This window comes from Brevibacillus sp. FW306-2-1A-C05A (genome assembly GCF_058781555.1).
In genome coordinates this window covers 1-112,235 of record NZ_JBYSWV010000001.1, presented here as the reverse complement: position 1 = coordinate 112,235, position 112,235 = coordinate 1, and the positions used below count along the sequence as shown (strand labels likewise).

Here is a 112,235-nt window from a genome sequence, read left to right as displayed (position 1 = left end):
ATCGCGGTCTTTTTGACCTGGTACCTGATCTTCAAAACTCCGTTCGGCTTGCGTCTACGCGCGGTCGGTGAGCATCCGCGCGCTGCTGACACGGTAGGGATCAACGTGAAAAGAATGCGTTATACCGCTGTCATGATTAGCGGTGCGCTGGCTGCTTTGGGCGGGGCGACAATCTCGCTGACGACGACGAGCAACTTTTCCCATAACACCGTATCCGGCCAAGGGTTTATCGCGATTGCCGCGTTGATTTTCGGAAAATGGCATCCGGCCGGAGCGATGGGCGCTGCCTTGTTCTTCGGGGTTGCCCAAGCGATCAAGTCTTTGGTGCAGATTTTCGGACTGACCAAGTTCATTCCGACCGAGTTTATTTTCATGCTGCCGTACGTACTGACTATTTTGGTCATGGCTGGTCTGGTTGGACGCTCCAACGCTCCTGCCGCACTGGGCAAACCGTACGATACCGGCTCTCGTTAAGGATCAGTTGACATAATTTGCGTCTGGAACCCGTTCCTTTCCGTATGCGATAATTTTTCTTGTGAGATTGCGCGGGGAGGGAAAGAAATGAACTGCTGGCTACATAAGCGCAGCCGTTTACGTTCTGCCGGGATTCTGGGCGCTTTTTTTGCCTGTCTTGGTCTGTGGCTGTCTGGCGGACTAGCCAGTACGGCAGCGGCAAAAGAGCCAGGTCCGGTCATATCGCTGGTAGTGGATGGCAAAGGGGTGGAGTCTGACGTTTTGCCGCTGCGCCAAAACGGACGGATGCTCGTGCCGATCCGGGTGATTGCCGAAGCGACAGGGTCGCAGGTCGAGTATGATGCCGAGCAACAGCGCGTTTCTTTTGGCCAAAAAGGCAAGCATGTCTCGCTCGATGTCAACAGTCGGCTGGCGTATGTGAACGGGGAGCGGGTTACGCTGGAGGCGCCGCCGATTATCGTCAATCAACGTACGCTCGTGCCGCTGCGCTTCGTCAGCGAGGCGCTCGGCTACCAGGTGGAGTGGGACGCGACGTCGTCCGTGGCGCACGTGCAGACAAAGCCTGTGGAGGATCGTGCCGTCACGGTAGAGGAAGCCGCCAATCCGTACGTGGTGCAGCCAAATGACACGCTCGGGGCCATTGCGCTTCGCCACGGGACGACGATGAGTGCGATCAAGAAAAACAACTACTTGTCCAGCGATCAACTGACGATTGGGCAAATTCTGTTTTTGCCGCACGCGGCGAAAAAAGCGGAGCATCCTCTGGCAGACAAGGTCGGAGATAAACGCTTGCTCGGTCAGGAATACTTGTTTCCGTTCAACGATGCGAGCTGGTACGAGCCGTATGGCGACAGCTTCGGTTCCGATCGCGAATGGACGGAGAGCCACAACGGCAGTGTCCGCAGGCATGAAGGCATCGACATCATGGCGCCAAAAGGGACGCCGATCTATTCGGTTTCGGACGGGACGATCAATCGCGTAGGCTGGAATACGTACGGCGGCTGGCGGATCAACATTACCGATAAAAACGGGCAGTTTCGCATGTATTACGCCCACCTCAGCGCCTACGCTCCCGGCCTTCGCGTCGGGGGGACGGTCAAGGCAGGACAGTTGATCGGATTTGTCGGAGATACAGGCTATGGCGGTCCAGGTACGGTGGGGATGTTTGCGCCTCATCTGCATTTCGGGCTGTATCGGAATGACAACGGACGAGCTGTCGATCCGTACGACTACCTTCGTTACTGGGAGCAAAACAAAGTGGTAAGCTTGTTTGGGTAATGGGACAGACTATACGGTAAGGAATCCTGACGAATAGGAGGGCTTTTCGTATGTGGATCTGTCCATACTGTGGAGGAAATCACGGCTTGCCTTTTCACGACGAGCAGTTGGATGGCGTGCTTTGCCTGTCTTCTGATTGCGGCCGGTTCGTGGAAGAAGGCGTCACTTCGGAAGATACCAGAGATTGGGATTATATGGATATGTAGCATCGAGAGCGAGCACGCGCCCGAAAAGGCCGGCTTGCTCTTTTCTTTTTCGCGAAAAAAACGCAGGAACAGCCGGACGCCAAAGGACGAAAGCGAGGAGTCTTACGGCGGGCCGCAGGCGCATACGATGGAAAACAGGCAGTTATAATGGAAGATTCTGATGAAAGATGGCCTGCCAATTGGTTACAATAGAGAAGTATAAGCAGATGGAGAAGGGAGAAGTTGCCATGAAAGCACAGACGTCTGAGATCGCGTTTCAAAGCTCCCAAATGAACGGGATGAACGTACATATTCTTCCGACCGCGAAATTCAAGACTACGACGATCGTGACGATGATTGAACAGGCTCTGTCGGAGGAACACGTGACCAAGACCGCGCTGCTGGCGAACGTCATGAAGCGGGCGAGCGCCCGTTTTCCGGAGACCAAGCTGTTGCGTGCGCACCTCGACTTTTTGTACGGCGCCATTTTTGATGTAGATGTCATGAAAAAAGGCGAACGGCAAATCCTGCAAATTTATATGGAGGTGCCGAACGAGAAGTACTTGTCTAAAGAGGACGCGCTTTTGGAGCAGGCGATTCAGTTCGTAGGCGACATGCTGGTGCGGCCGTATGTGCAAAACAATGCGTTTGCCGAGAAGTATGTGACGCAGGAAAAAGAAGCGCTGCGAAAGCGGATCGAGAGCCTGATTGACGACAAGATGAAGTACGCCAATCAGCGCGTCACAGAAGAGATGTGCAAAGGAGAGCCGTTCTCCCTGCTGGTCCAGGGGCGAGTGCAAGACTTGCCGGCGATCACGGGCCAGGAGCTGTACCGCTATTTTCAGGAAATCACCACAACCAATCCGATCAACATGTTTGTCGTCGGGGATGTCGAGCCGCAAACAGTGGCCGATGCGATCCGCACGCACATCCCGCTTGCGCGCAAGGCAGCGGGCGAGTTGCAGCTCGGTGGCGCGACCAAGCAAGTTGCGGAAGAAAAGGAAGTCGTCGATCGCCTCGATGTGAACCAGGCCAAGCTGAATATCGGCTGCCGCACGCAGGTGACGTACAAGGATGACGACTATCCGGCCTTGCTGTTGTACAACGGCATTTTGGGCGGATTCCCGCATTCCAAGCTGTTTGTCAATGTCCGGGAAAAAGAAAGCCTCGCTTACTACGCTGTATCGCGCCTCGAGAGCCATAAAGGAATCATGATGATTATGTCCGGCATCGACGTCGGCAAATACAAGCGCGCAGTCGAGATCATCAAGGAACAGTTGGAGCAGATGCGGGCAGGCAATATTTCCGAGGAAGAGCTGACGCAGACGCGAGCTACCTTGTCCAACCAGTTTCGCGAGCTTTTGGACAGCGCCCGCGGCATGATTGATTTCACTTACAACGGCGTGATTAGCGGCCGCAAGCGCAAGCTGGATGAACTGCTCGCGGGAATTGAGCAGGCCGGCATCGAAGACATCAAACGGGTGGCGAATAAGGTAGCAATCGATACGATCTACTTGCTGCGCGACAAGAAGGGAGAGGCGTAATTATGCAGACGACTGTTTTTGAGCAAGTAAACGAAACCGTCTACCACGAAACATTGGACAATGGGCTGCAAGTTTTCCTGGTTCCCAAGCAAGGCTTCAGCAAGACGTACGCCGTATTTACCACGCGCTACGGCTCGATTGACAGCCACTTCAAGACGCGCAGCGGCGAAGAGATTAATGTGCCGGACGGAATCGCGCATTTTCTTGAGCACAAAATGTTTGAGAAAAAAGATCGCGACGTCATGCACGAGTTCAGCAAAAACGGAGCCTCCTGCAACGCGTTCACCAGCTTCAACCGCACCGCTTACCTTTTTTCGTGCACAGACAAGCTGGATGACAACTTGAATTTGCTGCTCGATTACGTGCAAGAGCCGTACTTCACCGATGCCAGCGTGGAAAAGGAAAAAGGAATCATCGGTCAGGAAATTACGATGTACGACGACAATCCGGACTGGAAAGTGTACATGAATCTGCTCAAGGCGATGTACCAAAAATACCCGATCAACATCGAAATCGCGGGCACGATCGAAACGATCTCGCACATCACCAAAGAATACCTCTACCAATGCTATGAAACGTTTTACCATCCGGCGAACATGCTGCTTCTGGTCGTAGGCTCGTTTGAACCGGAGGCGATCATGAAGCTGATCCGCGAGAACCAGACGAAAAAGGAATTTCCGCCCGCTCCGCAAATTACCCGGGTATTTCCCGAGGAGCCTGCCGCTCCGGCTCAGGAAAAGATCGAAGCGTTTCTCACCGTCGGTCTGCCCAAGTGCATGATCGGCATCAAGGAAAAGGAAACGGGACTGACCAAAGAAGCGTTGCTGCGCAGAGATTTGACGACGAAGCTCGTGCTGGATATCGCGTTTGGCACCAGTTCAGCCATTTACGAGCGGCTGTACGAGAGCGAGCTGATTACGGACAGCTTTGATTTTGACTACAGCAGCGAACAGGACTACGCCTATACGATCATCGGCGGAGACACGCCCGACCCGGATCGGCTCGTGGCGACGATCAAGGCAGAAATCGCGCAGCTCAAGCAAAAAGGGATCAGCCAGGAGGAGTTCGAGCGGGCCAAGCGGAAAAAGATCGGCCATTTCCTGCGCTCGCTCAACTCCGTGGAGTTTATCGCCAATCAGTTTACGAGCTTCAAGTTCAACGGAAACGATCTGTTCTCCGTGGTGCCAACGTTGGAGTCAATTACACGCGAAGAAGCGGAGACGCGCCTGCAGGAGCATTTTCTCGAGGAGCAAATGGCGGTATCCATCGTGCGTTCCGCTTCGCCGCAGGAGTAGAACATGAGCATGACGGAAAAAATGCCTTGGGCATTGGTGACGGGGGCTTCCGGAGAAATCGGCCAGGCGATCGGTACTTATCTGGCGGAAGCAGGGGTGCCCCTTTACCTGCATTACAACCGCTCAGAGCACAAGCTGGAGCGGCTGGTGCATCTGTGCTCTGAGCGCGCTGTCCCTTGCGTCAAGCTGCAGGCGGACTTGCGCGATCCTGGGCAGATCGCGGCGATGTTCGGGCAGATGTCAGCGCCGCCGCTTCTCGTTGTCAACAACGCCTCGGCCGATCACGTCGGGTTGTTTACCGACGTGTCTGTCGAGACGTTTGACGAGCTGGTGGCGATGAACGTTCGCTCCGCCTTTTTGGTTTGCCAGGCTGCCTTGCCTGCGATGCTGCGCGAGCGCTACGGACGAATCGTCAATGTCTCGTCGATCTGGGGACTGACTGGCGGCTCCTGCGAGGTGCTTTACTCTTTGACCAAAGGCGCGATCAACACGTTTACCAAAGCGCTCGCCAAGGAAATGGCCCCGAATGGCATCACGGTCAACGCGGTTGCTCCCGGAGCGATCCGGGGCGGGATGATGGAGCGTTTTTCCCCGGATGAAGTGGAGATGATCGCGGACGAAATCCCCGCGAACCGCCTGGGCGACCCCCGCGAGGTGGCGGCTGTCGTGCGTTTTTTGCTGTCCGCAGACGCGAGCTACGTCACAGGCCAGATCATCAGTCCAAACGGCGGCTGGTACACGTAAGTCCTGTTCCCGCTCTCGTGAATAATTTCCGAGAAATGGTGGAAGTCTACCTCTTGTGTGGGCGGTCGGTAGAAGACCGTTGCCGCAACGAAAAAAGGAGGGAATTTCCTAATGTCGATTTTGGACAACTTTCGCGACTGGAAAGAGTTTCTCGGAGAGCGAGTAGAGCAGGCGAAACAGGCTGGCATGGAAAGCCAGACACTGGAAAACGTAGCGTACCAGATTGGAGGCTATCTGGCAGAGCAGGTCGACCCGAAAAACGAACAAGAGCGTCTGTTGAAGCAGCTCTGGGATGCGGGCGATCAGCAGCAACAGCAAGCACTCGCTTCCCTCATGGTGAAGCTCGTTCAAAATTCCGATAATGTCAATCGTGGCAACTAGACGTTTAAATCCCCTATTCATGGGGATTTTTCTTTTCGCGTTTGTCGAATGATACGAACGTGATATACTACAGAAGAAGATCATTTTGGGTGGCGGAGAGGATTGTATATGGAAGCGAAAAAAGAATGGTACATGGAGTACGAAATTGCCCGCAACCGTCCGGGTCTGTTAGGGGACGTGTCTTCTATTCTGGGGATGTTGAACATTAATATCGTGACGATCAACGGCGTGGATACGATGCGACGCGGCATGCTGCTCTTGACGGACGACGATGAAAAAATGGAGGTTTTGCGCAACGTTGTGCAAAAAATGGACAACATAACCATAACGAGGTTGCGTCCCCCGACCATGCTCGACCGTCTTGCCGTTCGGCATGGCCGGTACATCGAGCGTGACAGCGAGGACAAAAAAACGTTCCGTTTTGTGCGCGACGAGCTGGGGCTTTTGGTAGACTTCATGGCCGAGATTTTGAAAAAAGAGGGCCATCAGCTAATCGGCATCCGGGGAATGCCTCGCGTGGGGAAGACGGAGTCGATGATTGCAGCAAGTGTCTCGGCGAACAAGCGCTGGACGTTCATTTCCTCAACTTTGCTGCGACAAACGGTGCGAAGCTCCTTAGCCATTGATGAGATGTCTACCGATCATGTATATTTGATAGATGGGATTGTTTCAACGCTGCGATCGACAGAGAAGCACTACACCCTGCTTCGGGAGATTATGAACTTTCCTGCCGCGAAAATCATTGAGCATCCGGATATTTTTGTGCGGGAGTCTGAGTACGAAATGTCTGATTTCCACTACATTATCGAACTTCGCCACTATCCAGATGAGGAGATTACATACGAGCTGATTAACAATCGCGGCTTTGATAATTTTGACATGAATTAAGGAGGGGCAACTGTGTCTGAGCTAGGTCAAGTCTTGCAAAGGGCCCGCGAGGAAAAAGGAATCACGCTCGACGACATCCAACGAATCACCAAGATACAGCGGCGATATTTGGAAGCCATTGAAAGAGGTCATTTTCATGTACTTCCTGGCCACTTTTATGCGCGTGCGTTCATAAAGAGCTATGCGGAAGCCGTCGGTTTGGACCCGAATCACATCCTGACGCATTTTCAGGCCGATTTGCCAGCCCAGCCGCCAACGGAGCAAGTGGAGAGATTGCGTCGCCGGAGAGTTGCTTCCGCGAATAATCCGCTGCAGGCGGGGCGTTGGGTCACCAAAACTTTGCTGGTGTTGTTCATTGCCTTGATTATCGGCGTTATTTACATCGCAGCAGTAAATAACAACGGCAATATCAGCACGCAGCCTGTACCGAGCGGAACAGTCACTCCTGGAGCGGAAATCGTCACTCCGGACAAAGGTGGAGGGGTTCCCACCTCGCCGATCGCGCAGCAGCCGCAACCGCCATCTACTGTCACGCCTCCCCCTGAGCCGGGAACGACGACACCCGAGCCGGGAGAGGTCACTTCTCAGGCGACGATCACGTTCGATTCGCAGCAAGGTTCCATGTACAACTACTCCCTGCAGGGTGGAGAAAAAATCACCGTCCACCTGAAAGTGAAGGAAGACAGAAGCTGGTTCGGGGTATCGGAAGGAAAAGGCAAAAAGTACGTCGAGGAAGGCGAACTGAAAAAGGGAGCCAAGGAAGAAATCACGATTGAACTGGGGAAATCGGCGTATGTGCGTCTCGGAAAGCCGACCGTTGTCGAATTGACGGTGAACGGAGCGGTAGTCGATACGTCCAAAATGAAGTTCATGCCGTCGAACATCACCATCAAAATGAAAGAAGCAGCAGCACAGTAGGCAAGCGTAATGCTTGCCTTTCGTACTTTCGTCTCTTTTGACACTTCCTTTAGGCTTATATTATACTGGATAGGTGTAATATGGGCTGGTGTGACCAATTGGAGGAAAAAAGATGGCAGAGAAGGTAGGTACGCGAGAAAAAGTAGCGATTGTTACGCTGGGCTGTGAAAAGAATCTTGTCGATTCGGACATGATGGCCCATCTGATAGATGAAAAAGGCTATGAACTGGTTGACAATCCGGAAGAAGCAACCGTGGTCATCGTCAATACCTGTGGTTTCATCGATGCAGCCAAGGAAGAATCTGTGAACAAGATTCTGGAAATGGGTGAATTGAAGGAAACCGGCAAGCTGAAATCGCTTGTGGTGGCAGGCTGTCTCACACAACGCTACAAAGAGGATATCTTGAACGAGATTCCCGAGGTGGACGGCATTGTCGGTACAGGCGATTTTATGTCGATTACAGGGATCATTGAAGAATCGCTGGCGGGCAAGCGTCCGATTTTTGTGGGCAACCCGATCTTTACGTACGAAGATGTAGTAAAGCGGAAGGTGAAGGAAGGCACGTACTCTGCATACATTAAAATTGCCGAGGGCTGCGACAACGCCTGTACCTTCTGTAGTATTCCCCTGATGCGGGGTGGCTTCCGCAGCCGGACGATTGAATCCATCGTCGAAGAGGCGCGCCACCTGGCTGCGCAGGGGATTGTAGAAGTGAGCCTGATCGCTCAAGATTCCACGAACTACGGTACAGACATTTACGATGGAAAGCTGATGTTGCCAGAGCTGTTGAACCGTTTGGCGGAAGTGGATGGAATCGAGTGGATTCGTCTGCACTACGCCTATCCGGGCTTTTTTACAGACGAGCTGATCCACACGTTTGCGACCAATCCAAAAGTGTGCAAATACGTGGACATGCCGCTGCAACACTCGGAAGACCATATCCTGAAAAGAATGCGTCGTCCGGGGCGACAAACGGATATTCGCGAGCTTGTGGCGAAAATCCGCGCGCAGGTGCCGGATGTAGCGCTGCGCACCTCATTGATCGTAGGCTTCCCTGGAGAGACAGAAGAGGACTTCGAGCGCCTTTGCGAGTTTGTGAAGGACATCCGCTTCGATCGACTGGGCGTGTTTACGTATTCGAATGAGGATGACACTCCTGCTTCCCGCTTGCCCGACCATGTCGACGAAGAAGTCAAGGAAAAGCGCGCGAACATGCTGATGGAAATTCAGCGTGAGGTTGCAGGCGATCGCAACGGTCGCTTCGTCGGCCAGGAGCTGGACGTTCTCATCGAACGCTACGAGGGACGCAACGATATTTATGTAGGCCGGACGCAATACGACGCCCCGGAAATTGACGGGGAAGTATTCGTCACAGGGTTCAAAGGCAAATTAGGCTCTATCGTAAAAGTGAAGATCACACACTCCTATGAATACGATTTGGCCGGGGAGGTAGTCTAGGTGAATCTCGCCAACCGCATCACCCTCGCCAGGATTTTCCTGGTGCCGGTAGTCATGTTTTTTCTGCTGGTGCGTTACAACATCGGGACATTTTCCATTGGCAGCCTGACGATGACGTATAACGAGCTGATTGCGGCTTTGGTGTTTATCCTAGCAGCCAGTACGGACGGACTCGACGGTTACATCGCTCGCAAACGCAAGATCGTGACGAATCTGGGAAAATTTTTGGACCCGCTTGCAGACAAATTGCTGATCTCCGCAGCGCTGATTTCCCTCGTGGAGATGCAGCGTCTGGAAGCGTGGATCGCGATTGTCATCATCAGCAGGGAATTTGCTGTAACAGGTCTGCGCCTGGTCGCTGCGGCAGAAGGTCAGGTAATTGCTGCCAGCGCATTGGGTAAACTGAAGACATGGGTTCAGATTGTGGCGATTACCGCTGTCATGATCCGCAACTTCCCCTTTGAATTTTTCGGGATTCCGTTTGACGAAGTCGCCACGTGGGCTATGGTCGTTATCACGCTTTATTCCGGGTACGACTACTTTGCGAAAAATCGCAACGTCATCCAATACTCGTAGCTACGGGTATTGGTCTCTTTTTTCACAAGACTCTTCTCTATAGCCGCTATCGGTGATAAACTGTTTGGTTAGAGGCTTTTCTACTCTCAAAGAGAATGGATGAGGAAAATGAGAGCGGAGATTATCGCAGTAGGTACCGAGCTTTTGCTAGGCCAAATTGCCAACACAAATGCCCAGTTTCTGTCGCAGAAGCTGGCGGAAATTGGCGTGGGAGTCTATTTCCATACGGTTGTGGGAGATAACTCAGAGCGATTGCGGCAGGTCATTGCGCTCGCATCCGGCCGATCCGATCTCGTCATTTTGACAGGGGGGCTTGGACCGACCCAGGATGACCTGACAAAAGAAACGGTGGCAGCACACGTGGGCGTCGGGCTGGAAACGAACCAGGAAGCCATGGAAAGAATTGAACAATTCTTTTTGCAACGTGGGATTGTCATGACGGAGAACAATCGGAAGCAGGCGCTGGTGCTCTCAGGCAGCCTTGTCTTTTCCAACGACTTCGGGATGGCGCCTGGGATGGCGATCCGTCATGACAGTTGTACGTTCGTGCTGCTCCCTGGACCGCCAAGCGAGCTGTACCCGATGGTGGATCGCTACGTGATGCCGTACTTGACAGACCTGTTGCCAGAGAAGCAAGTATTCCATTCCCATGTGCTGCGCTTCTACGGAATCGGGGAATCCGCTCTGGAGGAGCGGCTGCTGGATTTGATTGAAAAGCAGGACAACCCGACGATCGCGCCGTATGCCAAGGAGTTTGAAGTGACGCTCAGGCTCACGGCGAGAGCGGCTACGGCAGAAGAAGGGGAAGCGCTGATTTTGCCGGTGGAAGAAGAAATTCGCAAGCGTGTTGGCGAGTATGTGTACGGGATGGGAGAAGATTCGTCCCTGCATGCCGTCTTGGTGAGCGAGCTGAAAAAGCGAAACGAAACGATCGCATGTGCGGAAAGCTGTACAGGCGGCACGGTCGCTTCGCTGATTACGTCCGTTCCCGGCAGCTCGTCTGTTTTTCAAGGCGGCGTAGTCTGTTATACAAACGATGTGAAAAACCGGCTGCTTGACGTGCCCGAAGAGGTTTTGAATACGGACGGTGCGGTCAGTCGGCAAACGGCGCAGTTGCTTGCAGAAAATGTGCGAGCCAAGCTGGGAGCCACATACGGCGTGTCCGTGACGGGTGTGGCTGGACCCGACCCTTCGGAGGGCAAGCCTGTTGGCCTTGTCTACGTCGGAATTGCGGGTGAAGGGATGCCCACAGTAGTAAAAGAACTGCGCCTGGCTGGCAGAAGACAGGCGATTGTTGGGCGTGCCGCCAAATTTGCGCTATTTTATGCGCTGCAAATGCAAAAAGAAAGGTGACGTTTTCATGACGATGTTTTCTGATTTTCCTTTACATAAATCCATTTTGCAGGCGATCCACGATATGGGCTTCGAAGAGCCATCGCCGATCCAGGCCGCTTGCATTCCGAAAGTGCTGGCTGGGGGAGACCTGATCGGCCAAGCACAGACGGGAACGGGTAAGACCGCAGCTTTCGGGATTCCGCTCGTGGAGAAAATTACGCCAGCCAACCGCGTACAGGCTATCGTGCTGACTCCGACGCGCGAGCTTGCCATCCAGGTTGCCGGAGAGCTGCTGCGCATCTCCAAATACAACAAAGTACGCACGCTGCCGATCTACGGCGGACAGTCGATCGGCCACCAGATTCGCGCCCTGCGCCAAGGCGTGCAGATCGTAGTCGGGACGCCCGGCCGCGTCATGGACCACCTGCGCCGCAAAACATTGAAGCTCGATCATGTACATACGCTCGTTCTGGATGAAGCGGACGAAATGCTGGACATGGGCTTCATCGAAGATATCGAAACGATCATCACACATATGCCGGAAGAGCGTCAGACTCTGCTTTTCTCCGCAACGATGCCGCCTGAAATCAAGCGCCTGGCGACCCGCTACATGAAGCAGCCGCAAACGATCGCGGTCAGCCGCGAAGAAGTGACAGCGCCATTGATCGAACAAGTGTATTACAAAGTGTTTGACCGGAACAAAGTAGAGAGCCTGTGTCGCATTCTCGACAGCGAGGACGTGGAGCTTGGCATCATCTTCTGCCGCACCAAGCGCGGGGTGGATGAGCTGTCCGAAGTGCTGCAATCTCGCGGGTATTTGGCGGACGGCTTGCACGGCGATCTTTCCCAGGCGCAGCGCGACAAGGTGATGAATGCCTTCCGCGAAGGCTCCATCGAGTTTTTGATCGCCACCGACGTAGCGGCGCGCGGGATCGACGTAGGAAACGTATCCCACGTCATCAACTACGACATTCCGCAAGACTCCGAGAGCTACGTGCACCGGATCGGGCGTACAGGCCGCGCCGGACGCAAAGGAATCGCCATGACTTTGGTGACTCCGCGTGAAGTTAGACAGATGATGTTCATCCAGAAGCAGACAAAAGCACAAGTGCTGTCCCGCAACGTTCCGTCGCTGGAGGAAGTGGCTGAACGCAAGCAGGAGCAGCTCCGCGAGCAGTTGACCAGCCTGCTGGAAAGCGATGCGATTGCGGATATGTACCAAAAAGTAGCGGAAACGCTCGTGGGCCAATACCCGGCTGAGAAGGTTGCGGCTGCGGCACTGCACCTGGCTTTCCATACCGAAGCAGGGCAAATTCAGGAGACCGAAGCGTACAACTTCGGAGAGACGGGTGCGGCAAAAGGCATGGTGCGTTTCTTCCTGAACGTAGGCCGCAACGCGAACATGAAGCCGCAAGATTTGGTTCGCGAAATTTCCGAGTCGGTCGGCATCCCGGGCAAAGCGGTGGGCCGCATCGACATTTTCGAAAACTTCACGTTTGTGGAAGTGCCGGAAGAAGTGGCGGCGTTCGTCTACGAATCGCTCCGCCAAACCCGGATCAACGGCAAGCGCATCAACCTGGAGCCGGCGAAGCCGCGCGGTGCGAAGCGCTCCTAACTTCGCTACAGGTGAAAAACAGACAGCCATTTCGCTGGAAACTTCCAGGAAATGGCTGTTTTTTGCGATGCGAATATTTGTTCGTAAAAAACACTTGGCAAACGGTTCTGTCTCGATGTATGATGAAGACAAGCAAAAGAGATGCGAATAGTGAAAGGGTGTGTACCATTTGTCAGATCGTCGCGCAGCTTTGGAGAGTGCATTGCGTCAAATAGAAAAGCAATTTGGAAAAGGTTCCATCATGAAGTTGGGAGAAGTGTCCAACGTTCAGATTTCTACCGTTTCCAGTGGAGCGTTAGCTTTGGATATCGCATTGGGTGTGGGTGGATTCCCGCGCGGCCGGATCGTCGAGATTTACGGTCCAGAGTCTTCCGGTAAAACAACCGTAGCACTGCATGCCATCGCAGAAGTGCAAAGACAAGGCGGACAAGCAGCTTTCATCGATGCCGAGCACGCGCTGGACCCTGTCTATGCAGCGAAGCTGGGCGTGAACATTGACGAGCTGCTGCTCTCCCAGCCGGATACCGGGGAGCAAGCATTGGAAATTGCCGAGGCGCTCGTACGCTCCGGTGCAGTCGATATCATTGTCGTGGACTCGGTAGCGGCGCTCGTTCCGAAGGCAGAGATTGAAGGCGAAATGGGAGACTCCCACGTAGGTCTGCAAGCCCGCCTCATGTCGCAAGCCCTGCGCAAGCTGTCCGGTGCGATCAACAAGTCCAAGACGATTGCGATCTTCATCAACCAGTTGCGTGAAAAAGTAGGCGTGATGTTCGGGAACCCGGAAACAACTCCTGGTGGACGCGCCCTGAAGTTCTACGCGAGCGTGCGCCTCGATGTCCGCAAAGCCGAAGCGATCAAAGTCGGCAACGACATCATGGGTAGCAAGACCAAGATCAAAGTCGTGAAAAACAAAGTAGCGCCACCGTTCAAGGTCGCTGAAGTGGACATCATGTACGGGGAAGGGATCTCCAAAGAGGGCAGCATCCTCGATATCGGTTCCGAAATCGACGTCGTGCAAAAAAGCGGTGCGTGGTACTCCTTCAACGAGGAGCGCCTCGGCCAAGGACGGGAAAACTCGAAAGTCTTCCTCAAGGAAAACCCGCATATTGCAGCGCAGATCGAGGCAAAAGTTCGCGAGTACTTCAGCCTCAACCCTGGTTCCGTTCCAGAGGCAGAGCCGGTGATCGATCCGGAGCAAGAGGAAGAGCCAGCATTTGACCTCGATTAATGAGCGAAAAGTCAACAGCCTGTCGATGAGACAGGCTGTTTTGTGTGAAAAACGACTGGAGAGGAGCGAGAGCGCATGAAGAGCGGCCAAATTACTGCCGTTCACCGCGATAACAAGCAGAGGCAGTGCTACCATATAGATTTGGACGGGGAGTATGCGTTTACGGTACATGAAGACATACTGGTAAAGTACAACCTGTTTAAAGGCACGGAGGTAGACGAGGCATTTTACAGCGAGGTGCTGGTCGCAGAAGAAAAGCACAAGGCGTATTTGGGTGCGTTGAAGTATTTGGGGATGCGTCCGCGCACGCGCAGTCAACTGCATGCGTACTTGCTGGAAAAGGGCTTCGAGATCCGCGTCGCCGACGAGATTTGCCAGCGCTGCGAGGAGCAAGGGTACATAGACGACGAAGCGTTTGCCAAGCAATGGGTGGAGGAGAGGCTGCGCCTGAAGCCGCGAAGCTCCTATATGCTGCGGATGGAGCTGGCACAGCGCGGAGTGGACAAGTCGATTGCAGAAGATGCCGTGCAGGGCGTTTCCAGAGAGGCTGAACTGGAAGCGGCGCGCGCTTTGGTAGAGAAGAAAGCGCGGCGCATCGAAGGAGCGCCGAATCCTGACGAGGAGAGAAAGCTGTTAGCCATGCTGATGCGCAAAGGATTCTCGCATTCCATCATCCAACAGATTCGGGGAGAATTGCGCCAGAGAAGGGTTGGAGAGGATTGACTCTATTTGCATGTTCTTGACAATTCTTGTTCACAAATAATAAAATAGGTTTGTATTTACTTGGTGTATCATAACTTTTTGCGCTTTGCTCACTCGTTGCCTGTGAAACAACTGAACAACCGTGCGACAGCAGTACGGATTCAGCGGACCGAGTAAAATCGGTCCTGTTTTTTAGCGAATGTTCAAATGCGAGAGCAAAACGAAAGCGGCACTCCATGAAAAACGAATGCTTGGAAAGCGGGGAGATGTCTTACAATAAGGAGGTGAAACGAAAAAGCCTATGGATCCTATACTAACAGTTGTCATCGTGCTCGTCGCCCTGCTCATCGGCTTGGGTGCTGGCTACTTCATTCGTAAATCGATTGCGGAAGCAAAAATCTCCAGTGCGGAGGAAGCTGCGCGCCAGATCGTCGAGGAAGCGAAACGGGATGCCGAAGCCGTAAAAAAGGAAAAGGTGCTGGAAGCCAAGGATGAAGTGTTCAAGCTTCGTTCCGAAGCAGAAACCGAGTTGCGTGAGAGACGCAACGAGATCCAGCGTCAGGAACGGCGTATTCTTCAAAAAGAGGAGACGCTGGACCGCAAGATGGAACAGTTGGAGCGCAAGGAAGAAGAGTTGTCTGAGCGCGACCGTACCATCGCAGAACTGCAAAGCAAGGTAGAGCACTTATATAAAGAACAAGTTTCCGAGCTGGAACGCATTTCCGGACTGACGCAGGATGAAGCGAAAAATATCATTCTGACCGATGTGGAAAATACCGTTCGCCACGAAATGGCTGTGATGATTAAAGAAATAGAGACACAAGCCAAAGAAGAGGCGGACAAACGCGCTCGTGAAATTATTACCACCTCCATTCAACGCTGTGCAGCCGATCACGTCGCAGAAACCACCGTTTCTGTCGTGACGTTGCCAAACGATGAGATGAAGGGCCGGATTATCGGACGGGAAGGCCGAAACATTCGCGCGCTTGAGACGTTAACCGGTATCGATCTGATTATCGACGACACGCCAGAAGCCGTCATCCTGTCTGGCTTTGATCCGGTCCGCCGGGAAATCGCCAAAACAGCGCTTGATAAGCTCGTAGCGGATGGCCGTATCCACCCTGCCCGTATTGAGGAAATGGTGGAAAAAGCACGCCGTGAAGTAGACGAGCGCATTCGCGAATACGGAGAACAAGCAACATTTGAAACCGGAGTACACGGCCTGCATCCAGACCTGATTAAGATTTTGGGACGCCTGCGTTACCGTACCAGCTATGGTCAGAACGTGCTCAAACACTCCATGGAAGTGGCTCATCTCGCTGGCTTGATGGCTGCCGAGCTGAAAGAAGACGTGAAGCTGGCCAAACGTGCAGGTTTGCTGCATGACATCGGAAAAGCGATCGACCACGAAGTGGAAGGTTCCCACGTCGAGATCGGTGTGGAACTGGCCAAGAAATACAACGAGCATCAAGTGGTTGTCAACAGTATTGCTTCTCATCACGGTGATACCGAACCAACTTCCGTCATTGCTATGCTCGTGGGAGCTGCAGATGCTCTGTCTGCTGCACGCCCAGGCGCACGCCGTGAGACATTGGAAACTTATATCAGACGTTTGGAGAAACTCGAAGAAATCTCTGAGTCGTTCGATGGCGTCGAAAAGTCTTATGCGATTCAAGCAGGACGCGAAATTCGCGTGATGGTTCAACCTGACAAGATTGATGATGCGGAAGCTACCCGTCTGGCACGGGAGATTACGAAACGAATTGAAAATGAACTGGACTACCCTGGTCACATCAAAGTGACAGTCATTCGTGAAACAAGGGCGGTCGAGTATGCAAAGTAAAGTGGCTGACGGCCACTTTACTTTTTTTCTAATCACGCAATAGTTGTGTATACTAGCAATGAGGTGAATGGTAGATGAAGCTTTTGTTTATCGGAGACATTATGGGATCGCCCGGCAGAGACATCGTCAAGACGTACCTGCCGCTTTTGAAAAGAAAATACAAGCCTACGTTCATTGTCGCTAACGGCGAAAATGCGGCGCATGGCCGAGGCATTACCGAGAAGATCGCCAAAGAGCTGTTCGAGATCGGTGTTCAGGCGATTACGCTCGGAAACCATACGTGGGACCAGCGCGAGATTTTCGATTTTATTGACGAGGAGCCGCGGATAATCCGCCCGGCGAACTTTCCTGCGGGCGCGCCCGGAAAAGGCATTACGTACATCAAGCAGTCGGAAGGAGAGCTTGCAGTCATCAACCTGATGGGCAGGACGTTTCTCCCGCCGCTCGACTGCCCTTTCCAGATGGCAGACAAACTGGTCGAGCAGGCACGCAAGCGCACGAAGCTGATTTTTGTCGACTTCCACGCCGAAGCTACTTCGGAGAAACAGGCGATGGCCTGGTATCTCGACGGACGCGTCACGGCTGTAGTCGGTACGCACACGCACGTGCAGACCGCGGATGAACGCGTTTTGCCGCAAGGGACAGGATTTTTGTGCGATGTAGGGATGTGCGGTCCGAGCAATGGCATCCTCGGGATGGAACGCGAGGCGGTCATCCGCAAATTTTTGACCCAACTGCCTGTCCGCTTCGAAGTGGCGCCAGATCCTGCGCAGTTGAACGCCGTCCTGATTACGCTCGACAAGGCAACCGGGCAAGCGAAGAAATTGGAGCGAATCAGAATTGACGTAGACCATCCCTTTATGGAATAATGAACATAAGATTAGAATTTTTTGAATCTTTCTAGCGAGTTAGCAGGAATTTTTAGGGGTTATGCGAATATCATTCTAATGATGACAGGATTCCTATCAGACGGGAGGTTCAAAAAGGATGGAAGTATTAAAAGTTTCAGCAAAGTCTAACCCCAATTCCGTTGCTGGTGCCCTTGCCGGCGTTCTCCGTGAACGCGGTGCAGCCGAAATCCAAGCCATTGGCGCTGGGGCGCTTAATCAAGCTGTGAAGGCCGTAGCAATCGCACGAGGGTTTGTAGCGCCGAGTGGAGTTGACCTCATTTGTATTCCAGCCTTTACGGACATCGTGATTGATGGAGAAGAGCGTACTGCAATCAAACTAATCGTAGAACCCAGATAATAAAACTGCAAACGTATCGCCTGCCTGTTTGTTCGAAGAATGAACAGGTTTTTTCGTGTCCAAAAAAGCGGCTACAGACAAGTAGGAAGAAAAAGGGGAGAGCATGCATGAAAATATTCGACGCGCATTGCGATGTGTTGGGCAAGCTGTGGAAAGAACCGGAGCGTGACTTCTATAAAGAAGACGATTTTTTGCAAGCGGGTTTTCCTGCCCTCGCAAAAGGGAATGTGGATATACAGGTGCTTGCCTGTTTTGTGCCTGTTCACGTGCCGTATGGCCGCCGTTTTCATACGATACTAGAAATGATCGATATCTTTTATGAAAAGGTGGCGAGTGAACAATTCCGCCCGATTTACACAATGGCTGATTTGGACGAGCGCGTATTAAAGGGGGAGAAAGGGGCTATTCTGTTTGTAGAAGGGGCACATGCTCTGGAGGAAAGCCTCGTACAGCTTCGCACGTGGTATCGTCTCGGCGTCCGCGGCATGACGTTGACCTGGAATCATGGCAACTGCGTGGCGGATGACAGCGGCGAACCGAATCCGGGCGGACTTACTGCTTTTGGTCGACAAGTAATAGAAGAGATGAATCGGCTGGGGATGGTCATCGACGTTTCCCATTTGGCGGACCCGGGGTTTTGGGACGTGATGGACCTGTCATCAGCAGCGGCGTATTCCCAGTTACTAGAAGCGCTGCTCAGACATTACAAAGAGGCGGAAGTATTGAAATTTGTGCAAGGAAATTGGTTGCGTGTTTTCGGAAACGTGCTACAATAATACATGAGGATATTAATGTACCAAGTTCAACATTAAAATTCAGGTCAAAAGTAAGTTGAGTAAAAGCACTTGCAATTTGACAGGGACAGGACTACAATTGTTACTGTCTATGCACAGAATTGTCACATCTTATCAATCTTTTTTCAGGTAAGATGGGCAGCTTGCTCACAGTCACTGAAAGGGTGGAATCTGAATGATTAGTCAACTTTCCTGGAAAGTTGGAGGACAGCAAGGGGAGGGCATCGAGAGTACTGGTGAGATTTTCTCGATGGCGATGAACCGGATGGGTTACCATCTGTACAGCTACCGCCACTTCTCTTCCCGTATCAAGGGTGGACACACGAACAACAAAATTCGCGTGAGTACAACGCCAATGCGTGCGATCTCCGACGATCTGGACATTCTCGTAGCGTTTGACCAGGAGACAATCGATTTTAACGCGCATGAGCTTCGCGAAGGTGGCATCATCATTGCTGATGCTAAATTCAATCCAAAGTTGCCGGACGGGTTGAAGCCAGTTCGCTTCTTCACTGTACCACTAACTGAGATCGCTGATGAACTGGGAACTTCCCTGATGAAAAACATGGTGTCGATTGGTGCGTCCAGTGCAATCCTCGGCATTCCAGTGGAAAGTTACCGAGCAATCGTTGAAGATATGTTCCTCCGCAAAGGCGAAAAAGTAGTAGAAAAGAACATGGAAGCGATTCGTCGCGGATTTGATTTTGTAAATGAACTGACTGGCGGCCAACTGCCTGAGTTCCAAATGGAAAAGGCTGACCCGCAAAAACAACTGTTCCTGATCGGTAACGATGCGATCGCTCTGGGTGCTGTAGCAGCAGGCTGCCGCTTCATGCCGGCATACCCGATCACACCGGCTTCCGAAGTTATGGAATACTTGATTAAAAAACTGCCAAAACTCGGCGGAACCGTTATCCAAACAGAAGACGAAATCGCCGCTATTACAATGGCGATCGGCGCTAACTTCGCAGGTGCTCGTTCCTTGACTGCTTCTGCAGGTCCTGGTCTGTCCCTGATGATGGAAGCAATCGGTCTGGCTGGTATTACAGAAACACCAGTTGTGATCGTAAACACCCAGCGTGGTGGCCCATCCACAGGTATGCCGACCAAAATCGAGCAATCCGACGTGAATGCGATGATCTACGGTACACACGGTGACATTCCAAAAGTCGTAATCACGCCAAGCACAGTAGAAGAGTGCTTCTACGATGCTGTTGAAGCGTTTAACATTGCGGAAGAATACCAACTGCCAGTTATTCTCATGACGGACCTGACTCTGTCTTTGGGCAAACAAACCGTTACTCCATTTGACTACAGCAAAGTAGAAATCCGCCGCGGGAAGCTGCTCGCTGGACAAGAATTGCCAGAAAAAGAGCAAAACGACCTGTTCAAACGTTATGAAGTAACCGAAGACGGCGTTTCTCCACGCGTCATTCCTGGTCAAAAATACGGTTTGCACCACGTAACAGGGGTAGAGCACGATCAAACCGGTCGTCCTTCCGAGAATGCTGCTAACCGTATCCAACAAATGGATAAACGTATGCGCAAGCTGGATGGCGTTTTGAAAACGTTCAAAAACCCTGTAACAGTCGATGCTCCTCATGCTGACGCGGATGTTCTGGTAGTGGGGATCAACTCCACCATCGGTACGATTCAAGAAGCAAAAGGCCGTCTGGAAAAAGAGGGAATCAAGGTCAACCATGCACAAATCCGTTTGCTGCATCCATTCCCGACCGAACAAATCAAAGCACTTGTGGACAAAGCGAAAAAAGTGATTGTTGTTGAGCATAACATCCAAGCACAAGTTACAAACCTCATCAAACAACACGTGGGAAGCGCTGAAAAAATCCAATCTGTGCTGAAATATGACGGTAACCCATTCCTGCCGAAGGAAATCTATGCTGAAGTGAAGGAGCTGGTAAAACATGGCGACTATGAAAGAGTTTCGAAATAACGTAAAGCCTAACTGGTGCCCAGGCTGTGGAGACTTCTCCATCCAGGCGGCGATTCAACGCGCCGCAGCGAACGTAGGTCTGGAACCTGAAAATCTGGCGGTTATTTCTGGTATCGGGTGTTCCGGGCGTATTTCCGGCTACATCAACTGCTATGGTTTCCACGGTATTCACGGACGTGCCCTGCCAATCGCACAAGGTGTGAAAATGGCAAACCGCGAGCTGACTGTTATCGCGGCTGGCGGCGACGGGGATGGATTTGCGATCGGTATGGGTCACACCGTTCACGCAATCCGTCGCAACATGAACATCACCTACATCGTGATGGATAACCAAATTTACGGTCTGACAAAAGGTCAAACCTCTCCGCGTTCCGCGACTGGTTTCGTGACCAAGTCTACGCCGCAAGGCTCCATCGAGTCCTCCATCACTCCAGTGGAACTGGCGCTGTCTGTTGGTGCAACCTTCGTTGCCCAATCGTTCTCCAGCGACCTGAAAGGCTTGACTGAGCTGATCGAAAAAGGAATCAAACACGAAGGCTTCTCCCTGATTAACGTGTTCAGCCCTTGTGTAACCTACAACAAAGTAAACACTTACGACTGGTTCAAAGAGAACATCGTGCCAGTAGACACGATTGAAGGCTACGATCCTCATGACCGCATCAAAGCGATGTCTACTTCGATGCAGTACAAAGGGTTGATTACCGGTCTGATCTATCAAAATACCGAGCAAAAACCTTACGAGGCGCTCGTAAAAGGCTTCAAAGAAGAAGGCTTGGCGAACCAAGACATCCGTCTGTCCCAAGAAGACTTCGACAAACTGGTTGCAGAATTTGCATAAGGTTTCGATGAAAAAACCTCTCCGCAGATGGAGAGGTTTTTTTGTACTACCAGGCGCGGTCACGCCACTGTCTGTAGACGAGCATCACCAGGAACAACACGACGAGCTGGCCAAACAGCGGGTACAAAAAGCGCAGCAGCGAGCTGAAGCCGATAAAGCTGACCAGGTAGCAGATGACGAGGATGCCGAGAATGATCGTGGCTCCGCGCAGTCGCGTCACCTGGCGAATTTGCTGCGCCAAGCCGAACACATTGGCTACGAGCGTCGAGAAAATTTCCGCGTACACCAGCAAGGAGAACAAAAACGGGATTCCCCTTCCCAGCCCTTGCAGCAGGGCGATCATCGGCATTTCCGCCTCCTGAATACCCGGCATTTTTACCGTCAACGAAGAAAAAGCCAGCAGCAAGAGCAGCCCAATTCCCAGCCCGCCGATGATTCCCCCGACGATCAGAGGCTTTTCGCTTGTGCTGTGCCGGCCGATCGGCACAAGAACCGCTTGTGTCAGCGTCACATTTAAGGCAACATAGTAAAGAGGGGAGCTGAGCCAGGCCCACGGCCGCAACGCTTCTATCGTGACGCCTGTATCCAGCCATGGTTTCGAGTACAGAAACACGAGCATGGTAAAGGCAATGAGCAGGGGCACAAAAATGCTGTTCACTTGATGAATGGCAAACAGCCCTTTGCGCGTGACGAAAAAAATGAGAATCATGCTCAGCCAAATGCCGATTTGCGGGGACAAATGAAAAGACTCCCAGAAAATAGCGCCGGTAGCCGCTAGCATCACGGACGTCGTTCCTAGCATAACGGTTAGCAGCAGCGTATTAAAAACGGTGCCAAAAGGGTGCCCGAACAAATACGTGCTGACCTCTTGATAGGAATTGGCCTGGATCCGGTAGGAGATGAGCATTACCCGAATACCAGCCCACATGAATAAACTTGTCGCAATCACAATGCCAATCAAGCCATGTGTCCCGTATTGCACAAAGAACTCGACGATTTCTCTGCCTGATGCAAAGCCGGCTCCTACGACTGTTCCGATATACGTAAAAGCGATTTGCCATGAGGCTCTCCATGTTCCTTGCATCTCAGACCTCCTGTCCCACCTTATTCCATCCTATGAACGGGAGTGAACCGAATATGCGCGTAACCGTGCTCGGCTATCAATCTCCATATCCAGGCCCTGGAGGAGCGACACCGGGGTACTTGATCGAGACGAACGAAGTGAAGCTGCTCGTAGATTGCGGCAGCGGCGTGCTTTCCCAGCTCGGTGTCTATTTGCCTATTTACGAGCTGGATGCCCTGCTTTTGTCTCATTATCATCACGACCATGTGGCAGATGTGGGGGTGCTCCAGTATGGACTGATGGTGCATCAGTTGTTCGGGCAACGGCCTGCTGACCAGCCGCTTCCCATCTACGCGCCAGCGTTGCAAAAGCAGCAGACGAAAACGTTGACCTACCGGAATGCGACCCGCTTTTTCCCGGTCGAGGAGCAAAGCCAGCTCGCCATCGGGGATGTGCACGTCTCCTTCCTGCGCACGGATCACGGTGACGGGGACCCTTGCTACGCCATGCGCCTTGTGGCAAATGGGAAAACGATTGTCTACGGCGCCGACAGTGGGCCAGGGACAAACTGGCGAGGCTTTGCTGATCGGGCAGACTTGTTTATATGTGAAGGGACTTATTTGGACCATAATCGCCCAGCGAAGCCGAACGGGCATTTGTCCGTCCGCCAGGCGGCAGAGCTGGCGCAGGCGCACGATTGCCGGTCGCTTCTGGTCACCCATCTGTTCCACGGGTACGAAGAGAGCGAGGTACTAGGTCAGGCGGAGGCGTTTGTGGCAGGTCCGGTGTATGCGGCCCGCATCGGTTTGCAAATCGAGCTGTAGCAGCATGGATAGAAAGAGAGGAGAGAAAACGCTATGTTTCCAAATGTATTGGAAGTAGCACGAAAACTGATTCGCGAGCGCGTACAACAAGGCGAGACGGTGATCGACGCCACGATGGGCAACGGCAATGACACGCTGTTTCTCGCCCAGCTCGTTCAGGAGACGGGAAAGGTCATCGCCTTCGACATTCAGCCGCAGGCGATCGCCAAAACGAAAGATCGGCTGGAGCGGGAAGGCTTGGCAGACCGCGTAGAGCTGAAGCTGGCGAGCCACGAGGAAATTGAGAGCCTGAACGTGCAAGCCGCCGCGATCATGTTCAACCTGGGCTATTTGCCCGGAGGCGACAAAGAGATTACGACCCAGGCCGGCAGCACGATCCGCGCCATCGAGTCCGGCCTGCGCGTACTGCGGCCAGGAGGGATCATGACGGTAATGATCTACTGGGGCCATGCCGCAGGCGAAGTAGAAAAGGAGGCCGTGGAGGCTTTTTGCCACGAGCTTAGCCAGTTGGAGTTTCTCGTGTTGAAATACCAGTACATCAACCAGCAAAACCAGGCGCCGTTTCTTTTGGCGATCGAGCGCCGGGCCCAGTAGCGCATGTCCCCCTTTTCCCGGGCAAGCGCATATTCCGACAGGCTGCGTAAGCCTGGGCAAAAATTTTGTCAGCAGGCACAATAGGCTTGGCGGCTGCAAAATAGGCACGCCCTTGCCGTTTTTGGCACATACCCTATGTTGAGGAATGGAGCAAGGGGGATCTTTGTGGACAGAATCGGCATTATGTTAGATTGGGCCATTATGCAGAAAGGGATCAAAGGAGACAAATCGTACGAGCGCCTGCCGTATTATGTGGAAATCGGCAAAGAGCTGGGGCTGGAGCCTGTCTTTTTTCATCCAAGGCATGTCCTTGCAGGCGAGGAACGGGTGCAAGGCTATTTTTGGAATGGCAGCAGGCTCGTTTCCCGACTGGTCCCGATCCCGCGGGTCATCCACAACCGCGTCCTGACCGGGGACCAAAAAGCCCGCGCTGTCATTTCCCGGCTCAGCAAAAAGAAGACAGTCTTCAACGGTTTGGTTGTGCGCGACAAGCGAAAGGTGCACCAGATGCTGTGGAAGAACGAGCACATTCGCAAATACTTGCCCCACACCGTTCCCTATTCAGGTGAACAGCTTCGCCAGTTTCTCGATAAATACCAGGTGGTCTATGTCAAGCCGTCAATCGGTTCTGTGGGCATCGGTGTGGCAAGAATCGAACGCCACGGGAGCGACTACCACTTTATCGCCTCGAAAAAGCGCAAAGTGATGTCGCGTCCGGCGCTGCTGGCCGCCGTCCGGCGATGGGTCGGCAACAAACGCTTTCTCATCCAGCGAGGCATCCCGCTGGCCCGCTACGGCGGAAAAACGTTTGACATTCGCGTGTCCGTGCAAAAAAATCGGGAGCGGGACTGGACGGTCAGCGGAATGGTCGCCAAAGTCGCCAACAGCAAAAACAAACTGAGCAACCTTTCGCGCGGCGGCAGGGCAGTGCCTTTCACAGAAGCGGTGGCAACGTTGTTCACGCCTGAGCAGCAAGCGGAGACGATCCAGCGCATCAGCGAAGCGGCTGTCGCCATTGCAAAGCAGTACGGCCGCCATTTTTCCTCGCTGGCGGATCTCGGGATGGACATGGGCATCGACGAGAAAGGCAACCCGTACTTAATCGAGGTCAATGTGCGGGACCAGCGGTATTCTTTTTTCAAGGCAGGGGAAAAGGCGATGTTCAAACAGACGTATCGCCATCCGTTGGAATACGCCTTGACCTTGCTGGAGGAGCAAAAGCTGCGCAAAAAACACGCGGCCCAATTTTTGCGGCTGCACGGATAACGACTGAAAAGCAGACGGTTGCCAAAGCGACGTCTGCTTTTTGCATTCTGAAGCAGGAGCTGTGGATTGACGAATAAAGATCGAAGTGATACAGCACGGCTATGTGCTCACTGGCGAAGGAAAACAGCGGGGATGGCAGAAAAGCGACCTGAAGCACGATCATCGCAACGAGTAAGCTTGAGAGCGGAAAGTCGAAAAGAAAAGGACGGTGGCGCGGGCCTCCGTCTTTTTTGCATGCGGTATTACGCTTTTTCTTGTTGGGGCTGCTGGTTCTCGGCCAATGGATAGGGCAGGTTGCGAAAATGGCGATAAGCCAGGGCCAAAATGGATTTGCGCGTCAAAATTCCTTGGAAGTAATGGTCGGCATCTGCAATACAGACAAACGGGTGGTTAATGGACACTTCCAACGCCTTCAAAAATTCATCCGTATCGTGCAGGCGCGGCACTTTTGTGTCCATGACATCGTCGACGACGTACTCGGAGATTTTTTCCAGTTCAAAGCGTTCAAGTCCTAGCGATTTGTTGATAATCATGTTCGTGCTAATCAACCCGTGCAAACGGTATTGGTGGTCCAGCACCGGAACGGCCGAGTAACCGGATTTGATGAGAACGAGCAGGGCGTGCTCAAGCGAATTTCCTAATTGCACATGAGCAACTTTTGTGGACGCGATTATGAGCTCTTTGATCGGAGTATGTAACAATGGGATATCCTGATTCATCAGATCGACCACCTTTTCTGTCGTCTACGGCAGCTACACGCCGCCAGTGATCCTCTTCTATGATACCGTAAGAAAGAGGCCAGCGGTAGATGTGAACGAAAAAAGCCCGGCAGTTTGCCGGGCAAAGAATCGAGGTGTGGAACAATTGTCCCTAGTTCTAGTATGCAAGAACGGCTTCTTTTTTACATTAGGAGTTTGGAGGAAAGCAGGCGCTACGCCTTGTAAACCTCCGTTTTGTAGACCGGCTTGGACTTCGGCTTGCCTTTGCCGCCCGTCCAGTACGAGAACAGCGTGTGTTCGTACAAGAAAATACAGAGCGGCGGCGTAATCACGAACATGGCGAGCATGATGAGCGGCGTGGACCAATCCAGCCGGAAAATGACGTAGCTCTCCAGCAAAAACAGGATCAGTGGGTGGACGATGTAGATCGCCATGTTTTGCCGGGCCATGCGCGATAGCCATTGGCCGAGCTTGGGCAGCTTCCCGAGGTAGCGGGAAAGCGAGTAGAAGCTCACCAGGAAGCTCGCCGTATAGAGCAAGTAGAGCGGTTTGAAAATGTTCAGGCTGTCGTAATACGAGACGGTGCCGTTCAAGTACTCGTAGGCAATCCAGGCAGCGGTCGCCAGCGTCACGATACAGGCTGGTACTTGCAAACGCCAGGTCCACGCGCGCCATTTTTCCAGGTTCAAGCCGGCATACGCCCCGAGAGCAAACGTAAAGATGTACATATGCACGTAGTTTTGCCCGGCTACATAGGTGTGTTCGACGAAGGCAAAAACAGGAGACGCCGTCCAGTCGATTTCCCAGAGCGGGTTGATAAACAAGTACTTGTACAGGACGTACAGGCTGATCTGTCCGACGAACAGCACCACCAGGACGCGAAAGCTTAACAATCGCTCAAACCACGGTTTGAACAGGCAAAACAACAAATTCAACTGCAGGTAGAGCGGAATGTAGTACAGATGGTAAAACGCGCTGCCCGTAAACAGGCTTTCGAAAAACGGCGCCGCCAAAACGACAGGATCGACGGTTTGCAGCTTGAATCCGGTAAAGATCGCGGTCCAGATGACGTAGGGCAAAACGATGGTGCGCCAGCGCTTTTTCCAGAAGGCAGCCCAGTCCAACTCCCGCTTTTGGTACCAGTAAAACAGCAGCAGCCCCGTGGCAAAAATAAACAGGGAGCGCCCAAAGCGCAGCAAGATGAGCAGGACGGCCTCCACTTCGCCGTTCCACGGGTAGTCCTGTTGATTTTCAATGAAAAAACCGAGAATGTGAATCGCAAGTACGGTCAGTGCTCCAAAAACAAAAAGGGCATTCAGATCCTGAAACGTCCCCTTTCGATCGCTATTCATAAATCCTCCCAAAGTCTCACCGGCTGCACCACCTGTCAAACAGATGGAACCATTTACTTGGGCAAACGCCATTGCGGTGTAGCCAGTTCTTTTGCGGTAAAGGAGAAAAGCTGCAAACGGTTAGCCAGATGGTGCTCTGACTCCGCCAGCAACTCATCCTGTACAGAAAAAGGAACGGGGAGTGCGGGCCACTGGGAGCGAATCGCAGCGAACAGCCGCGCCTTTACGTCGTCGACCGTCGTAGGCTGTCCCGTCAGCCCAGCAATGCTTCCGACTGTCGAGCCAACGATGGTCGGGATCGGCTTGTGGGCTTCCATCTCGTCAAGCCCGGCGATCGCGTAAAAGCGCTCCATCCACTCCCCGCGCGGCCTTTCCTCTATATTAATGCAAATCTGCAAAATGGACCCGTAGCGGGTACGACGCTGCGCCATGCCGCCGATTTTTTTGCCGTGCAGCGAAAAATCGTACTCTCCGGCACAGTAGGAGCCGACAACTTCTCCAAACTCCAGCACGCCATAATCGCGAAGTCCGACCCGCAGCATTTCGGCCACAAAGGAAAAAAACGAATCAATCGAAATCGTCGTGTCTGGCAAAAGCCAGGCGACATTGAGAACACCGGCATCCAGCGGGACACAGGCGCCGCCGGACGAACGCAGCACACATCCGAAGCCATCCTGGCCAAACTGGCGCAAAGCCTCTTCCAAATGGGGCAGCCTCGCGTCTCTGCGGCCCAAATACAGGGCCTGATCGTACACCCACAGGTGGATGACCGGCACGGCCGATTCGGCCTGCATACCGGCTGCCAATGCTTCGTCGCGAGCCAAAGGTTCGAGCGGTTGGCCCCGATAGACGCCCGAATCCATCCAGTGGAAAGGCTGATTGACAGAAAATGACATAAAAAAGGCTCCTTCACAGGACAAGAGTAGCTACCATTATACAACTGAACTGCGTACATTTCTAGGTTTTTGCCTGCCTTTTTTCTGGATGGGAAAAGCTTGCAGGCGAGTGCGGAGAAAAAAACACCCGACATGCAAGCTCGTGCGCGCCGGGTGTAGGAACATTATTTGACTTCTTTCAGGCTGAAATTGTCCAGATAGGTCATTTTGCGAGGCGCTTCTTTGGTTGCGTCCTCCTGGATGTACAGGCCGAGCTTCGTTCCTTCCTGCTTGACCTGTTGCTGGCCGAACAAATATTGATCGTTGACGTAGATCGAAACGGTGTTGCCTTTGACAGCTACCTTCAGTTTGTTGCTCGCTTTCAGCTTGTAGGAGCCGGATGCGATGATTTCGATGTCGTCTTTTTCAACATCGGTAACTTTGCCGAGAACGACGCGGTCTTTTTGCACGAAGACGACATTGGCTTTGCCGTCTTTGCCGTTGAAGTACAGACCTGCGAGGCCGTCTGTACCGGAGACGTTGACATCGACGCTCAACTCGTAATTTTCCGGTTTGGCCGACTCGTTCCAGATGAGCGGCAGGAAGTAATGATCGACATCATCGTCAATGGAGACAGCCGTTACTTGCTTGTTAAGGACGCCCCAGCTACCTGTAGCCTTTTTCGTATCCCAGTTTTTCAGGTCAGCGGCGGAAAAAGCGTCGCTGATGCTGATTGGCTCAGGCTTTGGCGGTTCCGGATTCGGGAAGACGACTTTTGTCTCGTCATCTTTGCGCTCCAGAATGGCGCGGTACAGCAAGGAAGCAGCTTCCGCACGGGTGATCGGGTCCTGCGGACGGAAATAGTTGTTGTAGCCTTTCATCAGGTCCGTTTGCAGCGCGATGGCGATGTACGGACGCAGAGCTGGCGAAATTTCGCCTTGGTCGCGGAACTTTTTGAGCTGATCGAGATCGGCTTTGTGTTTTTTGTCGTAGCCAAGCAGGCGAACGAGTGCGACCGCAATATCTTCGCGGACTGCAGGCTGATCCGGTTTGTACGTGTAGGTCGAGCCGGATTTGTAGCCAGTCAGGTACGGCTTGGCGTATTCGACGTAATAAAATGCCCAGTGGGAGCGCGGAACATCTTTGAACGTCTGGGTGACAGAGCTTTTCTGGATGTCCACATCGGCTGCCGCAATCATGATTTTGGCAAACTCTGCGCGGGTCACCTGGTTGTTCGGACGGAATGTGCGGTTGTCGTATCCTTTGATGATCCCTTTTTCAGCCATTTCTGTAATTTCCTTGTAGGCCCAATGGCTACGCGGAACGTCTGAGAACGACGGAGTCGAAGCGGCACTGACAAAAGGGATGGCAGTCAGGAACATCAACACCGATAAAAATAAGGCGAATGCTCGTTTCATGCTGACCTCCTCAATATGACTCGTGGTTTTGGTAGCTGCTTCTTACGACGACGTCTGGGTTTGGAATGTTGCACAGGACAAGGCGAAAAGGGCAAAATAGGAAAAAAGACGGAGGTTGTCTGCAAAAACGTAAGGGAGCCAGTCGCGCGTAAATGGGGAAAAAGGCGGGGAGAGCGCAGGCAAAAGGGACGAGGGCATGCTGACAGCCGCGACGATTTTTCGCGGTCCGACAGGCAGCCGTTTCGCTATCCCGCTATCCCGGCTTCGACACGGTGGTCAGCTTTTCGTGCAGGGCATGGCGAAAGCCGATCCGTCCCGGTCTGGCAGCCGCGAGAAAATCGTGCAGTCATGGCCGTTTCGTACATTTTTTGCCTCATTATGCATTAGCTTTTGTATCCTCCAAAATGCTATAATTGTTTATTGGTGACTCATTAAACGAAATTACTAGCTGAGGTGATACATGATGACGGAATCGAAAGTGGCGACTCCGGACTTAAAATCCGCCAAGTCTCCGAAAACAACGGCGGACTATGCGAAATACTTTCAGCCGCCATCCTTGAAGGATGCGAAAAAGCGGGGAAAAGAAGAAGTGCAGGTGCACTACGATTTCGCGATTCCGGAAGACATGCGCGAGATCGGAAAAGGTAAGCGTTATCACGTCCGCACGTACGGCTGCCAGATGAATGAGCACGACTCCGAGACGATCGCAGGCATTTTGCAGCAGATGGGCTACACCTCGACAGACGAGGTAGAAGCGGCCGATGTCATTTTGTTCAACACTTGTGCGATCCGTGAAAATGCGGAGGACAAAGTGTTTGGCGAACTCGGCCACATGAAGCGGCTGAAAAACAACAACCCGAACCTGATTCTTGGCGTCTGCGGCTGTATGTCGCAGGAGGAGAAGGTCGTCAACAAAATTTTGAAAAGCTACCAGCAGGTGGACCTGATTTTTGGTACGCACAACATTCACCGCCTGCCGCAGTTGATGCGCGATGCGATGTTCAGCAAGGAAATGGTGATCGAGGTCTGGTCCAAGGAAGGCGACATCGTCGAGAACATGCCGAAGCTGCGCGAAGGCAACACCAAGGCATGGGTCAACATCATGTACGGCTGCGACAAGTTCTGTACGTATTGCATCGTGCCCTATACGCGCGGCAAAGAGCGGAGCCGCCGTCCGGAAGACGTCATCGCCGAGGTGCGCGATCTCGCCCGCCAAGGCTTCAAGGAAATCATGCTGCTCGGTCAAAACGTCAACGCGTACGGAAAAGACTTTGACGACATCGAGTACGGCTTTGGCGATCTGTTGGACGAGATCCGCAAAATCGACATTCCGCGCATTCGCTTTACGACGAGCCATCCGCGCGACTTCGACGATCATCTGATTGAGGTGCTGGCAAAAGGCGGCAACCTGGTGGAGCAAATCCATTTGCCCGTTCAGTCCGGCTCCACGGAAATTTTGAAGCGGATGGCCCGCAAATACACGCGGGAGCACTATCTGGAGCTGGTGCGCAAGATCAAGGCCGCGATTCCGAATGTCTCTCTTTCTACAGATATTATTGTCGGCTTCCCGGGCGAAACCGACGAGCAGTTTGAAGAGACGATTTCCTTGGTCGAAGAGGTCCGGTACGACTCGGCGTATACTTTCATTTATTCCCCACGGGAAGGGACGCCGGCCGCCGTCATGGAAGACAACGTGCCGATGGAAGTGAAAAAAGCGCGCCTCTACCGCTTGAATGAAGTGCTGGCCCGCATCGGTCTGGAGCAAAACAAAAAGCTGCAAGATCAGGTGCTGGAAGTGCTGATCGAGGGCGAATCGAAAAACAACCCGGATGTACTCGCAGGACGCACGCGGACGAACAAGCTCGTTCACTTTACCGCAGACAAGTCGTTGATCGGCGAGTATGTCCACGTCAAAATTACAGATGCCAAAACGTGGACGCTTCACGGCGAACTCGTTACCAAAGTCGAGGTGTAGAATATGGAACAAACAAACTTGTACACACAAAAAGAGATTCTGGACAAAGCGCGCGAGCTGGCTGCGATGATTTCGCGCACCAATGAAGTCGATTTTTTCAAACGCGCGGAACTGCAAATCAAGCACAATGAGCGCGTCCAAGACTTGATTGATAAATTGAAGCAAAAGCAAAAGCAGATGGTCATGTTTGAATCCATCAATAAGCCGGAACTGGTGAAAAAAGTCGAAGAAGAGTACAACAAGCTGCACGAGGAGCTGGACTCGATTCCGATCGTAACGGAGTTCAAGCAATCCCAGGTGGATGTGAACGATCTTTTGCAAATGGTGACGAATGTCATCACGAACACCGTATCCGAGCGTATTATTTTGGATACAGGCGGAAATCCGCTGACAGGCGAAACCGGCGGCGGGCCGGAAAAGAAACATAGCGGCGGCTGCTGCTCGTAAGGCAGGCGGCAGACGCGAAAGACGCTGACGCGATGGAGTTTTCCAAACAAGATACCCAATTTCAGGTGGGTGTTTGCACCCTAGCCGAATGCCCTGCATACAAATGTACAGAAACGTTGTATGGAGGAGGTAACGAAATGTCGGGTACAGACAAAGATCTACAGTGCCGGGAACTCATCGCGAAAGCTGTCTGCGGTAAAGGCCATAAATTCTCTACTACCACCCACACCATCATACCGTCGCAAACTCCTTCGACGATCCTCGGATGCTGGATTATAAACACGAACTTCCAGGCAGAGAAAGTCGGAGACGCGGTTGAAGTATCTGGTACGTATGACGTCAACCTGTGGTTCTCGTTTGCAAATAACACGCAAACCGAAGTCAAGCGGGAAACTGTCAAGTTCTCCGTACTCGTTCCGCTTACGTTCTTCGACAAAAACTGCAGAGGCGATCTGGAAATTGTCGCTCGCGCCGTGGAACAGCCGAAGTGCGTAAAAGCCGAGTTGAGTGCTGGAGGCACCATCACAGTCAGGGTTGAAAGCGAATTTGCCGTAGAAATCATCGGAGAAACCAAAGTCTGCGTAGTCGTCTGCAACAACTGCGATGACAAAGACTTCCACATGATTGGTGACTATGAAGAAAACAGCGACGAATTTGACGACTTTGATTCAGCCACCATGCTCGACGAGCTTGACTAAAGAGGAGAGACTCATCTCCTCTTTTTTCTTTTTTTCGCGGCGAAAAACCGGCAAGCGTCTACGCTCTCACTCTTCCCTGGGCGCAAACATAAGATATCGAAGAATACAGCATGGGAGTGTGGAGAGCATGATACGAGAAGGGTTGCAGGAGAGCGCCGCATCGCAGCCAATGACAGCCAACGCCAAAGAAGCGGTCGCTTTTTTGCACCGCCCCGAGGTCGGACGCTGGTTGCTGAAGCTGAGCGGGCTGCCTGTGGCTACGGGACGAACAGCGCCTCCCGGATGGCGAACCTACAAGCTTTGTCTCTATCAGGACCTGGTGCTGGACGTGGTGCGGAGCATGGAGCATCCGCAATGGCTGTTGCATCGTCTGGAGGAGCCTGACTACGAGCCGATTCCGTTTCCGTCCACCGATCCGGAGGTGCAGATGGTCAAAGCGCTGGCTGTCCGCAGCTTGTATGCTGTCGGAGCGGAAGCGGGGCAAGTCACGATCATAGCGGCATCTGCTCACCGGGCGAAGGTGGTTTCCGTGGCGCCGGATTGGCCGGCAGAGAAGGCGGATCGCTACATGCAGCGTGCGCGCGACTGGTGGCAGGAGCGCATGCGCAAGCAGCCGCAGGAGCTGAACAAACTGGGCGCCGACCCGGAGTTTTCGCTGCGCAGGGCAACGGGGGAAATGGCGCTCGCCTCTGATTTTTTGAAAATTAACGGGACGGTCGGCTGCGATACGACACGCTACCGGGAAGACCTGGCGCTGCATCAGCATCCGGTAGCCGAGCTTCGCCCTGCCCCGTCGGAAGACCCCGATGAGCTGTTTCTTCATATTTATGAAGCATTGATTTTCGCCATGAAAAAAATCGCCAACAAAGAGATCGAGTGGCTGGCGGGCGGGATGCCGTTTCCTGGCTATCCGATTGGCGGGCACATTCACTTTAGCGGAGTGTCGCCTACTTTTTCCTTGAGGCGGAAGCTGGACGCCTATCTCGCGTTGCCGCTCGTGCTGATCGAGGACGTCGGCTGCGTGTTGCGACGGCAACGCTACGGCTTTTTGGGCGACGTGCGGGAAAAGGCGTACGGTTTCGAGTATCGGACATTGCCCAGTTGGCTCGTGCATCCGGTCGTGGCGCGGGGAATATTGCATTTAGCCAGACTGGTCATCACGAGCCACGCCCAACTGAAAGCGACACCGCATTTGCAGTTGCCGCTGGTCAAGGCGTACTACCGCGGGGACAAGGAAACGCTGGAACCGTACGTCAGACAGGTGCGCAACGAGTTGCGGGAACTGCCGGGCTATTCGCTTTCGCGGGTTCATCTGGAGGCGTATTTTTCCTGCCTGTTGCGCGGGGACGTGTGGCTCTCTGACTTGGATCTGAAGAGCGCGTGGAACTTGCATTGAATTTTTCAACTGGAATCGAACATCAACATCGTGGCGCGATCATGGTATAATAGCGTCGAGATTGGAAGGCTAGGAGAAGAAAAAAATGGCGCAATATACCCCGATGATTCAGCAGTATCTGGCTATCAAAAAAGAGTACCCGGATACTTTCTTATTTTTCCGCTTAGGCGACTTTTACGAACTGTTTTTTGACGATGCTATCCTCGCGTCCCGCGAGCTGGAGATTACGCTCACAGGACGCGACGGTGGCGGGGATGAACGCATCCCGATGTGCGGCGTCCCGCACCATTCGGCAGATGGCTACATCGCCGAGCTGTTGAAAAAAGGACACAAAGTAGCGGTGTGCGAGCAGGTGGAGGACCCGAAAGAAGCAAAAGGGGTCGTTCGCCGCGAAGTGACCCGCGTCATTACGCCCGGCACGATGATGGAGGGCAAATGGCTCACGGACAAGGAAAACAACTACATGGCGGCATTGGCAGCCCTCGACGGCCGCATAGGGATCGCAGCCTGCGACATGAGTACAGGGGAAATGTACGCCACCTCCCTGCTCGGGCAGACGGAGGCCGCGCTCGATGAGGCATTGCAATACCGTCCAAAAGAACTGGTGTTCTTCGGCTTTGATTCCTTGCCGAAAACGTCTTTGCCGTCAACGGTCGTGGAAAGCCAGCAACTGGATGCGTTTGCGGTGGACAGCCAGTACCCGGAAGCGGGAAAAGAGCTGGACGTCGCTATGCGCGCAGCCGTCAATGCGCTGCTCTACTACATCGGGACGACGCAAAAGCGCAGTCTCGCGCATATGCGGCTGTTGAAACGTTACGACAGCAAGCAATATTTGCAAATGGACGGCTTTTCCAGACGAAACCTGGAACTGACGGAGACGATCCGCGACAAGGCGAAAAAAGGCTCCTTGCTGTGGTTGTTGGATCGGACGCAAACCGCCATGGGCGGACGGCTGTTGCGCAGATGGATCGAGCGGCCGCTGCTCGGACGTGCAGAGCTGGATGCCCGCCTGGATGCCGTCGAAGCGCTCAAGAGCGATTTGCTGCTGCGCTCCGATCTGCGGACTTGCCTGGACAACGTGTACGACCTGGAGCGGCTGGCTGGCCGCATCTCGTACGGAAACGCCAATGCCCGCGACCTGATCCAGTTGCGTTTGTCGCTGGAAGCAGTGCCGGAGCTGAAACGGCACTTGAGCCAGACGAATGCCCCGGTGTTGCAGGAGTTGGCCCAGGGCATGGATGAATGCGCGGACCTGGTCAGCTTTTTGCAGGCGGCGCTCGTCGACGATCCGCCGATCTCCGTGCGCGAAGGCGGGATGATTCGCACCGGCTACGATGAGTATTTGGACAAGCTGCATTCCGCAAGCCGCGACGGGAAGACGTGGATTGCCCAGCTCGAGCAGAGCGAGCGGGAAGCGACAGGCATCCGTTCGCTGAAAGTCGGTTTCAACAAAGTGTTTGGCTACTATATCGAAGTGTCGAAGTCGAACATCGCCAACGTGCCTGCGGGACGCTACGAGCGCAAGCAGACGCTCGCCAATGCCGAGCGCTACATCACGCCCGAACTGAAGGAACGCGAGGCGCTCATCCTCGAAGCGGAAGAAAAGATGATCGAGCTGGAGTACCAGTTGTTCACGGCTGTGCGCAGCGAGATCGCCGGACATATTCCGCGCTTGCAAAGCCTTGCCGAGCGAATCGCTTCTGTAGACGTGCTCCAGGCGTTTGCTACGGTCAGTGACGAGCGCGGCTTCGTGCGTCCACAGCTCGCAGACGACGGCGAATACGTCATCGTCGACGGACGCCACCCTGTCGTGGAAGCCGTGCTGGAGCGGGAGAAGTACGTAGCCAATGACGTGCGGATGAACCAGGACAGTCGCCAGGTTCTGCTCATCACTGGACCGAACATGGCGGGGAAAAGCACCTACATGCGCCAGATCGCACTGATTACCGTCATGGCGCAAATCGGCTGCTTCGTGCCTGCAAAAGAAGCGAAGCTGTCGATTGTGGACCAGATTTTTACGCGAATTGGCGCTGCCGACGACCTCGTTGGCGGACACAGTACGTTCATGGTGGAAATGCTGGAAACAAGGCACGCGCTGCAAAAGGCGACTGCCAAAAGTTTGATCTTGCTCGACGAGATCGGGCGCGGGACGTCCACGTACGACGGGATGGCACTGGCGCAGGCGGTCATCGAGTATATTTGCCAGCGAATCAAAGCCAAGACGCTGTTTTCCACGCACTATCACGAGCTGACGGGGCTGGCTGACACGATGAAGGGCGTCGTCAATGTGAACGCCCGCTGCGAGGAGCGGGACGGCAAGCTCTTGTTCCTGCACAAGATTGAGGAAGGCCGGGCAGATAAAAGCTACGGCATCCACGTGGCGGAATTGGCGGAAATGCCTGTCTGGGTCATTGAGCGCGCCCGCAGCATTTTGGCGGGCTTGGAGGCGGGCAGCCAAGCGACAGCCGACATGCAAATGTCGCTGGAAACGCTATGGTCGGCCCCGGTTGCCGCCGTGCGCGAGGAGCCCGTATCGCTGTTGTCGCCGGAGGAAGAGGAGATTTTGCGCGATTTGCGCGAGCTGGATTTGAACGCGACGACCCCGATGGACGCAATGATGAAGCTGTATGCATGGAAGCAGCAACTGAAAAAACGATAGGACGATAGGCAGAGGGGAGGAGCTCATGGGAAACATTCGAGTGCTCGATGAGCAGCTCGCCAATATGATTGCGGCAGGCGAAGTGGTGGAGCGTCCGGCTTCTGTTGTGAAGGAGCTGGTGGAAAACGCGATTGACGCTAGCGCCACCTCGATTGAGATTCATGTGGAGGAAGGCGGCCTGGAGCTGATCCGCATCGTCGACAACGGACACGGGATGGATCGGGACGATTGCCTGCTCGCTTTGGAACGGCATGCGACGAGCAAAATCAGCACCCCGCGGGACTTGTTCCGGATTCGCACGCTCGGCTTTCGCGGCGAGGCGCTGCCGAGTATCGCGGCTGTCTCGCGGATGGAGCTGACCAGCAACCGTTCGAGCCGCGAGATCGGCACCCGGCTGCTGGTGGAAGGCGGCGAGGTCAGAGAGGTGGCGGATGCGGCGGCGGTGCAGGGGACGGAGATTTGCGTCCGCAGCCTGTTTTTCAATACACCTGCCCGGTTGAAGTACATGAAGTCGATCGCCACAGAGGTCGGCCACATTTCCGACTACGTCAACCGACTGGCGCTGACGCATCCCGGCATTTCTTTTACGTTGACCCACAACGGCAAGACGCTTTTGCAAACGACGGGCGACGGCAAGCTGCTGCACGTCATGGCGGCCATCTACGGCGTGCAGGTAGCCAAACTGCTCCTGCCGATTTCGGGAGAGACGCTCGATTTTCGCTGGGACGGCTTTTTGTCCAAGACAGAGGTGACGCGGGCGAACCGTTCCTATTTATCGACGCTGGTGAACGGCCGCTACGTTCGCAGCTACTCGCTCAACAACGCGATCATGCGCGGCTACCACACGCTGCTGCCGATTGGACGCTTTCCGATCGTCGCGCTGCAAATTGAAATGGACCCGACGCTGGTGGACGTCAACGTGCATCCCGCCAAGCTGGAGGCGCGCTTCAGCAAGGAAGACGAACTGTGCAGCGCGATCGAGCAGTCGGTGAAAACGACGTTGCGCCAAGGCTTGGGGATCGTACGGCCGATGGCGACCCAGCCAAAAGCGAAAATCTCCACGCAAGTCGTGCAGCCGCAGTTTGACCTGACATTTACGAAGCCAGCCATTGAGAAAAGCTCGCTGTTGGAGGCTAGTCCGAGGTTGCAGGAATGGATGGCGAAGCAGGAGAGCAACAAGGCGCAGGCGGGGCAGCCAGCGGGCATGGCAGACGCGGCAAGCCCTGCACACCTGGCCAACGCGGCAAGTCCTGCAAACTCTCTCTCTCCTGCCGGCCTGTCTTTCCAGGAGACGGAAAAGAAAACGGTACACGAGGCCGCTTCGCCCTATCCGCGTCCAGAGCAAGCTTTGCAAACTGGTGTTGGGGGCGGGGAGGCAGCAGGGCATACGGGGACACAAGCTGCGGCAGCGACGGGGAGCGCGTCTGCGGGTGTCGGCGAAGGGAACGAACATGGTCAATATCGCGAGCAAGACTATGCCCAAGCCCTAGACCAAGCCCAGGCTCAAGCTGGGACTGGGACGAATGCCCAGACTCTAGCTGCAGCCGAAACCCACGCACAGCCCGAAGCGGTTCAGCAACAGCCGCAGCTCCAGTCTCAGCGCTTCCAGCCGCTCAACCGAGCCGAGGAAACGGAGCCAGTCGCGCAGCCGATAAACGCACAGGCAGGGACAGCGGAACCGCCGACGGGCGCAGCATGGGCCCAAGCTGACGTCACCCGGCTTGACGAGCCAAGCGAACAGCAAGGCCAGGCGGCAACTCCAGCAGCACCAGCCAACGAAGAAACTACTACGTCGGCTGTTCCCGTCATGTACCCGGTCGGACAGGTGCACGGAACGTACATTGTGGCGCAAAACGATACGGGGATGTATTTGGTCGATCAGCACGCGGCGCAGGAGCGGATTTTTTATGAATACTTCATGGCCAAGCTGGCCGAGGAAGGCGTCGCGAGCCAAATGATGCTGTTCCCGCATACCGTCGAGGTGACGGCAGCAGAGGCAGCGCGGCTGGAAAAACGGTTGCCGCTGTTGCAGTCGTTTGGCCTGGAGGTCGAAGCTTTCGGCGGGCGAACGTTTATCGTGCGCGCGCACCCGCACTGGTTCCCGGAAGGAGCCGAGCTGGAAGTCATCGAGGAGCTGATCCAGTTTGTGCTGGAAGCAGGCGAGCACGGACAGTCTAGTGTCGTCCAGATGCGGGAAAAAGCCGCGATCATGATGTCGTGCAAAGCTTCGATCAAAGCCAACCGCTATTTGACGCACGCAGAGATGGAAAGCCTGCTGAACCAACTGCGCGAGACGAGCAGTCCTTTTACATGCCCGCACGGCAGACCGATCGTCATTCACTTCAGCGGCTACGATCTGGAGAAAATGTTCAAGCGCGTCATGTAGGCAAGCGCACAGACGCGAAGCAAACACCCCCCTTAGATGCTCTAGGGGGTCTTTCTGACTGAATCGGAAAGCATAAACGGCAAGAACAAACAACCCGATTCAGCAAGAATAACCTTCCGCTAAAACGCGTTCGCTCATCCTTGAGATGGCCGCGATAAAGGTTTTGTTATGGCTTGTCGGCAGACCGCTTTGTTTTCTCCTTGTAAAAAAATTCACAAGCACGTAACTGGCGGAACAAAACGTGATATGATAGCAGGTGATCGGACAAAAGTTTGGTACAGATTCTATTTGACCGCCAAATTAATCCTGCTTACAATAAAAGAGTTTCCGTCCAACAGGACGCAGACACACGGAAAGGAAAGCGGATACGTGATCGTAACGACGGGACTTGAGCCTGCTGAGGACACCTTGCGCCATGCGCTGGCATTGGCCGATGCGTTTGGCGTACCTGTAGTGAGACGCGGTGACTTTTCCCTCAGCCAGCTACGAAAACGGCATGGCGACGACGAAGTATTGGTCGTCTCTGCGCAAGGAGCGCGCCTGGAGGTGCCGGGGAAAAAGCCGTTCTTTTTTCACCCGAACACTGCGGCTTTTCGTATAAAGCGGCTGATGCGCGGCGATACTGATACTATGCTTGTTGCTTGCCAAATTCAACCAGGGGATGAAGTGTTGGATGCCACGCTCGGACTAGGGGCGGATGCGATTGTGTTTTCCCATGCGACAGGAGCAGAGGGGAAAGTGGTCGGCATCGAATCTGAACGAGTGCTTGCTATCATGGTCGAAGATGGACTCAAGCACTGGGCGTCTGACTCGGAACAACTGGAGAGAGCCATGCGTCGTATTGAAGTGCGGTGCGAAAACCATCTGGAAGTCTTGCAGGGATTGCCGAGCCGCTCTTTCGACGTCGTTTACTTCGATCCCATGTTTGAAATGACGGTTCACAGCTCGCAAGGAATCGCAGGAGTGCGCGAGTTTGCCAACCCGCAACCACTGACGGAGCAGGCCATTTCAGAAGCGCTCCGCGTAGCGAGAAGACGCGTGGTTATGAAGGAAGGAAAAACAGGCAAAGTCTACGAGCGTTTTGGCTTCGTTCCATTTCGCTCCCGCGGCCAACAGGTCGTGTACAGCTACAAAGAGACAGGTGGAGGGGAGTGACCTTGCAGCAGAGAGAAAAGCTAGTCGTCATCATCGGCCCGACAGCAGTCGGCAAGACCCAACTGAGTCTGGATTTGGCCCAGCAGTTCAACGGCGAGATCATTTCCGGGGATTCCATGCAAGTCTACCGCGGCATGGACATCGGGACGGCCAAGGCAGAGCCTGCCGAGCTGGCGCTGGTGCCGCATCATCTCATTGATATCAAAAATCCGGACGAAGAATATTCTGTCGCCTTGTTCCAAGAAAGCGCCACCCGGCTGATTACGGAGATTAACCAACGGGAACGCCTTCCTTTTATCGTAGGCGGTACGGGTCTCTACATAGAATCGGTTACCCATCGGTTTCAATTTTCGCAAGCCGCCCAAGATCCGGAGCTGCGCGAACGGCTGCAGCGTCTGGCAGATGCGGAAGGCGTGGAAGCGCTGCACGCAAGGCTCGCTGACGTTGACCCGATTACAGCACAGCGCTTGCACCCGAACGATGTAAAACGGGTAATTCGCGCCTTGGAAATATACGAAAGCACGGGCTACAAAATGTCGGACTTTCAACTGCGGGCGCAGCACTCTCCGTACGATCTCGTCATGATCGGACTCACGATGGAGCGGGCCGTGCTGTACGAACGGATCAATCGCCGCGTCGAACTGATGATCGAAGCGGGGCTGGTCGAGGAAGTGCGCGGGCTTTTGGACAAAGGCTACGACGCTTCCATGGTGTCGATGCAAGGGCTGGGGTACAAGGAGTTGATCCCTTACCTGTACGGCGAAATTACGCTGGAAAAGGCGATCAACGACATCCAGCAGCGGACGCGGCATTTTGCCAAACGGCAGTTGTCCTGGTTCCGCCGCATCCCGGAAGTGCAGTGGTTTGACATGACCGATCCGGCTGGTCAAGCGAAGTCCGTGGAAACTATCAAGCAGATATTGGCAGGAAAGTTTCAACAATTGCCGAATATATAACATACAAGTCCTTTTAGGGGGTAGTGTACATGAAACAGACGATCAACATTCAAGATACGTTCTTGAATCATTTGCGGAAAGAAAACATCGCGGTTACCATTTACCTTGTGAACGGATTTCAATTGCGCGGGTATATTAAAGCGTTCGATAATTTCACGATTGTGATTGATAGCGAAGGCAAGCAACAATTAGTATACAAGCATGCGATCTCCACTTTCACTCCGCAACGCCCTGTATCGCTCATGTCTTCGGAAAACAACCAGCAATAAATCGCAAAACGCTCTGCCCACCAGCCAGGACTCTTGAAGTCCTGGTTTTTTCTTTTAGAAACCAAAAGGAAAAGGCGCCACAAAAGGCTTTCAGCGTCTGCACGGAAAGCCTTTGCGGCAAACCTGTTTATGAAAAGCTACAGATAGCGGGCGATCATCCGCACAAGCTTGGCAGGGAACTCGTGAAGGTTGGTCATATCCAAAAAACGTTCCTTGCCGTAGATGCCGCTAATCACCTCCTTGTCCTGGCCGATTGCGGCGGCAAGAAAGGCAATTCCTTTCCGTTCGTATTCCTGGATCGTTTGCTTCATGTCGGCAACGGCATAGCTTCCGGTATAGTCGTCCATCGCTTTCGGCTGCCCGTCGCTGATGCTGATGAGCAGCTTGGTCTGCTGTCGGCAAGCGGCCAGCCGTTCCGCCATAATTCGCAGAGCCATTCCATCGCGATTATTGCTTCTGGCGCGAATTTGCATCAGTCGGAAACGGTCGCTCGCGTCCGGTTTGTCCAGGTCTACATAGGCGAAGATGGACATTTGCTCCAAGCGGGAAACATCCGTGGTATCGCCAAAGATCAAAACAGAAATCTGGCAGAGCTGGCAAAATTCATACACCGCGATGACGGCCCGCTTGGCTGCTTCCAATCGCCCGAAGGCAGACATGGAGGCGGATTCGTCTACCCGTAGGCCCACTACCAGCGAAGGGGATTCAGCGGGCGGGCGCTTTTTGGCAAAATATTTGTAATCCCTGTAAGCGACGCTGTCTGCCTGAAACTTGCTGCCATAGTAACGATTCCGCGAAAAGTCGGAAGCCAGCTCATGCTCCAGGTAGGGCAATGTTTTTCTGGCAAGCTGTTGCACGATCGGCATCAGTTCTTACGGACGTATTCCTGTTGGTCCTCCTGATCGTAGTCCGGACGGTGCACAATCAGCTTTACTTTTTTATGGATGGAATCAGCAATGACTTCTCTTGCCGCTTGATTCAGCTTTTTACGGAAGTCGCGTTCCTTTTGTTTTTCATCCTCCTGCAAAGGCGCTGGATTGGCCTGATGATAGCGGGGAGCTCCCGAAGTGGAGGTTTTTGTATGGGCAAAATCATCTGCCATATAGGAAGAGCCGTTGTCGTCGCTGTCGGCTGATTTTTTCAGGGCGATTCCTTTTTCAGCCAAGCCGTTGTCCATGTCAAAAGCCGTGTCGTCTATTTCTCCCGAAGTCTTGATTTCGATAGCATCCGGAGATTCTCGTTTTTTTTAGCTCCAGAGAGACTGCTTCCAGGTGGCGGATAATCCTTGCTGGATAAGTGCTTCTTCCAGAAGCCGAATTTCTTCCGAGTCGGTCGTTATTTTGTAAATGATCTTGTGGTAAAGCGATTGTTTTGCGGAAGCTCCGCTGGCGATGGCATCTGCCCAGTAGAAGAAGGAGCGCATTCCCGCCACGCCTTTGATCGCGTTAGCCCGTGCGGTTTTGTCCAAAAGCAGAATCACATCCGCCAATACGGCCAGCATCTTCTCGTCATGAAAACCGGGCTGCCATCCAGTTCCAGGGCAGAGTTTAACGTCATTAACACCGCAGCGTCACGAATAACGTTCGGTTCCTGAATTTCCAATAAATATCCCTTTTGATAGGCCCTGACGATTTCGGAAGGGTAAAAGCGGTACTCGACATTTTCCCCCACGGTTTTTTCCGCCGCAAGCTTCAACAAATGCTTCATTATCCGTCAACTGTCTGTCCGGTGACAAATGATAGAGACTGTTTTTCCGTCATTTTCTTTTCCTCCGAATCGTAGTTATGTGGTGCGATTCTCGCCCCTGCGCTTCTTCTCCACGACGAGGGGGAGCAGCAGAGCCGCACCGACGAAAATGAATCCTCCGCTTGCGGCATAGACCGCGCCAAGGGAGAACATCTCTTTGAGATAGCCGGACACGGACATACCGATGACCATCATCCCCATGAAAACAGGCGTGATCGTGCCCGATACGCGGCCGATCAAGGCGCCTTCCGTGTTGCGGACGAGCAATCCACCCGTCGTTCATCAGCACGAGCAGCACCGCACCCACGGACAGGGCAGACAGTAGATCGCTCCAGACCATCGTCCGCTTTGGCTGCCAGCGATCGGCAAAAGTTCCGCCAATCAGCCCAAACAAAAAGATCGGAGCGAACTCTTCGACCGAGATCAGCGATACGTAAACAGGATTGTTGTTCGTCCATTCGCTTACGAACAGCAGAACGGCAAAATTCCGGACCCAGATGCCCAACTGCAACAGCACGCGGGAAAGGATAATCGTTCGTACATCAGGATTCCTGAACAATGTCAATACCCCATATCTTTTAATAGTCTCGCTAATGCGTGCAGACGTTCGCCTATCAGTTCATCGTCTTCGCTCAACACGCGGCTGAATTGCTTGATATCGTCATGAAGCGTGTCATTGTCCGTGCAGATCGCCACGTTCAACGCATCGCCTTGCAGAGCAATCCTGTCGATAACGGGCTTTTGCGGGTCGTAAAAATGCTCGTATCTGTATGCCTCGCGAAAATGGTTCAACGTGCGGCAAACGAGCAGCGACAGATCGAGAATGCGATGGAGCGGGAGTTCCTCCGATTCCGTCGACCAGGCTTCGCCTGTGGATTTCCATGCTTTGGCAGCGATGGCGGCTTTGCCGGTGTCGTTTTTCGCAGCCAAGCCAAGCGAAAGCGCTTTGACATCCGTATTTCTGGCAGAATGGCCGTCAACCCGATCGTAGTTTTCTGACACGACGACAGGCTTGTGTTGTGAAGTAGTTGGTAGTTTCATTTTCTTTCCCTCTTTCCTTTTCGAAATTACTGCAAAGTGTAGCGGAGATTTCATCGCGAAGCAACAGTTTTTTGTTAGGATTGACAAACATTTTTGTTTTGTGTTTATTATTATACAAACCAAACCGCAAAATGTTTGTTGTTTTTTCTTCCCGGTTTCCTGGACCGTCTCCTTTGTCGAGACGGAAGCCAGGCGAAGCTTATTTTCGAAAATCGCACAGGAAGCCGAATACAGGCTACAGGTGTAGCGGCGCGAAAAGAGAGGAGAAACCATGAAGCGGAAAGATGAACTGAAACAGGCGTTTAAAGAAGCGAAGACAGAGGCAGGGGTGTATCAAATTAAAAACACCCGAAATCAAAAAGTGTGGATTTGCAGCACCCGCAATCTGAAAACGATGAACGGAAAGCTGTTCACGCTTAAACTCGGTTCCCATATGAACAAACAGCTTCAAAGCGAGTGGGACGAGTACGGAGAAGAGGCGTTCGTCTGCGAAGTGCTGGAGGTTTTGAAGAAGAAGGAAGAGGGATACTTTGACGAAAAGGAGGAGCTTGAGAAAATGGAGCAAAAATGGCTCGACAAGCTTCAGCCGTACGGAGAACGCGGATATCACCAGAAGAAAAAGCAGTAGCAGCAGGGGCGCGGTGCCTCCGTAGCTAACCGAGTTTGCTCGCCAAAATAAACGAGGGCCAGTCTACACACGTTTTCGCGCGTTTCGACTGGCCCTCTGGTCTGGCCCTTTACAATCTACAAGCCAAGGAGCAGTTATTGCTTGTCTTCAGTAAAAATCTGGAAGGTGATACCGAACTTGTCGCGCACACTGCCATAGGCAGGGCTGAAAAATGTCTCTTGCAGAGGCATATGTACTTGCCCGTCCTCTTGGAGTGTGGCGAAGATGCGCTCCGCATCAGCTTTGTCCCCTATGGAAATGCAAATGGTCACCTGATCGCCTACTTGGTGAGGCTGTCCTGGGAACGTATCGGAAAGCATCAGATGGCTCTCGCCAATTTTGAGGGTGGCATGTCCCACGAGATTTTTCGCTTCCGCAGGCAAAGGGTACTCAGGGTTTTCCGGCATTTCGCCAAAGGTCTGCTTGTACAGCACTTCGGCACCCAGTGCTTGTTCGTAAAAGGCGATTGCTTCACTTGCTGTTCCGTTCAGGACGAGATAAGGGATCAAACGCAAAGTCATTGAGGAATCATCTCCTTGGGATATGGGCTTGTTTATGGAGGGAGCAAAAGCAGCGGCTTCTCCATATCCAGATTGTACCATAAAGAACGTTTGTTCGTAAACAGGGGGTTAAAAAACCGAGGACTGGCAAAGCGTCCTCGTCTGGCAGGAAAAGCTTTTTATGCCGCCGTCTTCCTGCGAATCATCAGGAGGTAGCAGAGGATGGCGCCGAGTGTAGCGAGCGCGATGACGATCCCCATCGGAACGGCTGTGCCTTCTCCGCCAATCCCGACCAACGGCGCGACGATTCCGCCGCTGATGAAGGAGAGCAGACCTTGCAGGGCAGAAGCGCTGCCTGCGGCCTTGCTCTGGTTTTGCATCGCCAGCGAAAAGCCTGTCGCACCGACGATCCCGACGCTCGATACGACGAAGAACAGCGGAACGAGGACAGCGACCAGCCCGGCCTGGAGCAAGATCATAGCGAGCAGGGCGACACCGCCGACTACGGCCAGCGAGATGCCGGTGACGAACAGTTTCGTTTCTTTGACTTTTCCTGCGAGCCTTCCGGTAATTTGACTGGCAATAATAATTCCGAGCCCGTTCATGGCGAAAATCATGCTGAAGCCTTGCGGAGAGACGCCAAAAATTTTCTGGAAGACAAACGGCGAGCCTGCAATGTAGGCGAACATCGCGGCTGTGACCAAGCCTTGCGACAAGGCGTAGCCCATGAATACCCGGTCTTTCAGCAGTCCGCCAAACGTTTTCAGCGTGTTGCCAATCCCGGCTTTGGAGCGGCGATGGACGGGCAACGTCTCAGGCAGGCCAAGCACGACGACAAGCAGCATGATGGCACCGATCAGCCCGAGCGCGACAAAGACGCCGTGCCAGGTAGTAAATTCCAGCAGTTGACCGCCGACAATCGGCGCGGCAATCGGCGCGATCCCGTTGATGAGCATTAGCAGGGCAAAAAATTTGGTCAGCTCGGTCCCGGAATACAGGTCGCGAACAGTCGCGCGGGCGATGACAATCCCCGCCGAGCCGGCCAGCCCCTGAACAAAACGAAGAAAGACAAACGTGTAAATCGAAGGCGCAACCGCACATAAAAAAGAAGACAAGGCATACAAAATCAGTCCGATCAAAAGCGGCATTCTCCGCCCGCGCACGTCGCTGATCGGTCCGGCAAAAAGCTGGCCGACCGAAAGCCCGATCAGGCAAGCGGTGAGGCTGAGCTGGGCCAGTGAGGTGCTCGTATGCAGGTCATCTGCGAGCAGCGGCAAAGCCGGCAAGTACATGTCCAGCGACAGCGGGCCGAATGCCGAGAGGGAGCCTAAAATGGTCGCGATCCACAGACGGCGCGACTTGCTGCCGGCAAGTGACGAGGAATCCAGTTCTTTGGCTACATGGTTCAAAGCAATGTTCAAACCTTTCTCTTGTGGAATGGGGAGAGCGACAACACCTGGCTACTCGTTTGGTTCAGCAGATGGCTCCGTATTTTCCAGGTAAAAGGTTTGCAGGTTGTTGTGCATTCTTTCCAACATGCCTTGCAAGACGATTTTTTCTTCGTCTGTAAAGCACTCGAAGCATTTCAGTTCGAGAATGCGCAGCGCTTCCTTGACGGCTTTTGTCGCCAGCCGCCCTTTGTCGGTGAGGAAAACCCGGGAGATGCGCTGGTCGCGCTCGTCGGCGCGCCGTTCAACCAGCCCGCATTTTTCCATGCGATTAATCATGACCGTAAGCGTTGCGGGTTTTACCTGGATACGTCGGGCCAGCTCCTTTTGCATCAAGCCGTCTGTTTTGGCGAGACGCATCAGGAGAATCGGCTGCCCTGGGTAGACGTCGTAGTTTTGAATGAGATATTCAACGTTTTTCTTATGAAGCTTCATCACATGGCCCATCGCATGTGTCAAAGCAGTAGAATAATCAAATTCCACCAAAGTACCCCCGTTTTGTTAGCTGGCTAACTAAAAATTAATGTAAATGATTCTCAATCCACAGTCAATACTGATCTATTATACAAAAACGAAGCACGTTCGTCATGAGGGAGTAAAAGAATGTTGTCTCCGAAGGAAGGAGAGAAAGTAGCGGTTGTAGAAACTAACCATTCCGAAACAGGAAAGGACAAGGTGACAATGCGATGATTTTGAATGAAAAAATAAAAGCGGCGGAAGTCAGCCTGACTGGCGTGAACGGAGAGGACCTCGGGATCGTCGACACGAAAGTCGCGCTGCAAATGGCGAAGGAGCAGGGCGTCGACCTCGTTTGCCTTTCGCTCGCCGCAAGCCCGCCGCCGTGCCAGTTGGTTGGCCGCACGAACTATAAAGAGCAGCTCAACCGCGAAAAGGCCAAGCAGCGCAAAGAGGAAAAAGGCAGAAAAGTAAAGGAGCTTCGCTTGAGCGCCTATATCGAAGAGCACGACTACGATACGAAAAAGCGGCAAGCGGAAAAAATTCTCGCGGCAGGGGACGCGGTGCAATTGACCGTGCGCCTGGAGAAAAAAGAAAGCCAGGAAGCGAAAAAATTGATCGAGCAACTCGTAAAAGAGCTTGCGCATTGCGGCGTGCAGGAAAAAGGCATTCAAGTAAGCGGCAAGCAAGTGGTCGCTGTCCTGCTTCCGAAGGAGCAATAGCTGTACGGGAAGGCCCGGCTCGTAGTGACAGATGGTATTGTCGCTTCGGCCGGGCTTTTTTTCGCAAGTGTAGCCATTGGCTTGCTTGCCGCGTCTTTTTCTAATAGAAAAGACAAGCAACCACCAAACAGAAAAGCGAGTGATTTCATGCCGTTTACCTTTTCGCACCCGGCGATCGTCCTGCCGCTGCGCAGACTGGGATGGGTATCCTTTCCGGCTCTCGTCTTTGGCAGCATGGCGCCGGATTTTGAATATTTTTTGCGCATGCAGCCGTACAGCGTCTACAGCCACACGCTGCTTGGCCTGTTTTGCGTTGATCTTCCGCTCGTGATCGTCCTGTATGTTTTGTACCGCTACATCGTCGAAAAAGGACTGCTCGCCGTCTTGCCGCTGTGGGCGGCAAAAGGCTTGGCTAGCGGGCGGCCGCAGACACGAAGCCGCAGGCGGACGTGGGTATCGCTGGTAGTGTTCGCTTACTCCGCGCTGCTCGGAAGCTACAGCCATATCGCCTGGGATGCTTTTACCCACGACGGAGGCAGCATGGTCGAACGGTTCGCTTTTTTGCAACAGCGCATCCCGCTCCTTTTTCTCGACGTGCCTGTCTACAAGCTGCTACAGCACGGCAGCACGCTGCTGGGCGGGCTTGCCATCGCGTTTGTGCTCTGGCGCACCGGACGCAAGAACGATCACGTCGAGATCAAACAGGCCACACTGTACGGAAAAGGGCTGTTCTGGCTAGGAGTGGCTGTAATCGGACTGGGCGTCGTCGTTTGGCATGCCTTTTTCGTGAAAGGGGTGTCTCCCCTGATTCATCCGTTGCAGCAGGTCGTTCCTTTTCTGTCCGGAAGCCTGCTCGGGATTTGTCTGCTTGCTCCGCTGGCGAATCGGCCAGGTTTGAAAAAATAGGGCAGGTTTGCCTAGCTTCTGAGTATATTAATGTATGGCTGAAAAAGCATGTATTCGCACTGGCCCAAACTGGATGACACTTTTGAACATAAAGCATGGCTGCGCATCTGTAAGGACTGACAGGCAGGGACGAACGAACGTTTAGAGTGATGCACAAAGGCAGGTGACCGAACATGAGACATTCGGAAAGCAGTCTCTCCATTGATCCCAGCTCTGCTTCCACCTCTTCCAACTCAAACAGGATTCAAGTCGTTTTCAAACGCAACGATTTATCCATCAAGAAGCCCGAAACGCTGCCCGAATACGTAAATGCATCCGCACCCAGCGAATTGGCCTCCTTGTTTGATGAGCTTGAAAATTTGATCGGTCTGCAAGAAGCGAAGAAGACCATGTATGAGATTTACGCGCTGATAAAAATCAACAAGGAACGGGAAAAGCATCACCTGAAAATTGAAAAGCAAGTGTTTCATATGGTGTTCAAAGGCAACCCGGGCACGGGCAAGACGACGGTTGCCCGTTTGTTCGGCAAAATGTTCCGCGAAATGGGCATCTTGAGCAAAGGCCATCTGATCGAAGTGGAGCGGGCCGATCTGGTCGGTGAATTTATCGGCCATACGGCGCAAAAAACGCGGGAACTGGTCAAAAAGGCACTCGGCGGCATTTTGTTTATCGACGAGGCGTATTCGTTGGCCAGAGGGGGCGAAAAAGACTTCGGCAAGGAGGCGGTTGACTGCCTGACGAAAGCGCTGGAAGACTCGAACAAAGATTTCATTTGTATTATTGCCGGGTATAACGACGAAATGGAGCAGTTTCTGGAGCTGAACCCCGGCTTGCCTTCCCGTTTTCCGGTTCACATCAACTTTTCCGATTATAGTGTGGAAGAACTTTTGGACATCGCCACTCTGATGACCCGCGAAAAGGATTTTGAGCTGACGAGAGAAGCGAAAGAAAAAATCCGCCGTCTGCTGACCGGAATCGTGAATGACCCGTTCCAGCAAAATTTCAGCAACGCTCGGTTCGTGCGCAATTGCATCGAGAAAGCGATCCGGGTGCAGGCGGTCCGGCTGATGAAAGCAAACGAGCTGACGCGGGAAGAGCTGCAGCGGCTAAGAGCCGAGGACTTTCAAGTGTGACTTCTCTACGATCCATCCGATCCCTCCGCTGCGGGGGATTTTTTTACAGATAAGAATTCTAGAAGCTTCTTATCCAGTATAAGGGCAACTAAAGCTGCACCAAAGGCTTGGCGCAGCCAAGTTTTCTAACCCTGCGCTTTGTTCTGTAGCGAATAGGGGCGGGGTGCATCGCGACCGTAACGAAATGGGCAAAATGTGGTATGATAGGGAGAAGAAAGGGCGTGAATCGGTGAACGAACTTATCAAAACAAAAGAAACTGCGATCTTGGTCGGGTGCTACCTGGATGGCCGTGATGAGGAACGGACACGTCTCTCCATGGAAGAACTGCACGAGCTGGCTGAAACGGCTGGCGTCGAAGTGCTCGATGTCGTGACGCAAAACAGAGATCGAATCGACTCTGCCTGGTATTTGGGGACGGGCAAGATTGATGAAATTGCCGAAAAGGCGCATGAGCTGGATGTGGACGTCATCATTTTCAACGATGAGCTGTCCCCGAGTCAGACGCGCAATCTGGACAAAATTTTTGATTGCAAGGTCATTGACCGGACCCAGCTCATTCTTGATATTTTCGCGGGGCGAGCGCAGTCGCGCGAAGGGAAGATTCAGGTCGAGCTGGCCCAGTACAACTATTTGCTGCCGCGTCTTGCGGGCCAGGGCAAGCAGCTTTCCCGGCTCGGGGGCGGAATCGGGACGCGCGGTCCGGGTGAATCCAAGCTGGAAAGCGATCGCCGCCACATTCGCAAGCGGATCAGCGAGCTGAAGCAGCAGTTGGACGACACGGTCCGGACGAGACAGCTCCATCGGGAACGCCGCAAGAAAAACAACGTGTTCCAGATTGCGCTGGTCGGCTATACGAACGCGGGCAAGTCGACGATCCTCAACCAGTTGACACAGGCCAACACGTTGCAGGAAGATAAGCTGTTTGCCACGCTGGACCCGACGACCCGCCAGCTCGTGCTGCCGAGCGGCCTGGAAGTGCTGCTGACGGATACAGTCGGCTTCATTCAAGATTTGCCGACGAGCCTTGTCGCCGCTTTTCGCTCCACACTGGAGGGCGTGAAGGAAGCCGACCTGATTTTGCATGTCGTCGACAGCCACCACCCGGATTTGCGCGTGCACATGGAAGTCGTGGACAAAATTTTGCGCGAGCTGAAAGCAGAAGAAATCCCGCAGCTCGTCGTATTCAACAAGGCGGACTTGCTGACCGAAGGCGCCTACCTGCCGCATGCAGACGAATCCATTCTCGTCTCTGCCATTCGCGAAGAAGATCAGCAACGGCTTTTGGCGAGGATCGAACAATTTGTGCTTTCCTCTTATAATGAAATGAAGTTGCGCGTCCCGGTCGAGCGCGGGGACATTTTGTCGCTCTTGCACCGCGAAGGCGTGGAGATGGAGCAGCAATTTAGCGAAGAGGAAGAATCGTACCTGGTCACCGTGCGCGTGAACCGGGACAATCCGATCTACGGCAAGATCGCTCCTTTTCTCCTGGACAAACCAGAGACTGTTGAAGAGAGTTGGTAAGATAGCAGATGTTTCAATACTTTTCCCACGGAGAAAAGCTTCGTCCGCTCGTACTGGAAGTAGAAGCGACGATCTCCGAAAGACATCGTCAAATTTCCGCGCTCGTGGACACCAATCAGTTGAAGGTGTTGCGGTCTTTTCAAAAGCATGAAGTAAACGAGTTTCACTTTTCACCGTCAACCGGCTACGGCTACGACGATTCCGGGCGGGCTACGCTGGAATCAATCTACGCAGACGTTTTTGGCGGAGAGGCGGCACTGGTTCGGCCGCACATTATATCCGGCACGCACGCGATTGCCATTTCCTTGTTCGGCATGTTGCGTCCTGGCGACGACTTGCTCTACATCACGGGCAAACCGTACGACACCTTGGAGGAGGTCGTGGGGGTGCGCGGCGAAGGACAAGGCTCGCTGAAAGACTACGGCATCGGGTACAGCTTCGTGCCGCTGACGCCTGAGGGCGAGATTGATTTTCTCGCGGTAGCGCAAGCGATCACGCCGAATACAAAAGTAATCGGCATCCAGCGTTCGCGCGGCTACGCGGATCGTCCGTCCTTCACGATCGCCAAAATCCGGGAAATGATTCGCGCTGTCAAAGAAATGAAGCCGGATGTGATCGTCTTTGTCGACAACTGCTACGGCGAATTTACGGAAGAGCAGGAGCCGCTGCACGTGGGCGCGGACATCATGGCCGGCTCCCTGATTAAAAACCCGGGCGGCGGGCTGGTCAAAACGGGCGGCTACATCGTCGGCCGGGAGGACCTCGTCAAGCTTGCTTCGTACCGGATGGCAGCGCCAGGCATCGGTGCGGAGGGCGGAGCTTCGCTGTACTCGCTGCTGGAAATGTACCAAGGCTTTTTCCTGGCGCCGCACGTCGTCGGCGAAGCGCTCAAAGGCGCGGTGTTTTCATCGGCTCTCTTGGAGCGCCTCGGCTTTCAGACAAACCCGCTCTGGCACGAGCCGCGGACAGACTTGATTCAGTCTGTCGCCTTTGGCAGTGCCGAGCGACTGATTGCCTTTTGCCAAGGGATTCAAAAGGCAGCCCCGGTCGACTCACACGTGACGCCGTATCCGAGCGAAATGCCCGGCTACGCAGACCCGGTCATCATGGCTGCGGGGACGTTCATTCAAGGGGCGAGCATCGAGTTTTCCGCAGATGGCCCGATTCGTCCCCCGTACCTCGGCTTCGTGCAGGGCGGTTTGACGTATTCGCACGTCAAAGTGGGGATTTTAACGGCATTGAACGGCATGCTGGAAAAAGGCTTGCTCGACCTGCCTGAAAAGTAAACCGGGTACAAGCGACGGCGCGGACATAGACGAGACGGCATTCTCTACGCAGGGGATGCCGTTTTTTTGCGGCTGACACGCCGGAGAGCGGGTAGCTCCCCGCAGGAAGCGCCGACTGGCGGAAAAAGCAAGCGGCTCAATGTCCTCATGAGGCGGTTTTAAGCGAAAGCGCCGGGGTTCGAGTGCCTGGAAGCGCGGGACAAACGTGGATTTTTACCAATGCGGGTCACTTTCTGCGTGATATTTTCTAACATCCGTTGACAGTGTTTATGCTTTTGCATAAAATAAGGCATAAGGATAACGATAGAGGAGGGACAAGTCATGAGTGATGACCTTCGCCGGAATATGGCCCTCTTTCCCATTGGGATCGTCATGAAGCTGACCGATCTCACTGCGAGACAGATTCGCTACTACGAGCAAAATGACCTGATTCAACCGGCTCGCACGGAAGGGAAGCAGCGGCTTTTCTCCTTCAATGATGTAGACCGACTGTTGGAGATCAAGGAACTGATCGAAAAAGGACTCAACATTGCCGGCATCAAGCAAGTGCTGAAGCTGCAAGAACCGGTCACCGAGCCGACGGAGATTACGCAAACGTCCGAAGGCAAGCGCAAGGACATGTCTGACAAGGAACTGCACCAGTTGCTCAGACAACAGATCATGTATCGCAATGCTGCCCGCCCAGGCGAGGACGCATTGATTCGTGGAGAGCTATCCCGCTTCTTCCACTGATATAAAGTTGTGAGAGAGACAGGAGGAGAGAAATGTGAGCAAGTACACAAGAGAAGACATTATGCGATTGGCCCAGGAAGAGGACGTGAGATACATCCGTCTGCAGTTTACTGACCTGCTGGGGATTATCAAAAACGTGGAGATTCCTCTGTCCCAACTGCCAAAAGCGTTGGACAACAAAATGATGTTTGACGGTTCTTCCATCGAAGGGTTTGTTCGTATCGAGGAATCGGATATGTATCTGGTACCGGACCTGGACACCTGGGTTGTTTTCCCGTGGGGCAACGAGCATGGGAAAGTTGCACGTCTGATCTGTGATATCTATATGCCGGATGGCTCTCCGTTCGAGGGTGACCCTCGCTATATTTTGAAGCGCGCGTTGAAAGAAGCAGAAGAAATGGGCTTCTCTGCGTTCAACGTGGGACCAGAACCTGAATTCTTCCTGTTCAAGCTCAACGAAAAAGGCGATCCTACGCTCGATCTGAACGACCAAGGCGGCTACTTCGACTTCGCTCCGCTCGACACCGGCGAAAACTGCCGTCGCGACATCGTATTGACCCTGGAAAAAATGGGCTTTGAAATCGAAGCTTCCCACCACGAAGTAGCGCCAGGCCAACACGAAATCGACTTCAAATACGCGAACGCGCTGCAAGCAGCAGACCAGATTTTGACTTTCAAGCTGGTTGTAAAAACGATCGCGCAAAAACACGGCCTGCATGCAACCTTTATGCCAAAACCGCTCTACGGTGTGGCAGGCTCCGGTATGCACGCGAACCAATCCTTGTTCCGCGGCAACGAAAATGCGTTCTACGACGAGACAGACGAAATGGGCCTGAGCCAAACAGCGAAGCATTACCTCGCAGGTATTTTGCAGCACGCTCGCGGCTTCACAGCGATCACCAATCCGCTCGTGAACTCGTACAAACGTCTGGTACCTGGCTATGAAGCACCTTGCTACGTGGCATGGTCGGCGAAAAACCGCTCTCCATTGATCCGTATCCCAGCCTCCCGCGGCATGGGAACCCGTATCGAAGTGCGCAGCCCAGACCCGGCAACAAACCCGTACCTCGCTTTGGCTGTCATGCTGAAAGCCGGCCTGGACGGCATCAAAAACAAAGTGACTGTACCACCAGCGATCGACCGCAACATCTACGTGATGACCGAAGAAGAGCGCGAAGCAAACGGCATCGTCAACCTGCCAGCTACGCTCAAGGAAGCGATCGAGTGCCTGAAAGCCGATCCAGTAATCTGCGAAGCCCTGGGCGAGCACGCGCTGGTACACTTCATCGAAGCAAAAGAAATCGAGTGGGATATGTTCCGCACACGCGTCCACGACTGGGAGCGCGAGCAGTACATGAGCACTTACTAAAATGGAAAAATCCCCTTGCGCCTGCTGGTGCGAGGGGTTTTTGCTTTTGTGGGCAGCTTTCGAAATTCACGTCGATGTATTGCTTTTGCCCACAATTCGCCCACAAATTTTCTAGTTGTAGATTGTTAATATGTGTTTTTCAAATTTGTCCATCCTATCTGTTTTAATTTTTTGGAAATGTGGACGAACATATCCGGCAGGTTGGGATATCACACCAGCACCTGCAAACGGACCAGGCGAGACTGGGAAAGTATGCTCCACTAATCGTGGAGCTTTTTTTATTTGCATGTTATTCGTTTCATTTCCGCCTCCATTTCATTGCGTAAGAATGCTTTCGCTTCATCGTTTCCGGTAAGCTCCAGCAAAATCGGGTTCTCTTCGCTGCTTGCAATGACCGTAAACGTTAAAAACGGGCAGCATTTTCGCTCCAGCCGCACCCATTCCTGCACAAGCCGTAACGTATCTTGATCCTCCGGAAATTGATACTGAACCCCTTTTTCAAGCTCCGCAATGCTAATCCTTCTCGAATCAAGCTCTTCCCAAATGCTTTTGTACTCCACTCGCTCCGCTTCCGTAAAGACTGTGTGGCAACAAGCGATAGGCATTTTTGGGCTCATTTTGTCTTCCCCTTTCACGTTTCAGCAAGAATGCCTGATTTTCTACAAGCTGAACGCCCAGAGCTACCGCACCACTGACTGGAAAAGCACAAGCACAGAGCGTATGCAACTAGCAACTGATTTCATTTACAGCACCTTCCGCAAAGAGATATAATCGAATCGTAAAACTTAAAGTTAACTTTAAGTCAAGGGGGGGAGTTGTTATGTCTGGACTTAGCATTGGGCAACTTGCGGCAAGGGCAGGGGTAAACGCATCGACGCTGCGTTACTATGAATCCGTTGGCTTGCTTCCTGCTCCGGAACGTCAAAATGGGCAACGCCGGTATGATGAACAACTACTCGAACGTATCAGTTTTATCAAGATCGCGCAGCAAACAGGCTTTAGCATCCAGGAAATCGCGATTTTGCTAGAAGGTTTTGAAACCAGTGGTCCACTGTCTGAGCGCTGGGAACAAATGGCGAAGCAGAAACGCTCCCAACTTGAGGAAAGAAAAAAACAGCTTGATTGGATGATACAAATATTAGACAGCGGGCTAAGCTGCAAATGCCTTACGTGGTCGGAATGCCTGAAAAAAATAGAAACTACGGGTTCGCGATAGGAAAGGGCTGGGCGAGAAATGATTTCAAGAGAACAATTAGAAAAGAATCAAGTGTGGCTTTATGCGTTCGTGTTCGTGATTGCTGCTGGATTCGGGTTGTTATGGCCAGAATCAGGCGAGAGCCTTGATCGTACGATTTCGTTCGTGCTTGCCATCTTGATGTATGGAATGTTTGCCCAAATCCCTTTTTTTCGTTTAAAAGAGGCACTCTCGAATCGAAAGTTTATGTATGCGCTCCTTCTTGTCAACTACATAGCCGTACCAGTCCTTGTCTGGGGGTTAACGCGGTTTCTTCCGGCCGATCCAGCAATCTTGTTAGGGGTATTTCTTGTTTTGCTTACCCCCTGCATTGACTATGTGATTGTCTTCACCCATCTTGGGCGTGGGAACGAGAAACTCGTGTTGGTTTCAACCCCGATCCTTTTTGTCACCCAAATGCTTTTTTTGCCCGTTTATCTATGGCTTTTTATGGGCGAGAAAGCAGCAGAAATCGTGAGTGTCGGGCCATTTCTCGAAGCGTTTTTCGGGCTTATTGTCGACCCGCTGATTCTTGCTCTACTTACGCAATGGTGGTCAACAAGACAACCACGGGGAGAACGGTTTCTTGATGCGACAGCATGGCTGCCTGTGCCTTTTATGGCGCTAACGCTTTTTGTTGTCGTTGCCTCGCAAATTGCCAAACTGTATAGCTCTTTTGATTCGATCATCCAAGTGATTCCTGTCTATGCAGCATATATGGCGATTACACCGATTATTGCGCGGATTATTTCCCATCTATTCCGTTTGGATACCGGAGCAGGGCGAGCTTTGATTTTTAGTGCAGGCACGCGTAACTCTCTGGTCGTTCTTCCGTTTGCATTGGCGCTGCCGGAACCGCTAAACGGAGTGGCGTCGGCAGTGATCGTGACGCAAACCATTGTAGAGCTCATTGGGGAGCTAGTATATATTCGGCTGGTTCCAAAGGTGCTTTTGCGAGGGGCGGAGGGAATTGCGAAGAAACAAAAGTGATTCGTTTACATAAATGAGTTAGTAGAACATTTTTTATTGGGGTTTTAACGAGGCTGATCCGCTCCTGCAACCAAGAGTGGGAGCGGATCAGAAGGAACTGGCGATTTCCTGCTTTCCGGACTAGCTAAAAAGAGAGAAAGCAGAAGCTACCATGAAAACAGCACTCAAGCTGCTTATAATGAAAATAGTCCCTCTTGTTCTTTTTTTGACCAGAACGGATTGAGCCAGGAGGGAATCCGAGCATTGTTGGCGAGGAACTATTTCTGGCGCTTTTTCACGAACAGCACAGCGCTGGCAGCGACGACGCCTGCGAGGTAAATAATTGCGTACGATATGGCGCGCAAATAAGACAACTCTGAAGGAGTTCCGTTATAAATGGCGGTAGTAGCCGAGACGAGGATGATGCCGATGACGTAAACGGCCAGCCCGATCAAAATGCTTTTTCCCATGTCAATCTCTCCTTTGTGGCCTAGCTAGTGAGAGCATAACATGAATAAGGATTCTTTTCTATTTTTTGTAAAGGGTACAAAATCAAAAAGATAACATTGTTTCTTATAGGAAAGGAACCTTTATGAACCCGCAACTAAAACAACTCCTGCTCCACTTCGACGACGCAGCCGAATGGTATGCCCCGAAAGACTTCGATTACCGAAAAGAAATGCAGCAAGTAAAAATGGTAAAAGCCCGCTTGGAAGCTGAAACAGACAACCGTTTCGAACTGGACGACTGCGTACAGGACGCCTCGTTTTTCGCAGAGATGTACATCCTGGAAAAAAGCCAACACGATGCGAAAGCGAGCGGGGGAAGCTATGCGATGTGCTACGAGCTGGCGATCCGCTTTTCGGCCTTTGGACGGTTCGTGACGATCCTTGGTGCTTTTGACGAGACGGGAAAGCAACCAGACATGAACCGCATCATCGCCACGCTGCAGGAGAACGGCTACCGCTACATCCCCGCAGACGAGCTGAACACCTTGTACGATGGGAAAAATCAAGCGATGATCGGCGAATACACCTGGTGGAACCGATTTTTCGACTACTTGTAACAGCCGCATCCTTCTTTTGCCCGCCGCTTTGGACGAACCATTTTTGTCTAGCGGGGCTTAACCTATCCGATCCACGTACATTCAGTTCGCCCGGCATGCCGAAACAATCGTTATCTCGCTTCCGACCGGCCTATCTGGCTGTACCATGCTCAAGCCAATGGAAGCTGAGAGGGCAGTTCCCCCGCCTAAACAGCGAGTGGCGGAACAGTTTGGATGTACTCGCCACGCTGGCAAAATAAGAGAAACGCTAGCAACTCCCGTGAAAAAGATTAACCTCACCTAACTTTGGTCAGGAGACAGCAAATAGAGAAGCAAAGTATAGTAAAGGTACCCGAAAGGAAAATCCTCCCTTTCCGTTGATGGACGCCATTGTCGATGAAAATCGCCCTCCTGATGGCGTGGCCTTTGTGGAAGCTCCATTTCTCCGCGCAGTTTTCGCAAAGATAGCGGGCTTCATCAAAGATTCGGTCAAAAGAACGAATGCATCCTCTCGCCCGTTTGCCGTCAACTGCCCCTTGAGTTGCTTGAGGGGTATTTTTTATGAAAACGGCTCCTTGTTCGCTAAGCTTGAACAAGGAGCCGCCACTGTTTTTCGCGCATGATCGTGTTTCTGCTCATTTGACCATCGTAGCCAGAAAATCATGCAGTTTTTCCAGCGAACGAATATTTTGATTGCAAGTGACGCTGTCTTGACACAAGTAGTTTCCTTTTTTCAAATACGTGCCGTTGCCCGCCCCCCGCGCTTCCAGGACGAACATGCCGATGTCGGTAATTTTGTTGCAGATCGCACAAATCCCTTTTTTGGGCAGGGGAGTAAAAACGCCGTGAATGCCGATCAGCTTGTCAGGGTAGTAGGCGATAATGTACTTTTTGTCTGCCCCGCTGTCGAACCAGCTTACATACGACGTCTCGGCATACGGGATTTCCGCTGTCGCAGGCGGCTTGAGCTTCTTGACCTTCGGGAACATTTTTTTGATCGCTTGCTCGGTCAAAGCGGGAAAAGGGATGATATACGGCGAGAGCCGCAGCAAAAACTGTTTGGCTTCGTTCTTTTCCTTGATGGCTGCGAGTGGCGCAAGCAGTTGTTTTTGTTCCTCTGTCATGCCGGGGAAGAGCTGGAACACGGATTCCTGGGCGATTTCTTTGCGGGCCCGGATGACGTTAGGGTCTGTGCTGCTTGTGTATGCGTTCAACAAGGTTTGCACCTGTGCTTTGATGAAGTGATAGTGGTGGGGTGAAATAAATGGTTGCATCTTTCTGGTTCCTCCTTGCAGCGTACTCCGTCAGGCGTGAGGAGTTGTGATGGTGTTTGTACCTTCTACTGTAAAAGGAGCGGAGTGCGCTGCAAAGGGAAAGAACGATTGTAAAAAGAACTCGGCATAGGAAAAGCACTGACCGTCTCGTGGACGCGCCAGTGCTTTTGTCTATTTGGCATACACAATCTTTTTGATCGTTTCCGTCGAGAGAAAGTACTGCTCGGCCAGCTCCTGGATGGAGGCGCCTTCGCGAAAAGCGTTGCGGATCGCGCTGTTGCGTTCATCCAACTGTTTTCTGCCGCCGGTCCGGGTCCCCCATTTGTGATGGGCCGTCTTCGGTTTCGGAATGTAGATGATTTCTCCCTGCACGTACTTTTGGATTTCTGCGATCAAGGTTTCTGGCAGCATGCTGGCTGCATTCACATATTTCATTTCCGCTCGCTCCTTATTTTTAAAGTGAAAAATAAGGGGCAAAGCCAGGAAATAAGAAATGAGATACGTTAGAGAAGGCGATGAATTGTCTAAACGACTGTCCACCTCATGCAAAGTATCGCCTTATTCCCAGGCTTTGCATGAGACGCTGCAGTATCTGGCAAACCAATTCCATTCACCAACCACACACCCCCTCGTTCGCGTTTTCTCCCTGCGCGCCGCCAAGTGCCCGCGCAGTAGTTCCCATTATAAATCATCTGTCCGCCATTTGCACCGCGGCTCTGGCGATTTTTTCGCCACGCGCGCGCCGTCCGCCTATGCGACAAAGGAGCGGGGGACTCTTTACCTGGTCACAAGAGTGCGGAGCTGTTCTTCCGTCCACTTTTCCACATCCAGCAGCGCCTGGTATGGATCGTCTCCCGGAATGTTAAAATAGGAGGCAAAAGCAGGTTCGGTTTTCAGGCCGTCTTGCTTGAGCTGGCGGATGGCGCGGAGGGCGTCAGCGCCACCGAGCAGCAGCAAACGGTGCTCGACGACCATGTGCCGATACGCATTTTGCTGTTCGACCGGGCGCGGTTGGGCAAACAGCTCAAACCAGAAGCCGCAGGCAAAAAACGTAATCAGGCAGGTGGGCACGCCTTGCACGAGCAGACGAGCTTCCTTGTAGCCTTCATACGCCGCATACGAAGCGCGGACGACGTCGGCAAACTGCTCGAGGTGGTGGCACTCGCAAATAATGTCCAGATCGCTGTCCGCAATGTCGATGTCCAGAGGGATCGTACCTGCGAGCACGGGATCGAACGCTTGCAGCCGCTGCATGACCGCGGATTGGGCGATGGCCTGGCCCGCAGCTTTTTGTTTCGGTGTCCCGTTGTGCAAATAAGAGAGGTCGCGCCAGTTTCGCGTCATAGTAACCCTCCGCTTTCGTTAAAATAGGCAGGTACTCCTCGCAGACGGCCTCACGGATTCGCAAAAGAAGAGTGCAACTTCAATCGGCTTTTTCTCGTATTACCTATGTGAGAGGAGTGCATAGAGAATGGATATTGTTCTTTGGATTATCGTGTTGGTGCTTTTCGCGCTAAGTATCGCCGGTATATTTTTGCCAGTACTACCCGATACGATTTTACTGTGGGCAGGCTTTTTGCTCTACCACTTTTTCATAGCCGATCCGGGAGCGGGGTTGCCAGCGTCTTTCTGGTGGGGGATGGTGGTGCTCAGTATCTTGCTGTACGGTGCGGATTTGTTGACCAACATGTTTTTCGTGAAAAAGTACGGCGGCTCCAAATGGTCTTCGGTGGCTGCGGCCGTAGGGATTGTTCTCGGAATCTTCGTGTTCCCGCCGTTCGGGATGCTGATTATGCCGTTCGTGCTCGTGGTGCTGGTGGAGTTGCTCGTGCAAAAGCAGCCGATAGAGAAAGCGGTAAAGGCAGGCTTTGGCTCGCTGATCGGCTTTTTGGGAAGCGCAGTTGTCAAAGTCGTGTTGCAGGTGAGCATGATCGTCTGGTTTTTCCTTGCCAGATAAATATAATGATAGAGACGAAAAAGGACAGCGGAGGCTGTCCTTTTTTCATGCGCTGGAACGATTAGTGGATGAGGCGATAGACGCCAATGACTTTTCCGAGAATGGTGACGTTGTCCAAAATGATCGGTTCCATCGTCGCGTTTTCCGGCTGGAGGCGGAAGTGGTTCTTCTCTTTGAAAAAGCGCTTGACGGTCGCTTCGTCTTCTTCTGTCATGGCGACGACGATATCGCCGTTGTTGGCGACGTGCTGCTGGCGCACGATTACGTAGTCGCCGTCCAGGATACCGGCGTCGATCATGCTGTTCCCGGAAATCCGCAGCATGTACACCTTGTCTGAAGTCACGATATTTTCTGGAAGCGGGAAGTACTCTTCGACGTCCTCAATCGCGGTAATCGGCTGCCCGGCGGTTACTTTCCCGATGACGGGAACGCGAACGACAGAGTCCTCGAAGTTGTCCTGGAAGCGGTCTTCCTCAGACAGCAGTTCGATGGCGCGAGGCTTGGTAGGGTCGCGGCGGATCAGCCCTTTCTTTTCCAAGCGCGCCAGATGACCGTGCACAGTAGAGCTGGAGGCAAGTCCGACAGCTTCGCCGATTTCGCGGACGGATGGAGGATAGCCTTTGTCCCGGACTTCCTTGCGAATAAATTCGATTATGGCTTGTTGTCTGCTGGATAATTTTGACATAGAGAGACACCCCTGATTTCTCGAACATGTTTTCCTATATTATACCATGGGAGCTTGCGTTCGACAAACATAAGTTCGATTTTGATGCGAACAGGAATTTTTGACAGGGTAAATGCATTTGATTCGACAGCATCGGCCAAATCTCGAAAAAAGCGCGGGCGGGCGGCCGGAGCCGTAAGTTGCAGCCGTTCCATTGTAATAGAGCCGGGCTAACTCCAAGTCGGCAAACAGTTCCATCGTCGCGGAGCCGGGCTTACGTCGAGCCACAAGCCGCTCCATCGTCGCGGAGCCGGGCTTACGTCGAGCCACAAGCCGCTCCACTGTCGCAGAGTCGAGCTCACGTCAAACCGCCAGCCGCTCCAGTACCGAAGAGCCGAGCTTACGCCAAGCCACAAACCGCACCAACGCGGCACACTTGGACTTCTGTTCAGGCAGCAAGCAACCAGCTAGAAACGAGCTAAATCCACCCCAATAGAGTCGCCCGGCAGCGTCATCCGAAGCAAAAACGGCTGCGCACAGCAGCTCCGCGCGAATTTGCGAGACGGCGGTTTTTGTATTGACATGAACATATGTTCTCATTTATGATAGGGATACGAACTTATAGAACGTATGTTTGCAGGGGGTCATATTATGAATGCCATGTCTATCCATAACCGTTTCGAGAAAAAGCAGCCTCGCCGCGTCCGTTTGGGCATCACGAGAGGACAAGCTATTTTGTTTTTGCTGACGTTCTCTCTCTTTTTTTACTTGCTTACCGAACTGGTGTTTGCCTCTTCTGCGCATAAAGAGCCGCTAAAAGGAAAAGAAGTGACCGTTCGCTCCGGCGACAGTCTTTGGACGATTGCTGTGCGCCATCATCATTCGGAAAAGGTGGATGTGCGCGATCTGATTTTCGATATCAAAATGGCGAACAACCTCGACAGCAATCTCATTTATCCGGGGCAGACCTTGTTCATCCCGGAAACGGACTGATTCGAGCACTTGCCCGCCATCCGCTCTCTTGCCAGTTCCGACTGATATGATATAATAAAGCGGCATTACTACAGAGTGGGAGGAACCGGAACGTGGTATCTGACGCAGAAATTAAACGAATCAACGAACTGGTCAAGAAATCTCGCGAGGTTGGCTTGACTGACGAGGAGAAGCAGGAGCAAAAAGCTCTGCGCCAAAAGTACATCGATGCGGTCAAGATGTCGCTTCGAGCGAATCTGGATTCCATCCGCTATGTGGAAGATCTTGAGGAAAATCGTCCAAAACAGTAAACTTACTTGTATTGATACGGCAGACATCCTTGCTTGACGCTCGGGTGTCTTTTTGTTCCTGACGACTTCTGCCAGTTTTGCAATTGAGGAGGGGGACCAATGGCATGGGTGGCTGTAGCGGTTGGGGGAGCAGTCGGCTCGTTGCTTCGTTATGTGCTGGCGCTGGTTGCCAATCAGCCGGGCTGGCCTGTAGGCACGTGGCTGGCGAACATCATTGGCTCGTTTGCCATCGGCGTTTTGTTTGTGATCGGCAAGGAGCGGGGAGGCTTCTCGCCTGAGCTGTATCTTTTGTTTACGACAGGCATTATGGGCGGATTCACGACGTTTTCCACATTTTCGCTGGAAGTGGTTTCGTTCTGGGGAGAGGGACAATGGCTGCGCGGGCTCGTTTACGCCCTGCTCAGTATCGTGGTCGGCCTGCTCTCTTGTGCCGCGGGAATCTGGCTTGCCAGACAAATGCAATAACGACCATCACATTGATAAAAGACGAGAGGGGGGATGGGTGTGAGTACCCAACACCGCGATTACGAGGCAGAACAGAACAAGCTGGATGAGACGATTGCATTGATCGATGGGGAGATCGCTCGGCTGCGCGAAGAGATTCGGGAAGCGACCGACGATTACGTCAAGCAGGTCGTGAACGCAAGCAAGGCAAAAGACCTGCGTTATTTGGAGGATCACGGACGCGACAAGCCGTACTTTGGCCGAGTCGATTTTCTCAAGGACGAGGTTTACGAGCTTGACCAGGTGTACATCGGAAAAAGAGGGATCGTCCGCAGCGATACGTTTGATTCGATCGTCGTGGATTGGCGAGCGCCCATTGCCAGTCTCTATTATTCCGGAGAGAGCAAGGATGCGTTTTACCGGATGGGGCGCGAGATCGTGCGCGGCGAGGTGAGATTGAAGCGCAACTTCGCGATTGAGGACGGAAAAATCGTCGGGATTTACGATGGCGCTGTAAAAGAGACGATCAACCGCGAGATGGGGCACCCGGACGAGTTTTTGCAGGAAGGCTTCATCGACGAATTTTTGAACGCCAATCTGAACTTGACGAATGACAGCCGCTTAAAAGATATCGTCGCGACGATCCAGTCGGAGCAAAATGACATCATTCGCGCGGAAAAAGATCGGCCGATCGTCGTGCAAGGGGTTGCGGGCAGCGGAAAGACGACGATTGCGCTGCATCGGCTGTCGTACCTGATTTACAACTACCAGGATACGATGATGTCGAAAAAATTTATGGTGTTCGCCCCGAACCGGATGTTTCTGACGTACATATCAGAGGTGCTACCCGAGCTTGGCGTCGACGATGTTCAGCAATCGACGTTTGTAGACTGGGCGGCGCGGCTCGTGAAGCCGCTCATGCCCAAAGGCTGGCGGATCGTGAGCCCGGACAAACCGCTGCAGTTGTTTTTTGAAGAAGGGCAGGACGAGCGGGAGCAGGAAATCACCCGCCATCGGCTGCGTTTCAAAGGCTCGCTGGCGTGCCGGGAAGCCATGGAAGAGTACATACGCTACGTGATCGAGACGAGAATCCCGTTCAAAAAACTGAGTTTTCTTTACAACAAGACGAAGCAAGTGTTCTCCATCCCGGGCGAGACGATCCGGCAGTTTTTTCTGGAGCAGTTCGGGTCCTTGCCGTACCATCGACGCGTCGATGCGCTGCGCAAGCATTTGAAGCAAGAGATGAACAAGCAACTATTTTCGCATTTGCGCGAGCGAAAAGTCGACCTCGACAAGCAAGGGCTGGCCAAGTTTGAAAAAATGCTGGAGCAAATTTTGGATACGTACCTCGTCTCCTTCCCGCGGCTGGACATTTTCGAGTCGTACCGCGAGCTGATCGCAGAGGAGGAGCTGTTGCGCAAGCTTGTCCCTGCGGACATTTCCGACGAAGTGGTCCGCGATGTGAGCCGGTCTTCTGCGGCGCTGTTTGCCCAGGAGCGGCTGGAAGCGGAGGATATCGCGCCGCTGTTGTATTTGCAGCATATCATCGAAGGGATGAACAAGGCCGGGCATTTCGACCATACCGTCGTGGATGAAGCGCAAGACTTGAGCGCGTTGGAGATTGCCGTGATTGCGCTCGCGACGAAGCGCCACTCGCTGACGATTGTCGGCGACATCGCCCAAGGCATTCACAGCTACCGCGGCATTCACGCGTGGGAGGAGCTGACCCAGGGTATTTTCGAACAGCTTCGTCCCGCCTACTACACGCTGGCGCAAAGCTATCGCTCGACAGTTGAGATCATGCTGTGCGCCAACGAAGTGCTGCGGCAGATTGAGCTGCCGGAAGCCGTCTTGGCGAAGCCCGTCTTGCGCCATGGCGAAAAGCCAATCATGGTCGAGGCCGATTCGCGCGCCAAGCTGTGGACGGAAGTCAGCTCCCGGGTGGCCGCTCTGCAAAAGGAAGGGTTGCAAACGATCGCGATCGTCACCAAGACGATTCAGGCGAGCAAAAAGGCGCACAAGGCGCTTGCAAAGAGCATTGCCGATTTGACGCTGCTCGGCAGCAAAGACAACCAGTTTCCGGGCGGCGTAACCGTGATGCCTGCCTATTTGACAAAAGGCTTGCAGTTTGACGCGGTCATCGTGGTCGATGTGGATGCGTATCAAAGCAACGAATGGGACGCGAAGCTGCTCTACGTGGCGATGACCAGGCCGGTGCATCGCCTCGTGCTGACGAAGATGGCAGGGGAGCAGGCGCCACTGCTGGCTGAGCTTTCGCCCGAGCTGTACACGCAGGCTTGAACGTGGCAAATAGTAAAAACCCCTCTGGCTGAATAAGCAGCAGAGGGGTTTTTGCGTGTGTGGCTCAAAGCGATTAATGGTCGCCTGTGTTTCCTTTGGACGGGTTGGTGATGACGAAGCCTTCTTGCGGCAGATACAGGTAGTCGACGATGATGCCGTCCAGAAGCGGCTCGTCTTTTTTCACGACAACGTCGATTTCCTTGTCAGTGGAGACTACTTCATCCTCTTCGGTCGGTTTGTCCAGCGCCAGGCCGTAGTGTGCATGATCGCCGTGCGCGTGAGTGATATAGACACGCAGCTTCAGGTCTTTGTCTTCTTCCTGCTCCATGATCGTGGTCAGTTGCTTCGCTGCATTGCGAGTGATCTTTACCTTCATCGGTCAAGTCTCCTAACTGTATGTATGTAAGTTTCTTCTCCATCTTAGCAAAGAGGGAATTGCAGTTGCAATGTGGAAAGTGTTCTGGAACATAGAGTTGCTAGACGAACATGCGGAAGGGGACGCTTTTATGAAAATGGATTTGCGCAGCGATACCGTCACGAAACCGACTGAAACGATGCTTCGCGCGATGGCGGAAGCCGAAGTGGGCGATGATGTTTATCGCGAAGACCCGACGGTAAACCGACTGGAGCAGCTTGCAGCGGAACGGCTCGGGAAGGAGGCGGCCTTGTTTGTCACCAGCGGCACACAAGGCAACCAGGTCGCTGTGCTGACCCACTGTGTCAATGGTGACGAGGTGATCGCGGAAGCGGAATCGCATATTTTTTATTACGAAGGGGGAGCGATGTCGGCTCTGGCTGGCGTGCAAACCCGGACACTCGCGGGAGAGCGCGGTGCCTTGCGCCCGGAAGACGTGGAAAAAGCGATCCGCGGCAACAACATTCATTTTCCGCGAACGAAATTGATTTGCCTGGAAAATACGCATAACCGGGCTGGAGGCGCGGTGGTCACGGTCGAGCAGATGAAGGGCGTCTATGACGTGGCGCAAAAGCACGGGATTCCGGTTCATCTAGACGGGGCGAGGCTGTTCAATGCGGCGGTCGCCCAAGGAGTCGACGTTTGCGAACTGAGCCAATACACGGATACCGTTCAAGTTTGCCTGTCCAAAGGGCTGAGTGCGCCCGTAGGCTCCATTTTGGCTGGGGACCGCGCTTTTATCGAAGAAGCGAGATGGTGGCGAAAAAAGCTCGGCGGAGGCTTGCGCCAAGCGGGCTATTTGGCTGCGCCGGGAATCATCGCCTTGACCGAGATGGTCGAGCGGCTGCGTGAAGATCACGAGCGGGCACAGCAGTTGGCCGCAGGCTTTCGCAAGCTGTCCCTGACTGTCGAGCCTGTCGAGACGAATATCGTGCTGGTCAGGACCGATTCGATCCAGGAGACAGCGGTTGACTTTTTGCAGCGGCTCGCAGACAGAGGGGTGTTGGCGGTCGACTTCGACGAATACGTGATCCGCTTTACGACGCACCGTCATATCGACGAGCAAAGCGTCGCCAAAGTGCTGGAAGTCGTAGAGGAGCTGCTGGGAGCAGCGAAGTGTTCCGGGTAACGATACAGGCTGTTTGAGCGAGAGCGAAAAGCCAGTCCAGCACCAGACAAGGGGCGGACTGGCTTGTTGCTTGGGAAGCGCCGAAGAAATAGAATGAATTTTTTGACAATATGTATAAAAATCTTTCGCCGCTAGCACATGATTTTCTACCAACTCGTCCGATTCCTTTTTTGCGGTGATGCGATAGCATGGTGGAGAGCAAAAGACTGTCAATCAGTCATCTTCGCGAACTCGACACAGACGAGGAGGACGCGAGAGTTGAAGAAACGAACAGGCGCGCTATTGATTGGGTTTCTGATTTTTCAATTCGTTGCAGGCTGTAGTTCGTCCCAGCCGTCGGCAACTGACAACCAGGGCACAGAAACAACGAAATCCGAGCAAGCCAAAACGCAAGAGATGGTCTTGAACTGGAATGCGGAAGGGGGAGAACGCCGACGGCAGACCCGGGCCTGGCATCAGACGGGACTTCCTTTGACGTGATTACGGCCTGTTTTGAAGGGCTGACGCGCTACGGGCCTGACGGAAAGATTGCGGGAGCGCTGGCCGAGAACTACTCCGTTTCCCCCGATATGCTGACGTACACGTTTCAATTGAAAAAAGACGCCCTCTGGTCCAACGGTGATCCCGTCACCGCGCACGATTTTGAATTTGCCTGGAAGCGCAATCTCGACCCGCAAACAGGCTCGGAGTACGCCTACATGCTTTATTTCATCAAAGGAGCGGAAGAATTTAACACGGGAAAAGGAAGCAAGGATGCCGTCGCGGTCAAAGCGCTCGATGACCACATGCTGGAAGTGCAGCTCAATTCGCCCGCGCCGTTTTTTTACGAGCTGACCGCTTTCCCGACGCTGTTCCCGCTGCACCAAAAAACGGTCGAGTCCAATCCGGGCTGGGCGGCTTCTCCTGAGAACTACATCGGAAACGGCCCGTTCAAGATGGATGTTTGGGAGCATAAAAACAAGCTGGTGCTGGTCAAAAACGACAAGTACCATGACAAAGACGCGGTGAAGCTGGACAAGATCGTCTGGAGCATGATTACCGACACCAACACGTTGCAAGCGCTGTTTGATTCCGGCGATCTCGATTGGGGCGGCCACACTGCCTATACGCTGCCTGTCGATTTGCTGCAAAGCTTGCAGGATGAGGGCAAAATTGTGCTCGACCCGTATCCGAATACCGTAGCGGTTACGTTTAATACGACCCAGCCGCCGTTTACGAACAAAAAAATTCGCCAGGCGTTTTCCTACGCGATTGAGCGCCAGCCGTTGGTCGACGGAATTGTCCTGCCGGGTGTTCCCGCTGCCTACGCCTGGGTGCCGCCCTCGATGAAGCTCAGCAGCAACGATTACTTCAAGGAAGATGCCGCCAAGGCGACGGAGCTGCTCGCAAGAAGGCTTGAAAGAGCGAAAAATAAATCCAGAAAGCCCCCGTCTGTCCAAGAGCGGCTCTTGCGGCATGGCGGGGGTTTTTCTCCGTCGTTCGCGTGTATTTCCCTTCTTCCAAAGAAATACTATAGCCATTGACTGTTGAGGGAAAAGAGGGATGAACATGATATCGGCCAAAGAGCGTGAGCGGCTGCAAAACCAGATGAAGCGCGACGAGAGCAAGATCGTCAACATCGTTCTCCAAAATGCGCAGCAGGTAGCAGGAGAAATTGAAAAAGCCACCCACCAGGGCATTTACATGGTAGATGGCCGTTATTACGGATACGAAGAGATCAAGGAAATCAACGGCTCGCTCTAGCCGAAAACGGACACGTCGCCAAGCCAGCCGAGTCTGGAAGCGGCTACAGGCGCGGCGGCGGGAAAAAGTGGCGAAGGGCATCCGGCAGCTCCTTTTGCCACAGGCCCCAGACGTGATTGCCCGGCTTTTCGGCATAGGACAGGTTGGCCTGTTTGGCCGTGAGCAGCTTTTTCGCTTCCCGGTTCCATTCGACGAAGTCAAACGTTCCGATATGCGTCTCCACGGCGGTTTCGTCCAGTCCCACGACCATCCAGATGCGCAGCCAGGACAGGCTCTCGCGGCTTTGGATGGCGTCGAGCGTCGGCTGGAAAAAGGCTCCCGACAGCGCAAGCACCTGCGAAAACAGCTCAGGCTGGTCCAGGGCGAGATGCAGCGCCACAGTGCCTCCGAGCGAATCGCCTGCAAGCACGCGGGACGCTTTGTCGCGCCTAACGGGATAGCGCTCCTCGATGTACGGCAGCAGCTCTTCGCAAAAAAAGCGTTTGTACGCTTCGTTTCTTGCGCCGACGGGGGAGTATTCGCTCGTCCGCTTGCTGCGGTCTACGGAGACGCCGACGACGAGGAACGGCTCGATGCCTTCCTCCAAAATGAGCTGGTTGGCGATGGTAGCGATTCGTCCCATCGTAAAAAAGTCATTCCCGTCCTGGCAGTAGACGACAGGATAGGACAGAAGCTCGTTGTAGCCCGGCGGGAGGTACACTTTGACCGAGCGGGGAGTGTCCACATGAATGCTTGGCACTTCTTCTTTTATGATCGTTCGTTTTACATATTCAGACATCGATTTACACTCCTGTTTGCTCAAATGTAAAACTAAGCCTTGAAAAAAACTGATACAGCTTTTATAGTAAATGATAACAGAGAGGAAATAAACCCTGTAATATCAATACTATAACACATTAAACAGACAATTTGTCTGCAGTATAACAGGGTGGTGCAAACGGCGCTGTAAGCCCTTTCTTGCACGAGACAACTTTTCTTCTGCTTTTTCCATTATTGGGGACACTTCCGACATCGTTCGCACTCGCCGCCATTGATTGAGCATCTGCTCGGTGAAACGCGGCAGGGCGCACGGCAGGCAGGAAGCCCCTTATTCTAGTGACGAGGTGAATGAGATGAGCGTAACCACTGCTGTTGAACAAACAGAGAACAACGCCCCGCTGCAAATTCTTGCACCGGACGGTACGGTTGTTCGTCCTGACTTGATGCCTGAGCTCTCTGATGATGAGTTGCGTGAACTGATGCGTAGAATGGTCTTTACCCGCGTGTGGGACCAACGCGCTATCAGCCTGAACCGTCAAGGTCGTCTCGGCTTTTACGCGCCTGTAGCGGGTCAAGAAGCAAGCATGATCGGCTCCGAGGCAGCGCTTTCCAAAGAAGACTTCATCCTGCCAAGCTACCGCGACATTCCGCAAATGGTATGGCACGGTTTCCCTATGCACAAAGCGTTCCTCTACTCCCGCGGACACATCGAGGGTGGACGGATTCCGGAAGGCGTCAACGTACTGATGCCACAAATCATCATCGCTGCGCAATGTACGCAAGCGACAGGTGTGGCGATGGGCTACAAGCTGCGCGGCGAAAAGCGCGTGGCGATCAACTACTTCGGTGACGGGGCAACCTCCCAAGGTGACTTCTACGAGGGCATGAACTACGCAGGCGTTTACAAGCTGCCTGTCATCTTCTTCTCGCAAAACAACGGTTACGCGATCTCCCTGCCGTTCGAAAAGCAAACGGCTTCTGAAAACATCGCCGTAAAAGCAGTGGCTGCCGGTATCGCCAGCGAGCGTATCGACGGTATGGACATCCTCGCTGTTTACTACGCGGTGAAAAAAGCGAGAGAGCGCGGCGTGAACGGCGAAGGCGCGACACTGATCGAAGCGCTGACCTACCGCTATGGTCCACACACCATGGCAGGTGACGACCCAACCCGCTACCGCTCTGGCGAAGAGCAAAGCGAGTGGGAACTGCGCGATCCATTGATCCGCTTCCGCAAATTCCTCGAAGGCAAAGGCCTTTGGAGCGAAAAAGACGAGGAAGCTGTCATTGAAGAAGCAAAAGCAGCAGTTGCGGACGCGATCAAAAAAGCGGACGAAACGCCGAAAATGAAAGTGACCGAACTGATCGATGTAATGTTTGAGACACTGCCGCCTGCACTCGAAGAGCAAAAGGCAGAATTCCTGGCGAAGGAGTCGAAATAAGCCATGGCACAAATGACAATGGTTCAAGCCATTACGGATGCAATGCGCGTAGAGTTGAAGCGCGATGAAACCGTACTTGTCTTCGGGGAAGACGTAGGGAAAAACGGCGGGGTATTCCGTGCGACAGAAGGTTTGCAAGCTGAATTTGGCGAGCAGCGCGTATTCGATACGCCGCTCGCTGAGTCCGGAATCGGTGGACTGGCTGTAGGCTTGTCCATCAACGGCTTCCGTCCTGTAGCGGAAATTCAGTTCTTTGGCTTCGTTTTTGAAACATTCGACGCGATCGCTTCCCAGGCGACTCGTATGCGCTACCGTTCCGGCGGTCGCTTTTCCAGCCCGGTAACGTTCCGCTCCCCATTTGGTGGCGGCGTGAAAACACCTGAGCTGCACGCTGACTCCCTGGAAGGCTTGATGCTGCAAACGCCGGGTCTGAAAGTGGTTATCCCTTCCAACCCGTACGATGCAAAAGGTCTGCTGATCTCCGCGATTCGCGACAACGATCCGGTCGTGTTCCTGGAGCACATGAAGCTGTACCGTTCCTTCCGTCAAGAAGTGCCAGAAGGCGAGTACACCATCCCGCTGGGTAAAGCGAACGTAGTAAAAGAAGGCAGCGATGTTACCATCATCACCTATGGTGCTATGGTGCATACCAGCCTGAAAGCCGCAGAAGAAATCGAAAAAGCGCGCGGCGCGAAGGTAGAAGTCATCGACCTGCGCACCATCAGCCCGCTCGATATCGACACCATCGTCGCATCCGTGAAGAAAACAAACCGTGCGATTGTCGTGCAGGAAGCGCAAAAAACTTCCGGTGTTGCTGCGGAAATCATCGCGCAAATCAACGAGCGCGCCATTCTCCACCTCGAAGCGCCTGTGCTGCGTATCACTGCGCCGGATACAGTCTATCCGTTTGCACAAGCAGAGGATATCTGGCTGCCTGACGTGAAACGCGTGGTAGACGGACTCACGCAAGTGCTCGATTTTTAATCGGAAACAGACATAATGGCGGAAAAGTTGAGAGCTTTCCGCCTTCTTTCCGAAATTTGCAGGCTGTTCATTGAAGCGTAGTGTTTAAAAGGAGGAGATACTGTGAGTCGTTTTACATTCAGACTCCCGGAGCTCGGCGAGGGTATCCATGAAGGCGAAATCGTCAAATGGCACGTACAGCCCGGAGATTCCGTAGAAGAAGACCAAGTCATTATGGAAGTGCAAAATGACAAGGCGGTAGTAGAAGTTCCATCGCCTGTAAAAGGAAAAGTTGTCGAGCTGAAAGTGACAGAAGGGACTGTTTCTGTCGTCGGCGATCCTTTGATCGAGTTCGAAGTAGAAGGCGAAATTCCAAACCTGCCAGACCACGGTCACGGTGATGCGCATGGGGCTGAAGCTGCACCAGCTCCTGCTGCTGACAAAATGGAGCCAGGCTGCGACATCGGCTCCCAGGTGAGCGCAAATGCAAACCAGGCGCTGGAAACGCCAATGGCGCCGCAAGCGACAGCGACAGCGGTTGCCGCTCCAATCGACCGCAAGCATGTGTTGGCTACTCCTTCCGTGCGCAAATACGCGCGTGAAAAAGGCGTGCAGTTGACACTGGTACCTGGTACGGGCAAGCTCGGCCGCATCACCCGCGAAGACGTAGACCGCTTCGTAGCGGGCGGCACTGTCGCATCCGCTCCTGCCGCACAAGCAGTAGAAACGGCTGCTCCAGCAGCAGTCGAAGCTCCGGCAGCGGCTCCAACTGGTGTTGCCCAAGCAGCATCTGCGCCAACCGTTCACTACAGCGCACAAGCTGGCGAACTGGAAGAGCGCGTTCCGCTGAAAGGCATCCGCAAAGCGATTGCCAAAGCAATGGTGAAATCCGCTTACACAGCGCCACACGTTACGATCTTCGACGAAGTGGACGTAACCGCGCTGGTTGCGATGCGCAAAGACGCGAAACCACTCGCAGAAGAGCGCGGCGTGAAGCTGACTTACCTGCCAATGATCGTGAAAGCAGTCGTAGCGGGTCTGAAAAAGTTCCCAGAGCTGAATGCTTCCATTGACGATGAAAAACAAGAAATCATCTACAAAAAATATTACAACATCGGTATCGCGACTTCGACAGAAGACGGCCTGCTCGTTCCTGTCGTCAAAGCGGCTGACAGCAAGTCGATTTTCCAAATCGCTGGCGAAATCAGCGAGCTGGCGAAAAAATCCCGCGAGCGCAAAGCGAGTGCTGACGAGCTGAAAGGCTCTACCTTCAGCATCACCAACATCGGTTCCGCTGGCGGCATGTTCTTCACGCCGATCATCAACTACCCAGAGGTTGCAATCCTCGGCGTTGGTCGCATCAGCGAAAAACCAGTGGTGAAAAACGGCGAAATCGTGGTTGGCCAAATGCTGCATCTGTCCTTGAGCTTTGACCACCGCTTGGTTGATGGCGAACCTGCGCAGCGTTTCGTCAACTACGTGAAGCAGCTTCTGGAAAACCCGACGCTGCTCGTCATGGAGGGATAAGAGACAATGGTAGTAGGTGAATTTACGACAGAAGTAGACGTGCTCGTCATCGGTGCGGGCCCAGGCGGATATGTGGCGGCGATTCGCGCCGCCCAACTGGGGAAAACCGTAGCGGTTGTGGAAAAAGCAGAGCTGGGCGGCGTGTGCCTGAACGTAGGTTGCATTCCTTCCAAAGCGATGATCCATGCGGCACACACGTATGAGCACGCTCAACATACCGAATCCATGGGGATCACCATGGAAAACGTCAAAGTGGATTTTGCCAAAGTCCAGGAATGGAAAAGCGGCATCGTGAAGCAGTTGACAGGCGGCGTTGGCTCCCTGTTTAAAGGCAACAAAATCCAGGTAATCCCAGGTGAAGCGCTGTTCGTCAGCGAAAACGAAGTGCGCGTCTTCCACGGTTATGACGTGAACCGCTATCGCTTCGAGCATTGCATCATCGCGACCGGGTCCCGCCCGATCGAGCTGCCTGCCTTCCCGTTCGGCAAGCGCGTGCTGTCCTCGACAGAAGCTCTGTCCTTGACCGAGCTGCCGAAGAGCATGGTCGTGATCGGCGGCGGCTACATCGGCATCGAGCTGGGTACGGTGTTTGCGAAATTCGGTACCAAAGTGACGATTCTCGAAGGCTCCGATCAAATTTTGCCTGGCTTTGAGCCAGACATGCCGCGTCTCGTGGAGCGCAAGCTGAAAAAGCTCGGCGTGACCATCCATACCAAAGCGCTGGCGCAAGGCATGGAAGAGACCGAAAACGGCGTGATCGTGAAAGCCGAAGTCAAAGGCGAAGCGCAACAAATCGAGGCAGAATACGTGCTCGTCACCGTTGGCCGCCGTCCGAACACCGATGAGCTGGGCGTTCGCGATATCGGCATGAACTTGACCGATCGTGGCCTGATCGTCGTTGACAAGCAAGGCCGCACGAACATTCCTAACGTGTACGCGATCGGGGATATCGTGCCAGGTCCTGCGCTCGCACACAAAGCTTCCTACGAAGGAAAAGTGGCTGCCGAAGCCATTGCCGGACATCCGGCTGAGGTGGACTACAAAGCGATTCCTGCGGTTGTCTTCTGCGATCCGGAAATCGCAAGCGTGGGTATCAACGAACGAGAAGCAAAAGAAAAAGGCATCGATTATGTGGTGGGACGCTTCCCGTTTGCTGCAAACGGCCGCGCTCTGTCTGTCAACGCAGGCGAGGGCTACGTGAAGCTGATTGCGGAAAAAGGCTCCAACCTCGTCCTTGGCGCGCAAATCGTAGGTCCGGAAGCTTCCAACATCATCGCGGAAATCGGCCTGGCGATCGAAATGGGCGCTACGCTTGAGGATATTGAGCTGACCATCCACGCTCACCCGACACTCGGGGAAGTGACGATGGAAGCGGCTGAGCTGGCGCTGGGTCGTCCGATCCACGTGATGAAATAACAGCGGCACCTGCGAAAAAAGCCTTGTTCCTATACGGATACAAGGCTTTTTTCTTCCACATCTTACCCTTTCCACCTGTTCTTATATAATGTAAAATAGTGGGAGACTGACGTGGGTGGAGGCTTGGCAGCATGGAAACTACGAGTAAGATGATTGATGACTTGCGCCAAAAGCTGGAACGTGCAGCCAAAGAAGCAGGCTACAATTTTCTTGACCCAGAAATCGTGAAAATAAGTCAGCAACTGGATAAATTGATCGTTGCGCATATGTTGCATGAAAAACGCCCTTCTTAAAGGGCGTTTTTAGTGGAAAAGCTCAGGAGAAGGAGTACAGCAGGTGAGCGTTCGTTCCCTTTTTGCTGAGACAAGGCTCCTGGGCATAATAATAGCTGGGATACAGGATTAACTGCTGCGCATGGTCGTCTGGGCCATGGCTCGGATATGTCAGGTGGCAAGTCTCTTCATCCAGGGAGAAGGCGGGAGAGAGCGACTGCAGGTAGGAAAGCAGGGCAGGAACGCTTTGCACGGCATAGTAAATGCGCTCCGCCTCTTTCACAAACTGCGGCGCGATGCTCTCCCAGTTCTCTTCAAAAAACAGTTGCCAGTAAGACGAGACGAACAGGCTGAAACGGCCTTTTACATAATCAGAGTCTTCCTTTATGTCCAAATACACTTGCGGAATCTCGTGCTGCTGCATCCATTGGTCGAGCATCGGAGTCACACTGCGGACAAATTGCTCGGTCGGCAGCGACACGAAGTATTCGTATTGATCGTCCACTCCCATCACGCCTTTTGTCTGGACGGGATCGAAGGAGTCGGGGAGACCATAGCGGAAGAGCGGGAGCAAATACTGCCATTCTTGCTTGAGGCGAGCGGATTCAAATTGCTCCAGCTTGTCCTCTGACCATGAAAAGAAGCGTTCAGGGGGAGTCGGCTGGGCGAGAGTGTGCAGGCTGGCTGCCAGCTCGTACAAAGGAGAGACGCTGTAGCTGATCGCGTTCGAAAGCGGGCCGTTGCCCGGAAGTGGAATGGTAATCATATTGGGCTAAACCTCCATTATGGATACTGCATCCATCATAGAGCATCCCTGTGGGACAATTCAATCATTTTGTTGTAAGAAAAAGGAAAACCCGAACGGACTGATTCCGCTCGGGCCTTTTAGCCAACAGCTTACCCTTCCCGCGTTTTGATGGAGCGGGAATGATTTTTTTGCTTGACTTTTTTGGAGCCAGCCAGCGGTTCGCCGGTCTGCTCCTGTGGCTTTGCCGCATTGTTGTATGTTTGGTGCGGATTTTCGTCGAGAATATGATCCTTTTCCATCAAATCATCTCCTTCTTTTCGTAGTTTGTCGCAATCCGATGGTGACGAACCATAGGAAATGCTGGTATTCTATAAGGAAGCGTGTCTGCGATTAGTAGGAATTGATATGTTGTCAAAAGAGCAGATAGGCACGATACTGTTTATGTAGCGTCCGTTTGATTATGTAAACAAGAACCGCGCTTTTTTACGGATCTGAAAGGAGCAGCCAATGCCACTGTTGATTGCGCCCGTGTTTAATTCGATGACGACACAGCCCATTCGGATCGAGCTGCCTAATGCGTATTACTTGATCTCGGGGGCTGAGCGGCCGTACGAGATAGCTTCGCGTTATTTGCGAAACGAGATGGACGAGAACAAGCGCATTTTCGATTCGCGGGTCAACCGCAACAGTCTGTTTTTGGTTGCGGAGCACGCGGAGATGAAAGTGACGGATGACCGTCCATGGATCGAAGAGATCGAAAACAAGCTGAATTTGTCCGCCATAGATGGGACATGCTCGATTCCGTACGTCCTGACGATCAATGGCAACATGTGCGGGATCACGTACTTGAAGCGCTCCCTCGACGGAAGCAAATTCGAGTTTGACGAGGCGACCCAAAACGTGTTCGAGCGACTGATAAATCATCAACTGCCGTCGCTTGCTTTTCGCCGTTATTCCCTGTCGCTGGAGAAAAAAAGCAACGAAGACCAACTGCTCGATTTGTGGATTGCTCTGGAGTCGCTGTTTGCTCCCGACGGAAAAAAGGGCGAAATCACCTATAAATTGCGGGTACGAATGGCGTATTATTTTGGAGAGTCGTACGCGCAGCGGCAAAAAATTGCCCAGTTTGTAAAAAAATCGTACAATCATCGTTCAGAGATCGTGCACAGCGGAAAAATGTTCGGCAACAAGCTGACAGATGAAGTCAATACGCTGCGGTTGATGGCGAGAGCGACGATTCTGAATACGGCGATGCACGGCATCAGCCTGCAGGATATGCGCGTGAGATTGGACGAGTTGATATTGACAGGCGAAACCTATGCACAACGGTATGCGCCGTCTTATTTTGAAAGTATTATTTTGTAGACCTCACAGAGGAAACAGGAGGAAGCGTTTGCATGAGTGTTTTGATTGTGGAAGATTTGTCCCATGGCTTTGGGGATCGCATTTTGTTTCGGGACGTGTCCTTTCGCCTGCAACCGAACGACCGCGTAGGTCTTGTGGGGGCTAACGGAACAGGCAAATCTACGATGATGAGCATTTTGACCGGACAAAACATCCCGGACAAAGGCCGCATCGAATGGATGCCGAAAATCCAGTACGGCTACCTCGACCAGCACACGAAGCTGCAAGCAGGGAAGACGATTCGCGACGTACTCAAGGATGCGTTCTTGCCGCTGTTGGAGCAGGAGCAGGAGCTGATGGCGATCGGCGAAAAAATGGCCGAGGCGTCGCCGGAGGAACTGGAAGAACTGCTGGAGCGCATGGGAGAAATTCAGGATAAGCTGGAGACGAGCGGGTTTTACCTGATCGACGCCAAGGTGGAGGAGATCGCCAACGCACTTGGACTGAGCGCGATTGGGCTGGAGCGCGACGTCGCATCCTTGTCCGGCGGTCAGCGCACAAAAGTGCTTTTGGCGAAGTTGCTGCTGGAGCAGCCGACCGTCCTTTTGCTAGATGAGCCGACGAACTACCTGGACGAAGAGCATATCGTCTGGCTGAAAAACTACTTGCGGGAATATCCGTACGCCTTCATCCTGATTTCCCACGACACGGCGTTCATGAACGAAGTCGTCAACGTCATTTACCATCTGGAGTTCACGAAGCTGAACCGTTACACGGGGAACTACGAATCGTTTCTGGCGCAGTCCGAGATGAAGCGCAGCCAGCATTTTGACGCGTTTGAAAAGCAGCAGGAAGAAATTGCGCGCATGGAAGATTTTATCGCCCGCAACAAAGCGCGTGCGTCCACGACAGGCCGCGCGAAAAGCCGCCAGAAGCAGCTTGACAAAATGGAGCGGATCGACAAGCCGGAGACAGCGGCGAAGCCTTCCTTCATTTTCAAGGAAGCACGCGCGAGCAGCCGCTTTGTCATCGAAGCGGAAGACCTGGAGATCGGGTATTCGCATCCGCTGCTGCCAAAGCTGAGCGTGAAGCTGGAGCGCGGCGAAAAGGTAGCGATTGTCGGGATGAACGGCGTGGGGAAATCCACTCTGTTGAAAACGTTGCTCGGCATCATTCCGCCGCTCGGAGGCAAGCTGGAGCAAGGCGATTTCCTGCACCCGGCCTACTTTGAGCAGGAAGTCAAGCCGAAGCCGATCACCGCACTGGACGACGTCTGGAACGAGTTCCCGTCGATGAACAACCACGAGGTGCGCGGAGCGTTGGCGCGCTGCGGCCTGAAAAACGAGCATATCAACCGCAACATGAACGCCCTGTCCGGGGGCGAGCAGGCAAAGGTGCGCCTCTGTAAGCTTTTGCAGCGCGAGAGCAACTGGCTTGTCTTTGACGAGCCGACGAACCACCTGGATGTAGTCGCGAAGGAAGAATTGAAGCGGGCCTTGAAAGAATTCAAAGGCACTGTCCTGCTCGTCTGCCACGAACCTGAGTTTTACGAGGATTGGGTCACGCAGACGTGGGATGTAGAAAAATGGAGTCTAGAGCAAGCGAAAACTCCGATTAAACTGTAAAAACAAACAGGCAGCCACATTCGTGTGGACTGCCTGTTTCATTTGGCAAAAAACTACGTGGAAAGCGATCAGGTAACGGCGTTTCGCATGCGAATCATGGAAAATTGCAGGCTGCTGTCGAGCAGCGCTGCTTTTAGCGGCATCAGGGACGGGGTGATCCGCAGTTCAATGTTCGCCTGCGCGAGCCGGGCGAGCAAGTTGCCCATCGCGGTGACCTCCACAGGCTGAACGGACTTGCTGGAGACGAAGTAGCCCGCCCCTTCGTCGAGACAGGAAAACAGATCGGCAGCAAACGTGTACTGGTAAAGCACGGTCGTGGCAAGCGTACTGTACCAGCGGCTTTCTATCGCAATGACCATCCTGGCACTGCCAAGGCCGAGAAAGCGCTCCTTGTCTTCCGCAGTCGAATCCGCTTTGGCATAAAAAGCAATGCGCGGGCAGTCGCGCGGGAAGTAGTACATCGGCGCGCGTTCCGCGTCGATTGCCCAGACCGAAGGAGGCAGGCTGGGATGGCTGGGATGCGCGCGCGGGTGAAACGTCGCAATCGAAGGGTCTTCACTGTAATGAAAGACGTAGTCCATGGCAGCTCCTTTCGTCGACCGTCTGACGAGGGCTAAATCACCGCCCAGGCGTTCGGGAGGTAGCGGCCGCGGTAATACGGGCAAGACGTTTTCGTAATCGCCTCGCCGTTGTACAGCATCATCGAGCTGGAGCCGCCGTCCATCGCCATGGCGGTTACGATGCCGCGCTCTTCCAGCAATTCTGCCAGGTCGTTCATGCTCGCGCCGATTGAGTGGCCAGGCTGGCGGCCGTCGATGACGACGAAGACGATCGTGCCGTCCGCTTTTTGCCCAATCGCTGTTCGCGGCTGGATGCCCCAGCTTTTCGCAGGCTTGTCCTTGAACAAGTTTTTCCCGTTCACAATCAGTTGCGGGCGGAAGCTCATCGCATCGCGAACGCCCATTTTCACCAATTGCTCGGCCGTATAGCTGCCGGTAATCAGCTTGCCGTCGTAGGTGATGCCCAAGGCAGTTTCTCCGCTTTTTGGATTGTAGCCCTGGAGAATTTTCCCGTCGTGGATCACCACGCCGTATGCTTTGGCGCCTTTTCCGTAGCCATCCGGGTCGGAGAAGCCGCTCGCGTTGACGATACCGATGGCGTTTGTCTTTTTGACGAACTCGTCGAGCAGATCGCCGCGGTCCTTGCGGTTGGTGACGACTAATTGTACCCGTTTCGGGTCGCTGATGTACATGATTTTTCCTTTGAAGTAGTAATTGCCTTTGGAAACGTCGATGTCTTCCACCTCGATCAATTGTTTCGGCTTTTCCGGTGGCGTTTCGACCACGGGCTGCTCCTGCGGCGATTCTTCCGGCTTGGCTGTTTCATCCGGCTCGGAGTTGATGACTTCCGGGTTGCGGATTTGTTGCTTCAAGGCGTTGAGCTTTTCTTCCGGCAAAAACGTGTACGGTGCCCAGTAGTCGTGCTGCGTCGTCAGGAGCGTCCCTGCCGCCCACTCGCGCAGCTCCTCGCCGCTTCTGGTGCCAAACAAAAAGATGATCCCGATGAGTGCAAGCGTAGTGCAAGTCAAGGCCGACACCAGTATCAGGCGCTTTACCCAGCGCCAAGGTCTTTTTCGTGTTGCGAGCTTGCGCGATCGCGCGCGTGACAAGGTTTGCATGAGTCCTCCACATCCATCTGACAATATGATTGGTTATTCCTTATAAAAGGACGAATGAATGGGTAAAAAGTTTCAGCAAAATAATAAAGGATCACCAGGGGGAAAATAGAAGCGGGAGGTGATGGCTGTGCGCGGCTATGATGAAGCTTTTCAACAGGAAGTAGAGGAGTATCGGAACAATCCCGACAAGGGCACACGCAACCAGACGACGAGTCGGGACCGTCACGACCTGGCCGAAAAGCAGGAAACCCGTAAGGACTCGAACAACGGGTAAAGCACGCCAGGCGAAGTCCGAAACACGGATTTCGCCTGTTTTTCCACATCCGGGACTTGCAGCCTGGGCAAGCGGTCATTCGTGAGCCGGGCCCTCTGTTATACACGGGCAAAGTGTGGTAAGCTTACCCAATGTACGAATATACGCCAGGAGGGTTCTTGTGAGCACCACGTTTGCTGATTTACAAATTAGCGCGCCGCTTGTTGCGATTTTGCGCGAACGAAAAATGGAGACGCCGACCCCCGTGCAAGCAGAAGCGATCCCGTTGATCGCAGCCGGGCGGGACGCCTTGATCGAATCTCCGACAGGGACAGGCAAAACATTTGCCTATTTATTGCCGCTGCTGACAAAAATGGATCTGGATAAAAAGGACGTGCAGGCGCTTGTGCTGGCGCCGACGCATGAGCTGGTCGTTCAAATTGCGAAAGAAGCCGAAAAGCTGTTGCCAGGAGCCGATCATGCGGTCGTTCCGATCATCGGCGGCGTCGATGTCAAGCGCCAGGTAGAGCGTTTGAAGAAAAAGCCGGTGCTGGTTGTCGCCACGCCAGGCCGTCTGCTGGAGCTGATCGAGCAGCGAAAGCTGAAGGTGCACGAAGTCAAAACGGTAGTCGTGGACGAAGCGGACCGAATGCTCGATGCGGGCTTCGGCAAGCCGGTCCAGGAAGTGATGAAAAAAACATTGCGCGACACTCAGCGTCTGCTGTTTTCCGCGACGATTTCCGAGCAAATTGTCGAGGCGGCCAAAGCTTTTACAAAAGACGCTGTGCTTGTGCGGGCGCAAGCACCAGAAGGCGCAGCCGGAGTCGCCCATCTGTACCTCGTCTCCGATCCGCGCAAAAAAGTGGACACGCTCAGACGCTTGCTGCGGCTCGTCAATGTTCGCTCCTCGATCGTGTTTGTCAACCAGATCGAAAAAGTGGACGAGATTGTTTCCAAACTGAACTACCATCATCTGGCCTGCCGACTGTTGCATCGCGATGCGTCCAAGGAAGAGCGGGCGCGGACGCTCCAGCAGTTCCGGGACGGCGTGTTCCCGGTATTGATTACGACAGACGTGTCCGCACGCGGCATTGACATACCGGAAGTGGAATGCATCGTGCATTACGACCCGGCACCAGACGCAGATACGTACATTCACCGCAGCGGACGCACGGGACGGATGGGACGCGCCGGGCTCGTCTTTTCGATCATCAGTCCGCAGGAGCGGTTTATCATCCAGAAGTTCGCCAAACAGACAGAGCTTGCCATCGCAGAAAAAGTGATGTCGCACGGCGCCCTGGAAGATCCGCGACCGGAGCGAAAGCCAGCAGGCAAGCCAACGGCAAAAGGCAGACCGCAAAACCGCCAGCCGGAAGCGGGCAAGCCGGTTGCCGCGAAAAGCGGCTCCTCCTCAAAACGCGTACATAAGAAGGGCGGCTTTGGAACAAAGTAGGACAAGAGGTACACATCTTGTCTGCAGGAGGTTTCCATGCGCAAAGATCGCTTGTATGAAGAGGATTTGCTGGTGAACGGCACGGTCGGCGGAGAGGTTTTGTCGAAGCAGGAGCGGCAGGTGCTTCGCCGCGAAGCAGGAGAATTGAAGGAAAAGATGGAAGCGGCCAAGCAGGAGCCGATTTCCGAGTAACCAAAAACAAAGGAAAGAGCAGAGCAGCCGACGCAAGCGGTGCCCTGCTCTTTTTGCCTAATGCTCGTCGCGGGTGAGATTGCACTGCTGCAAAGGAATCACCTTTGTCTTTTTCACGAATTTATAGCCGAGCCAGAGCAGGAGGAACATGGGCAAGCCGATGTAGGAGACGAGAATGCCGTTCCAGTCGATCGTCTCGCCTGTGAATGCGCTGTAGTTTTGCCCGACGATAATCACCGTACAGAGAATGAAGGCGAACACGGGGCCAAACGGATACGCTTTTGCCCGATACGGCAAGTCGTTCAGATCGCGGCCTTGGGCGACATACGCCTTACGGAAGCGGTAGTGGCAAATAGCGATGCCGACCCAGGCGATGAACCCGGACATGCCGCTGGCGTTGAGCAGCCACATGTACACGACGCCGTCGCCAAACAGCGACGCCAGAAAAGCGAGCATGCCAACCGCCGTAGTCGCGTACAGCGCGCGTGTCGGAATGCCTCGCGCGTTGATTTTGCGCAAAAACTTCGGGGCTTTGCCTTCCATCGCCAAAATCCACAGCATCCGCGCCGAGGCGTACATCCCGGAGTTGCCACAGGATAAAACGGACGTGAGAATTACCGCATTCATCACGGAGGCCGCGAACGCCAGCCCCGCTCTTTCATAGACGAGCGTGAAAGGGCTTACAGAAATGTTTTCCAAATCGCTGCTCATCAGGTTCGGGTCTGTGTACGGGATGAGCAGGCCGATGATTGCAATGGACAAAATGTAAAACAGCAAAATGCGCCAAAACACTTGCCGGATAGCTCGCGGCACGTTCACCCGCGGGTTTTCGCTTTCGCCAGCCGCGACACCGACCAGCTCGGTTCCCTGAAACGAGAAGCCCGCGACCATGAACACGCCGATCATCGCCATAAAGCCGCCGTGAAACGGAGCGTCGCCGACCGTGAAGTTTTTAAAGCCGACCGCTTCGCCGCCCATGATGCCGACGATCATCATCAGCCCGATCGCGATAAAGCAGATAATCGCAATCACTTTGATGAGTGCAAACCAGTATTCCCCTTCGCCGTACGCTTTGACGGAGAGGAAGTTCAGCGCGAACAAAAGTGCGAGAAACAACGCGCTCCACAGCAAGGAAGAGCTTTCCGGGAGCCAGAACTTCATGATGAGCGCGGCAGCGGAAATCTCCACGGCGATCGTCACCGCCCAGTTGTACCAGTAGTTCCAGCCGAGCGCGAAGCCAAGCGCCGGATCGACGAAGCGGGAAGCGTACGAGCTAAACGACCCTGAAACGGGCAGGAACGTAGCCATCTCGCCCAGGCTTGTCATCAAAAAGTAAATCATGATGCAGATCAAGCCGTAAGCCGCAAGCGCACCGCCTGGCCCTGCGGAGTGGATCGTCGAGCCGCTGGCGAGAAACAAGCCTGTACCGATGGAGCCGCCGATGGCAATCATCGACATGTGCCTTGCGCGCAGCCCTCTTTTCAACTCATACTGCTCTTTGTTCTCTCGTGTGTGCAGTGGAGTATGACTCAATATGATGCCCCCTTTTTTACAGCGAATGAAAATTTATAATATTCAGGTTACAAATAGGATAGTTGATTTGGAGCCGATAATCTATTCGACGGGGTGTCATAAAAATGGGAGTGATTATTATCCAACATGTACAAAAATCCCCTTTTTCCTCACTGGGAATTGGCTGCTGTCCATGCACATAAAAAAGCAGAGCAGCCGTTGTCGGGACGGCGCTCTGCTTTTGCCGGGGTCATGTTTGTTGCGGGCGACTCTCGCTGCGCTCGTGGCGTTGCAAGTACAGCGCAAGCTCCTGCAGCCATTCGCGAACGCTGCCATAAGGCTCGTCCATCTGGAGCAGCTTGCGAATCATGCTGCGGATTTCTGGAGACAGGGCTAGCTCCTCCTCCCAACTGCGTTCCGGCGCGCCTTCCTCGGGAGAGTAGCCGGAATAGAGCAAAAACAGGAAAAAGTGCCCAAGCGCATACAAATCGCTGGCAGGCGCCACTTCGCGCTTCAACTGTTTTTCCGACGGATAGGCGCTGAGCGATTCGGCCATGTACGTCGGCTTGTCGCCGATGAACCGCGCCAGCCCGAAGTCGATCAAATACGGCTGTCCGTCCTGCCAGATGACGTTTGGAATGCGCACATCGCGGTGGATCAGCCCCTGGTCGTGCAGATGGGCAACGAGTTGGCCGATCTGCTGCATGTAGCGGGCGCACTCGTACTCATCCACTGCGATGCCGCGCTCGAACAGCATCTCCTCCAAAGTAGGCCCTGACAAATACGTCATCACGAGAAACGAGTCTTTGCGATACGTAAAGGCGTCCAGGCAGCGAGGAAATTGCGGATGGGACAAGGAGGACAGCACCTTGCGCTCATACGCTTGCATGGCCGCTCCCTTTGGCGTATGGCGCAGGCTGGGCTTGACCTGCTTGAGCACGACCTGTTCTCCTGTAGGCGTGTGGGTGGCGAGATAGGCGATTCCGTAGCTGCCCATCCCGAGTACGTGCTGAATGTTATAAGCGCCGATCGTCGTGCCCGGGCGATAGGGCTTGTCCAGGAAGGTGTTCGTCCACCATTCTTTTACGTGCGTCCACATAGCCGCTTCTCCTCCTGTTGTCATCTTACCACGAATGGAAAAAGCCTGACCTTTTTTCGCGCAGGTTTGCTATAATCAGGTTCGGTACATGTAGACAGGAGCGACGAGTATGAATTTTATCATTGACTGGTTATCCTTTTATTTGATTGAACAGCCTGAGGAAGAAGACGGCATCAAGCAGGTGCGCATGACGCGCTACCTGGGCCATGATGAATATCAGCGCAGCGAGCTTCGCGACTTTTTGGACGGGGAGTTTGCCCGCATCGCCAAACGCAAGGTCGAAATGAATCCGAAGACGGAAGGGACGCCGACCAAGCTCGGCCAATTCGTGGTGGAGCCGGGACATCCGCTCGACTCCAATCCGAACTACGCGCTGCTGAACCGCTTGCTTGCGGCCGAGACGCCCGGCGAGAGCAAGGAGCCGTGCCAGGAGCTGGTGCAGTCGTACTTGCGGACCTCGCAGGTGCGGGGCGGCGTGCTGATTGTCGTGCGCACGCGCCTGGAGCTGCTTGATGAGCGCTACGTGTTTATTTTGAAATGCGATTTTGAACAGAAAACAGCAGTCATTACGGATGAAAAGAGCCTGATTTCCAATGTGCGTATGGCAATCAATGCGAAAAACATGAAGTCGCTGATGTATCCGTACATGATCGAATCCGGGATGAACGATCCGTATCATGTGAAAATCCATCAGTTTTCCCATGCGCGCTACTTCGAGGAATTTTTGCGCTTTATTGAATATCCGCAAACGGTGACGCAACTCGTCTCCGATGAGGTCATTTCCTTGGCCCGTCAGCATATCGAATACACGTATCCTGAGGAATCCGAGGAAAGGGTGCGGGAGGAAGAAGCGATCGAACTGATCGCAGCAAGCCCGAAGCGGGAGCTGGCGGAGAAGTGGGAGCACGAGACGGTCATGGAAGCGATGCACATCATTACCGACCGCCAGCCGGAAGTCGAACTGAAATTCAAGCTCGATCACATGCAAATTCGCACGCTGCTCGCCGATTACGGCTCGAATTTGCACATTGCCAAGGTGAACGGACGGTATTTGGTCGTGTTGGAGGGGGAGCAGCTCCAGTTTGAGCGGGGAGTGTCTCCGGTGGAGTTTGCGAAGCCAAAATCATTGGCCGAGGTCGTCAAGGAGATCGAGGAGCGCAGCAGCCACTACGCCCAGCCAATGGTCAGCATGCCAAGCGCCGTCGACGATACACCGCCTTGGGACTAAACGATGAGGGGGACTACCGCCATGCAAGAAAAAGGACTGATTCTGATCGGGCAGGAACAAAACGTGTATCCTGTCCTGCGCCATGTCTCTATCGCCGAGAAGTTTCCCGGTCGCTTTGTCGTCCGGGAGCACACAGCAGATACGCGCGTGCTGTATGCGCTTGACCGTGGCGAAGGCTACGCGCTGATTGAGACGGGCATGCTCGCTCAGGTCGGTTGGACAAACGAACAGCTCCACCAGTACGCGATGGACAATTTGCAAAAGCTGCCGTACACGGTGAAAACGCAGGAAGTGGCGGGCAACCGGATTCATTTTATCAGCCCGCCGGACGGCTACGCGGCAAGCCGGATTCTCCTGGACTCTCTGCTGCGCCGGTTTGACCAAGAAAAACGTGGAGACTCGCTCGGCGTGGCCATTCCGCATCAGGATGTGCTGATCGTAGCGGACATGACCGGGGAAGTCGGCGCGAACTTGCTCGCCCGCCTGACCTACGATTTTGCCTCCAAAGGCCAGGTGCCGATTGCCGTGTTGCCGTTTTTTTGGGAGGATGGAGAGTTGACGCCGTTTCTCGTCGTCTCGCACGACAAAGACAGCAAGCCGAATAACAAGTAGAAAGCGCGAGGGGCTCTCGCGTTTTTTTGTTTTGCAGCCGGGCAAGCAGGGGTTAATGCAGGCTCTAGCGGTCGAAGTTTGTTGCTTTTTTTGTCTGAGTTATCTTGTGGTAGAATCTGACTGGAAGCAAAAATTGCCAGGCAGGTCTGAAAAAGGGAGCGTCACTATATGCACATGCGCAACTTCATGATTGGCCAATACGGTCAATTCGATCACAAAAAGTACAAACGAGACTTTAAAAAAGGGTTTTACGGAATCGAGGCGTGTCTGCTTGCCGCAGAAGAAGACGTTCAAACCTTGCAGCGGGAAGCGCAAGTTAAAGGTTTTCAGATCGGCGTTCATTTTCCCCTCAGGGCGGGAGAATCTCCATTCAGGGACGCGTTGTTCATGCACCCCGATGATGGACTGCGAAGCGAAGCATTTGCGCTTGTCGAGCGCGAATTGCAGTACATGCAAGTGCTCAAGCCCGTTTATGTTTTGTTCCATTATCCAAAGCCCGTCATTTTGGATGATCGCGTCGACTGGCAAGAGTGGCGCTTTGCAGACGCCAGCGAGTACGTTTTTGAATCGGAATATTCAATTTCCGCTTTTGTGGAAAGAAGCGAGAGGTTGTTTGCTTGGCTTAGCGAAAAGGGAGAGGCGTATCAGTTTGTCCCCGTCTTGGAATTTGATGCGCTCAATCGGTACGTATATGAGACAGATGTGGTAGAAAAACTGCTTATGAAATATCCGAAGATCAAGCTGTGCCTGGACAGCGGCCGACTATTTTTGCAAGACAAAATCGACCCGCACTTCGATTCGAGGCGAGTGGTGAAGTCTCCATCTGTGGACGATGAAAGCGACGGATGTTTTTTCCCACAATCATTATCCTGTGCTGCCAGCCTGTAAGCCTGAATTTGGCTGGGCGCCAATCGAAGACTACTTGCGGATTGTGAGGGAGATAAACTCGGATGTCAAAATTATGTTCGAGCATCGCTCCGAGCTGATCGACGACAAGCAACTGATGACCTGCTACACCTGGGTGGAACAACTGCTGTACGGGGAACGGGAGCCGGCCGATAGCTAAGCCAATCTACTCGCCAAGCAACAACTCCACAAACCATCCCGCCTCGTGAATCAGCCAGTAGGGCTGCCGCGGTCCGTATATGTACAGGTCTGTCGCAACAGTAAGCATGTTGCGCACACGCTGCTCATCTCCCATCATGCGGGCACACACGCCCATGACCATCCACGGATACGTGTCGCCAGTCACAAACGCATCGAAGCGAGGAAATGCTTTCGTTATCCGCTCATAGAGCATGGAGGGGACTGTAGGCTCGCACAAGCTGTACACAATTGGAAACGCCTGTGAGGTGACATCTGGATACCATTTTCGCCAGCCGGGATGGGAGCGGTCGTACATTGCGTACGAACGGCGCAGGCGGCTGTACATGCCGGCAATTCCGGCCTTGCAGGCGGCGGCGCGCACAGAAGCCTCCTGTGCCAGCAGCGCATTGCCGAGCGAGGCAAACAAGTAGTGCGCGTCATCCAGTCCTTTAGCGACCTCGCAATTGTCCATCAAATATTTGACGCGAAACGAATGTTTGGCCCAGGTCAGGCCGTCTGTTTGCTGCAGCCGGGCAATCCCTTGCAGCAAGTACGCGAGCACGTCCTGATTGGCTTCGAGCCAGGAGCAATCGCCTGTGCTGCGGGTCCACTCCGCGACGACAGAGAAAAAAGTCGCGTGGTAGCTGTCTTCGCTGTCGGCTGCCCCCGTGTCGAGCTCTTGTCCGCGATCGAGGCGAAAGTCGTTGATGTAACCGTCCGCATTCAAATGCTGCACATACCAATCCATGTAAGCGCGGACCGCCTCCCACTCTTGTAGCCGGACAAGCGCGATCAAGGCCAGATTGGTAAAATACGGATTGATCTGATCCCGGCCAGGTCCCAGCAGAAAAGCCCCGCCAGGAAGCTGGCAGGACAAAAGATAGTCACGTTGATGGGCAAGCAGGTCGCTGCGGGCGTCGTACATAGAGGTGTGGCCTCCATTCTCAGGTGAACGTTGTCACCAATTTTACGCCGTATTCCATCCAGTGCAAAGCCCGCATGTACGAGGCGGCGTCAATCGCAGGCAGTTGTGCGGGCTTTTCCACCTCCTGATGCCATTTTTCGTCCCGGAACCAGTCGACGCCATCGGCGGGCGCGTGCTCGACGTCAGCCCAGACGGCGTGCAAGGAGGGACTGTACAGCTTGGGCTGTCCGGGCATTAGCTGGTCGCCCTCCAGTCGCAGCTCGTAGCCTTTGTCCGCTTGCCCCGAGCGGCGGCGCGGGGTAAACAGATGCGGCCAATAGTCTGCGCGCGAGCCGGTATGCGGGATGCGCGTGCAAAACGTGCGCATTTTTTCCAGCCGCTGGCGATCTGCGAACAAAAGCTGGTACAAAGTCTTCCCGATGGCGATGCGCTGGATGAGATCCGGAAAATGATGGACGTTCACTCCGGCGATACTCAGTCTTTTGTCAGTAGGGTGCGCCTTGTAGGGAAACAAAATCTGGTTGAGAGAAAAAAGCGATTGCGTAAAAAACGCATACGTGGAAAAAATGCGTTTCATCGTAAACGGTTTATGTACGACGCGCTGCTCAATGTACTGCTGTTCGTTGACGATCAGGGCGCGCGTGAGCCGCGAGCTGTCGCCTGACGCGAGGAACTCCTGCCAGTACGGCTGCATGAATACGGAGACGCCAAGTGGTGCGAGCAGTGAAGTCAAATCCTCGCCACGCCGCTTCATCTCGGCATACAGGAGCAGTTGCGGGTAGGCATCGTAAAAAATCAGCCAGTTGCTTCGTTCCAGCATCCAGAAAAACGGCTCGATTTCCGCTTCGTCCAAGATGGCGGGAAGCCATTCGCCTTTCAAATCGGTCATGTTCCAACCGCCGTTGCGCGAGACGAGGTGGGCGAGCAGCGCCCAGTGGACTTCCTCATGCTGGCGGTAAAAATTGAGATACGCCTGGGTGCGGGTGACGTTGTTGCGGTTGGCGATGTCCGTTTGCCGCCTGATCTGGGCGACGAGTCCTTGGTGGTCGAGAGAAGTAATCGTTGTCATGGTCATGAATGCTCCTTGCCCTTTGCCATTGGAACAGGCCAGCGAGGGGAAATGGGGAAATGCTTTAGTTGTTGAGAGGGTGAAAAAAGCAGGTCATGAAAAACGACCCGCTTTCGTTTCAACCAATCATTTCCAGGACCAGAAGCCGAACGAGCAATTTTTCCTTGGCTTCTTCCCACGATTTGGCGAAGATGACAACATGCTCGGATTGAAACTGGGTTTCTGCGACAAACATGCCGTCCTGTTCGTAAATGTTCATAGATGATCGTCCTTTCCGCTGCCTTTCAAGCATTGTATGCTATCATCAGAGAGATGATGCATACAAAAGTGCTGGAAAAAGCAAGCAGGAAGGTGGAAACACGGTGAGAATCAAGCTGACGAAGGAAGCTGTAGACCAATTGCAAAAAGCGACGCGACCGGTGCGGATCAACGGCGAGCTGGTAGGCGGCTGTGGAATGACGGTCGAATACGCGCTCTGGCTCGATGAGGCGACACCGCAGGATCAGGTGATACAGGTCGAGGGGATGACGCTGTTGCTCGACCCGGAGACGATCGCGTACATCGGCTCGGAGGCGCTGACGATTGACTACCGTCCGCAGCAAGGCTTTCGCCTGGTCACGCCTGAGCAAATCGTGGCTTACGGCCTGTCGCTCAAAGAGCGCTGGGGCTGACGTTTTTACTTGGGCAAAAATTGCAGGATGAACGCGAGAATCCCGGCAGCGATGAGCGGGCCGACTGCGACGCCGCGGAAAAACGTGACGCCGATGATCGTTCCGAAAAGCAGTCCCGTGACGATCAACGGATTGCCAGCCATCAGCGCCGTTCCTTTTCCCGCCAGGTAGGCGACGAACACGCCGATGACGACGGCCAGCACCGTTTGCCAGTGGGTGAACAGGTCCAGCATGGAGGCGGGAGTGATTTTTCCGCTCGCAAGCGGCGTGAGAATGCCGATCGTCAAAATGATGATGCCAATCTGCAAGCCATGCTGCTCAAGCACCGGGAAAAACCGTTCCAGCGACAGAAGCCGCATCAGCAAAAGAAGCGCTACCGCGATCGAGACGGTCGCATTATTTCCCACGATGCCGAGCGCAAGCAAAAGCAGCAGCGCAAGATTGATGACGTCCATGGCGATTGTGCTCGCTTTCGTTTTTGCCAGTAGTATATCCAGACGCGGCAGGGTTCGTGTTCGGCCAACAAAAAAAGAGATCAGCATGCTCGTCGGCGCTGATCTCTTTTTTCGTTAGTCGTACCAAAGTTCCAGCATGCCGACCGGAAAGCCGGTCTGCTCGTCCGAATCAGGAAAGCGGCCCCAGGCAAACACGCCGTTGAAATAATCAATGGTAAACGGCTGATCGTAGTTGGCGACACTGTACTTTCCGCCAATGCGAAATTCTCCCGTCCCCAAGTAATACGACTTCGCCATGAAATACTTTTGCGTAATAATGGCAAGCTGTGACTCGTCACCCAGTTTCTTTTTCTCCTCGGCTTCCACGTGCAGGCGTTCCATCTCCTCCTGCAGCTCAGCGAGAGTCATTTGACTGTACAAACGCAACGGACTGCCTCCTTTCCATACAGGTATATTGTAGCAAAAGACAGGGGAAAAGGCGATGGATGGAGAAAGCTCTAACGGGAATGGAGGAGAAGAAAACAATGACACGATTTGACTTGACTGGAAAAAAAGCAATCATTACCGGAGCGGGCAGGGGCATCGGAAAAGCGCTTGCTGTCGGTCTGGCGGAGGCAGGCGCACAGGTTGCGGTCGTCTCCCGAACCGAGTCGGACTTGCAGGAAGTCGTGCAAGCGATTGAGGCAAATGGCGGGGTAGCTTGTCCGATCGCAGCGGATGTGACGGAAGCAGGGGCGGCGGAAAAAGTCGTAGCCCAAGCCCTGGACGCTTTGGGCGGCTTGCATATCCTCGTGAACAACGCAGGCATGAACATCCGGAAAAAAGCCCATGAAGTGAGCGAGGCAGAGTGGGATCGCATCATGGACCTGAACCTGAAGGCGGCGTTTTTCTTGAGCCAGGCTGCCGCGAGGACGATGTGCGAGCAGCGCTACGGACGGATCGTCAACATCGCGTCTGTCGCAGGGCTTGTGGCGCTGCGCACGGGAGTGGCCTACGGAGCGAGCAAGGCAGGCGTCATTCAGATGACGCGCGTGCTTGCGCTGGAGTGGAGCAAATTCGGCGTTAATGTCAACGCGATTGCGCCGTGGTATTTCCGCACGCCGCTGACGGAAGCGCTGTTGAATGACGAGGCGTTTGTGCAAGAAGTGTTGCAGCGGACTCCAAGCGGACGGATTGGCGATGTGGAAGATTTGGTTGGCCCTACGATTTTCCTTTCGTCCGATGCGGCTGCCTACATATCCGGTCAAACGATTGCGGTAGACGGCGGAATGTCCGTGTACGGCTTTTGACGATTCGCAATGAAAAAGGAGACGGCAACCATGAATATGCGCATCGCAAGCGCCAAAGACGCACCGATTTTGACTTCGCTCATGCACGCCGCGTTTCAGGCGGCGGTTCCGCCATCGAGCGCCCTTTCGGAGACGGTGGAGGATGTCGCGACACAACTGGCAGAGGGGAGAGAACAAGCGGCCATTTGCTGGGAGGACGATCATCCGGCAGGGATGGTGCGGTTTTTAGTGGAAAGCTGACTCGCTTTACTTTTTTTCGGCTCTCCGTCGATCCTTCCCGGCAAGGCAGAGGAATCGGCCGTTCGATCATTCGCTGGCTGGAAGCGTGGGCGGCCCAAAACGGAAAAGCAGCGTTGACTTGCCGAGTGAGGATGGAAATGGAAGCAAACATGAGGCTGTACCGTTCGGAAGGCTTCGTGGTGACGCAGGAGGAAATCGTGCAAAGGGAAGGGACGACAGGCATCCCTACTGCGCATATGCGAAAAACCATCGGTAACTAGCAAAAAAAAGGGGCATTCCCGCAGGGGGAATGCCCAATTATTTGGGGGCGATTGAGAAAAGGCACGATTGGCGCATGTGACTGGATTGCTCTCACCCAATACAGTCAATCAGCCAGCTACTGTTAGCGTAGGCATACGTAGATGGAACACTTCGATCTACCCATGCTTACGTTAAAGAAGTCATTCTAGGAAGAACATCGTACTTTTTCTCAATGCGTTGAAAAAGTGCTTACACTGACAAGATATCAGCTAAAAGTAAAATTGTGATAAAATGAAAATAAAGTATTATTAAATTTTTCGCGATTAACGGGCAAAACGGTGGTTGCCGATCACGACTATCTGGGGCCTGGACCAGATCCATTTGGATGTGGCGGTATCAGGATTGAAGAAGTAGAGGGAGCCATTGGTCGGATCCTTTCCATTCACCGCATCCGCGACTGCCCGTCTGGCGCTCTCATTTGTTTGGGACGAGAGTCTGCCGTTACGGACTGGCGAAAACGCGTTGGGAGCGAAAATGACCTCCCGTACCGTGTTTGGAAATTGTGAAGAAGCTACCCGATTCAATACGACAGCGGCAATCGCTACCTGTCCCTCATACGGTTCACCCCGGCCTTCCGCATAGACCAACCGGGCAAGCAGTTCCATATCCCTATCTGAAATTTTTCCTTTTCCATGCCGAATCACTTTGCGGCGATCGTCCCGGCTGACCTGGACAGAATCGCGCTTTACTTGTGTGGCAGGGATAGCAGTTTTTGTTTCCTTTTTGGCAGCCTGTACGGGAGCCGCTGTGGCTTGTACCGGAACAGGCGCTGTTTTCTTCACGTGAGGTGCCGAAGCGCTCGTCGGCGTGACGAACAGGCACAGAAGAAGCAAGGCAAAACTGTTGAGAAAGAAGAAAAAGCGCATTCGCGCTTCTCGTGTCTTCATGGTGAGAACCACTCCTTTTCGCTTTTTGCTTTTGATTGCGGAAGCGAATCGGGTCTTTAGCAAGTCTAGCGGGAATGGTTGGATAGCGCAAGAGGAAATTGGTCCCACGGTACTATTTACTAAAACAGAAAGTTGTGAAAATGAGAGGGGCGAAAAGCAGCAGATGCTTGTATCTCCTGTGCTCTCAAAGCAAAACACCACTGTGCAAGCACAGTGGTGTTTTGCTGTTCTAGTCTGAAAGTCTTACTTTTCGGTAATGGTTACGGTGTTGATTTTGATCGGTTGCTCCGGCACGCTCAGTTCGCCCGTTTGCGGATTTTTCTTCACTTTCGTGCCCGCAATTTTTTGCACGACATCCATTCCGCCTACGACTTTTCCGAAAATGGTGTAATTCGGTACGTTTTCCAAACCTTCTACATCTTTTCCGGAACCGATGAAAAATTGGCTGCCGTTTGTGTTGCGTCCAGCGTTAGCCATCGCGACCACGCCGACTTCGTATTTGTGGCCGTTTTTCAGCTCGTCCTCGAACGTGTAGCCAGGGCCGCCGGTTCCGTTGCCCAGCGGATCGCCCGTCTGGATCATGAAATCTTTGATGACGCGGTGGAAAGTCAGACCGTCGTAAAACTTGTCTTTGGCCAAAAAGACGAAGTTGTTCACGGCAATTGGCGCGTCTTTGGCGAACAGATCAATCGTAATGTCTCCCATTGTAGTGGAGATTTTCGCTTGATAAGTCTTGTTTTTGTCGATCTGCATGGCAGGAGCTTTGTCGTACTTTTTCTCGCCAGTAGGGCCTGGAGGCTGGGCAGGCTCCTTGGAATCAGGTTTTGCAGTTGGCGTAGTCGGCTGAGTAGGCTCTGTCGGAGCCGTTTCGTTGCTTGCACTGGAACAACCCGTAACCAAGGCGATTGCCATCAGACATGTGAACAGGGTCATGAAAAACTTTTTCATCTTGTGCACCTTCCTTTGTTTCTTACCTATTGGGTAGTTCGGTTTCGAATTATAGCACAAATGGACAGGCAAATGCCAATCAGCTAGTCTGTCCAGCTTCTGGCATGGTATGATGGTAGAAAAAGGGTGAACGACGTGGGCGAACGATTCGAAACGACTACCGTGCATATTGGACACGCGCCTCTGAGGCAAGCGGAGAGCAAGTCTACCCCGATTTACCAGACATCTGTTTTTGCCTTCGATAGCCTGGAAGAAGTCGAAAAGTACTACGCGGGCGAAGGCGAATATTTGTACACGCGCAACGGCAATCCGAACCAGGCCGAGCTGGCTTTTGCCGTTGCCCGTCTGGAGCAAGCGGAGGCGGGGGTCAGCGCGGCATCCGGCATGGGGGCGATCATGGCTGGCTTGCTTTCGATCCTCTCCCCCGGCGATCACGTTCTCGCCTCTCACGAAATATACGGAGGCACTTACGCGTTGCTGCAAAAAGAACTGTCGCGTTTTGGCATCGAGCTGGAGTGCATCGTGCTTGACGAGGGGACCCATTTGGCGAGCCGCGTACGGCCTACGACAAAGCTGTTTTTCGTGGAAACGATTACCAATCCGCTGCTCACGGTGGTCGATCTGCCTTCCTGGATTCGCCAGGCAAAAGAACTCGGCCTGTTTGTCATGGTCGACAATACGTTTGCGACGCCGTATCTCGTCCAGCCGATCACCTTTGGCGCGGATTTGGTCGTGCACAGCGGAACCAAGTACATCGGCGGGCACAGCGACGTGACGTGCGGTGTGCTGGTCGGAAGCCGTCCGCTCATCGAGCGCGCGACGGAAATCGTCGTCAATTACGGCGCGTCCCTCAGTCCGTTCGAAGCGTGGCTGGCGGCGCGCGGGCTGAAGACGTTGGCGGTCCGAATGGAGCGGCAATGCGACAATGCGCGCGAAGTGGCCAGGTTTTTGCAAAGCCATCCGGCTGTCAGCCGCGTCTACTACCCGAGCCAGGAGGCGACGTCGTTTTTCGCCAGACCGAAGCAAGGGGCGATGGTGTCGTTTGCGCTTCGGGATGAGAGTGAGATTTACGAGTTTTACCGGGCCCTGGACTGGATCCAGTTCGTGCCGTCTCTGGCCGGAGTAGAGACGAGCGTTTCCCATCCGGTTACGACCTCGCATCGCGCTTTTTCCGAGGAACAGCGGCAGGCGACCGGGATTACGATGGGACTGGTCCGCATGTCTGTCGGGATCGAGGCCATCGACGACATTTTGAGCGAGCTTGGCCGTGCTTTAGGGAAGTAATTGAAAAAAGGATGATCCGTTGTAACTTCTTGACGGGCCGTTCGTATAACTTAAATAGGATGGAGCCGGGAGGAATGGCGTGCTTGTATCCCGGCTCGATGCAACAAAATGGGAGAAACCGAGGAAACCGCAATGGGAATGGCGATAAAGCGTTCCGCGCAACCATCGGACCCAGCATCTGGAGACTATTACGAATCTCGTCCTTTTACCGAACTGTACGACGAGTATTTCGACCGCGTGAACCGTTATTTGCGCTGCCGTGTCCAGAGTACGTGGGATGCCGATGATCTGACCACCGTGGTCTTTTTGAAAGCGCTGGAAAAATTCGATCAATACAGCAGAACGAGTCCGTTTGCCTCCTGGATATTCCGTATTGCTCACAATACATACGTGGACTTTATGCGAAAAAACAGGGAGCTTCCCGTCGACCAGGAGGACTTTTTGGGAAGCGAACCGGATGATACGTGGCAGCCGGAACGGCAGGCGTTGACCAACGAGGAAATTCGCCTGCTTCGTGACCGGCTGGACTTGTTGTCGCAGGATCAGAAGGATGTCCTCATGCTTCGCTATTTTGCCGACCTGAAAATCAGTCAGGTCGCTGAAGTGCTTGGCAAGACAGAATCGAGCATCAAAATGATCTCCTATCGGGGCTTACAAAAACTTCAGAAGATGTACGAAAGGGGGGACTCCGAATGAGAGAGGAGGAGAAATACCCCCAAGGTCACAATGACGATCAGACTGTAGCTCAACTCCTGACCCATTTGAAGCGTATGCGCCGTTCTGTCCCTGTCAACTACCAGTTGAAGGCTGATTTGAGAAAGCAGTTGCTGGAACGAATGAAAGAACTGGAAGCAAAAAAAGGGCAGGCTCAAGGAGGACAACAGCCGTGGAAGAGACGCAAGCTGCTCTGGATTAGCTGTGCGGCGCTGGTTGTTGCGCTGTCCGTCGGGGTTTGCCTGTGGTGGGGCAGAGGTGCCGTGACGATCCAAAAGCATGAGGTGCTCACTTTGCCTGCCGAATCGTCTGTGGAACAGGTGGATATCGACAGGTCCGCGACACAGATTGCCTACATCGCCCATCAGTCCGAGCTGCGGACGCTTCCGATCGATGGCGACACAAAGCCTGCCACTGTCAAATTGCCTCCGACAAAAGGCAAGTACGTGGCGGTGGCCTGGTCGAACCAGGGCAAGCAAATCGCGGTTGTCGAGCAGGCCGAGCAGATGTCCCGGCTGTGGATCGTGGAGTTGCCAACGGCGTACAGCATGGGCAGCAGTCGTCTTTTAAAAGAAGAAGAAGGCGTCGCCTACAGCTCTCCAAGCTGGTCGCAGCATGACGACTCGATTGCCTATACCCGCTCGAAAGGCGGCAATGACGAAATTTGGGTCAGCAGCACCATTTCCTTTCAGGAATGGAAGCTGACCGAGGGCTCGCAGCCGGAATGGTCCCCAGATGGACGCTTTTTGGCGTTTCGCAAGGAAGGGGCCGTGCAGGTCATGGAAATGCGTACAGGGCTGATTTCGATGCTCGGACAAGGCCAGTGGGCTTCCTGGCGCTCCGAGCAGGAGCTGACCTATACGCAGCCGGACGGCCAGTTAATGGTAGCCAACGTGGGAGACGAGCCTTTCGTGACAAAAGAGCTGCAACTGCGCAACCAGCATGCTGCCGAGCTGATCCGCGGGAATTGGGCGGCAAAAGGAAAGCAAATCTTGCTTATTTCGCGTGAAAGTCAGCCGCTGGAGCTGGTTGTTTCACTGGCGTCACGATAACGAGCGGAGGAACAAGCATGAAATGGAAATGGATGTTGGTCTTTGCGGTCGCCTGGTTCGGCCTGGGCTTTGCGGGACAGCCGGCGCTGGCGGAGAACAACATGGATATAGAAGTGAATTTGCCTTTGGGCGGCATCGTCAAGTACGAATCATGGGTGCGGCTCGGTGTGACGATCACCAGCCAGGAAACAGACATCTCGGGCTTCGTGGAGCTGTCGCGAAAGCCTCTGTCCAAAAATTTGCGGCAATCGAACTTTCGTCGGCCAGTCAAGCTGGAACAAGGCAAGAGCACGACGCTGTTTTTCGACTTGCCGATGCAAATCTTGCTCGATAACTGGTACGTTCACGTCACGCAAAACGGACAGGTCCTAAAATCCGAAAAGCTGCGCCTCCCTTATCCGAAAGACGGGCAGACGATCGGCGTCGTGGATGAGGGCGGAAACGCGTTTCATTTTCTCGCGGTGAACGCCTCCCAATCGAAAATGAATCGGCCGATCTCGGTGCAAAACTTGACTCCGGACATGCTTCCGGACCAGTCGTGGATGTACGAGAGTCTCGACGTGCTGGCGATTAGCGGCAAGCAAGGAGCGTTGATCGACGACGCGCAGCTTGCCGCGATCAAGGAGTGGATCAAGCTGGGAGGAGTCGTCATCCTGTCCGCAGGGCCGGGGCAGGATGGACTAGTGCAAAGGTTCGCGGACATTTTGCCGATTCAGGCGGGACAAAAAGGGAGCGTGCCACTTGCAGAGGCGCTACGCACGTATGCAGGTGACAAGCCCGCCCCGCCCGGCAAGCTGGGCGTGTACAACAAGGAGCTGCCGCTATATGTCGCGAAAAAGAGCGGCCAAGGAGTTTTTCTGTTCGTCAACTACGATGTGACCGCTGAGCCGCTGGCTTCCTGGCAGCACAATTTGCCGTTGTGGCAAAACGTCATGGTCCAGCAAGGCGTGACGACTGTGTTGGAAAACAAGCGCTATTTCGACCAGATGTCGCGTTCTTTGTTGGAGCTGAGCAAAAAAATCCCCGACGTGCAAACTCCGCCTCCTGTCTGGATGGTGGTCATGTGGGGCGGCTATGTGCTTTTGGTGGCGCCGCTGGCTTATTTCGTGCTGAAAAAAGCCGGCAGACGGGAATGGGCGTGGGGAATCATTCCGGGAGCGGCCATTCTGCTGACGGTCGGGATTTTCGCGATCGGAAAGCCGCTCGTAGTGAAAACGAACGTCAGCTACACGATTTCGGAAATCAGCGTTTTGGATGAAAAGTTGGCCAAAGTGCGAACCGGGACTACTTTTTTGGCAGTCGACAAGGACGGCTATGACGTGATCGTGGAGCCGTCGATTGTCGCTGTTCCGTTGACGCAGGGCCGAAACGACTACGAGCCGGAAGGAATAACAGACGGTTCACGGCTGTTGTCTTACCGCAATCTGCCGTACCTGACTCCGAAACAGGCAATCGGCTTTGGCGTCATGCACGACATCGGCGCGTTTGAGGTGGATGTGCATGTCGAGGAGAACAGGCTGGTCGGACAGGTGAAAAACAACACGGTGTACTCCTACGAGCAGTCGTTTCTCGAGGTCGGCTTGCAGCGTATTCCGATTGGCGCGCTGAAAAAAGGAGAAGAGAAACAGATTGACGCCGTGCTGGAGTCGCTGTTTATGCCGCGGGATCAGCAGCAGGACGAACAAGATTCGCCCGAAAAACGGCGCAAAGAAATGCAGGAGAACATCATCGGCTATGCCCAGGGCGGCCAGGTGCGGCTGATCGGGATTACGACAGAGCCGGTTCCGCTGATGAAAATGCAGGAGCCGCATCAGGCTCACTACTGGAATGTCGTCAACCAGACGGTCCAACTCCAGCCGCAAGCCGAAGGAGATGTGATCCTGCCGTACGGACTGCTCAATGCAGAGCTGTTTGAAGCGAGCGGCGACTACGAATCGAACTCGGGCTACCTCTGGCAACTCGGAAAAGGAAGCATTACGTTTGAATTGCGGACGGACGCGACGAACCTGGAGTTGAAGCGGTTGCTTGTTCCGCTTGACCACAGTTCGTACCGCCCGTTCCGAATCGAGTACTTCCACCAGAAAAGCGGGAAGTGGCGGACGGTGGAGCACGGGACAAAGCTGGTGCTGGAGCAAGAACTTCAGGATGCCTTGACAGCCAACCGCACGCTGTTGCTTCGTTTTTCCAACAGCACAGTTTCGCGCCTGTCGCTGCCAACGCCGTTTTTCCAGGTTGAAGGGGTGAGAAAATGGTAATTGAAACCGTGCATCTGGGGAAGCGCTACGGTACCCTGCAAGCTTTGTCAGACTTGAATCTGTCCATCGCGCCGGGAAAAGTGTTCGGCTTCATCGGCCCGAATGGCGCCGGAAAATCGACGACGATGCTGATTTTGTCCACGCTGCTGGAACAGAGCGAAGGCGAAGCGTACGTCTGCGGCTACAACGTTCGCAAGGACCCGGCCAGCGTGCGCCAGTCGCTCGGCTACATGCCCGACTTTTTTGGCGTGTACGACAACTTGACGGCTGTGGAATATTTGGAGTTTTACGCGGGCGCCTTTAAAATCCCGGCGCGCAAAAGACGCCCGCTCGTAGCCGACCTGCTGGAGCTGGTCAACCTGGCGCACAAGGCGGATGCGTTTGTCGATTCCTTGTCGCGGGGGATGCAGCAAAGGCTGGGGCTGGCGAGATGCCTCGTCCACGATCCGGCGGTCCTGATTCTCGACGAACCGGCGTCTGGCCTGGACCCGCGGGCGCGCATCGAGCTGCGGGAGATTATCAAGCAACTGCGCGAGATGGGCAAAACGATTCTCATCAGCTCGCACATTTTGCCGGAGCTGGCCGAGCTGTGCGATGATATCGGCGTGATCGAAAACGGGAAACTGATCGCGTGCGGCTCTGTCCACGAAGTAAGCAGCAGAGAGACAGGCGGAAGCGTCATGCAGCTTCGCGCGCTGCGCAACCTCGACAAAGCGGCGCTGCTGTTGGAAAGCTCGCCGCATGTGAACCATCTGGAGGAATACATGGGCGGCTTCCGCTTTTATTTTCAGGGTGCCGAGCAGGAAAAGGCCGACCTGTTGCAAGAGCTGATCGACGAGCAGGTGGCGGTCGTCTACTACGGTGACGCGAAGAAAAACTTGGAGGACGTTTTCATGGCGATTACGGAAGGAGTCGGTATGGAATGAACGGCTTCCTTTTCAACCCGATTCTCGTCAAGGAAATGCGCGAGCGGTTTCGCTCCCGGAAAACGGTGTGCATCCTGGCGATTTACCTGCTCATCATGGGCGGGATTCCGCTTGGCTTTTTGCTGACGGATACGTTGCGGGCAGAGGCGCTGGGCGAGAATCGCAACCTGTTTCTCATATCGGCGGCGATTCATTATGCGATGGTCTGCTTTGTCGCGCCTGCCCTGACGGCGGGGGCCATCAGCGGCGAGCGCGAACGGCAGACGCTGCACATTTTGCTGACGACGCAGTTGTCGCCTGCCACGATTGTGTGGAGCAAGCTGATTACGTCGCTGGCTTTTTCCACGCTGTTGCTCGTCGCCTCCATGCCGCTGTACAGCATTGTCATGCTGTACGGCAGCGTGTCGCCGGAGCAGATGGCGCAGTTGATTCTGTTTCTGGCCGTCAACATTTTCTTTTTGGGCTCGCTTGGGCTGTTTTGCTCGACATGGATCAAACGCACCTCGATTAGCACGATTACTTCGTACGGGATCGCTTTCTTTTTCGTCGTCGGAACCGGGCTGCTCTTTTTCTTCATCGGCGAATGGCTACAGCAAAGCTACCCGGACATGTACCCCGATCAAGGCGTCTGGAATTTGCCGGAGCTGCAAGTGCTGGCGGGAATGAATCCGATCATCGTCCTGTTTGGCATACTGGGAGAGACGCTGGACCACTCCGAGCAGTTCGCCTTTTCGCCGTGGCTGTTTTTTTCCTGCTTTTACGTCGTGCTGGCGCTATTGCTGATGGTGTGGAGCGCGTATTTGCTCAAGCCGATCCGGCGAAAATGGTGGAGTTGGAAGAAATGGTCTGTTCGTGTAAAATGAAGGGTGTGTGTCGGAAAAGGGAGGGCTTTTTGTGAGCAAACAGGAAGAAGTGCAAATTATTGATTTTGAAGAATTGCTCAGATCGATTGAGAGTCGTCTCGCTTCTGCGGGCATGTACGTGCAGCGTGAAGCGATCATTACGATTCTGCAAGCCGAGGAAGCGTTTTTGCTGGAAAAAGGCGTGCTTCAAGAGTACAGCGAGTAAAAAGCGGACAACCTGCCATGACGGTAGGTTGTTTTTTATAGCGGGAAGGTTTGCCCGGAAAAAAGAGGAAAAGCATCTTCTGTGGTGAATTTGTCCATATCCTTATGACAGAAGAGGTGAATGGTTGTTGCGTGCACAAGGCGTCGAGGCTGGGGTGCTTTCACCCAAAGAGGAATGGTTCCACATTATTCAAAACGTACATAATCATATTTTTACCTTTATCCGGAATGAACAAGACGAATTTGTCCTGGATCTGTCGGAAGGCAAGCTCGCGTATGAGTTTGGCGTTGACACGGAAAAATTAAAAGGAATGCGCGCAGAAGATATTTTACGCCAGTACGGGATCGAATCGATCATGCCTTACTACCAGCTCGCTTTCGCTGGACAGACGATCGAATACGAGCTTGCGTTTGGTGAACGCTACTTTTCCTCCGTCCTGACGCCGATTTGCCGCAATGGCATCGTCACTGAAATCATAGGCTCTGCCACAGAGATTACGGAATACAAGCAGATGAAGCAGCAGATGCAGGAGGCAGAAGAGCTGTACCGCAGTCTGGTCGAGGATACACTGGTCGGCGTCTACATCGCGTATGTGGACGAGCCGGGGTTTGTTTACGTCAACCCGAGGCTCGGCGATATTTTCGGCTACAGTCAGGAAGAACTGGTGAAAATGACCGCTTCCGACCTCGTCATCGAGGAAGAGCGGGACATTGTTCGCACGCATCAGGAGCGCAGAATCAACGGGGATCGCTCGAACATTCACTACCAGTTTCGCGGTCTGTGCAAAAACGGCAATCGGATTGATGTCGAGGTGCTGCAAAAAACGAGCACGTACAAGCAAAAGCCGGCTGTGATCGGGATTGTGCAAGATATTACCGAGCGTAAACAGGCAGAAGAGCTGGTGCGCAAGTCCGAGCTGCTGTCGGTGATCGGGCAGATGGCCGCGGGGGTGGCCCACGAGATTCGCAATCCGCTGACGTCGCTGAAAGGGTTTGTCCAACTGCTCCGGGCGCACTCCGGCGGCAAGGACGAGTATTACCGGATCATGTTGTCCGAGCTGGATCGGATCGAATTTATCATCAGCGAATTTCTCGTGCTCGCCAAGCCGCAGGTCGTATTCCAGCGGAAAAGGGAGATGCAGCCGCTCCTGGAGCAGATCGTCATGATTGCCGACACGCATGCGATCATGTACAACGTCCAGATACTCACCAGCTACGCCGACAATCTGCCTGCCATCGTCTGCGAGGAAAACCAGTTGAAGCAAGTGTTTCTCAATTTGTTGAAAAATGCAGTGGAAGCGATGCCGAATGGCGGGGTCGTGACCGTGTCGGCGAGTGTCGAGGACGGGATGATGCTGATTGCCTTTACCGACCAAGGCTGCGGCATCGCCGAGGAACAACTGCTGAAACTGGGCGAGCCATTTTTCACCACGAAGCCGAACGGGACGGGACTCGGGCTTATGGTCAGCTACAAAATCATCGCCAATCACGGCGGGACGATTTCTGTGTGCAGCAAGGAAGAGACAGGGACGACTTTCGAAATCAGATTGCCGGTGCGATAGCGCCATTCACCTGTTTGCTTCTGCCGGAAAAAAACGGTATGATGGTGTAGAGAACCAATATCAGCATAAGGACGTGAACGCATTGACAGAAGATAGCAAAGACCTCGAATTGGGCGATATCATTACGCTGGACGATGAAAACGGTGAACCGTTGGGTGATTTTGAAGTAGTGGCGATGTTCGACCTGAACGGTAAAGAATATATTGCCTTGACGGAAGCGCTCGAAGACGAGGAGGCCGAAGAAGAGCTGGATGAAGAAGTAGACATCTTCGTATTCCAGATCGACGGCGGCGAAATGGTTCCATTGGAAGAAGACGAAGAAAGCGCTGTGTACGCGAAGCTGAACGAGGTTCTGGAAGGCATTGAACTGATCGACAAAGGCGAATAATCGGGTGCCCGCGTTGTTGCGGGATGCTCGCAAGCGTAAAAAAGCCACTGCCTGGTTTGAACAAACCGGCAGCGGCTTTTTTGATGGGCAGATCAGTCGTTCATTTTGATGATGTTGTCTTTCAGGTCGCGGACGACCAAAAGGCAGGTGTAGTCCGTTTCTTGCAGCTCCCTGACCAGCGCGGAGCATTCATCCTTGGTCAGCCCGAGCTTTTCGAGCCGGGTGCGCAGCTCCTCGCCGCCGTTGTCGAAGAAGTGGGCTTTGCTGTCGATGTCGCCTACAGCACTTTCAAAATGCGTACTGTATTTATAAAAATTGTCGCGTTGATTCGAGTGGTTTTTATCGGGATTCCACTTCAGCACCCAAATGTCATCCTTATGATAGCCGGACGAGTTCAACGCCTGAATGTCCGAAACCAGCTCCTGATCGTACCGATGAAACTTGACAAACGGCTTGGTCGCACTTATCAACGTTATTCCCCCCTATGTCGCCTCAGGAATCGATGCTCTAATAGGTTGCCCGCCCGCGCGGTATAGATGAATGGAAATAGTTGCGTGCGCGATGTCGGAAGAAATTGTTTGAACGAGCAGGGATTTTCCAAAACGAGCAAGAAATAAAGTAAAGAGCGCAGGCGGGGACTGGTTTCGCTTTGACCTCGCTTTGCTGCAAATGCTACACTAATGACGAAGCGTCATATGCTTGGGCTAAACGGTTTCGGCCTGACGCCAGTGGATACGGGGAATACTGTGCAGGATCGGCCATCTCGCTAGGGGCGGGGTGGTTTTTTTGCCCCATTTTGTGACTAGCGTTGAATACTATGGGAAGCATACGGTACAATAGCGATTAAGTGTTCGCTTTTTTTGTGAAATATTCCCTTTCGGACGGAAAGGATGTTTTCCCAAGAGCAAGGCGATGACCTGTGCGGTTACCAAAACGAAAGCCTGTTTTGGACGCTTTTTCGAAAAGTAGAGGGGAGAGCGCGATTGAAGGAAACAGACACACTACATACACTGACCTATACCGAGGAAGATATCCAGGTACTGGAGGGCCTGATCGCCGTCCGCAAGCGCCCTGGGATGTACATAGGCTCGACCGGAAGCAGAGGTTTGCACCATCTCCTGTGGGAAATCGTCGACAATGCCAAGGATGAGGCGTTGGCTGGCGTCAATGATACGATCATCGTCACGTTGTACAAGGATGGCAGCGTCAGCGTCGAGGACCACGGTCGGGGAATTCCGACGGGGATGCACAAGACGGGACGGCCCGTTCCGGAAGTCATTTTTACGACGCTTCACGCCGGAGGAAAATTCGGCGGCGGCGGCTATAAAAAAAGCGGCGGTTTGCACGGCGTAGGCTCCAGCGTCGTCGTGGCCTTGTCCAAGTGGCTCGAAGTGGAGATTCACCGCGAAGGCAAGATTCACAAGCAGCGCTTTGCCTACGTAGTCGACGAAAAAGGCATCGAGCACGTCGGCAAGCCCGTCACAGACCTTGAAGTGACCGGAACGACCAAAAGGACAGGTACGACTGTGCGCTTCCTGCCGGACGAGGCAATATTTGGCAGCGCGCGCTTTGACTACGAGACGATTCGCGATCGTTTCCGGGAAACGGCGTTTTTGCTCAAGAAACTGCGCATGGTGCTGATTGACGAGCGCGGCCCGGAGAAGAAGCGGGAAGAATTTTACTTCGAGGACGGTCTGAAGTCGTACGTCTCCTATTTGAATGAGGGGAAAAACACGCTGCACCCGATCGTTTATTTTGAAGGGGAAAAAGACAACGTCTACGTCGAGCTGGCTTTTCAGTACAACGACGGCTACGCGGAAACGCTCGTCTCCTACGTCAACTCGATCGTCACGACAGACGGCGGTACGCATGTCACCGGATTTCGCAACGGAACGACCCGGATTTTCAACGAGTTCGCGCGGAAAAAAGGGTATTTGAAGGACAAAGATCCCAACTTGACAGGAAATGATTTGCGGGAAGGTTTCCTCGGTGTGCTGTCATTGCAAATGGCTGATGTCCAGTTCGAGTCCCAAACCAAGGACAAGCTGGGCAACGAAGAAGCGCGGGCGATCGTCGAGCAAATTGTCTCCGAGAAGCTGGGCTTCTTCCTCGAGGAAAATCCGGAAATAGGCAAGCTTTTGATCGACAAGGCGTTGCGCTCCGCTGAAATTCGCGAGGAGCTGCGCAAACAGCGCGAAGCTCTGCGCGGAGACAAAAAAGGCAAGACGGCGAAAAAACGCAAATCCATTTCGGAAAAATTCACGCCGCCGCAATACCGGGATTCCAAACGCAATGAACTGTTTCTCGTCGAAGGTGACTCTGCGGGCGGCTCTGCGAAGCAGGCGCGCAACTCCGAGTTCCAGGCGCTGTTTTCTCTGCGGGGAAAACCGTTGAATACGGAAAAGGCCAAGCTGTCTGAAGTGTTGGCGAACGAGGAGTTCCGCACGATTCTGGAAGTGCTGGAGACGGACATCGGGGAAGACTTCGACATCGAAAACTGCGCGTTTGACAAAGTCATCATCATGTCCGATGCGGACGTCGACGGCTCCCACATCCAGACGCTTTTGCTTACGTTTTTCTTCCGCTACATGCGCCCGATGATCGCCGCCGGTCATCTGTACATCGCCCAGCCGCCTTTGTACCAGGTGAAAAAACAGGTGAAGGGCAAGCAGACGGAGTCGATCTACTGTTGGAGCGACCACGAGCTGGAGCAGGCGTTAAAACGGGTCGGACGCGGCGCAGAAGTACAGCGCTACAAAGGCTTGGGCGAGATGAACGCCGATCAGTTGTGGGAAACTACGATGAACCCGGAGACGCGAAAACTCATTAAAGTCGAGCTAGAAGACCTCGCTCACTGTGAAAAGCTCGTGACGGTTCTGATGGGGGACAAAGTGCCTCCGCGTCGCGAGTGGATCGAGAACCACGTTACCTTTGAAGTGGGAGAGGATGAATAAACATGTTGTCCAATCAGATCATTAACCAGAGCTTCGCGGAAATCATGGGCAAGCGGTTTGGGGATTACGCCAACCTGGTTATCCTCTCCCGCGCGATTCCCGACGCCCGCGATGGCCTGAAGCCAGTGCAGCGCCGGATTTTGTACGCGATGTACCAGGAAGGCAATACGCACGACAAGCCGTACCGCAAATCGGCCAAAACAGTCGGGTACGTCATGGGTACGTACCATCCGCACGGCGACTCGGCGATTTACGAAACGATGGTGCGCATGGCGCAATGGTGGAAAATGCGCCAGGTGCTCATTCAGGGACACGGCAACTTCGGAAGCCTCGACGCCGACCCGCCAGCGGCGATGCGTTACACGGAGTCGAGACTGTCCGCGCTCGCTAACGAGCTTTTGCGCGATATTGAAAAAGATACGGTCATCTTCATCCCGAACTACGACAACTCGGCGCAGCAGCCGGCCGTGTTGCCGTCGCGCTTTCCAAACTTGCTGGTGAACGGCGCTACCGGGATTGCCGTCGGCTTTGCCACCGATATTCCTACCCACAACCTGGGCGAAGTCATTGACGCGGCGATCGCGCAGATGAAAAATCCGAACATCTCGCTCGACGAACTGATGAAGCACGTCAAAGGCCCGGATTTTCCGACCGGGGGCATCGTCCAAGGGGTGTCGGGTATTCGCAAGGCGTTTGAGACAGGCCGCGGCCAGTTCATCATTCGCGCGAAGACCCACATGGAAGAGCCAAAGGGCGGGAAAGTGAAAAAGATCGTCATTTCGGAAATTCCTTACGAAGTGGTCAAGTCCAAGCTGGTCGCGCAAATAGACGAGCTGGTGATGGACCGCAAAATCGAAGGCGCGATGGCCGTCCGCGACGAGACAGGGCGCAAGGAAGCGGAAATGAACAAGGTCCGCATCGTCGTCGACATTCGCAAGGAAGCAGATGAGCAGGCGATTCTGAATTACTTGTACAAAAACACCGACCTGCAAATTTACTACAACTACAACATGAACGTGATCCACGAAGGAACCATCCGCCAGATGGGACTTAAAGCGCTGCTCGGCGCGTATATCGACCACCAGAAAGAAGTCGTGACGAATCGCTGCAACTACGACCTTGAGCGCAAGAGCAAACGCAAGCACATCGTCGAGGGGTTGATTCGCGCCAAATCCATTTTGCGCGAAATCGTCGATACGATTATGGATTCCGAAGACCGGGCCGACGCCAAGAAAAACATCATGGAGAAGTACGGCTTCACGGATGAGCAGGCCGATGCGATTTTGAGCATCCAGCTCGCCTCCCTGACCCGGCTGGACATCGTCAAGCTGGAAAAAGAGCTTTCGACTTTGGCCAAAGAGATCGAGGAGCTTGAAGCGATTCTCGTCAGCGAGAAAAAGCTGATTCAGGTCATCACAAGCGAGCTGAACGAAATCAAGAAAAAGTACGCCGAAGAGCGCCTGACCGAAATCCAGGGAGAGATCGAGGAAATCAAGATCGACATCGCGATGCAGATCAATGCGGAAGACTGCATCGTCACGCTCACCAACGAAGGATACATCAAGCGGACGAGTCCGCGCTCCTTCAAGTCAGTGGGCGGAACCCTGGAAACGTGCGGGGTCAAGGAAGGGGACAAGGTTCGCTACTTCGTGGAGACGAATACGTCCCATACCGCCTTGTTTTTCACGCAGGACGGGAAGTATTTCGCCACGCTCGTCAATGCTTTCCCGGACGACAAGTGGAAGGACATCGGTTCCGCGCTGGTCAACGTCATCCCGCTGGAAAAAAATCAGCGCATCGTCGGCTTTACGATCGTGGAAAACTTCAAGCAGCCGCTGTTTGTTTACCACGTCAGCAAAAACGGGCTGATTAAAAAGACCGCGTTGTCCGAGTACGAGACCAATCGTTCGAGCGCGTTGGTGGCTGCCAAGCTGAAATCAGAAGATGACGAATTTGTGCATGTATTTGTGACAGGCGAAGCAGGCGGCATTTTAGGGGCGACCCGAGACGGCATGGGCATTCGCTTCCCGCAGGGAGAAGTCAGCCCGACCGGCCGCGCTTCCAGTGGCGTTAAGGCGATTACGCTCGCGCCTGACGATGCGGTCGTCACCATGCTCCCGATTGAGGAAGAGGACAGCCGCGCCTTCACGCTATTGACAGCCGAAGGTGTGGTCAAGCGGACAGCGATTGCGGCCATTCCGCTGCAAGGCCGGGCCGGAAAAGGCGTACAGCTTATTCGCAAGCGCAAAAACCACCCGCACCAGCTTGCGGCAGTGTTCATCGACGAGACGGTGTACGCGTGGACGGCGCAAAACGAATGGACGCTGGTCGACACGAGCCTGGTCAACGTCAACGAGCAGGGCGGAATTGGTCGCCACCTGGTAGAAGGCGGCGTCAAATCCGTTGTGTTCGAAACCGTCCTGCCGACAGAGGAAGCAAAAGAAGAACCAGCAAAAGGCTCTGGAGAGGGCGAATCCGCGAGTGTGCAACCGAAGTCGACAGCGGCGCCTGTCACTTTGTTCGATCTCGAACCTGGCGAAGAGAAGGAATGATGGAAAATGGCAACTCCGTTTGAAGCTTTTGTATCCCCATTGAGCTGGCAGCAGGTGTCGCTTTTGCTCGATACCGTCCTGTATTTTGAAGACGCGCCCAAGCTGCTTTCGCTTCCGCAGGAGGAAGGCCCGAGCGTGCCTGTTCCGGTGACGGCAGACACGCTGAAAAAGATGCTGGCGAGTCTCGATGAGAACGACGCTTTTGAGCGCAAGCCATTCGCGCTTCGCTGGGAAGGCGGCGAGGATGCGGACAGCGGCCACCTCATCGTGCAACTGCCGAACAACGAAACCGTGAGACAACCCGCCGTCCTGTCGGCGTTCTCGCCTGTGTAGGCAAAAAGAGCGGATGAAGCAAACGCTTTGGCTCTCGTCCAGGCACCTGTACATGTTTTTTGTACAAGTGCCTGGACGTGCCAAAGCGTTTTTTTACGTTTTCTTACAGTTCAAAGGATTGCCAAAAGATTGGCAGATATGATACTGTTTGAACACTTCCGTTTTTTTATAAACAAAGGTTAGTTACTTACTGATTGGAGGAGTAAGGAGATGGAACAAGTCATGAACAAAAAGGCTTTTTTTGACGTCATTTCTGAACGGCGATCGGTGCGTCATTACGATCCAACGGTGAAAATTTCCCGCGACGAGCTGAAAGAGATGCTGGCCGAAGCTACGTTGGCGCCATCCAGCTCCAACCTTCAGCCTTGGCGCTTCCTCATCATCGACGAGCAGGAGCTGAAAGAAAAGCTGCTGCCGATTGCGTTCAACCAGAAGCAAGTCGTCGAGGCTGCGGCGATCGTCGCCGTGCTGGGCGACTACGAGGGCTACAAGCAGGCTGAGCAAATTTACCAGAAAGCCATCGACGCAGGCTACATGACCGAAGAGGCGAAGGCGACGATGATCGCCAACATCAATCGCCGCTACGAAAATCGCGAGCGCAGTCTGATTAAGGAAATTGCTCTCGTGGATGGCGGGCTTGTTTCCATGCAGTTCATGCTCGTGGCAAAAGCGCGTGGCTACGACACGGTGCCCATGGGCGGCTACAACGCCGAATTGTTCAAAGAGGCGTTCAACATTTCCGACCGCTACGAAACCGTTATGCTGATCGCCGTGGGCAAAGCGGCGCAGCCAGGTCATCCGACCACCCGGCTCGATGTGGACGACATTACGTTCTGGAACGAAATGCCAAGCAAATAAACGGGCGTACGCACGACAGTCACGGGTCTTTTCGACCGTGGCTGTCTGTTTTTGCCAGACAATCTAGCCCGCAGGGTAGAAATCGGGCGGGAGGGAGCGTACAATGAAACAGAAAAAGCGGAAGCGTACAGACAGAAGAAAGAAGGGTTAGGATGAATCGGATATTGGCAATCAGCGATATTCACGGGGAGCTGGACAAGCTGGAGTCGCTGATGGAGCTTGTGAATTACGATCCGCAGCACGACCAGCTCATTTTGCTCGGCGATTATGTCGACCGCGGGCCGAAGTCCAGAGAAGTCGTGGAAAAAGTGAAGCAGCTTCATGCGCAAGGGGCGATTGTCCTGATGGGCAATCATGACCATATGATGGTGAAATCGTTCGAGCAGGACCCGGTATTTATCGAGCGCTGGTTTCGCAATGGCGCCCAGGCGACGTTGGCCAGCTACGGCCACGCGGCTGCACAGACCGAACCGGGGGCGCCAGCGTCTCTGGAAGTGACGCCGGAAGTGCAGGAGCACCTCGATTTTTTGGGCGGACTGGCCCATTATCACGAGACGGATGAATACATTTTTGTCCACGGTGGCGTGCATCCGCAGACGCCTGTGGCGGAAACCGACCCGTACAAGCTGATGTGGATTCGCGACGAGTTCCACAAAGGCTACCAAGGGGAAAAGACCGTCGTGTTCGGGCATACCCCGACGGAAAATTTGCACGGGAAGCACGACGTCTACTTCGGCGAAAACAACATCATCGGCATTGACGGCGGCGCTGTTTTCGGCGGGCGGTTGCATTGCCTGGAGCTGCCCAGCCGCAAAGTGTACTCGGTCGAATAAAACAACCAGTGGGAAAGGACGGCAGGCCCTAGGAAGGGCTTGCCGTCTTTTTCAACGGATAAGAAAGTATAAATTTTGAGGAAGGGGAGTACCCATCCTTGTTAAGTTATTTGTAAAATAGAGTCATGGA

120 protein-coding genes and 1 pseudogene (1 of these 121 running past the window's edge) are annotated in these 112,235 nt (G+C 53.6%); 84 read left to right on the top strand and 37 right to left on the bottom strand.

The annotated features are described in order from the left end of the window. The 21 genes from AC3WJN_RS00605 to AC3WJN_RS00505 form a co-directional block, all read left to right on the top strand. Positions 1–474: the 3' portion of an ABC transporter permease gene (locus AC3WJN_RS00605; RefSeq protein WP_007786870.1), read on the top strand. It extends 486 nt beyond the left edge of the window; the window shows 474 of its 960 coding nt (coding positions 487–960); its start codon lies beyond the left edge, outside the window; it ends in the stop codon at positions 472–474. An 87-nt stretch (positions 475–561) separates the two neighbouring features. Further along, a complete protein-coding gene (locus AC3WJN_RS00600) occupies positions 562–1,752 on the top strand; it encodes a stalk domain-containing protein (RefSeq protein ID WP_005834117.1) in 1,191 nt (396 codons plus the stop codon). A 50-nt stretch (positions 1,753–1,802) separates the two neighbouring features. After that, entirely contained in the window at positions 1,803–1,958 is a 156-nt protein-coding gene (locus tag AC3WJN_RS00595; RefSeq protein WP_007786872.1) for a hypothetical protein, read from the top strand. Positions 1,959–2,185: 227 nt separating this feature from the next. Beyond that, entirely contained in the window at positions 2,186–3,481 is a 1,296-nt protein-coding gene (gene yfmF / locus AC3WJN_RS00590; RefSeq protein ID WP_007786875.1) for an EF-P 5-aminopentanol modification-associated protein YfmF, read from the top strand. Positions 3,482–3,483: 2 nt separating this feature from the next. Next, complete coding sequence (gene yfmH / locus AC3WJN_RS00585; protein WP_007786878.1) at positions 3,484–4,776, top strand: EF-P 5-aminopentanol modification-associated protein YfmH; 1,293 nt, start codon at positions 3,484–3,486, stop codon at positions 4,774–4,776. A gap of 9 nt (positions 4,777–4,785) precedes the next feature. After that, positions 4,786–5,520, top strand: coding sequence for an elongation factor P 5-aminopentanone reductase (ymfI, locus tag AC3WJN_RS00580; RefSeq protein ID WP_035317584.1), 735 nt, complete (start codon positions 4,786–4,788; stop codon positions 5,518–5,520). A 111-nt stretch (positions 5,521–5,631) separates the two neighbouring features. After that, entirely contained in the window at positions 5,632–5,901 is a 270-nt protein-coding gene (locus AC3WJN_RS00575) for a DUF3243 domain-containing protein (protein ID WP_005834108.1), read from the top strand. Between the two features lie 108 nt (positions 5,902–6,009). After that, positions 6,010–6,789, top strand: coding sequence for a YmfK family protein (locus AC3WJN_RS00570; RefSeq protein ID WP_005834105.1), 780 nt, complete (start codon positions 6,010–6,012; stop codon positions 6,787–6,789). A gap of 12 nt (positions 6,790–6,801) precedes the next feature. Beyond that, on the top strand, positions 6,802–7,707 hold the full coding sequence (locus tag AC3WJN_RS00565; protein ID WP_005834104.1) for a helix-turn-helix domain-containing protein: 906 nt from the start codon (positions 6,802–6,804) through the stop codon (positions 7,705–7,707). Positions 7,708–7,819: 112 nt separating this feature from the next. Further along, positions 7,820–9,166 carry a 30S ribosomal protein S12 methylthiotransferase RimO gene (gene rimO / locus AC3WJN_RS00560; protein WP_005834102.1) on the top strand — a complete coding sequence of 449 codons (1,347 nt, stop codon included), beginning with the start codon at positions 7,820–7,822 and terminating at the stop codon, positions 9,164–9,166. Beyond that, positions 9,167–9,742: a CDP-diacylglycerol--glycerol-3-phosphate 3-phosphatidyltransferase gene (gene pgsA / locus AC3WJN_RS00555; RefSeq protein ID WP_005834099.1), complete on the top strand. Its 576-nt coding sequence runs from the start codon at positions 9,167–9,169 to the stop codon at positions 9,740–9,742. Positions 9,743–9,850: 108 nt separating this feature from the next. Further along, positions 9,851–11,095, top strand: coding sequence for a competence/damage-inducible protein A (locus AC3WJN_RS00550; RefSeq protein ID WP_026557306.1), 1,245 nt, complete (start codon positions 9,851–9,853; stop codon positions 11,093–11,095). Positions 11,096–11,102: 7 nt separating this feature from the next. Next, a complete protein-coding gene (locus tag AC3WJN_RS00545) occupies positions 11,103–12,692 on the top strand; it encodes a DEAD/DEAH box helicase (RefSeq protein ID WP_007786887.1) in 1,590 nt (529 codons plus the stop codon). Positions 12,693–12,861: 169 nt separating this feature from the next. Then, entirely contained in the window at positions 12,862–13,920 is a 1,059-nt protein-coding gene (gene recA / locus AC3WJN_RS00540; RefSeq protein ID WP_025846053.1) for a recombinase RecA, read from the top strand. 75 nt (positions 13,921–13,995) lie between these two features. Next, positions 13,996–14,643 carry a regulatory protein RecX gene (locus tag AC3WJN_RS00535; RefSeq protein ID WP_007786891.1) on the top strand — a complete coding sequence of 216 codons (648 nt, stop codon included), beginning with the start codon at positions 13,996–13,998 and terminating at the stop codon, positions 14,641–14,643. Positions 14,644–14,923: 280 nt separating this feature from the next. After that, complete coding sequence (rny, locus tag AC3WJN_RS00530) at positions 14,924–16,465, top strand: ribonuclease Y (protein WP_005834089.1); 1,542 nt, start codon at positions 14,924–14,926, stop codon at positions 16,463–16,465. A gap of 74 nt (positions 16,466–16,539) precedes the next feature. Beyond that, complete coding sequence (locus tag AC3WJN_RS00525) at positions 16,540–17,334, top strand: TIGR00282 family metallophosphoesterase (protein ID WP_007786894.1); 795 nt, start codon at positions 16,540–16,542, stop codon at positions 17,332–17,334. Positions 17,335–17,452: 118 nt separating this feature from the next. Then, positions 17,453–17,713: a stage V sporulation protein SpoVS gene (gene spoVS, locus AC3WJN_RS00520; protein WP_003385776.1), complete on the top strand. Its 261-nt coding sequence runs from the start codon at positions 17,453–17,455 to the stop codon at positions 17,711–17,713. Positions 17,714–17,820: 107 nt separating this feature from the next. Continuing rightward, on the top strand, positions 17,821–18,489 hold the full coding sequence (locus tag AC3WJN_RS00515) for a dipeptidase (RefSeq protein ID WP_007786896.1): 669 nt from the start codon (positions 17,821–17,823) through the stop codon (positions 18,487–18,489). Between the two features lie 193 nt (positions 18,490–18,682). Further along, positions 18,683–20,461, top strand: a complete 1,779-nt coding sequence (locus tag AC3WJN_RS00510) for a 2-oxoacid:acceptor oxidoreductase subunit alpha (protein ID WP_005835612.1) — start codon at positions 18,683–18,685, stop codon at positions 20,459–20,461. Continuing rightward, on the top strand, positions 20,433–21,299 hold the full coding sequence (locus AC3WJN_RS00505; protein WP_005835614.1) for a 2-oxoacid:ferredoxin oxidoreductase subunit beta: 867 nt from the start codon (positions 20,433–20,435) through the stop codon (positions 21,297–21,299). Before AC3WJN_RS00510 ends, AC3WJN_RS00505 begins: the two co-directional genes overlap by 29 nt. Before the next feature lie 46 nt (positions 21,300–21,345). On the opposite strand, the gene AC3WJN_RS00500 is transcribed toward AC3WJN_RS00505, so the two are convergent. Continuing rightward, positions 21,346–22,383 carry a YkvI family membrane protein gene (locus AC3WJN_RS00500; RefSeq protein WP_005835616.1) on the bottom strand — a complete coding sequence of 346 codons (1,038 nt, stop codon included), beginning with the start codon at positions 22,381–22,383 and terminating at the stop codon, positions 21,346–21,348. A 53-nt stretch (positions 22,384–22,436) separates the two neighbouring features. Here AC3WJN_RS00500 and AC3WJN_RS00495 point away from each other — a divergent pair, with 53 nt between their 5' ends. The 3 genes from AC3WJN_RS00495 (at position 22,437) to AC3WJN_RS00485 (ending at position 25,046) form a co-directional block, all read left to right on the top strand. Continuing rightward, positions 22,437–23,186 carry an MBL fold metallo-hydrolase gene (locus tag AC3WJN_RS00495; RefSeq protein ID WP_005835618.1) on the top strand — a complete coding sequence of 250 codons (750 nt, stop codon included), beginning with the start codon at positions 22,437–22,439 and terminating at the stop codon, positions 23,184–23,186. Positions 23,187–23,219: 33 nt separating this feature from the next. Next, entirely contained in the window at positions 23,220–23,780 is a 561-nt protein-coding gene (gene mnmM / locus AC3WJN_RS00490; RefSeq protein ID WP_007786901.1) for a tRNA 5-(aminomethyl)-2-thiouridylate-methyltransferase MnmM, read from the top strand. A gap of 165 nt (positions 23,781–23,945) precedes the next feature. Further along, complete coding sequence (locus tag AC3WJN_RS00485; RefSeq protein WP_005835622.1) at positions 23,946–25,046, top strand: YheC/YheD family endospore coat-associated protein; 1,101 nt, start codon at positions 23,946–23,948, stop codon at positions 25,044–25,046. 242 nt (positions 25,047–25,288) lie between these two features. Here AC3WJN_RS00485 and cbpB read toward each other — a convergent pair whose 3' ends face one another. The 4 genes from cbpB to AC3WJN_RS00465 form a co-directional block, all read right to left on the bottom strand. Further along, entirely contained in the window at positions 25,289–25,765 is a 477-nt protein-coding gene (gene cbpB, locus AC3WJN_RS00480) for a cyclic-di-AMP-binding protein CbpB (RefSeq protein WP_005835623.1), read from the bottom strand. Positions 25,766–25,977: 212 nt separating this feature from the next. Beyond that, positions 25,978–27,117, bottom strand: coding sequence for an acyltransferase (locus AC3WJN_RS00475; protein ID WP_007786904.1), 1,140 nt, complete (start codon positions 27,115–27,117; stop codon positions 25,978–25,980). Positions 27,118–27,170: 53 nt separating this feature from the next. Then, positions 27,171–28,013: a lipoate--protein ligase family protein gene (locus AC3WJN_RS00470; protein ID WP_005835627.1), complete on the bottom strand. Its 843-nt coding sequence runs from the start codon at positions 28,011–28,013 to the stop codon at positions 27,171–27,173. Positions 28,014–28,177: 164 nt separating this feature from the next. After that, entirely contained in the window at positions 28,178–29,410 is a 1,233-nt protein-coding gene (locus AC3WJN_RS00465) for an S-layer homology domain-containing protein (protein WP_005835629.1), read from the bottom strand. A 463-nt stretch (positions 29,411–29,873) separates the two neighbouring features. Between AC3WJN_RS00465 and miaB the strand changes: the two genes are divergently transcribed. From miaB to hfq, 9 genes are all read left to right on the top strand, one after another. Continuing rightward, entirely contained in the window at positions 29,874–31,385 is a 1,512-nt protein-coding gene (gene miaB, locus AC3WJN_RS00460; protein ID WP_005835632.1) for a tRNA (N6-isopentenyl adenosine(37)-C2)-methylthiotransferase MiaB, read from the top strand. Positions 31,386–31,388: 3 nt separating this feature from the next. Continuing rightward, the gene (locus AC3WJN_RS00455; protein ID WP_005835634.1) at positions 31,389–31,832 is read left to right on the top strand and encodes a YlbF/YmcA family competence regulator; all 444 of its coding nucleotides are present in this window, start codon (positions 31,389–31,391) and stop codon (positions 31,830–31,832) included. Between the two features lie 137 nt (positions 31,833–31,969). After that, positions 31,970–32,530 carry an outer spore coat protein CotE gene (cotE, locus tag AC3WJN_RS00450; RefSeq protein WP_005835636.1) on the top strand — a complete coding sequence of 187 codons (561 nt, stop codon included), beginning with the start codon at positions 31,970–31,972 and terminating at the stop codon, positions 32,528–32,530. Between the two features lie 127 nt (positions 32,531–32,657). Then, complete coding sequence (locus AC3WJN_RS00445; RefSeq protein WP_007786911.1) at positions 32,658–33,926, top strand: putative amidoligase domain-containing protein; 1,269 nt, start codon at positions 32,658–32,660, stop codon at positions 33,924–33,926. A gap of 85 nt (positions 33,927–34,011) precedes the next feature. Continuing rightward, complete coding sequence (mutS, locus tag AC3WJN_RS00440; protein WP_492329207.1) at positions 34,012–36,585, top strand: DNA mismatch repair protein MutS; 2,574 nt, start codon at positions 34,012–34,014, stop codon at positions 36,583–36,585. 25 nt (positions 36,586–36,610) lie between these two features. Beyond that, on the top strand, positions 36,611–38,971 hold the full coding sequence (gene mutL / locus AC3WJN_RS00435) for a DNA mismatch repair endonuclease MutL (protein ID WP_290426168.1): 2,361 nt from the start codon (positions 36,611–36,613) through the stop codon (positions 38,969–38,971). 369 nt (positions 38,972–39,340) lie between these two features. After that, on the top strand, positions 39,341–40,126 hold the full coding sequence (locus AC3WJN_RS00430) for a class I SAM-dependent methyltransferase (RefSeq protein WP_448792427.1): 786 nt from the start codon (positions 39,341–39,343) through the stop codon (positions 40,124–40,126). Next, a complete protein-coding gene (gene miaA, locus AC3WJN_RS00425) occupies positions 40,123–41,082 on the top strand; it encodes a tRNA (adenosine(37)-N6)-dimethylallyltransferase MiaA (RefSeq protein ID WP_025846031.1) in 960 nt (319 codons plus the stop codon). The genes AC3WJN_RS00430 and miaA overlap by 4 nt, the downstream gene beginning before the upstream one ends. 29 nt (positions 41,083–41,111) lie before the next feature. Further along, a complete protein-coding gene (gene hfq, locus AC3WJN_RS00420; protein WP_005835647.1) occupies positions 41,112–41,351 on the top strand; it encodes an RNA chaperone Hfq in 240 nt (79 codons plus the stop codon). A gap of 137 nt (positions 41,352–41,488) precedes the next feature. Here hfq and AC3WJN_RS00415 read toward each other — a convergent pair whose 3' ends face one another. The 7 genes and pseudogenes from AC3WJN_RS00415 to AC3WJN_RS00385 form a co-directional block, all read right to left on the bottom strand. Further along, positions 41,489–42,217 carry a vWA domain-containing protein gene (locus AC3WJN_RS00415; protein WP_492329206.1) on the bottom strand — a complete coding sequence of 243 codons (729 nt, stop codon included), beginning with the start codon at positions 42,215–42,217 and terminating at the stop codon, positions 41,489–41,491. Further along, the gene (locus AC3WJN_RS00410; protein ID WP_260507619.1) at positions 42,217–42,528 is read right to left on the bottom strand and encodes a hypothetical protein; all 312 of its coding nucleotides are present in this window, start codon (positions 42,526–42,528) and stop codon (positions 42,217–42,219) included. The genes AC3WJN_RS00415 and AC3WJN_RS00410 overlap by 1 nt, the downstream gene beginning before the upstream one ends. A 69-nt stretch (positions 42,529–42,597) precedes the next feature. Then, positions 42,598–42,840, bottom strand: a complete 243-nt coding sequence (locus AC3WJN_RS00405; protein WP_492329205.1) for a hypothetical protein — start codon at positions 42,838–42,840, stop codon at positions 42,598–42,600. Further along, the gene (locus tag AC3WJN_RS00400; RefSeq protein ID WP_373926230.1) at positions 42,828–43,046 is read right to left on the bottom strand and encodes a hypothetical protein; all 219 of its coding nucleotides are present in this window, start codon (positions 43,044–43,046) and stop codon (positions 42,828–42,830) included. The genes AC3WJN_RS00405 and AC3WJN_RS00400 overlap by 13 nt, the downstream gene beginning before the upstream one ends. Before the next feature lie 87 nt (positions 43,047–43,133). Further along, positions 43,134–43,364 (bottom strand): hypothetical protein, encoded by a 231-nt coding sequence (locus AC3WJN_RS00395; protein ID WP_007786926.1) that lies wholly within the window; start codon positions 43,362–43,364, stop codon positions 43,134–43,136. Further along, positions 43,360–43,656: pseudogene (locus AC3WJN_RS00390) on the bottom strand (MFS transporter); the annotation flags it as partial. The gene AC3WJN_RS00395 and the pseudogene AC3WJN_RS00390, both read right to left, overlap by 5 nt. 2 nt (positions 43,657–43,658) lie before the next feature. Beyond that, positions 43,659–44,138 carry a DUF6530 family protein gene (locus tag AC3WJN_RS00385; RefSeq protein WP_005835649.1) on the bottom strand — a complete coding sequence of 160 codons (480 nt, stop codon included), beginning with the start codon at positions 44,136–44,138 and terminating at the stop codon, positions 43,659–43,661. A 271-nt stretch (positions 44,139–44,409) separates the two neighbouring features. Here AC3WJN_RS00385 and AC3WJN_RS00380 point away from each other — a divergent pair, with 271 nt between their 5' ends. Then, positions 44,410–44,766 (top strand): GIY-YIG nuclease family protein, encoded by a 357-nt coding sequence (locus tag AC3WJN_RS00380; RefSeq protein ID WP_005835651.1) that lies wholly within the window; start codon positions 44,410–44,412, stop codon positions 44,764–44,766. A 134-nt stretch (positions 44,767–44,900) separates the two neighbouring features. Here AC3WJN_RS00380 and AC3WJN_RS00375 read toward each other — a convergent pair whose 3' ends face one another. The 3 genes from AC3WJN_RS00375 to AC3WJN_RS00365 form a co-directional block, all read right to left on the bottom strand. Next, positions 44,901–45,326 (bottom strand): VOC family protein, encoded by a 426-nt coding sequence (locus AC3WJN_RS00375; protein WP_005835652.1) that lies wholly within the window; start codon positions 45,324–45,326, stop codon positions 44,901–44,903. Between the two features lie 158 nt (positions 45,327–45,484). Further along, a complete protein-coding gene (locus AC3WJN_RS00370; protein WP_025846021.1) occupies positions 45,485–46,714 on the bottom strand; it encodes a multidrug effflux MFS transporter in 1,230 nt (409 codons plus the stop codon). A 51-nt stretch (positions 46,715–46,765) separates the two neighbouring features. Continuing rightward, on the bottom strand, positions 46,766–47,236 hold the full coding sequence (locus tag AC3WJN_RS00365; RefSeq protein ID WP_005835655.1) for a MarR family winged helix-turn-helix transcriptional regulator: 471 nt from the start codon (positions 47,234–47,236) through the stop codon (positions 46,766–46,768). 203 nt (positions 47,237–47,439) lie between these two features. Between AC3WJN_RS00365 and infC the strand changes: the two genes are divergently transcribed. From infC to glnA, 7 genes are all read left to right on the top strand, one after another. Further along, the gene (gene infC, locus AC3WJN_RS00360) at positions 47,440–47,931 is read left to right on the top strand and encodes a translation initiation factor IF-3 (RefSeq protein WP_005835657.1); all 492 of its coding nucleotides are present in this window, start codon (positions 47,440–47,442) and stop codon (positions 47,929–47,931) included. A gap of 147 nt (positions 47,932–48,078) precedes the next feature. Continuing rightward, on the top strand, positions 48,079–48,837 hold the full coding sequence (locus AC3WJN_RS00355) for a DUF4184 family protein (protein WP_007786934.1): 759 nt from the start codon (positions 48,079–48,081) through the stop codon (positions 48,835–48,837). 173 nt (positions 48,838–49,010) lie between these two features. Beyond that, entirely contained in the window at positions 49,011–49,970 is a 960-nt protein-coding gene (locus AC3WJN_RS00350; protein WP_005835660.1) for an AAA family ATPase, read from the top strand. 229 nt (positions 49,971–50,199) lie between these two features. Beyond that, positions 50,200–51,492 carry a GTPase HflX gene (gene hflX, locus AC3WJN_RS00345; protein WP_025846016.1) on the top strand — a complete coding sequence of 431 codons (1,293 nt, stop codon included), beginning with the start codon at positions 50,200–50,202 and terminating at the stop codon, positions 51,490–51,492. An 8-nt stretch (positions 51,493–51,500) separates the two neighbouring features. Beyond that, on the top strand, positions 51,501–52,778 hold the full coding sequence (locus tag AC3WJN_RS00340; protein WP_007786938.1) for a methionine gamma-lyase family protein: 1,278 nt from the start codon (positions 51,501–51,503) through the stop codon (positions 52,776–52,778). Positions 52,779–53,099: 321 nt separating this feature from the next. Then, on the top strand, positions 53,100–53,510 hold the full coding sequence (locus AC3WJN_RS00335) for a MerR family transcriptional regulator (protein ID WP_005835664.1): 411 nt from the start codon (positions 53,100–53,102) through the stop codon (positions 53,508–53,510). Positions 53,511–53,544: 34 nt separating this feature from the next. Then, complete coding sequence (glnA, locus tag AC3WJN_RS00330; protein WP_005835665.1) at positions 53,545–54,879, top strand: type I glutamate--ammonia ligase; 1,335 nt, start codon at positions 53,545–53,547, stop codon at positions 54,877–54,879. Positions 54,880–55,157: 278 nt separating this feature from the next. Here the strand turns inward: glnA and AC3WJN_RS00325 are convergent, their stop codons facing one another. Further along, a complete protein-coding gene (locus AC3WJN_RS00325; RefSeq protein WP_327990627.1) occupies positions 55,158–55,496 on the bottom strand; it encodes a hypothetical protein in 339 nt (112 codons plus the stop codon). A gap of 203 nt (positions 55,497–55,699) precedes the next feature. Here AC3WJN_RS00325 and AC3WJN_RS00320 point away from each other — a divergent pair, with 203 nt between their 5' ends. After that, a complete protein-coding gene (locus tag AC3WJN_RS00320; protein WP_007786942.1) occupies positions 55,700–56,095 on the top strand; it encodes a MerR family transcriptional regulator in 396 nt (131 codons plus the stop codon). 18 nt (positions 56,096–56,113) lie between these two features. Continuing rightward, entirely contained in the window at positions 56,114–57,103 is a 990-nt protein-coding gene (locus tag AC3WJN_RS00315; RefSeq protein ID WP_492329204.1) for an arsenic resistance protein, read from the top strand. 257 nt (positions 57,104–57,360) lie between these two features. Here AC3WJN_RS00315 and AC3WJN_RS00310 read toward each other — a convergent pair whose 3' ends face one another. Beyond that, positions 57,361–57,552 (bottom strand): hypothetical protein, encoded by a 192-nt coding sequence (locus AC3WJN_RS00310; protein WP_005835813.1) that lies wholly within the window; start codon positions 57,550–57,552, stop codon positions 57,361–57,363. A gap of 122 nt (positions 57,553–57,674) precedes the next feature. Between AC3WJN_RS00310 and AC3WJN_RS00305 the strand changes: the two genes are divergently transcribed. Beyond that, a complete protein-coding gene (locus tag AC3WJN_RS00305; protein ID WP_007786948.1) occupies positions 57,675–58,148 on the top strand; it encodes a hypothetical protein in 474 nt (157 codons plus the stop codon). Positions 58,149–58,762: 614 nt separating this feature from the next. On the opposite strand, the gene AC3WJN_RS00300 is transcribed toward AC3WJN_RS00305, so the two are convergent. The 3 genes from AC3WJN_RS00300 to AC3WJN_RS00290 form a co-directional block, all read right to left on the bottom strand. After that, positions 58,763–59,401 carry a FusB/FusC family EF-G-binding protein gene (locus AC3WJN_RS00300; protein ID WP_122952627.1) on the bottom strand — a complete coding sequence of 213 codons (639 nt, stop codon included), beginning with the start codon at positions 59,399–59,401 and terminating at the stop codon, positions 58,763–58,765. A gap of 171 nt (positions 59,402–59,572) precedes the next feature. Then, positions 59,573–59,836 carry a CD3324 family protein gene (locus AC3WJN_RS00295; RefSeq protein ID WP_005835805.1) on the bottom strand — a complete coding sequence of 88 codons (264 nt, stop codon included), beginning with the start codon at positions 59,834–59,836 and terminating at the stop codon, positions 59,573–59,575. 342 nt (positions 59,837–60,178) lie between these two features. After that, a complete protein-coding gene (locus AC3WJN_RS00290; protein ID WP_007786952.1) occupies positions 60,179–60,745 on the bottom strand; it encodes a DUF4269 domain-containing protein in 567 nt (188 codons plus the stop codon). Positions 60,746–60,872: 127 nt separating this feature from the next. On the opposite strand from AC3WJN_RS00290, the gene AC3WJN_RS00285 reads away from it, so the two are divergent. Beyond that, positions 60,873–61,358 carry a DUF456 domain-containing protein gene (locus AC3WJN_RS00285; RefSeq protein ID WP_005835801.1) on the top strand — a complete coding sequence of 162 codons (486 nt, stop codon included), beginning with the start codon at positions 60,873–60,875 and terminating at the stop codon, positions 61,356–61,358. A 61-nt stretch (positions 61,359–61,419) separates the two neighbouring features. On the opposite strand, the gene lexA is transcribed toward AC3WJN_RS00285, so the two are convergent. Then, on the bottom strand, positions 61,420–62,043 hold the full coding sequence (lexA, locus tag AC3WJN_RS00280; protein ID WP_005835798.1) for a transcriptional repressor LexA: 624 nt from the start codon (positions 62,041–62,043) through the stop codon (positions 61,420–61,422). A gap of 630 nt (positions 62,044–62,673) precedes the next feature. Here lexA and yneA point away from each other — a divergent pair. The 4 genes from yneA to AC3WJN_RS00260 all read left to right on the top strand — a co-directional run bounded on the left by yneA (position 62,674) and on the right by AC3WJN_RS00260 (position 66,050). After that, positions 62,674–63,015, top strand: a complete 342-nt coding sequence (yneA, locus tag AC3WJN_RS00275) for a cell division suppressor protein YneA (RefSeq protein ID WP_005835797.1) — start codon at positions 62,674–62,676, stop codon at positions 63,013–63,015. A gap of 92 nt (positions 63,016–63,107) precedes the next feature. After that, a complete protein-coding gene (locus tag AC3WJN_RS00270) occupies positions 63,108–63,305 on the top strand; it encodes a DUF896 domain-containing protein (RefSeq protein WP_005835795.1) in 198 nt (65 codons plus the stop codon). A gap of 99 nt (positions 63,306–63,404) precedes the next feature. After that, positions 63,405–63,770, top strand: a complete 366-nt coding sequence (gene crcB / locus AC3WJN_RS00265) for a fluoride efflux transporter CrcB (RefSeq protein ID WP_005835794.1) — start codon at positions 63,405–63,407, stop codon at positions 63,768–63,770. A 39-nt stretch (positions 63,771–63,809) separates the two neighbouring features. Next, a complete protein-coding gene (locus AC3WJN_RS00260) occupies positions 63,810–66,050 on the top strand; it encodes a HelD family protein (RefSeq protein WP_007786956.1) in 2,241 nt (746 codons plus the stop codon). Between the two features lie 73 nt (positions 66,051–66,123). Here the strand turns inward: AC3WJN_RS00260 and AC3WJN_RS00255 are convergent, their stop codons facing one another. Then, entirely contained in the window at positions 66,124–66,426 is a 303-nt protein-coding gene (locus AC3WJN_RS00255) for a HesB/IscA family protein (protein WP_005835790.1), read from the bottom strand. A gap of 130 nt (positions 66,427–66,556) precedes the next feature. On the opposite strand from AC3WJN_RS00255, the gene ltaE reads away from it, so the two are divergent. From ltaE to AC3WJN_RS00235, 4 genes are all read left to right on the top strand, one after another. Continuing rightward, positions 66,557–67,594 (top strand): low-specificity L-threonine aldolase, encoded by a 1,038-nt coding sequence (gene ltaE, locus AC3WJN_RS00250; RefSeq protein WP_025845996.1) that lies wholly within the window; start codon positions 66,557–66,559, stop codon positions 67,592–67,594. 258 nt (positions 67,595–67,852) lie between these two features. After that, positions 67,853–68,074: a hypothetical protein gene (locus tag AC3WJN_RS00245; RefSeq protein WP_005835787.1), complete on the top strand. Its 222-nt coding sequence runs from the start codon at positions 67,853–67,855 to the stop codon at positions 68,072–68,074. Then, positions 68,071–69,117, top strand: coding sequence for a peptide ABC transporter substrate-binding protein (locus AC3WJN_RS00240; protein WP_007786960.1), 1,047 nt, complete (start codon positions 68,071–68,073; stop codon positions 69,115–69,117). Before AC3WJN_RS00245 ends, AC3WJN_RS00240 begins: the two co-directional genes overlap by 4 nt. Before the next feature lie 19 nt (positions 69,118–69,136). Beyond that, a complete protein-coding gene (locus AC3WJN_RS00235; protein ID WP_007786962.1) occupies positions 69,137–69,337 on the top strand; it encodes a hypothetical protein in 201 nt (66 codons plus the stop codon). A 43-nt stretch (positions 69,338–69,380) separates the two neighbouring features. Here AC3WJN_RS00235 and AC3WJN_RS00230 read toward each other — a convergent pair whose 3' ends face one another. Continuing rightward, positions 69,381–70,115, bottom strand: a complete 735-nt coding sequence (locus AC3WJN_RS00230) for an alpha/beta hydrolase (RefSeq protein ID WP_005835785.1) — start codon at positions 70,113–70,115, stop codon at positions 69,381–69,383. A gap of 334 nt (positions 70,116–70,449) precedes the next feature. On the opposite strand from AC3WJN_RS00230, the gene pdhA reads away from it, so the two are divergent. The 5 genes from pdhA (at position 70,450) to AC3WJN_RS00205 (ending at position 75,734) form a co-directional block, all read left to right on the top strand. Then, positions 70,450–71,535, top strand: coding sequence for a pyruvate dehydrogenase (acetyl-transferring) E1 component subunit alpha (pdhA, locus tag AC3WJN_RS00225; RefSeq protein ID WP_007786964.1), 1,086 nt, complete (start codon positions 70,450–70,452; stop codon positions 71,533–71,535). Between the two features lie 3 nt (positions 71,536–71,538). Next, positions 71,539–72,519, top strand: coding sequence for an alpha-ketoacid dehydrogenase subunit beta (locus tag AC3WJN_RS00220; RefSeq protein WP_005835781.1), 981 nt, complete (start codon positions 71,539–71,541; stop codon positions 72,517–72,519). Between the two features lie 102 nt (positions 72,520–72,621). Continuing rightward, positions 72,622–74,025: a dihydrolipoamide acetyltransferase family protein gene (locus tag AC3WJN_RS00215; protein ID WP_007786966.1), complete on the top strand. Its 1,404-nt coding sequence runs from the start codon at positions 72,622–72,624 to the stop codon at positions 74,023–74,025. Positions 74,026–74,031: 6 nt separating this feature from the next. Then, positions 74,032–75,441 (top strand): dihydrolipoyl dehydrogenase, encoded by a 1,410-nt coding sequence (gene lpdA, locus AC3WJN_RS00210; RefSeq protein WP_005835777.1) that lies wholly within the window; start codon positions 74,032–74,034, stop codon positions 75,439–75,441. 131 nt (positions 75,442–75,572) lie between these two features. Continuing rightward, positions 75,573–75,734, top strand: a complete 162-nt coding sequence (locus AC3WJN_RS00205) for an aspartyl-phosphate phosphatase Spo0E family protein (RefSeq protein ID WP_007786969.1) — start codon at positions 75,573–75,575, stop codon at positions 75,732–75,734. Positions 75,735–75,756: 22 nt separating this feature from the next. Here the strand turns inward: AC3WJN_RS00205 and AC3WJN_RS00200 are convergent, their stop codons facing one another. Both AC3WJN_RS00200 and AC3WJN_RS00195 read right to left on the bottom strand, forming a co-directional pair. Further along, positions 75,757–76,479, bottom strand: a complete 723-nt coding sequence (locus AC3WJN_RS00200) for a hypothetical protein (RefSeq protein WP_005835775.1) — start codon at positions 76,477–76,479, stop codon at positions 75,757–75,759. Positions 76,480–76,610: 131 nt separating this feature from the next. Continuing rightward, the gene (locus tag AC3WJN_RS00195; RefSeq protein WP_005835773.1) at positions 76,611–76,760 is read right to left on the bottom strand and encodes a small acid-soluble spore protein P; all 150 of its coding nucleotides are present in this window, start codon (positions 76,758–76,760) and stop codon (positions 76,611–76,613) included. A gap of 208 nt (positions 76,761–76,968) precedes the next feature. On the opposite strand from AC3WJN_RS00195, the gene AC3WJN_RS00190 reads away from it, so the two are divergent. Both AC3WJN_RS00190 and AC3WJN_RS00185 read left to right on the top strand, forming a co-directional pair. Next, positions 76,969–77,826 (top strand): HEPN domain-containing protein, encoded by an 858-nt coding sequence (locus tag AC3WJN_RS00190; RefSeq protein WP_005835771.1) that lies wholly within the window; start codon positions 76,969–76,971, stop codon positions 77,824–77,826. Between the two features lie 32 nt (positions 77,827–77,858). Continuing rightward, a complete protein-coding gene (locus AC3WJN_RS00185; protein WP_007786972.1) occupies positions 77,859–79,430 on the top strand; it encodes an ABC-F family ATP-binding cassette domain-containing protein in 1,572 nt (523 codons plus the stop codon). Positions 79,431–79,498: 68 nt separating this feature from the next. Here AC3WJN_RS00185 and AC3WJN_RS00180 read toward each other — a convergent pair whose 3' ends face one another. Both AC3WJN_RS00180 and AC3WJN_RS00175 read right to left on the bottom strand, forming a co-directional pair. Further along, positions 79,499–80,011: a DUF6886 family protein gene (locus AC3WJN_RS00180; RefSeq protein ID WP_290426161.1), complete on the bottom strand. Its 513-nt coding sequence runs from the start codon at positions 80,009–80,011 to the stop codon at positions 79,499–79,501. 32 nt (positions 80,012–80,043) lie between these two features. Beyond that, entirely contained in the window at positions 80,044–81,108 is a 1,065-nt protein-coding gene (locus tag AC3WJN_RS00175; RefSeq protein ID WP_290426160.1) for a phosphodiester glycosidase family protein, read from the bottom strand. A gap of 127 nt (positions 81,109–81,235) precedes the next feature. Here AC3WJN_RS00175 and AC3WJN_RS00170 point away from each other — a divergent pair, with 127 nt between their 5' ends. The 3 genes from AC3WJN_RS00170 to AC3WJN_RS00160 all read left to right on the top strand — a co-directional run bounded on the left by AC3WJN_RS00170 (position 81,236) and on the right by AC3WJN_RS00160 (position 83,006). Next, the gene (locus AC3WJN_RS00170) at positions 81,236–81,382 is read left to right on the top strand and encodes a hypothetical protein (protein WP_165328990.1); all 147 of its coding nucleotides are present in this window, start codon (positions 81,236–81,238) and stop codon (positions 81,380–81,382) included. Positions 81,383–81,542: 160 nt separating this feature from the next. After that, positions 81,543–82,814 (top strand): DEAD/DEAH box helicase, encoded by a 1,272-nt coding sequence (locus AC3WJN_RS00165; RefSeq protein WP_005835763.1) that lies wholly within the window; start codon positions 81,543–81,545, stop codon positions 82,812–82,814. A gap of 36 nt (positions 82,815–82,850) precedes the next feature. Next, positions 82,851–83,006 (top strand): hypothetical protein, encoded by a 156-nt coding sequence (locus tag AC3WJN_RS00160; protein ID WP_005835761.1) that lies wholly within the window; start codon positions 82,851–82,853, stop codon positions 83,004–83,006. Between the two features lie 57 nt (positions 83,007–83,063). Here AC3WJN_RS00160 and AC3WJN_RS00155 read toward each other — a convergent pair whose 3' ends face one another. Then, positions 83,064–84,539 (bottom strand): amino acid permease, encoded by a 1,476-nt coding sequence (locus AC3WJN_RS00155; RefSeq protein WP_007786982.1) that lies wholly within the window; start codon positions 84,537–84,539, stop codon positions 83,064–83,066. A gap of 229 nt (positions 84,540–84,768) precedes the next feature. Continuing rightward, a complete protein-coding gene (locus tag AC3WJN_RS00150) occupies positions 84,769–85,617 on the bottom strand; it encodes a serine/threonine protein kinase (protein WP_005835757.1) in 849 nt (282 codons plus the stop codon). A 109-nt stretch (positions 85,618–85,726) separates the two neighbouring features. Here AC3WJN_RS00150 and AC3WJN_RS00145 point away from each other — a divergent pair, with 109 nt between their 5' ends. The 3 genes from AC3WJN_RS00145 (at position 85,727) to AC3WJN_RS00135 (ending at position 88,345) form a co-directional block, all read left to right on the top strand. Beyond that, the gene (locus AC3WJN_RS00145; protein WP_007786985.1) at positions 85,727–86,845 is read left to right on the top strand and encodes a DUF3900 domain-containing protein; all 1,119 of its coding nucleotides are present in this window, start codon (positions 85,727–85,729) and stop codon (positions 86,843–86,845) included. 21 nt (positions 86,846–86,866) lie between these two features. Further along, complete coding sequence (locus AC3WJN_RS00140) at positions 86,867–87,457, top strand: DUF1444 family protein (RefSeq protein WP_005835753.1); 591 nt, start codon at positions 86,867–86,869, stop codon at positions 87,455–87,457. Positions 87,458–87,625: 168 nt separating this feature from the next. Then, on the top strand, positions 87,626–88,345 hold the full coding sequence (locus AC3WJN_RS00135; protein ID WP_007786987.1) for an apurinic/apyrimidinic endonuclease family protein: 720 nt from the start codon (positions 87,626–87,628) through the stop codon (positions 88,343–88,345). Between the two features lie 184 nt (positions 88,346–88,529). Here the strand turns inward: AC3WJN_RS00135 and AC3WJN_RS00130 are convergent, their stop codons facing one another. From AC3WJN_RS00130 to AC3WJN_RS00120, 3 genes are all read right to left on the bottom strand, one after another. Then, positions 88,530–89,468: a hypothetical protein gene (locus tag AC3WJN_RS00130; RefSeq protein WP_007786991.1), complete on the bottom strand. Its 939-nt coding sequence runs from the start codon at positions 89,466–89,468 to the stop codon at positions 88,530–88,532. Positions 89,469–89,487: 19 nt separating this feature from the next. Further along, positions 89,488–90,543 (bottom strand): DUF2515 family protein, encoded by a 1,056-nt coding sequence (locus tag AC3WJN_RS00125; RefSeq protein WP_007786993.1) that lies wholly within the window; start codon positions 90,541–90,543, stop codon positions 89,488–89,490. Positions 90,544–90,655: 112 nt separating this feature from the next. Next, complete coding sequence (locus AC3WJN_RS00120; protein WP_007786995.1) at positions 90,656–90,796, bottom strand: hypothetical protein; 141 nt, start codon at positions 90,794–90,796, stop codon at positions 90,656–90,658. Positions 90,797–90,899: 103 nt separating this feature from the next. Between AC3WJN_RS00120 and AC3WJN_RS00115 the strand changes: the two genes are divergently transcribed. Next, positions 90,900–91,208: an iron-sulfur cluster biosynthesis family protein gene (locus tag AC3WJN_RS00115; protein WP_005835746.1), complete on the top strand. Its 309-nt coding sequence runs from the start codon at positions 90,900–90,902 to the stop codon at positions 91,206–91,208. A gap of 5 nt (positions 91,209–91,213) precedes the next feature. On the opposite strand, the gene AC3WJN_RS00110 is transcribed toward AC3WJN_RS00115, so the two are convergent. Both AC3WJN_RS00110 and AC3WJN_RS00105 read right to left on the bottom strand, forming a co-directional pair. Continuing rightward, positions 91,214–91,663: a DUF441 domain-containing protein gene (locus tag AC3WJN_RS00110; RefSeq protein WP_025845972.1), complete on the bottom strand. Its 450-nt coding sequence runs from the start codon at positions 91,661–91,663 to the stop codon at positions 91,214–91,216. A gap of 114 nt (positions 91,664–91,777) precedes the next feature. Then, positions 91,778–92,089: a YfhH family protein gene (locus tag AC3WJN_RS00105; RefSeq protein WP_005835742.1), complete on the bottom strand. Its 312-nt coding sequence runs from the start codon at positions 92,087–92,089 to the stop codon at positions 91,778–91,780. A gap of 98 nt (positions 92,090–92,187) precedes the next feature. Between AC3WJN_RS00105 and AC3WJN_RS00100 the strand changes: the two genes are divergently transcribed. The 3 genes from AC3WJN_RS00100 to AC3WJN_RS00090 are packed head-to-tail and all read left to right on the top strand — an operon-like array spanning position 92,188 to position 93,452. Further along, complete coding sequence (locus AC3WJN_RS00100) at positions 92,188–92,952, top strand: SDR family NAD(P)-dependent oxidoreductase (protein WP_005835740.1); 765 nt, start codon at positions 92,188–92,190, stop codon at positions 92,950–92,952. 30 nt (positions 92,953–92,982) lie between these two features. Beyond that, positions 92,983–93,192 (top strand): hypothetical protein, encoded by a 210-nt coding sequence (locus AC3WJN_RS00095; RefSeq protein ID WP_007787000.1) that lies wholly within the window; start codon positions 92,983–92,985, stop codon positions 93,190–93,192. Then, positions 93,138–93,452, top strand: a complete 315-nt coding sequence (locus AC3WJN_RS00090; protein ID WP_157179557.1) for a GNAT family N-acetyltransferase — start codon at positions 93,138–93,140, stop codon at positions 93,450–93,452. Before AC3WJN_RS00095 ends, AC3WJN_RS00090 begins: the two co-directional genes overlap by 55 nt. Before the next feature lie 303 nt (positions 93,453–93,755). Here AC3WJN_RS00090 and AC3WJN_RS00085 read toward each other — a convergent pair whose 3' ends face one another. Beyond that, on the bottom strand, positions 93,756–94,379 hold the full coding sequence (locus AC3WJN_RS00085; RefSeq protein ID WP_007787004.1) for a cell wall hydrolase: 624 nt from the start codon (positions 94,377–94,379) through the stop codon (positions 93,756–93,758). 243 nt (positions 94,380–94,622) lie between these two features. Next, positions 94,623–95,327, bottom strand: coding sequence for a peptidylprolyl isomerase (locus AC3WJN_RS00080; protein ID WP_005836293.1), 705 nt, complete (start codon positions 95,325–95,327; stop codon positions 94,623–94,625). Between the two features lie 135 nt (positions 95,328–95,462). Between AC3WJN_RS00080 and AC3WJN_RS00075 the strand changes: the two genes are divergently transcribed. The 9 genes from AC3WJN_RS00075 (at position 95,463) to AC3WJN_RS00035 (ending at position 104,575) form a co-directional block, all read left to right on the top strand. Then, entirely contained in the window at positions 95,463–96,611 is a 1,149-nt protein-coding gene (locus AC3WJN_RS00075; RefSeq protein WP_007787007.1) for a trans-sulfuration enzyme family protein, read from the top strand. A 132-nt stretch (positions 96,612–96,743) separates the two neighbouring features. Then, complete coding sequence (locus AC3WJN_RS00070) at positions 96,744–97,307, top strand: RNA polymerase sigma factor (protein ID WP_007787010.1); 564 nt, start codon at positions 96,744–96,746, stop codon at positions 97,305–97,307. Further along, positions 97,304–98,377: a TolB family protein gene (locus AC3WJN_RS00065; protein WP_007787012.1), complete on the top strand. Its 1,074-nt coding sequence runs from the start codon at positions 97,304–97,306 to the stop codon at positions 98,375–98,377. The genes AC3WJN_RS00070 and AC3WJN_RS00065 overlap by 4 nt, the downstream gene beginning before the upstream one ends. Before the next feature lie 17 nt (positions 98,378–98,394). Then, positions 98,395–100,632: a DUF8725 domain-containing protein gene (locus AC3WJN_RS00060; protein ID WP_238504193.1), complete on the top strand. Its 2,238-nt coding sequence runs from the start codon at positions 98,395–98,397 to the stop codon at positions 100,630–100,632. Beyond that, entirely contained in the window at positions 100,626–101,558 is a 933-nt protein-coding gene (locus tag AC3WJN_RS00055) for an ABC transporter ATP-binding protein (RefSeq protein ID WP_197186895.1), read from the top strand. Before AC3WJN_RS00060 ends, AC3WJN_RS00055 begins: the two co-directional genes overlap by 7 nt. After that, positions 101,555–102,421, top strand: coding sequence for an ABC transporter permease (locus tag AC3WJN_RS00050; RefSeq protein ID WP_007787015.1), 867 nt, complete (start codon positions 101,555–101,557; stop codon positions 102,419–102,421). Before AC3WJN_RS00055 ends, AC3WJN_RS00050 begins: the two co-directional genes overlap by 4 nt. Before the next feature lie 31 nt (positions 102,422–102,452). Next, on the top strand, positions 102,453–102,626 hold the full coding sequence (locus AC3WJN_RS00045; RefSeq protein WP_005836307.1) for a hypothetical protein: 174 nt from the start codon (positions 102,453–102,455) through the stop codon (positions 102,624–102,626). A gap of 124 nt (positions 102,627–102,750) precedes the next feature. Then, positions 102,751–104,187, top strand: a complete 1,437-nt coding sequence (locus AC3WJN_RS00040; RefSeq protein WP_081494735.1) for a PAS domain S-box protein — start codon at positions 102,751–102,753, stop codon at positions 104,185–104,187. Between the two features lie 82 nt (positions 104,188–104,269). Beyond that, the gene (locus tag AC3WJN_RS00035; RefSeq protein ID WP_005836311.1) at positions 104,270–104,575 is read left to right on the top strand and encodes a DUF1292 domain-containing protein; all 306 of its coding nucleotides are present in this window, start codon (positions 104,270–104,272) and stop codon (positions 104,573–104,575) included. Between the two features lie 92 nt (positions 104,576–104,667). Here the strand turns inward: AC3WJN_RS00035 and AC3WJN_RS00030 are convergent, their stop codons facing one another. After that, positions 104,668–105,045 (bottom strand): YflT domain-containing protein, encoded by a 378-nt coding sequence (locus tag AC3WJN_RS00030; protein WP_005836313.1) that lies wholly within the window; start codon positions 105,043–105,045, stop codon positions 104,668–104,670. Between the two features lie 513 nt (positions 105,046–105,558). Between AC3WJN_RS00030 and AC3WJN_RS00025 the strand changes: the two genes are divergently transcribed. From AC3WJN_RS00025 to AC3WJN_RS00005, 5 genes are all read left to right on the top strand, one after another. Beyond that, positions 105,559–107,529 carry a DNA gyrase/topoisomerase IV subunit B gene (locus AC3WJN_RS00025; protein WP_035317597.1) on the top strand — a complete coding sequence of 657 codons (1,971 nt, stop codon included), beginning with the start codon at positions 105,559–105,561 and terminating at the stop codon, positions 107,527–107,529. A 2-nt stretch (positions 107,530–107,531) separates the two neighbouring features. Further along, positions 107,532–110,081 (top strand): DNA topoisomerase IV subunit A, encoded by a 2,550-nt coding sequence (gene parC / locus AC3WJN_RS00020; RefSeq protein ID WP_433947646.1) that lies wholly within the window; start codon positions 107,532–107,534, stop codon positions 110,079–110,081. 6 nt (positions 110,082–110,087) lie between these two features. Beyond that, complete coding sequence (locus tag AC3WJN_RS00015) at positions 110,088–110,414, top strand: hypothetical protein (protein WP_005836319.1); 327 nt, start codon at positions 110,088–110,090, stop codon at positions 110,412–110,414. Positions 110,415–110,624: 210 nt separating this feature from the next. Next, positions 110,625–111,272, top strand: a complete 648-nt coding sequence (locus AC3WJN_RS00010) for a nitroreductase family protein (protein WP_025845950.1) — start codon at positions 110,625–110,627, stop codon at positions 111,270–111,272. Between the two features lie 152 nt (positions 111,273–111,424). Continuing rightward, positions 111,425–112,105, top strand: a complete 681-nt coding sequence (locus AC3WJN_RS00005; RefSeq protein ID WP_025845948.1) for a metallophosphoesterase family protein — start codon at positions 111,425–111,427, stop codon at positions 112,103–112,105. Positions 112,106–112,235 lie beyond the last annotated feature (130 nt).

Bases quoted from the DNA above. Each gene is read 5' to 3' on its own strand.
- AC3WJN_RS00600 (WP_005834117.1), top strand. From the start codon at position 562: ATGAACTGCTGGCTACATAAGCGCAGCCGTTTACGTTCTGCCGGGATT.
- AC3WJN_RS00595 (WP_007786872.1), top strand. From the start codon at position 1,803: ATGTGGATCTGTCCATACTGTGGAGGAAATCACGGCTTGCCTTTTCAC.
- yfmF (WP_007786875.1), top strand. From the start codon at position 2,186: ATGAAAGCACAGACGTCTGAGATCGCGTTTCAAAGCTCCCAAATGAAC.
- yfmH (WP_007786878.1), top strand. From the start codon at position 3,484: ATGCAGACGACTGTTTTTGAGCAAGTAAACGAAACCGTCTACCACGAA.
- ymfI (WP_035317584.1), top strand. From the start codon at position 4,786: ATGACGGAAAAAATGCCTTGGGCATTGGTGACGGGGGCTTCCGGAGAA.
- AC3WJN_RS00575 (WP_005834108.1), top strand. From the start codon at position 5,632: ATGTCGATTTTGGACAACTTTCGCGACTGGAAAGAGTTTCTCGGAGAG.
- AC3WJN_RS00570 (WP_005834105.1), top strand. From the start codon at position 6,010: ATGGAAGCGAAAAAAGAATGGTACATGGAGTACGAAATTGCCCGCAAC.
- rimO (WP_005834102.1), top strand. From the start codon at position 7,820: ATGGCAGAGAAGGTAGGTACGCGAGAAAAAGTAGCGATTGTTACGCTG.
- AC3WJN_RS00550 (WP_026557306.1), top strand. From the start codon at position 9,851: ATGAGAGCGGAGATTATCGCAGTAGGTACCGAGCTTTTGCTAGGCCAA.
- AC3WJN_RS00545 (WP_007786887.1), top strand. From the start codon at position 11,103: ATGACGATGTTTTCTGATTTTCCTTTACATAAATCCATTTTGCAGGCG.
- AC3WJN_RS00535 (WP_007786891.1), top strand. From the start codon at position 13,996: ATGAAGAGCGGCCAAATTACTGCCGTTCACCGCGATAACAAGCAGAGG.
- rny (WP_005834089.1), top strand. From the start codon at position 14,924: ATGGATCCTATACTAACAGTTGTCATCGTGCTCGTCGCCCTGCTCATC.
- AC3WJN_RS00525 (WP_007786894.1), top strand. From the start codon at position 16,540: ATGAAGCTTTTGTTTATCGGAGACATTATGGGATCGCCCGGCAGAGAC.
- spoVS (WP_003385776.1), top strand. From the start codon at position 17,453: ATGGAAGTATTAAAAGTTTCAGCAAAGTCTAACCCCAATTCCGTTGCT.
- AC3WJN_RS00515 (WP_007786896.1), top strand. From the start codon at position 17,821: ATGAAAATATTCGACGCGCATTGCGATGTGTTGGGCAAGCTGTGGAAA.
- AC3WJN_RS00510 (WP_005835612.1), top strand. From the start codon at position 18,683: ATGATTAGTCAACTTTCCTGGAAAGTTGGAGGACAGCAAGGGGAGGGC.
- AC3WJN_RS00505 (WP_005835614.1), top strand. From the start codon at position 20,433: ATGGCGACTATGAAAGAGTTTCGAAATAACGTAAAGCCTAACTGGTGC.
- AC3WJN_RS00500 (WP_005835616.1), bottom strand. From the start codon at position 22,383: ATGCAAGGAACATGGAGAGCCTCATGGCAAATCGCTTTTACGTATATC.
- AC3WJN_RS00495 (WP_005835618.1), top strand. From the start codon at position 22,437: ATGCGCGTAACCGTGCTCGGCTATCAATCTCCATATCCAGGCCCTGGA.
- mnmM (WP_007786901.1), top strand. From the start codon at position 23,220: ATGTTTCCAAATGTATTGGAAGTAGCACGAAAACTGATTCGCGAGCGC.
- cbpB (WP_005835623.1), bottom strand. From the start codon at position 25,765: ATGAATCAGGATATCCCATTGTTACATACTCCGATCAAAGAGCTCATA.
- AC3WJN_RS00475 (WP_007786904.1), bottom strand. From the start codon at position 27,117: ATGAATAGCGATCGAAAGGGGACGTTTCAGGATCTGAATGCCCTTTTT.
- AC3WJN_RS00470 (WP_005835627.1), bottom strand. From the start codon at position 28,013: ATGTCATTTTCTGTCAATCAGCCTTTCCACTGGATGGATTCGGGCGTC.
- AC3WJN_RS00465 (WP_005835629.1), bottom strand. From the start codon at position 29,410: ATGAAACGAGCATTCGCCTTATTTTTATCGGTGTTGATGTTCCTGACT.
- miaB (WP_005835632.1), top strand. From the start codon at position 29,874: ATGACGGAATCGAAAGTGGCGACTCCGGACTTAAAATCCGCCAAGTCT.
- AC3WJN_RS00455 (WP_005835634.1), top strand. From the start codon at position 31,389: ATGGAACAAACAAACTTGTACACACAAAAAGAGATTCTGGACAAAGCG.
- cotE (WP_005835636.1), top strand. From the start codon at position 31,970: ATGTCGGGTACAGACAAAGATCTACAGTGCCGGGAACTCATCGCGAAA.
- AC3WJN_RS00445 (WP_007786911.1), top strand. From the start codon at position 32,658: ATGATACGAGAAGGGTTGCAGGAGAGCGCCGCATCGCAGCCAATGACA.
- mutS (WP_492329207.1), top strand. From the start codon at position 34,012: ATGGCGCAATATACCCCGATGATTCAGCAGTATCTGGCTATCAAAAAA.
- mutL (WP_290426168.1), top strand. From the start codon at position 36,611: ATGGGAAACATTCGAGTGCTCGATGAGCAGCTCGCCAATATGATTGCG.
- hfq (WP_005835647.1), top strand. From the start codon at position 41,112: ATGAAACAGACGATCAACATTCAAGATACGTTCTTGAATCATTTGCGG.
- AC3WJN_RS00415 (WP_492329206.1), bottom strand. From the start codon at position 42,217: ATGCCGATCGTGCAACAGCTTGCCAGAAAAACATTGCCCTACCTGGAG.
- AC3WJN_RS00410 (WP_260507619.1), bottom strand. From the start codon at position 42,528: ATGGACAACGGCTTGGCTGAAAAAGGAATCGCCCTGAAAAAATCAGCC.
- AC3WJN_RS00385 (WP_005835649.1), bottom strand. From the start codon at position 44,138: ATGAAACTACCAACTACTTCACAACACAAGCCTGTCGTCGTGTCAGAA.
- AC3WJN_RS00380 (WP_005835651.1), top strand. From the start codon at position 44,410: ATGAAGCGGAAAGATGAACTGAAACAGGCGTTTAAAGAAGCGAAGACA.
- AC3WJN_RS00375 (WP_005835652.1), bottom strand. From the start codon at position 45,326: ATGACTTTGCGTTTGATCCCTTATCTCGTCCTGAACGGAACAGCAAGT.
- infC (WP_005835657.1), top strand. From the start codon at position 47,440: ATGATTTTGAATGAAAAAATAAAAGCGGCGGAAGTCAGCCTGACTGGC.
- AC3WJN_RS00355 (WP_007786934.1), top strand. From the start codon at position 48,079: ATGCCGTTTACCTTTTCGCACCCGGCGATCGTCCTGCCGCTGCGCAGA.
- AC3WJN_RS00350 (WP_005835660.1), top strand. From the start codon at position 49,011: ATGAGACATTCGGAAAGCAGTCTCTCCATTGATCCCAGCTCTGCTTCC.
- AC3WJN_RS00340 (WP_007786938.1), top strand. From the start codon at position 51,501: ATGTTTCAATACTTTTCCCACGGAGAAAAGCTTCGTCCGCTCGTACTG.
- AC3WJN_RS00335 (WP_005835664.1), top strand. From the start codon at position 53,100: ATGAGTGATGACCTTCGCCGGAATATGGCCCTCTTTCCCATTGGGATC.
- AC3WJN_RS00325 (WP_327990627.1), bottom strand. From the start codon at position 55,496: ATGAGCCCAAAAATGCCTATCGCTTGTTGCCACACAGTCTTTACGGAA.
- AC3WJN_RS00320 (WP_007786942.1), top strand. From the start codon at position 55,700: ATGTCTGGACTTAGCATTGGGCAACTTGCGGCAAGGGCAGGGGTAAAC.
- AC3WJN_RS00315 (WP_492329204.1), top strand. From the start codon at position 56,114: ATGATTTCAAGAGAACAATTAGAAAAGAATCAAGTGTGGCTTTATGCG.
- AC3WJN_RS00310 (WP_005835813.1), bottom strand. From the start codon at position 57,552: ATGGGAAAAAGCATTTTGATCGGGCTGGCCGTTTACGTCATCGGCATC.
- AC3WJN_RS00305 (WP_007786948.1), top strand. From the start codon at position 57,675: ATGAACCCGCAACTAAAACAACTCCTGCTCCACTTCGACGACGCAGCC.
- AC3WJN_RS00300 (WP_122952627.1), bottom strand. From the start codon at position 59,401: ATGCAACCATTTATTTCACCCCACCACTATCACTTCATCAAAGCACAG.
- AC3WJN_RS00295 (WP_005835805.1), bottom strand. From the start codon at position 59,836: ATGAAATATGTGAATGCAGCCAGCATGCTGCCAGAAACCTTGATCGCA.
- AC3WJN_RS00290 (WP_007786952.1), bottom strand. From the start codon at position 60,745: ATGACGCGAAACTGGCGCGACCTCTCTTATTTGCACAACGGGACACCG.
- AC3WJN_RS00285 (WP_005835801.1), top strand. From the start codon at position 60,873: ATGGATATTGTTCTTTGGATTATCGTGTTGGTGCTTTTCGCGCTAAGT.
- lexA (WP_005835798.1), bottom strand. From the start codon at position 62,043: ATGTCAAAATTATCCAGCAGACAACAAGCCATAATCGAATTTATTCGC.
- yneA (WP_005835797.1), top strand. From the start codon at position 62,674: ATGAATGCCATGTCTATCCATAACCGTTTCGAGAAAAAGCAGCCTCGC.
- crcB (WP_005835794.1), top strand. From the start codon at position 63,405: ATGGCATGGGTGGCTGTAGCGGTTGGGGGAGCAGTCGGCTCGTTGCTT.
- AC3WJN_RS00255 (WP_005835790.1), bottom strand. From the start codon at position 66,426: ATGAAGGTAAAGATCACTCGCAATGCAGCGAAGCAACTGACCACGATC.
- ltaE (WP_025845996.1), top strand. From the start codon at position 66,557: ATGAAAATGGATTTGCGCAGCGATACCGTCACGAAACCGACTGAAACG.
- AC3WJN_RS00235 (WP_007786962.1), top strand. From the start codon at position 69,137: ATGAACATGATATCGGCCAAAGAGCGTGAGCGGCTGCAAAACCAGATG.
- AC3WJN_RS00230 (WP_005835785.1), bottom strand. From the start codon at position 70,115: ATGTCTGAATATGTAAAACGAACGATCATAAAAGAAGAAGTGCCAAGC.
- pdhA (WP_007786964.1), top strand. From the start codon at position 70,450: ATGAGCGTAACCACTGCTGTTGAACAAACAGAGAACAACGCCCCGCTG.
- AC3WJN_RS00220 (WP_005835781.1), top strand. From the start codon at position 71,539: ATGGCACAAATGACAATGGTTCAAGCCATTACGGATGCAATGCGCGTA.
- lpdA (WP_005835777.1), top strand. From the start codon at position 74,032: ATGGTAGTAGGTGAATTTACGACAGAAGTAGACGTGCTCGTCATCGGT.
- AC3WJN_RS00205 (WP_007786969.1), top strand. From the start codon at position 75,573: ATGGAAACTACGAGTAAGATGATTGATGACTTGCGCCAAAAGCTGGAA.
- AC3WJN_RS00200 (WP_005835775.1), bottom strand. From the start codon at position 76,479: ATGATTACCATTCCACTTCCGGGCAACGGCCCGCTTTCGAACGCGATC.
- AC3WJN_RS00195 (WP_005835773.1), bottom strand. From the start codon at position 76,760: ATGGAAAAGGATCATATTCTCGACGAAAATCCGCACCAAACATACAAC.
- AC3WJN_RS00190 (WP_005835771.1), top strand. From the start codon at position 76,969: ATGCCACTGTTGATTGCGCCCGTGTTTAATTCGATGACGACACAGCCC.
- AC3WJN_RS00185 (WP_007786972.1), top strand. From the start codon at position 77,859: ATGAGTGTTTTGATTGTGGAAGATTTGTCCCATGGCTTTGGGGATCGC.
- AC3WJN_RS00180 (WP_290426161.1), bottom strand. From the start codon at position 80,011: ATGGACTACGTCTTTCATTACAGTGAAGACCCTTCGATTGCGACGTTT.
- AC3WJN_RS00175 (WP_290426160.1), bottom strand. From the start codon at position 81,108: ATGCAAACCTTGTCACGCGCGCGATCGCGCAAGCTCGCAACACGAAAA.
- AC3WJN_RS00160 (WP_005835761.1), top strand. From the start codon at position 82,851: ATGCGCAAAGATCGCTTGTATGAAGAGGATTTGCTGGTGAACGGCACG.
- AC3WJN_RS00150 (WP_005835757.1), bottom strand. From the start codon at position 85,617: ATGTGGACGCACGTAAAAGAATGGTGGACGAACACCTTCCTGGACAAG.
- AC3WJN_RS00145 (WP_007786985.1), top strand. From the start codon at position 85,727: ATGAATTTTATCATTGACTGGTTATCCTTTTATTTGATTGAACAGCCT.
- AC3WJN_RS00140 (WP_005835753.1), top strand. From the start codon at position 86,867: ATGCAAGAAAAAGGACTGATTCTGATCGGGCAGGAACAAAACGTGTAT.
- AC3WJN_RS00135 (WP_007786987.1), top strand. From the start codon at position 87,626: ATGCACATGCGCAACTTCATGATTGGCCAATACGGTCAATTCGATCAC.
- AC3WJN_RS00130 (WP_007786991.1), bottom strand. From the start codon at position 89,468: ATGTACGACGCCCGCAGCGACCTGCTTGCCCATCAACGTGACTATCTT.
- AC3WJN_RS00125 (WP_007786993.1), bottom strand. From the start codon at position 90,543: ATGACCATGACAACGATTACTTCTCTCGACCACCAAGGACTCGTCGCC.
- AC3WJN_RS00120 (WP_007786995.1), bottom strand. From the start codon at position 90,796: ATGAACATTTACGAACAGGACGGCATGTTTGTCGCAGAAACCCAGTTT.
- AC3WJN_RS00110 (WP_025845972.1), bottom strand. From the start codon at position 91,663: ATGGACGTCATCAATCTTGCGCTGCTGCTTTTGCTTGCGCTCGGCATC.
- AC3WJN_RS00100 (WP_005835740.1), top strand. From the start codon at position 92,188: ATGACACGATTTGACTTGACTGGAAAAAAAGCAATCATTACCGGAGCG.
- AC3WJN_RS00095 (WP_007787000.1), top strand. From the start codon at position 92,983: ATGAATATGCGCATCGCAAGCGCCAAAGACGCACCGATTTTGACTTCG.
- AC3WJN_RS00085 (WP_007787004.1), bottom strand. From the start codon at position 94,379: ATGAAGACACGAGAAGCGCGAATGCGCTTTTTCTTCTTTCTCAACAGT.
- AC3WJN_RS00080 (WP_005836293.1), bottom strand. From the start codon at position 95,327: ATGAAAAAGTTTTTCATGACCCTGTTCACATGTCTGATGGCAATCGCC.
- AC3WJN_RS00070 (WP_007787010.1), top strand. From the start codon at position 96,744: ATGGGAATGGCGATAAAGCGTTCCGCGCAACCATCGGACCCAGCATCT.
- AC3WJN_RS00065 (WP_007787012.1), top strand. From the start codon at position 97,304: ATGAGAGAGGAGGAGAAATACCCCCAAGGTCACAATGACGATCAGACT.
- AC3WJN_RS00060 (WP_238504193.1), top strand. From the start codon at position 98,395: ATGAAATGGAAATGGATGTTGGTCTTTGCGGTCGCCTGGTTCGGCCTG.
- AC3WJN_RS00055 (WP_197186895.1), top strand. From the start codon at position 100,626: ATGGTAATTGAAACCGTGCATCTGGGGAAGCGCTACGGTACCCTGCAA.
- AC3WJN_RS00050 (WP_007787015.1), top strand. From the start codon at position 101,555: ATGAACGGCTTCCTTTTCAACCCGATTCTCGTCAAGGAAATGCGCGAG.
- parC (WP_433947646.1), top strand. From the start codon at position 107,532: ATGTTGTCCAATCAGATCATTAACCAGAGCTTCGCGGAAATCATGGGC.
- AC3WJN_RS00015 (WP_005836319.1), top strand. From the start codon at position 110,088: ATGGCAACTCCGTTTGAAGCTTTTGTATCCCCATTGAGCTGGCAGCAG.
- AC3WJN_RS00010 (WP_025845950.1), top strand. From the start codon at position 110,625: ATGGAACAAGTCATGAACAAAAAGGCTTTTTTTGACGTCATTTCTGAA.
- AC3WJN_RS00005 (WP_025845948.1), top strand. From the start codon at position 111,425: ATGAATCGGATATTGGCAATCAGCGATATTCACGGGGAGCTGGACAAG.